At 38.5% G+C, this 115343-nt stretch carries 117 protein-coding genes (2 of these 117 cut by a window edge); 3 read left to right on the top strand and 114 right to left on the bottom strand.

The genetic code is table 11. The features are described from left to right. The 41 genes from recA to AC1DCY_RS01730 all read right to left on the bottom strand — a co-directional run. Positions 1-248: the 5' portion of a recombinase RecA gene (gene recA / locus AC1DCY_RS01530; RefSeq protein ID WP_477346832.1), read on the bottom strand. It extends 817 nt beyond the left edge of the window; the window shows 248 of its 1065 coding nt (coding positions 1-248); the start codon lies at positions 246-248; its stop codon lies beyond the left edge, outside the window. Positions 249-405: 157 nt separating this feature from the next. After that, positions 406-585 (bottom strand): hypothetical protein, encoded by a 180-nt coding sequence (locus tag AC1DCY_RS01535; RefSeq protein ID WP_477346834.1) that lies wholly within the window; start codon positions 583-585, stop codon positions 406-408. Between the two features lie 172 nt (positions 586-757). Beyond that, positions 758-2014, bottom strand: a complete 1257-nt coding sequence (locus tag AC1DCY_RS01540; RefSeq protein ID WP_477346836.1) for a competence/damage-inducible protein A — start codon at positions 2012-2014, stop codon at positions 758-760. 17 nt (positions 2015-2031) lie between these two features. Next, positions 2032-2610 carry a CDP-diacylglycerol--glycerol-3-phosphate 3-phosphatidyltransferase gene (pgsA, locus tag AC1DCY_RS01545; protein WP_477346838.1) on the bottom strand — a complete coding sequence of 193 codons (579 nt, stop codon included), beginning with the start codon at positions 2608-2610 and terminating at the stop codon, positions 2032-2034. 50 nt (positions 2611-2660) lie between these two features. Beyond that, positions 2661-3569, bottom strand: a complete 909-nt coding sequence (locus tag AC1DCY_RS01550; RefSeq protein ID WP_477346840.1) for a helix-turn-helix domain-containing protein — start codon at positions 3567-3569, stop codon at positions 2661-2663. 25 nt (positions 3570-3594) lie between these two features. Further along, positions 3595-4383, bottom strand: a complete 789-nt coding sequence (locus AC1DCY_RS01555) for a DUF3388 domain-containing protein (RefSeq protein ID WP_477347109.1) — start codon at positions 4381-4383, stop codon at positions 3595-3597. 228 nt (positions 4384-4611) lie between these two features. After that, the gene (locus AC1DCY_RS01560) at positions 4612-4869 is read right to left on the bottom strand and encodes a DUF3243 domain-containing protein (RefSeq protein ID WP_460011044.1); all 258 of its coding nucleotides are present in this window, start codon (positions 4867-4869) and stop codon (positions 4612-4614) included. A gap of 44 nt (positions 4870-4913) precedes the next feature. Beyond that, the gene (gene ymfI / locus AC1DCY_RS01565; protein WP_477346842.1) at positions 4914-5642 is read right to left on the bottom strand and encodes an elongation factor P 5-aminopentanone reductase; all 729 of its coding nucleotides are present in this window, start codon (positions 5640-5642) and stop codon (positions 4914-4916) included. After that, positions 5639-6940, bottom strand: coding sequence for an EF-P 5-aminopentanol modification-associated protein YfmH (gene yfmH / locus AC1DCY_RS01570; RefSeq protein ID WP_477346844.1), 1302 nt, complete (start codon positions 6938-6940; stop codon positions 5639-5641). Before yfmH ends, ymfI begins: the two co-directional genes overlap by 4 nt. Beyond that, positions 6937-8208: an EF-P 5-aminopentanol modification-associated protein YfmF gene (gene yfmF / locus AC1DCY_RS01575; RefSeq protein ID WP_477346846.1), complete on the bottom strand. Its 1272-nt coding sequence runs from the start codon at positions 8206-8208 to the stop codon at positions 6937-6939. The genes yfmH and yfmF overlap by 4 nt, the downstream gene beginning before the upstream one ends. A gap of 260 nt (positions 8209-8468) precedes the next feature. After that, positions 8469-9434, bottom strand: coding sequence for an ABC transporter permease (locus AC1DCY_RS01580; RefSeq protein WP_477346848.1), 966 nt, complete (start codon positions 9432-9434; stop codon positions 8469-8471). 1 nt (position 9435) lies between these two features. Then, on the bottom strand, positions 9436-10482 hold the full coding sequence (locus AC1DCY_RS01585) for an ABC transporter permease (RefSeq protein ID WP_477346850.1): 1047 nt from the start codon (positions 10480-10482) through the stop codon (positions 9436-9438). After that, positions 10482-12029 carry an ABC transporter ATP-binding protein gene (locus AC1DCY_RS01590; RefSeq protein ID WP_477346852.1) on the bottom strand — a complete coding sequence of 516 codons (1548 nt, stop codon included), beginning with the start codon at positions 12027-12029 and terminating at the stop codon, positions 10482-10484. Before AC1DCY_RS01590 ends, AC1DCY_RS01585 begins: the two co-directional genes overlap by 1 nt. 29 nt (positions 12030-12058) lie before the next feature. Then, positions 12059-12238, bottom strand: a complete 180-nt coding sequence (locus AC1DCY_RS01595) for a hypothetical protein (protein ID WP_477346854.1) — start codon at positions 12236-12238, stop codon at positions 12059-12061. Positions 12239-12622: 384 nt separating this feature from the next. Next, the gene (locus tag AC1DCY_RS01600; protein WP_477346856.1) at positions 12623-13708 is read right to left on the bottom strand and encodes a BMP family lipoprotein; all 1086 of its coding nucleotides are present in this window, start codon (positions 13706-13708) and stop codon (positions 12623-12625) included. 53 nt (positions 13709-13761) lie between these two features. Beyond that, positions 13762-14490: a GntR family transcriptional regulator gene (locus AC1DCY_RS01605; protein ID WP_477346858.1), complete on the bottom strand. Its 729-nt coding sequence runs from the start codon at positions 14488-14490 to the stop codon at positions 13762-13764. A gap of 187 nt (positions 14491-14677) precedes the next feature. Beyond that, positions 14678-16966 (bottom strand): FtsK/SpoIIIE family DNA translocase, encoded by a 2289-nt coding sequence (locus AC1DCY_RS01610; protein ID WP_477346860.1) that lies wholly within the window; start codon positions 16964-16966, stop codon positions 14678-14680. A 144-nt stretch (positions 16967-17110) separates the two neighbouring features. Then, a complete protein-coding gene (locus tag AC1DCY_RS01615) occupies positions 17111-17488 on the bottom strand; it encodes a hypothetical protein (protein ID WP_477346862.1) in 378 nt (125 codons plus the stop codon). A gap of 209 nt (positions 17489-17697) precedes the next feature. Then, positions 17698-19365, bottom strand: coding sequence for a ribonuclease J (locus AC1DCY_RS01620; protein ID WP_477346864.1), 1668 nt, complete (start codon positions 19363-19365; stop codon positions 17698-17700). Between the two features lie 413 nt (positions 19366-19778). Continuing rightward, the gene (dapA, locus tag AC1DCY_RS01625; protein WP_477346866.1) at positions 19779-20696 is read right to left on the bottom strand and encodes a 4-hydroxy-tetrahydrodipicolinate synthase; all 918 of its coding nucleotides are present in this window, start codon (positions 20694-20696) and stop codon (positions 19779-19781) included. 13 nt (positions 20697-20709) lie between these two features. Continuing rightward, the gene (locus AC1DCY_RS01630) at positions 20710-21747 is read right to left on the bottom strand and encodes an aspartate-semialdehyde dehydrogenase (RefSeq protein ID WP_477346868.1); all 1038 of its coding nucleotides are present in this window, start codon (positions 21745-21747) and stop codon (positions 20710-20712) included. A gap of 82 nt (positions 21748-21829) precedes the next feature. Continuing rightward, positions 21830-22420 (bottom strand): dipicolinate synthase subunit B, encoded by a 591-nt coding sequence (locus tag AC1DCY_RS01635; RefSeq protein WP_400720890.1) that lies wholly within the window; start codon positions 22418-22420, stop codon positions 21830-21832. Continuing rightward, a complete protein-coding gene (locus AC1DCY_RS01640; RefSeq protein WP_477346870.1) occupies positions 22414-23193 on the bottom strand; it encodes an NAD(P)-dependent oxidoreductase in 780 nt (259 codons plus the stop codon). Before AC1DCY_RS01640 ends, AC1DCY_RS01635 begins: the two co-directional genes overlap by 7 nt. A 9-nt stretch (positions 23194-23202) precedes the next feature. Beyond that, positions 23203-23466 carry a YlmC/YmxH family sporulation protein gene (locus AC1DCY_RS01645; protein WP_477346872.1) on the bottom strand — a complete coding sequence of 88 codons (264 nt, stop codon included), beginning with the start codon at positions 23464-23466 and terminating at the stop codon, positions 23203-23205. Between the two features lie 1184 nt (positions 23467-24650). Next, positions 24651-25874 carry a M16 family metallopeptidase gene (locus AC1DCY_RS01650; protein ID WP_477346874.1) on the bottom strand — a complete coding sequence of 408 codons (1224 nt, stop codon included), beginning with the start codon at positions 25872-25874 and terminating at the stop codon, positions 24651-24653. A 32-nt stretch (positions 25875-25906) separates the two neighbouring features. Then, positions 25907-26044, bottom strand: coding sequence for a hypothetical protein (locus tag AC1DCY_RS01655; RefSeq protein ID WP_477346876.1), 138 nt, complete (start codon positions 26042-26044; stop codon positions 25907-25909). A gap of 184 nt (positions 26045-26228) precedes the next feature. Beyond that, positions 26229-28343, bottom strand: a complete 2115-nt coding sequence (pnp, locus tag AC1DCY_RS01660) for a polyribonucleotide nucleotidyltransferase (RefSeq protein WP_477346878.1) — start codon at positions 28341-28343, stop codon at positions 26229-26231. A gap of 289 nt (positions 28344-28632) precedes the next feature. Further along, positions 28633-28902, bottom strand: coding sequence for a 30S ribosomal protein S15 (gene rpsO / locus AC1DCY_RS01665; protein WP_049668484.1), 270 nt, complete (start codon positions 28900-28902; stop codon positions 28633-28635). 144 nt (positions 28903-29046) lie between these two features. Beyond that, on the bottom strand, positions 29047-29190 hold the full coding sequence (locus AC1DCY_RS01670; protein WP_477346881.1) for a hypothetical protein: 144 nt from the start codon (positions 29188-29190) through the stop codon (positions 29047-29049). A 49-nt stretch (positions 29191-29239) separates the two neighbouring features. After that, a complete protein-coding gene (gene ribF / locus AC1DCY_RS01675) occupies positions 29240-30196 on the bottom strand; it encodes a riboflavin biosynthesis protein RibF (RefSeq protein ID WP_477346883.1) in 957 nt (318 codons plus the stop codon). A 13-nt stretch (positions 30197-30209) separates the two neighbouring features. Then, the gene (gene truB / locus AC1DCY_RS01680) at positions 30210-31121 is read right to left on the bottom strand and encodes a tRNA pseudouridine(55) synthase TruB (RefSeq protein WP_477346885.1); all 912 of its coding nucleotides are present in this window, start codon (positions 31119-31121) and stop codon (positions 30210-30212) included. A gap of 248 nt (positions 31122-31369) precedes the next feature. Continuing rightward, the gene (gene rbfA, locus AC1DCY_RS01685) at positions 31370-31711 is read right to left on the bottom strand and encodes a 30S ribosome-binding factor RbfA (protein WP_268635896.1); all 342 of its coding nucleotides are present in this window, start codon (positions 31709-31711) and stop codon (positions 31370-31372) included. Between the two features lie 104 nt (positions 31712-31815). Continuing rightward, positions 31816-32094, bottom strand: a complete 279-nt coding sequence (locus AC1DCY_RS01690) for a DUF503 domain-containing protein (protein ID WP_053483261.1) — start codon at positions 32092-32094, stop codon at positions 31816-31818. Then, on the bottom strand, positions 32094-34352 hold the full coding sequence (infB, locus tag AC1DCY_RS01695; RefSeq protein ID WP_477346888.1) for a translation initiation factor IF-2: 2259 nt from the start codon (positions 34350-34352) through the stop codon (positions 32094-32096). The genes AC1DCY_RS01690 and infB overlap by 1 nt, the downstream gene beginning before the upstream one ends. 14 nt (positions 34353-34366) lie before the next feature. Further along, complete coding sequence (locus AC1DCY_RS01700; protein WP_387080033.1) at positions 34367-34678, bottom strand: YlxQ family RNA-binding protein; 312 nt, start codon at positions 34676-34678, stop codon at positions 34367-34369. Then, a complete protein-coding gene (gene rnpM / locus AC1DCY_RS01705) occupies positions 34675-34953 on the bottom strand; it encodes an RNase P modulator RnpM (RefSeq protein ID WP_477346890.1) in 279 nt (92 codons plus the stop codon). Before rnpM ends, AC1DCY_RS01700 begins: the two co-directional genes overlap by 4 nt. A 178-nt stretch (positions 34954-35131) precedes the next feature. Continuing rightward, the gene (gene nusA / locus AC1DCY_RS01710) at positions 35132-36271 is read right to left on the bottom strand and encodes a transcription termination factor NusA (RefSeq protein WP_477346892.1); all 1140 of its coding nucleotides are present in this window, start codon (positions 36269-36271) and stop codon (positions 35132-35134) included. 31 nt (positions 36272-36302) lie between these two features. After that, a complete protein-coding gene (gene rimP / locus AC1DCY_RS01715; protein ID WP_477346894.1) occupies positions 36303-36773 on the bottom strand; it encodes a ribosome maturation factor RimP in 471 nt (156 codons plus the stop codon). 696 nt (positions 36774-37469) lie between these two features. Beyond that, entirely contained in the window at positions 37470-41801 is a 4332-nt protein-coding gene (locus AC1DCY_RS01720; RefSeq protein ID WP_477346896.1) for a PolC-type DNA polymerase III, read from the bottom strand. Positions 41802-42253: 452 nt separating this feature from the next. Then, complete coding sequence (locus AC1DCY_RS01725; protein WP_477346898.1) at positions 42254-42382, bottom strand: hypothetical protein; 129 nt, start codon at positions 42380-42382, stop codon at positions 42254-42256. Between the two features lie 43 nt (positions 42383-42425). After that, positions 42426-44132: a proline--tRNA ligase gene (locus tag AC1DCY_RS01730; protein ID WP_477346900.1), complete on the bottom strand. Its 1707-nt coding sequence runs from the start codon at positions 44130-44132 to the stop codon at positions 42426-42428. 262 nt (positions 44133-44394) lie between these two features. Here AC1DCY_RS01730 and AC1DCY_RS01735 point away from each other — a divergent pair, with 262 nt between their 5' ends. Then, positions 44395-44571, top strand: coding sequence for a hypothetical protein (locus AC1DCY_RS01735; protein ID WP_477346902.1), 177 nt, complete (start codon positions 44395-44397; stop codon positions 44569-44571). A 184-nt stretch (positions 44572-44755) separates the two neighbouring features. Here AC1DCY_RS01735 and rseP read toward each other — a convergent pair whose 3' ends face one another. The 43 genes from rseP to flgB form a co-directional block, all read right to left on the bottom strand. Next, positions 44756-46018: an RIP metalloprotease RseP gene (gene rseP / locus AC1DCY_RS01740; protein ID WP_477346904.1), complete on the bottom strand. Its 1263-nt coding sequence runs from the start codon at positions 46016-46018 to the stop codon at positions 44756-44758. A gap of 45 nt (positions 46019-46063) precedes the next feature. After that, a complete protein-coding gene (gene dxr, locus AC1DCY_RS01745) occupies positions 46064-47209 on the bottom strand; it encodes a 1-deoxy-D-xylulose-5-phosphate reductoisomerase (protein WP_477346905.1) in 1146 nt (381 codons plus the stop codon). 155 nt (positions 47210-47364) lie between these two features. Further along, a complete protein-coding gene (locus AC1DCY_RS01750) occupies positions 47365-48162 on the bottom strand; it encodes a phosphatidate cytidylyltransferase (RefSeq protein ID WP_477346906.1) in 798 nt (265 codons plus the stop codon). Next, a complete protein-coding gene (locus AC1DCY_RS01755) occupies positions 48159-48953 on the bottom strand; it encodes an isoprenyl transferase (protein WP_477346907.1) in 795 nt (264 codons plus the stop codon). Before AC1DCY_RS01755 ends, AC1DCY_RS01750 begins: the two co-directional genes overlap by 4 nt. A gap of 553 nt (positions 48954-49506) precedes the next feature. Continuing rightward, on the bottom strand, positions 49507-50064 hold the full coding sequence (gene frr / locus AC1DCY_RS01760) for a ribosome recycling factor (RefSeq protein ID WP_477346909.1): 558 nt from the start codon (positions 50062-50064) through the stop codon (positions 49507-49509). Next, entirely contained in the window at positions 50064-50789 is a 726-nt protein-coding gene (gene pyrH, locus AC1DCY_RS01765) for a UMP kinase (RefSeq protein ID WP_323645125.1), read from the bottom strand. The genes frr and pyrH overlap by 1 nt, the downstream gene beginning before the upstream one ends. Before the next feature lie 345 nt (positions 50790-51134). Continuing rightward, on the bottom strand, positions 51135-52022 hold the full coding sequence (gene tsf, locus AC1DCY_RS01770; protein ID WP_477346911.1) for a translation elongation factor Ts: 888 nt from the start codon (positions 52020-52022) through the stop codon (positions 51135-51137). Between the two features lie 101 nt (positions 52023-52123). Continuing rightward, on the bottom strand, positions 52124-52843 hold the full coding sequence (gene rpsB, locus AC1DCY_RS01775) for a 30S ribosomal protein S2 (RefSeq protein WP_049668466.1): 720 nt from the start codon (positions 52841-52843) through the stop codon (positions 52124-52126). Between the two features lie 157 nt (positions 52844-53000). Next, positions 53001-53594, bottom strand: a complete 594-nt coding sequence (locus AC1DCY_RS01780; RefSeq protein ID WP_477346913.1) for a hypothetical protein — start codon at positions 53592-53594, stop codon at positions 53001-53003. 9 nt (positions 53595-53603) lie between these two features. After that, positions 53604-53912 carry an RNA polymerase subunit sigma gene (locus AC1DCY_RS01785; RefSeq protein WP_477346915.1) on the bottom strand — a complete coding sequence of 103 codons (309 nt, stop codon included), beginning with the start codon at positions 53910-53912 and terminating at the stop codon, positions 53604-53606. A 37-nt stretch (positions 53913-53949) separates the two neighbouring features. Further along, entirely contained in the window at positions 53950-54720 is a 771-nt protein-coding gene (locus AC1DCY_RS01790; protein ID WP_477346917.1) for a FliA/WhiG family RNA polymerase sigma factor, read from the bottom strand. Positions 54721-55075: 355 nt separating this feature from the next. Then, positions 55076-55450: a hypothetical protein gene (locus AC1DCY_RS01795; RefSeq protein WP_477346919.1), complete on the bottom strand. Its 375-nt coding sequence runs from the start codon at positions 55448-55450 to the stop codon at positions 55076-55078. Beyond that, positions 55450-55956, bottom strand: coding sequence for a chemotaxis protein CheD (locus tag AC1DCY_RS01800; protein ID WP_477346920.1), 507 nt, complete (start codon positions 55954-55956; stop codon positions 55450-55452). Before AC1DCY_RS01800 ends, AC1DCY_RS01795 begins: the two co-directional genes overlap by 1 nt. Continuing rightward, positions 55957-56589 (bottom strand): chemotaxis protein CheC, encoded by a 633-nt coding sequence (locus AC1DCY_RS01805; protein ID WP_477346922.1) that lies wholly within the window; start codon positions 56587-56589, stop codon positions 55957-55959. It abuts the gene before it with no gap. A gap of 9 nt (positions 56590-56598) precedes the next feature. Beyond that, positions 56599-57045, bottom strand: coding sequence for a chemotaxis protein CheW (locus tag AC1DCY_RS01810; RefSeq protein WP_477346924.1), 447 nt, complete (start codon positions 57043-57045; stop codon positions 56599-56601). Between the two features lie 27 nt (positions 57046-57072). Then, a complete protein-coding gene (locus AC1DCY_RS01815; protein WP_477346926.1) occupies positions 57073-59475 on the bottom strand; it encodes a chemotaxis protein CheW in 2403 nt (800 codons plus the stop codon). A 14-nt stretch (positions 59476-59489) separates the two neighbouring features. Further along, complete coding sequence (locus AC1DCY_RS01820; RefSeq protein WP_477346928.1) at positions 59490-60644, bottom strand: protein-glutamate methylesterase/protein-glutamine glutaminase; 1155 nt, start codon at positions 60642-60644, stop codon at positions 59490-59492. Next, complete coding sequence (locus tag AC1DCY_RS01825; protein ID WP_477346930.1) at positions 60645-61520, bottom strand: MinD/ParA family protein; 876 nt, start codon at positions 61518-61520, stop codon at positions 60645-60647. Beyond that, on the bottom strand, positions 61517-62713 hold the full coding sequence (gene flhF / locus AC1DCY_RS01830) for a flagellar biosynthesis protein FlhF (protein WP_477346932.1): 1197 nt from the start codon (positions 62711-62713) through the stop codon (positions 61517-61519). The genes AC1DCY_RS01825 and flhF overlap by 4 nt, the downstream gene beginning before the upstream one ends. Beyond that, a complete protein-coding gene (gene flhA / locus AC1DCY_RS01835; RefSeq protein ID WP_477346934.1) occupies positions 62710-64743 on the bottom strand; it encodes a flagellar biosynthesis protein FlhA in 2034 nt (677 codons plus the stop codon). The genes flhF and flhA overlap by 4 nt, the downstream gene beginning before the upstream one ends. Before the next feature lie 23 nt (positions 64744-64766). Continuing rightward, on the bottom strand, positions 64767-65855 hold the full coding sequence (gene flhB / locus AC1DCY_RS01840) for a flagellar biosynthesis protein FlhB (RefSeq protein ID WP_477346936.1): 1089 nt from the start codon (positions 65853-65855) through the stop codon (positions 64767-64769). Position 65856: 1 nt separating this feature from the next. Continuing rightward, a complete protein-coding gene (gene fliR / locus AC1DCY_RS01845; RefSeq protein WP_477346938.1) occupies positions 65857-66633 on the bottom strand; it encodes a flagellar biosynthetic protein FliR in 777 nt (258 codons plus the stop codon). Positions 66634-66637: 4 nt separating this feature from the next. Continuing rightward, positions 66638-66907 carry a flagellar biosynthesis protein FliQ gene (fliQ, locus tag AC1DCY_RS01850; RefSeq protein ID WP_337991288.1) on the bottom strand — a complete coding sequence of 90 codons (270 nt, stop codon included), beginning with the start codon at positions 66905-66907 and terminating at the stop codon, positions 66638-66640. 13 nt (positions 66908-66920) lie between these two features. Then, positions 66921-67586: a flagellar type III secretion system pore protein FliP gene (gene fliP / locus AC1DCY_RS01855; protein WP_477346941.1), complete on the bottom strand. Its 666-nt coding sequence runs from the start codon at positions 67584-67586 to the stop codon at positions 66921-66923. After that, a complete protein-coding gene (locus AC1DCY_RS01860) occupies positions 67583-68254 on the bottom strand; it encodes a flagellar biosynthetic protein FliO (protein WP_477346943.1) in 672 nt (223 codons plus the stop codon). The genes fliP and AC1DCY_RS01860 overlap by 4 nt, the downstream gene beginning before the upstream one ends. Positions 68255-68258: 4 nt before the next feature. Then, positions 68259-68621 (bottom strand): response regulator, encoded by a 363-nt coding sequence (locus AC1DCY_RS01865; RefSeq protein WP_049668450.1) that lies wholly within the window; start codon positions 68619-68621, stop codon positions 68259-68261. Between the two features lie 21 nt (positions 68622-68642). Continuing rightward, complete coding sequence (gene fliY / locus AC1DCY_RS01870; RefSeq protein ID WP_477346946.1) at positions 68643-69887, bottom strand: flagellar motor switch phosphatase FliY; 1245 nt, start codon at positions 69885-69887, stop codon at positions 68643-68645. Then, a complete protein-coding gene (gene fliM / locus AC1DCY_RS01875; protein ID WP_370042860.1) occupies positions 69880-70875 on the bottom strand; it encodes a flagellar motor switch protein FliM in 996 nt (331 codons plus the stop codon). Before fliM ends, fliY begins: the two co-directional genes overlap by 8 nt. 31 nt (positions 70876-70906) lie before the next feature. Further along, a complete protein-coding gene (gene fliL, locus AC1DCY_RS01880) occupies positions 70907-71335 on the bottom strand; it encodes a flagellar basal body-associated protein FliL (RefSeq protein WP_477346948.1) in 429 nt (142 codons plus the stop codon). Next, positions 71325-71546 carry a flagellar FlbD family protein gene (locus AC1DCY_RS01885; RefSeq protein ID WP_100544038.1) on the bottom strand — a complete coding sequence of 74 codons (222 nt, stop codon included), beginning with the start codon at positions 71544-71546 and terminating at the stop codon, positions 71325-71327. The genes fliL and AC1DCY_RS01885 overlap by 11 nt, the downstream gene beginning before the upstream one ends. Positions 71547-71715: 169 nt before the next feature. After that, positions 71716-72675 carry a flagellar hook-basal body complex protein gene (locus AC1DCY_RS01890; RefSeq protein ID WP_477346951.1) on the bottom strand — a complete coding sequence of 320 codons (960 nt, stop codon included), beginning with the start codon at positions 72673-72675 and terminating at the stop codon, positions 71716-71718. Between the two features lie 78 nt (positions 72676-72753). Continuing rightward, positions 72754-73125, bottom strand: a complete 372-nt coding sequence (locus tag AC1DCY_RS01895) for a TIGR02530 family flagellar biosynthesis protein (protein ID WP_477346953.1) — start codon at positions 73123-73125, stop codon at positions 72754-72756. A 15-nt stretch (positions 73126-73140) separates the two neighbouring features. Continuing rightward, the gene (gene flgD / locus AC1DCY_RS01900) at positions 73141-73827 is read right to left on the bottom strand and encodes a flagellar hook assembly protein FlgD (RefSeq protein WP_477346955.1); all 687 of its coding nucleotides are present in this window, start codon (positions 73825-73827) and stop codon (positions 73141-73143) included. 2 nt (positions 73828-73829) lie between these two features. Next, a complete protein-coding gene (locus AC1DCY_RS01905; RefSeq protein ID WP_477346957.1) occupies positions 73830-75110 on the bottom strand; it encodes a flagellar hook-length control protein FliK in 1281 nt (426 codons plus the stop codon). A 25-nt stretch (positions 75111-75135) separates the two neighbouring features. Further along, positions 75136-75744, bottom strand: a complete 609-nt coding sequence (locus AC1DCY_RS01910; RefSeq protein ID WP_477346959.1) for a MotE family protein — start codon at positions 75742-75744, stop codon at positions 75136-75138. 4 nt (positions 75745-75748) lie between these two features. Further along, positions 75749-76198 (bottom strand): flagellar export protein FliJ, encoded by a 450-nt coding sequence (gene fliJ / locus AC1DCY_RS01915; protein ID WP_477346961.1) that lies wholly within the window; start codon positions 76196-76198, stop codon positions 75749-75751. A gap of 1 nt (position 76199) precedes the next feature. Beyond that, positions 76200-77525, bottom strand: a complete 1326-nt coding sequence (fliI, locus tag AC1DCY_RS01920; protein WP_477346963.1) for a flagellar protein export ATPase FliI — start codon at positions 77523-77525, stop codon at positions 76200-76202. Positions 77526-77530: 5 nt separating this feature from the next. Then, entirely contained in the window at positions 77531-78319 is a 789-nt protein-coding gene (fliH, locus tag AC1DCY_RS01925) for a flagellar assembly protein FliH (protein ID WP_477346965.1), read from the bottom strand. Continuing rightward, positions 78312-79325 carry a flagellar motor switch protein FliG gene (gene fliG, locus AC1DCY_RS01930; RefSeq protein ID WP_477346966.1) on the bottom strand — a complete coding sequence of 338 codons (1014 nt, stop codon included), beginning with the start codon at positions 79323-79325 and terminating at the stop codon, positions 78312-78314. The genes fliH and fliG overlap by 8 nt, the downstream gene beginning before the upstream one ends. Before the next feature lie 15 nt (positions 79326-79340). Further along, positions 79341-80933, bottom strand: coding sequence for a flagellar basal-body MS-ring/collar protein FliF (gene fliF, locus AC1DCY_RS01935; RefSeq protein ID WP_477346968.1), 1593 nt, complete (start codon positions 80931-80933; stop codon positions 79341-79343). A gap of 351 nt (positions 80934-81284) precedes the next feature. Continuing rightward, on the bottom strand, positions 81285-81590 hold the full coding sequence (gene fliE / locus AC1DCY_RS01940; protein ID WP_132357443.1) for a flagellar hook-basal body complex protein FliE: 306 nt from the start codon (positions 81588-81590) through the stop codon (positions 81285-81287). A 23-nt stretch (positions 81591-81613) separates the two neighbouring features. Continuing rightward, positions 81614-82075, bottom strand: a complete 462-nt coding sequence (flgC, locus tag AC1DCY_RS01945) for a flagellar basal body rod protein FlgC (RefSeq protein WP_477346970.1) — start codon at positions 82073-82075, stop codon at positions 81614-81616. Between the two features lie 3 nt (positions 82076-82078). Further along, positions 82079-82471 (bottom strand): flagellar basal body rod protein FlgB, encoded by a 393-nt coding sequence (gene flgB, locus AC1DCY_RS01950; RefSeq protein WP_477346971.1) that lies wholly within the window; start codon positions 82469-82471, stop codon positions 82079-82081. A gap of 736 nt (positions 82472-83207) precedes the next feature. Here flgB and AC1DCY_RS01955 point away from each other — a divergent pair. After that, entirely contained in the window at positions 83208-83447 is a 240-nt protein-coding gene (locus AC1DCY_RS01955; protein ID WP_477346972.1) for a hypothetical protein, read from the top strand. A 165-nt stretch (positions 83448-83612) separates the two neighbouring features. On the opposite strand, the gene codY is transcribed toward AC1DCY_RS01955, so the two are convergent. From codY to fabD, 28 genes are all read right to left on the bottom strand, one after another. Further along, complete coding sequence (gene codY / locus AC1DCY_RS01960; protein WP_477346973.1) at positions 83613-84392, bottom strand: GTP-sensing pleiotropic transcriptional regulator CodY; 780 nt, start codon at positions 84390-84392, stop codon at positions 83613-83615. A gap of 87 nt (positions 84393-84479) precedes the next feature. Beyond that, positions 84480-85877 (bottom strand): ATP-dependent protease ATPase subunit HslU, encoded by a 1398-nt coding sequence (gene hslU, locus AC1DCY_RS01965; RefSeq protein ID WP_477346974.1) that lies wholly within the window; start codon positions 85875-85877, stop codon positions 84480-84482. Beyond that, entirely contained in the window at positions 85877-86422 is a 546-nt protein-coding gene (hslV, locus tag AC1DCY_RS01970; protein WP_249073140.1) for an ATP-dependent protease subunit HslV, read from the bottom strand. Before hslV ends, hslU begins: the two co-directional genes overlap by 1 nt. Before the next feature lie 20 nt (positions 86423-86442). Further along, positions 86443-87342, bottom strand: coding sequence for a tyrosine recombinase XerC (gene xerC / locus AC1DCY_RS01975; protein WP_477346977.1), 900 nt, complete (start codon positions 87340-87342; stop codon positions 86443-86445). A 427-nt stretch (positions 87343-87769) separates the two neighbouring features. After that, positions 87770-89083 carry an FADH(2)-oxidizing methylenetetrahydrofolate--tRNA-(uracil(54)-C(5))-methyltransferase TrmFO gene (gene trmFO / locus AC1DCY_RS01980; protein ID WP_477346979.1) on the bottom strand — a complete coding sequence of 438 codons (1314 nt, stop codon included), beginning with the start codon at positions 89081-89083 and terminating at the stop codon, positions 87770-87772. An 18-nt stretch (positions 89084-89101) separates the two neighbouring features. Next, the gene (topA, locus tag AC1DCY_RS01985; protein ID WP_477346981.1) at positions 89102-91180 is read right to left on the bottom strand and encodes a type I DNA topoisomerase; all 2079 of its coding nucleotides are present in this window, start codon (positions 91178-91180) and stop codon (positions 89102-89104) included. A 91-nt stretch (positions 91181-91271) separates the two neighbouring features. Next, a complete protein-coding gene (dprA, locus tag AC1DCY_RS01990) occupies positions 91272-92168 on the bottom strand; it encodes a DNA-processing protein DprA (RefSeq protein WP_477346982.1) in 897 nt (298 codons plus the stop codon). Between the two features lie 375 nt (positions 92169-92543). Further along, positions 92544-93446 carry a succinate--CoA ligase subunit alpha gene (gene sucD / locus AC1DCY_RS01995; RefSeq protein WP_477346984.1) on the bottom strand — a complete coding sequence of 301 codons (903 nt, stop codon included), beginning with the start codon at positions 93444-93446 and terminating at the stop codon, positions 92544-92546. 17 nt (positions 93447-93463) lie between these two features. Next, a complete protein-coding gene (gene sucC / locus AC1DCY_RS02000) occupies positions 93464-94624 on the bottom strand; it encodes an ADP-forming succinate--CoA ligase subunit beta (RefSeq protein WP_477346985.1) in 1161 nt (386 codons plus the stop codon). 162 nt (positions 94625-94786) lie between these two features. Beyond that, positions 94787-95089 (bottom strand): EscU/YscU/HrcU family type III secretion system export apparatus switch protein, encoded by a 303-nt coding sequence (locus AC1DCY_RS02005; RefSeq protein WP_477346987.1) that lies wholly within the window; start codon positions 95087-95089, stop codon positions 94787-94789. Continuing rightward, entirely contained in the window at positions 95086-96978 is a 1893-nt protein-coding gene (locus AC1DCY_RS02010) for a hypothetical protein (RefSeq protein WP_477346989.1), read from the bottom strand. Before AC1DCY_RS02010 ends, AC1DCY_RS02005 begins: the two co-directional genes overlap by 4 nt. 384 nt (positions 96979-97362) lie before the next feature. Next, positions 97363-98121 carry a ribonuclease HII gene (locus AC1DCY_RS02015; RefSeq protein WP_477346991.1) on the bottom strand — a complete coding sequence of 253 codons (759 nt, stop codon included), beginning with the start codon at positions 98119-98121 and terminating at the stop codon, positions 97363-97365. A 613-nt stretch (positions 98122-98734) separates the two neighbouring features. Then, on the bottom strand, positions 98735-99607 hold the full coding sequence (gene ylqF / locus AC1DCY_RS02020; protein ID WP_477346993.1) for a ribosome biogenesis GTPase YlqF: 873 nt from the start codon (positions 99605-99607) through the stop codon (positions 98735-98737). Between the two features lie 56 nt (positions 99608-99663). Continuing rightward, a complete protein-coding gene (gene lepB / locus AC1DCY_RS02025; protein ID WP_477346995.1) occupies positions 99664-100227 on the bottom strand; it encodes a signal peptidase I in 564 nt (187 codons plus the stop codon). Between the two features lie 106 nt (positions 100228-100333). Beyond that, on the bottom strand, positions 100334-100678 hold the full coding sequence (gene rplS / locus AC1DCY_RS02030; protein ID WP_049668419.1) for a 50S ribosomal protein L19: 345 nt from the start codon (positions 100676-100678) through the stop codon (positions 100334-100336). 116 nt (positions 100679-100794) lie between these two features. Next, positions 100795-101532 carry a tRNA (guanosine(37)-N1)-methyltransferase TrmD gene (gene trmD / locus AC1DCY_RS02035; RefSeq protein WP_477347111.1) on the bottom strand — a complete coding sequence of 246 codons (738 nt, stop codon included), beginning with the start codon at positions 101530-101532 and terminating at the stop codon, positions 100795-100797. Further along, positions 101532-102047: a ribosome maturation factor RimM gene (gene rimM, locus AC1DCY_RS02040; protein WP_477346997.1), complete on the bottom strand. Its 516-nt coding sequence runs from the start codon at positions 102045-102047 to the stop codon at positions 101532-101534. The genes trmD and rimM overlap by 1 nt, the downstream gene beginning before the upstream one ends. 734 nt (positions 102048-102781) lie before the next feature. Beyond that, the gene (locus AC1DCY_RS02045; protein WP_004269410.1) at positions 102782-103015 is read right to left on the bottom strand and encodes a KH domain-containing protein; all 234 of its coding nucleotides are present in this window, start codon (positions 103013-103015) and stop codon (positions 102782-102784) included. A 15-nt stretch (positions 103016-103030) separates the two neighbouring features. Then, positions 103031-103303 carry a 30S ribosomal protein S16 gene (gene rpsP, locus AC1DCY_RS02050; RefSeq protein ID WP_049668417.1) on the bottom strand — a complete coding sequence of 91 codons (273 nt, stop codon included), beginning with the start codon at positions 103301-103303 and terminating at the stop codon, positions 103031-103033. A gap of 94 nt (positions 103304-103397) precedes the next feature. Continuing rightward, positions 103398-104756, bottom strand: coding sequence for a signal recognition particle protein (ffh, locus tag AC1DCY_RS02055; protein WP_477347000.1), 1359 nt, complete (start codon positions 104754-104756; stop codon positions 103398-103400). Positions 104757-104768: 12 nt separating this feature from the next. Then, a complete protein-coding gene (locus tag AC1DCY_RS02060) occupies positions 104769-105104 on the bottom strand; it encodes a putative DNA-binding protein (RefSeq protein WP_132357463.1) in 336 nt (111 codons plus the stop codon). 182 nt (positions 105105-105286) lie between these two features. Next, the gene (locus AC1DCY_RS02065; RefSeq protein WP_477347002.1) at positions 105287-105427 is read right to left on the bottom strand and encodes a hypothetical protein; all 141 of its coding nucleotides are present in this window, start codon (positions 105425-105427) and stop codon (positions 105287-105289) included. An 80-nt stretch (positions 105428-105507) separates the two neighbouring features. Continuing rightward, entirely contained in the window at positions 105508-106764 is a 1257-nt protein-coding gene (gene ftsY, locus AC1DCY_RS02070) for a signal recognition particle-docking protein FtsY (RefSeq protein ID WP_477347004.1), read from the bottom strand. Further along, positions 106761-110342: a chromosome segregation protein SMC gene (smc, locus tag AC1DCY_RS02075; RefSeq protein WP_477347005.1), complete on the bottom strand. Its 3582-nt coding sequence runs from the start codon at positions 110340-110342 to the stop codon at positions 106761-106763. The genes ftsY and smc overlap by 4 nt, the downstream gene beginning before the upstream one ends. A 3-nt stretch (positions 110343-110345) precedes the next feature. Continuing rightward, the gene (gene rnc, locus AC1DCY_RS02080; RefSeq protein ID WP_477347007.1) at positions 110346-111110 is read right to left on the bottom strand and encodes a ribonuclease III; all 765 of its coding nucleotides are present in this window, start codon (positions 111108-111110) and stop codon (positions 110346-110348) included. Positions 111111-111754: 644 nt separating this feature from the next. Then, positions 111755-111991, bottom strand: coding sequence for an acyl carrier protein (gene acpP, locus AC1DCY_RS02085; RefSeq protein ID WP_008181678.1), 237 nt, complete (start codon positions 111989-111991; stop codon positions 111755-111757). A gap of 57 nt (positions 111992-112048) precedes the next feature. Continuing rightward, positions 112049-112795 carry a 3-oxoacyl-[acyl-carrier-protein] reductase gene (gene fabG, locus AC1DCY_RS02090; RefSeq protein ID WP_477347009.1) on the bottom strand — a complete coding sequence of 249 codons (747 nt, stop codon included), beginning with the start codon at positions 112793-112795 and terminating at the stop codon, positions 112049-112051. Then, positions 112788-113741: an ACP S-malonyltransferase gene (fabD, locus tag AC1DCY_RS02095; protein ID WP_477347011.1), complete on the bottom strand. Its 954-nt coding sequence runs from the start codon at positions 113739-113741 to the stop codon at positions 112788-112790. Before fabD ends, fabG begins: the two co-directional genes overlap by 8 nt. A gap of 243 nt (positions 113742-113984) precedes the next feature. Between fabD and AC1DCY_RS02100 the strand changes: the two genes are divergently transcribed. Beyond that, positions 113985-114173, top strand: a complete 189-nt coding sequence (locus tag AC1DCY_RS02100) for a hypothetical protein (RefSeq protein ID WP_477347013.1) — start codon at positions 113985-113987, stop codon at positions 114171-114173. Here AC1DCY_RS02100 and plsX read toward each other — a convergent pair. Both plsX and fapR read right to left on the bottom strand, forming a co-directional pair. Beyond that, positions 114170-115162, bottom strand: coding sequence for a phosphate acyltransferase PlsX (plsX, locus tag AC1DCY_RS02105; protein ID WP_477347014.1), 993 nt, complete (start codon positions 115160-115162; stop codon positions 114170-114172). The genes AC1DCY_RS02100 and plsX overlap by 4 nt on opposite strands. Then, positions 115159-115343, bottom strand: partial view of a transcription factor FapR gene (gene fapR / locus AC1DCY_RS02110; RefSeq protein ID WP_477347016.1) — the 3' end only. It continues 394 nt past the right edge of the window; 185 of the gene's 579 nt are visible here — the last part of the coding sequence; its start codon lies beyond the right edge, outside the window — the gene reads right to left on this strand; the stop codon is at positions 115159-115161. The genes plsX and fapR overlap by 4 nt, the downstream gene beginning before the upstream one ends.

A 115343-nucleotide genomic window follows, 5' to 3' on the forward strand; every position in this document is an offset into this window, starting at 1 on the left:
GCCTGAACCTCTGCAATGGCATGAAGAGCAACCGTTGTTTTACCTGATGATTCAGGGCCGTATACTTCAATAATACGTCCACGTGGATACCCACCAACACCTAATGCAGCATCAAGTGCTAACGAACCACTTGAAGATGTAGCGATTTCTAAATCGGTCTTTTCGCCAAGTTTCATGATAGAACCTTTGCCAAAATTCTTTTCAATTTGTTTTAACGCCTGTTCTAAGGCAGCTTTACGATCACTCATTCATTTTCCTCCTTCGAAAACTGTTCACTGTTTTTCTCTATCTCTACTATACTTGTTTTTAAGAGAAGACGCAAGAAAAAAGCGAACATTTATTCGTTTTTCTTCAAAATAAAAATTTGGGTAACTTTCCATTACCCAAATTTCTATTTTAACTATATTATGGATCATCATCAAAATGTGTGGTTGATTTCCGTTCCGGCTGGGCGCTTTGCCGCTGCCGCTTCGCTTTCGCGCAGATAAAACATTTGTTGCTGCCGCTTCGCTTTCGCACAGAGCAGAGCTTCCTGGGGCCGCTTCGCTTCGCTGCAGGGTCTCGGGCCAACAGGATGTTGGTCACGAAGGCGTTATCACAGGACGTGATGGTTTTAGCCTTCGTTCCTCTAATCGCTAATCCCCGAGGAGTCGCCGAGCCTCCACTCCAATCAACTTATTTACAAAGTAAACATTTTAACAAAAATCTTATCTACAACTTTTGATGATGAACCTATATTTATGCCGGGCAGAATTGATTAACGTTTTTTAAAGCCTCTTTCTTCCAAAAGCTGCATTAAGTAATGACAAGTAAATTTCGCAGCGCGCAGTCGGTTTGTATTTCGCATACCCGATAAATGAAGTAAATACGTTATCGGTTTTTCATCGCCAATGGCAAGACCAATCCAAACCGTCCCTACTGGTTGATGATCATGGGCTGTAGGACCTGCCGCACCTGTTAATCCAATACCTATATCTGTACCAAATTTTTTACGCACAGCACTAGCCATAGCCGCTGCACATTCACTGCTTACAATCCCATGTGTAGTTAATAATTCCTTAGAAATATCTAGTTGTTTAATCTTAGCCTCTTCAGTATACGTAACAACGCCACCAACAAGGGCATCCCCTACACCTGGTATTTCAGCAAGCTCTGACTGAAATAATCCCGCTGTTAAACTTTCTGCTGCAGAAATTGTTAACTTATTGTCTAGTAACATTTCTACTGTTTTAGAGGCAAGAGAATCATCATCTATACCGTATTGATAGTTCCCAACAAGCGCTTGAATCTCTGCTACCTTTGCGGCAATAAGCTGCTGCGCTTCTTGCTCCGTTTCTGCTTTGGCTGTTACACGTAATGTAACCTCACCGTCAGAAGCAAGTGGAGCAACAGTTGGGTTTGTTTGCGAATCTAAAATATTTTGGACACGAACCTCAAGCTCCGCCTCTCCAATTCCATAAAAACGCATAACATGCGATGTAATTACCCCTCCAGCATTTAACATCGCACCAAGCTTTGGCTTTGCTTCAAACTGGAACATTGGCTCAAGCTCTTTTGGTGGCCCTGGAAGTAAAATATACGTACGCCCATCCTTTGTTAATATCATGCCAGGTGCCATACCGTGATGGTTTGCAAGCACCTCACTACCCGCTAGTATTAAAGCCTGCTTACGATTATTATCCGTCATTGGACGTCCTCGTTTTGCAAAAAACTGCTCAATATTAACCAGTGCGATATCATCAAATTCGAGAGAAACGTCAAGATGGCGCGCAATCGTTTCCTTTGTTAAATCATCCTTTGTAGGTCCAAGCCCACCAGAGAAAATGATTAAATCAGCACGAGTCTCCGCAACGGAAATAGCCTCTTCTAAACGTTGTGCATTATCTCCAACAACAGTGTGATAATACACGTTGATCCCTAACTCGGACAACTGACTAGAAATAAATCTTGCATTTGTGTTCGAAATCTGACCAAGCAATAACTCTGAGCCAACCGCAAGAATTTCAGCATTCATGATCCTCAAGACCTCTCTTATTTAGACTCAAGTAAGACACGTCGATTTAGATAGAAATAATCCCATCCAGACCATAGTGTAAAGAACAATGCAATATATAGCATAATTGTATCGAATGGAATACCAATAAGTGTAAAGATTGTATTGTGTAAAAGTGCTGCTCCGATGGCCACAATTTGAGCCCACGTTTTAATTTTACCAAGCTGGTTAGCCGCAACAACTTCTCCTTCACCTGCCAATATTAAACGCAGGCCAGTTACTGCAAACTCACGGCTAATAATAATTATTATTATCCATGCAGACGCCATATCAAGCTCTACCATTAAAATAAAAGCTGCTGAAACTAGTAATTTGTCAGCAAGTGGGTCTAAAAATTTCCCAAATGTTGTCACAAGATTGTACTTACGTGCATAAAAACCATCCACCCAATCAGTCGTTGAAGCAATAATAAAAATGAGTGCACCTACAAAATGATGAACAGGCATCTCTGCACCGAATAGTGACATTGTTCCCCAGCCAAAATCAAACATCATAACAATGACAAAGAACGGAATAAGTAAGATTCGAGAGATGGTAATTTTATTTGGAATGTTCATTTTTCTAACACCTTTCATGATGAAAGAAAGTAGTCATCGCTAGATGACTACTATTCTTTATTGAAATTGATGACGATGTTTTGCGTTACAATTTGCTGTGCATACGTTAAAGGCTCGTCATTAATGTATACTTTAGCTTGCGAAGAATTACCTAAGCGGATACGTGCGTAATTTTGAGATGTTGCGTCGAATTCTACTACTTCTCCTGCATTATATACACGAGTATCTGTTAGTATTTCCTGTTGCTGTTGGTTTCGAATACCGATAAATGTAGGACCTGATACTTCAATACGTATTTTAAATGTATCTGCACCTGTTAAAGTATAAGAAGTTGTAGCACCATCCGCTTCAACAGCCCCTGCTGAAATCGCTTGTTTAACCTCTTCAGTTTGCTTTTCGTCAGGTGTATCTTGTGTTGAATCTGTTGACTCTTGTTTGTCATTTGCTTGAGCTTTTTTTTGCTCTTTTTCTTTATCTTTTTCTGTATCTATTGGTTTTATTTTTGTATCATATTCCATTTCTGCTGGATTTGTACTGTCTGTATCATTTGGCCCTGCACTATTTCTATTCTGCATAAGCACCCAAATCACTACAATAATGACAATGATAAATAAACCAACGATTATTTTCGGCATTGCCTCCATCATTTTAGTCGAAGGACCTTTTGAAACTTTTCTTCTACTTGGACTACTAGTCATCGATTGACTTACTTGATTGTTTGGAGTACCTGGCAGCTCGCTTTTATAAGTTTCTAAAAGCTCCTCTGCGTCCAAACCAACAGCGTCAGCATATTGTTTAATAAAAGCTCGTACATAAAATGAGCCAGGCATAATCGAATAATTGCCCTCTTCAATACCTATTAAATAACGCTTTTGAATTTTTGTTATTTCTTGTAAATCGTCTAAGCTGTAGCCTTTAGACAGTCTCGCCTCTTTCAGTCGAGTCCCTAATTCTGCCACTCATAACACCTACTTTAATATCAAATTAAAAATTAAATCCACCAAATGAATTAGATTCGGACATCATATGGCTTTTTTCCATTATTTCATACGTAATTTCTTCATCTGGGTGATGACGCAATTCAATGATATAATCAAAATCCTCTATCTTATATTCTGAATGCTGAACAAACATATCTGGATGCTCGATGACCTTAATGGAAGGCATACTCATCATCTCACGCACTAGTTGCAAATGTCTCTCATCAGATGAACGACGTGTCACAATACCATCTAATATAAAAATATTATTGTCACTGAATTCATCACCAGCAAGTTTATTGCGAACAGTCTGCTTAATCATTGTAGACGATAAAAAAATCCATTTTTTATTGGCACATACACTAGCCGCTACAATCGATTCGGTTTTTCCTACACGAGGCATTCCACGTATCCCAATAAGCTTATGCCCTTCTTTTTTAAAGAGCTCAGCCATAAAGTCAACTAATATACCAAGTTCATCTCGTACGAAGCGGAAGGTATTTTTTTCATCTGCATCTCGAGGAATATAATGACCGTGCCTAATGGCTAAACGATCACGGAGTTTAGGTTGTCGAAATTTGGTAACGTTAATATGTTCCATTGTCGAAACAATTGTACGAAAACGCTCAATTGTCTCATCGTTGTCTGTATGCACTAACATACCACGTCGATCCTCATCGACACCATTTATTGAAATAATATTGACCCGAAGCATCCCTAAAAGTGAAGCAATATCTCCTAATAATCCAGGGCGATTCACCTGAATTTCATATTCAAAGTACCAATCGCTCAAACACACTCGTTCCCTTCCTATTAGTTAACGTAAAAAATCCTTTATAAGTTCCATCATAGCTGATTTTTTATGTAATGGAAAGTTAGAATACATGGAATTATGGCGTTATTTTTAAAAACTTACTATTTTTTTTTTGAACGTACAGAATAGGCTTACATACGTTCCCTTTTCAATGCAAAAATCACTTTTTTATACAGAAAAAAAGAGGAGATAGTTCTCCTCTTCGTTTTACTGCACAGGTTTATTTTCTACAAGTTTAATGACACAATTCGCCAATGCTTGTTTTTCATCTTCGGAGGCAACGCCCCATAAATCCGACAGCACTCGCTCTTGTTCATTTTTAGGATCGACATTTGTCGCCAAATATTCTCCAATTTGTACAGCGGCCTGTTGAATCATTTTTGTTGGCATACCGCTTGATTCTGCTCGCATAACATTTTGACCTAAAAACGATGTCCATTTTTGCCAGTTTTCTAAAATAGTCATATGTTTCTCCTCCTTTACACATGTAGTATGTGCAAAAGAGAACATTATATGTACCAGCCACCGTTTAATCTAATAATTTGTCCCGTTACATAATCCGCTTTTCCTGAAAGATAGAAGCGTACCATTTCAGCAACATCCGTTGTTTGTCCAATTACACCTAGTGGAATGTCCTCTAAAATATATTCAAGCTCCTCTTCGCTTAAATGACTGTTCATCGTGGTATTAATAAAGCCAGGTGCAATGGCATTAACACGAATGCGTGACAGTGCAGATTCTTTTGCATATGACTTCACAAAAGCATGTTGGGCACCCTTCACAGCGGCGTAAAGTGATTCACCAGCCGATCCAGCCTCGCCCCAAATCGAACCAATAAAAAGCACATAGCTAACATCATGAGCACGTAGCTTTGATGACAGCAAAGCCGTCAGATGCATTGGATTTTGCACATGGACACGCCATAATGCATCCATATCCTCCACCGTAGTATCTTCAAGCAAAGAATAATGTGCTTGACCATTTGCAAAAACAATCGCTTGCACATTAAAAATTTGCGATGCTAGCAATTGTGCCCCAGATGCTTTCGAAAAATCTCCCTGTACAAGCATAAACTCTTGTGCAGGGAAACTTTCTGAAAGAGAGCGGTATAAAACCTGTGCTGCTTTTTCATTGTTTGAAAAGTGTATGTAGATGGACCAACCATCATCTGCCAGACTTCGACAAATAGCACGGCCAATCTCACCCGATGCACCTAAAACGAGGGCAAACTTTTTCACTGTACGCCCTTCGCTGTAGGTAAAATTTTGAAGACAGTTTGCTGAGATTCACCTTGAACTGAAGAAAATGCTTTTTTCAAATCTTCGATCGTTAGTTCTTCTAGTACAGGCACAACATCGAACAAATTCATATCATTAAACGAATAACGTGTAAATTGGTTGGCGATAAATTCAATAGAGTTCAGTGCACGTAGGAAGAAACCTATTTTTTTACGTTTCACTCGTTCTAAATCGGCACTTTCAAAATGTGCATCTCCATCATGTTTTGCTAATTCTTCCTTAATAGCTTTCTCTAATGCAGCCGGTTCTGTAGAATCTGAGCCAATCATAGCAAATCCAAACCCATTTTCTAACGTGAAATCAAATGCATACGTTTCATCAATTAAGCCATCATCATAGACACTCTCATAAAATTTAGATGTACGTCCAAAAATAAGTTCAAGTGCAATTTGAACAGACAGCTCATGTTTTAACATGTCACGACCAGAAAGATTTGTTTCTTTTGCTTTTAAGCCGATATAGACCTTAGGCTTTTGTACATCCATATGCAACTCACGTTCTTTGATAGCAACATCTGTCGGTTCTTGATCGAAGAAACGTTGAATTGGTGTTGGTTCAGGGAATTCTTTCTTGTCTTGATTGTCACGAATAAACGTCATCATTTCATTAGGATCTACTGAGCCAATGACAAACAATAACATATTGGACGGATGATAAAATGTATTGTAGCACGTATATAAATGGTCCGCAGTAATGCCATCAATCGACTCTATTGTACCAGCGATATCAATTTTTACTGGGTGATTATGATACATATTTTCGATTGTACCAAAATATAGACGCCAATCTGGCTGATCGTCGTACATCGTAATTTCCTGACCAATAATGCCCTTCTCCTTATTAACAGTTGCTTCTGTAAAGTAAGGCTCTTGAACAAAATTTAATAATGTTTCTGTGCTGTTATAAATATTGTTCGTCGAAGAAAATAAATACGCTGTACGTGTAAATGATGTAAAGGCATTGGCTGAAGCGCCGAATTCACTAAACTTTTGGAAGACATCTCCATCTTCTTTTTCAAACATTTTATGCTCTAAAAAGTGGGCAATGCCATCTGGTACTGTAATGCTTTCAGTTCCACCCATTGGCACAAATGCACGGTCAACAGAACCGTATTTTGTGGTGAAGGTCACAAACGTTTTGGAAAAGCCTTTTTTCGGTAAAATATAGACATCTAAGCCATTTTCTAATTTTTCATAATACAATGTTTCATCTAATTGTTTGAATTCAATTGTTTTCATTGTGCGGCTTGCTCCTTTCCACATAAGAAATAGACCGCTTCTAGCTGTACTTGCTTCGCCATTTCAACAATATCTTGCTTTGTCACAGCTTTCCATTTATTTGCCCAAGCGTCAACAGAGAACTCCTCAGGTAAATCTTTATATTGATCAAAAATTTCAATTTGTCCACGGGCAGAATCTAATGCTTCTTTTAGCTGATTTGTCAGCATTGCCTTTGTTTGTTCTATTTCTAAATCTGTAATATCGCCTGCTTGCATAACAGCAAGTTGTTCCTTAATAAGTGATAGCGCTTTTTCTTCATTCTTTGGTTCAATTCCAGAGACAACAAATACTAAGCCATAATGTGATGCATATGAGCTTGACGCATAGTAGGCTAAACTTTCCTTTTCACGAACATTCATAAATAATTTGGCATGAGGATAGCCACCGAACACACCGTTAAAGATTTGCATTTTGGAGAAATCAGCGTCACCAAATCGCACTGGTGTACTAAAGCCAATATGCAGCTTACCTTGCTTCATTTCTTGTTGTTCACGTACATAATCATTTTGTGGATGCTGTTGTGGAAGCACAGCAGGAATTTCTTCAGGTGTGCGATCATTAAATGGTAGCGCTTCTTTTAGTTTCGCTACGATTTCGTCTTCATTAATATCACCCGCTACATAAATGTCTATTTTATCGTTAGCAAGCATGGATTGATATGCTTCAAACAATGATGTAGGGGTAATTTTTTGAATGTCCTCGACAGTTCCATTAGCAGAAATAGAGGCCGGTTCATTTGGACGTAAAATTTGTTGAATGCGTTGCTGCGCAAAACGAGATTTATCGTCAAAAATGGACTCAATTCGCTGAATGACCGTTTTCTTTTCACGTTCCACAATAGATTCCTTAAATACACCGTTTTCTAAATTCGGTTCAAATATTGCTGTGTGCAATAAATCAAGTACCTCGTTTAAAACACTTGTATTTGCCAAAAAATGATCATTAACGGCTTCTACATTCATCAGTACTGTATGTTCATTACCACGTTTAGATGTGTCAAAATATAACACTGTGCCATACAAGTCATCCAAGAAACTTCGGAATGCAGCTGTTGTCTTATATTTAGCATTACTGTGTTGCAATACATTTGTTAACACTGTGCGTTCAGACGCATTTGTGGCCGTTAACGCTCTTCTCCATTTAATTGAAAAATTTACGGTTTTAAATTGGGTCGTTTGTCGGATATGCAAATTGACACCTTTTGCAAAAGGTATTGTTTTAAACATATATAGAACCCTCCTTATCTTTCTTAATATAACAAAGTACTACACATACTATACATGTCTATTGTCTATAATTGCAAAAAGAATCCAAAGTATGTATATGAAAAGTGTGGAAATTATTTTTGTTGATTGATGAACCTGTTCATACTAGCAAATAAAGTTCAACCTCCAACCATTATTTTCCCAAACACTCGAGATATGTACAAGGAAAAAGACTGAGCATTTTCGCCCAGTCTTTAGTATTAACAATTGTCTGTTTGTTATTAGCGTTTCCCCTTAATATAAGGTTGGCCACTAGCTTTTGGTGCATTTGCTTTACCGATAAATCCTGCTAATGCAAAGATTGTTAAAACGTACGGTAAGATTTGTAGGTACACAGCAGGAACATCTTGAATGTAAGGAATTCCGCTTCCTGCAACACTTAAAGTTTGTGCTACTCCAAAGAATAAAGCTGCACCTAATGCACCGATCGGATGCCATTTCCCAAAAATCATTGCAGCAATGGCCATAAAACCTTGACCCGCAATTGTTGCATGTGAGAAATCGTTTGTAATTGATTGCGCGTACACTGCACCACCAAGACCACCTAATGCCCCAGAGATGACAACAGCAATATAGCGCATTCTATTAACATTTACACCCATTGTATCTGCGGCCATTGGGTGCTCACCAACAGCACGTAAGCGTAATCCAAACGGTGTTTTATAAATGATAAACCATGCCCCAATAGCTACTGCAAAGGCTAATATCGATGTACTGTAGACATTTTGGAATAATAATGGACCAAAGAACGGTATGTCCTCTAAATAAGGGATAGCGAAACGATTTATTGCATGGGCTTGGTCAATCATATCTGTTTGACCTTTACCATAAATCATTTTCACTAAGAATACAGTTACCGCTAAACCTAATAAGTTGATAGCAACCCCCGATACCGTCTGATCGGCACGGAAGGAAATCGAAGCAACTGCATGGAGAAGTGAAAAGATTCCCCCAATAATGACAGCTGCCAACATTGCCACCCAAATTGTTGCTGCACCGAATGTCGAAGCAAATTCTAGATTAACAAAAATACCAACAAATGCACCAACAATCATTAAACCTTCTAGTCCGATGTTGACTACACCAGAACGTTCAGAGAATACGCCACCGATTGCCGTAAAAATTAAAGGTGTTGCATAAAGAATTGCAGAAGGGATGATGAAATATAACATTTCTAAAAAGCTCATGTTATTGCCCCTCCTTTTTCTTGCTCAATTTTTGTAATGCTACTCGTATGATATAACCTGATGCTACAAAGAAAATAATTAACGCGATAATAATAGATACGATTTCCTCTGGAATACCCGCAGCATTTGGCATATTTAGCGCTCCGTATTTTAGTGAGCCGAATAATGAAGCCCCAAATACTACCCCTAGTGGTGTATTGGCACCAAGTAAGGCCACGGCGATACCATCGAAACCTATACCAGTAAAGCCTGCTTTAATAGAGGCGTTTCCGAAAGTACCTAGTGCCTCCATAGCACCACCAAGACCAGCGAACATACCTGAGATCGTCATAGCTAAAATAATGTTTTTGTTAACGTTCATACCAGCATAGTCTGCAGCATTCTTATTAAAGCCTACCGCTTTTAGCTCATATCCGCGTGTTGTTTTTTCTAAAATGAACCACATAACTACTACCATTAATAGTGCAACAATGATCCCATAGTGAAGACTTGAATTGTCTGTAAGCTCTCTTAAAAACGGAGAACGTAATGATGCTGAATCATGAATTCGTTCTGTTTTAAAGCTACCGTCAGACAATTTTTTAATCACTGCATTCGCAATATAAAGCGCAGTGTAGTTTAACATAATTGTCGCAATAACTTCGTGAACTTTAAATTTCGCTTTTAAGAAACCTGCAATAAAGGCCCAAAATGCACCGGCTGCGGCTGCCGCAAGCAATGCTAATGGTAAGTGAATAATTTTAGGTAGATCAAATGCATATCCTACCCAAGCCGCTGCTAACCAACCTAAAATTAACTGACCTTCAACACCGATGTTGAATAAACCTGTACGGAAGGCAAATGCTACCGCAAGACCCGCCAATATGTACGGTGTTATTTGTCGGATTGTGTTCCCAATTGAATATGAATCTCCAAAAATACCTGTCCAAAGGGCACTATAACCTTGTACTGGGTCATAGCCGCTGACTACCATTACGATAGCACCAACAATTAAACCGATAATGATAGAGATGATAGGAACGAGTATATTAATGACACGATTTGACATTAGTCGTTCCCCTCCTTCGCACCATTCATGTTATTTTTACTACTTTGTCCTGCCATTAATAGACCAAGCTCTTGTTCTGTTGTTTCTTTTGGATTTAACTCATCAACAATTTGACCATCATAAATAACAGCGATACGGTCAGAAACATTCATGACTTCATCTAATTCAAATGAAATTAATAGTACTGCTTTTCCTTTATCACGTTGCTCGATCAGGCGAGAGTGAATAAATTCAATAGCACCTACGTCAAGTCCACGTGTTGGTAAAGCAGCAATCAATAAATCTGGATTACGATCAATTTCACGACCGATAATTGCTTTTTGCTGGTTACCACCTGAAAGGGCACGTGCTGGAGTCATTTCACCATTACCAGTACGCACATCATATTCTTCGATGATTTGGCGTGCTTTTTCAGACACTTTCTTGTAGTCCATGACAAAGCCCTTAGCGATTGGAGACTGGTAATATGTTTGTAGTGCGATATTATGACCGATTGGGAAATCTAATACTAAACCATGCTTATGGCGATCTTGTGGAATATGTCCGACGCCTTCCTCAGTAATTTTTCGAGGTTTCATATTTGTAATATCTTTGCCATTTAATTTAACAGCACCACTCTTTATTTTACGTAGACCAGTTATGGCTTCGATTAACTCGGATTGTCCGTTACCATCGATACCCGCAATACCAACAATTTCACCTTTGCGTACTTTTAAGTTCAAACCTTTTACTTTATCGATATTACGATAGTCTGTAACAATCAAGTTTTCGATTGTAAGTACTTCATCAGTTGGTTTTGCTTCTGTTTTTTCTGTTTTAAATTCGACTTGGCGACCAACCATCATTTCAGCTAATTGGTTAGGATTTGTTTCAGCAGTTGTAACTGTTCCAATTCCTTCCCCTTTTCGGATAATCGTCACACGGTCAGAAACTTCCATAATTTCTTTTAGCTTATGGGTAATTAAAATAATGGATTTGCCCTCTGCAATTAAACGGCGCATTATTTGAATTAGCTCTGTAATCTCCTGTGGTGTTAAAGATGCCGTAGGTTCGTCAAAGATTAAAATTTCTGCACCACGGTATAGTGTTTTTAAAATTTCAACACGTTGTTGCATCCCCACAGTAATATCCTCGATTTTGGCATATGGATTAACATCTAAACCATATTTTTCAGAAAGTGCTTGTACTTTCTTTGCCGCATCTTTAATGTTTACAATCCCCATTTTTGTAGGTTCAGAACCTAAAATAATGTTCTCCGTCACTGTGAAATTTTCCACTAACATAAAGTGTTGATGGACCATGCCAATCCCTAAATCATTGGCCACATTTGGGTTTGTAATTTTAACAGCCTTCCCACGAACTCGAATTTCGCCACCCTCTGGTTGATACAAACCAAAAAGGACGTTCATTAAAGTCGATTTACCTGCACCATTTTCACCTAGCAATGCATGGATTTCGCCTTTTTTCAGTTGGAGGGTGATGTTATTATTCGCCACGAAATTACCGAATTCTTTTCGGATTCCTAGCATCTCAATCACGTGTTCCAATTTCGTCACTCCCTTAATAGGCACTTTTATCAATTTCTCTTTGGCGTAATTGTGGCTGTCGCCTTGCTTTCGCCAAAGAAAACATTTATAGCTGTCGCTTCGCTTTCGCTACAGAAAACATTTGTTACTGACGCTTCGTTAACACTCCGTTTCGCACAGATAAACAATACGTCCAGTTTGAAACCGTTTTCTATATTTATTTGAGACAAACTTAATAATACTAGCCATAGTCACTGTTAGTTCAACGTTTTTTCACATCGACAGCAATGACCTCAGCTAGAGGTTCCATCTTCGTTCAGTGGCATTATGTACCCTATTAACAAAAATTCACATGTTTTTTGTCCCACTAATAGAGGTAGATATTCTTCTGAATGAAGATAAATTAATACAGGAAAGGTCATCGTTAGAAACCTTTCTTCTATTAACTTGATACCATCATTACTATTCTTACAATAAACTCATAGAAAAATTACTACCTCTATGGTAAATAAATCTGATCCGATAGAGTATTACAAATAGTCAAAATATAACGATAGATTGAAAAATCATCATAAGGGCTTTCTAAAAGTCCCTTATGATGATCAAAAGATGAATTATTTTTTCACTTTTTCTGGAACTTTAATTTCACCTTTAGCAATTTTTTCTTTATATTCATTAATAACCTTTTGTACATCTTCTGGGATTGCGCCACGAGAATCTGCAAGCTTCACGCCGTCTTCAGCTAAACCATAAGTAAGCGTTTTGCCGCCTGGGAATTCACCTTTTTTCGCTTTATTTGAAATATCTACAACTGCTGTGTTAACACCTTTTAACATAGAAGTTAAAGTTACATTTGTTTTATCGTCTACTTTACCTTCTTCGTATTGGTCAGCATCTACACCAATTACCCATACATTTGCATTAGGGTCTTTTTTCTTACGTTCTTTTGCTTCAGAGAATACACCGTTACCAGTTGCACCAGCAGCGTGGAAGATTACATCTACACCAGAAGAGTACATGCTGTTTGCAGTAATTTTACCAAGGTCAGCTTTATCGAATGCGCCAGTATATTTTGATTGGATTTCGATTTTTGGATTTACAGCTTTTGCACCTTCAACGAATCCAGCCTCGAAGCGGTTGATAACTGGAATATCTACACCACCCACGAAACCGATTTTACCTGTTTTAGACATTTTCGCAGCAGCTACACCAGCTAAGTAAGCACCTTCTTGCTCTTTAAAAAGAACACTAACAACGTTGTCTGCTTTTACTTCAGCATCGATTAATGCAAAATGTTTTTCTGGATTGTCTGTAGCAATAGCTTCAACTGCGTCAGCCATCATGAAACCGATTCCATAAACTAAATCGAAGTTACGACGTATTAAGCTATTTAAGTTTGATTCATAGTCTGCATCTGATTTCGATTGTAAGTAGTCGAAGCCACCGTCACCTTTTTTTAGACCATTTTCTTTACCGAAAGCTTGAACACCTTCCCAAGCWGATTGGTTRAATGATTTATCATCAACGCCACCTACGTCAGTAACCATTGCTACTGAGAATGCATCTTTGCTGCTTTCGCCAGATGATGCATTTTCATTTTCCTTTGCAGGTTTTTCTTCGTCTTTCGTACCACATGCACCTAAGATAGCACTTGCAGCTAAAACTGATGATAATACTAAGCCAAATTTACGTTTTTTCATTTGATTAACCCCCCAAAGGTATTGTAATTAGCAGGAAAATATTTAGAAATGTTCTACACCCGTTTACGAACTACATGGAAGCTGAATTTATCAGCTCGGAAATAATTTTTTGAATACAGCACTACTTGATCATGATCATCGTAATGCAACTGCTTTAATACTAAAAGAGCTGTTTCACGTCCGCAATTTAAAATCGGTGAAGCTTGTTCATGATACCCGATTGGATCAATATATGTAACAGCATAGGCAACATGAATTTTACCGGATTGTTCAAGTGCAGAGAAAAGTGAAACTTCTTTTTTTTCTACAAAGTCAGTTGGCAGGAAGCTTGCTGGTAATCTGTCAATGCAGTATACTACCGGCTCGCCATCCGCTGTTCTGACACGTTCAATTGTGAGAATTTTATCTTCGTCATCACATTGGAAGCGTTTTAAATCTTCCTCAGAAGGTATGCTTTCCGTCGCCTTTAAAAAGCGGGAACCGGGTTCCATACCTGCTGCCTCGATCATAGAAGAAATGCTCGATAAATGCTCGATACCGGATGTAAACAACGGTTTAGGGTTTACAAATGTCCCCACACCATGTCGACGTACAATAACATTTTCCTCTTCCAACAGTCGTAGCGCTTCTCTAAGAGTTGCTCGACTGACTCCTAGTGATTTTGATAATTCAAACTCTGAAGGCAATTTTTCATTTTCTTTGAAAATGCCTTTTCCAATGTCAGACTTTAAACGATCAATTACTTGAAGATAGAGATGACGATGATCTGCTTTAATAGTCACATATATCACCACCAAAATCAGAGATCAGACATCTGATGTACAACATTCCTACTAATCGTTCATTAATATAACATTTTTATAGATTGAAATCAATTGCACCTTTGCCTAATTACGTTCAAATTTTGAAACGAATTTAGGCCTACTTGATGTACACAATATTATTCAACTTTTTGTCGTGGTATTAGCACTAATTTTCGTATTGATGAATAAGCACTTGTCGAGGTTTACTACCCTCCGGAGGCCCGACAATACCGCGTTGTTCCATTTGATCGACAATACGAGCAGCTCTCGAATAGCCGATACGGAAGCGGCGCTGCAACATCGAAACAGAGGCCGTCTGCATACTCACAACTAACTGCACAGCCTCGTCAAATAATTCGTCCGTTTCCTCTAAAATTGTCTCTTCTTCGGACGGTATCATTTCCTCTTGATATTGTGCTTTTTGCTGTTCTATAACAAAGTTAACAACAGACTCAACTTCTTGATCTGATAAAAATGCACCTTGCACACGTTTTGGTTTAGATGCACCGGCAGGTAGAAACAGCATATCTCCTCGACCGAGTAAACGTTCAGCTCCACCCATATCTAATATCGTTCTAGAATCGATTGCTGATGAAACCGCAAAGGCAATACGCGAAGGAATATTTGCTTTAATAACACCCGTTAATACATCTACACTTGGTCGTTGGGTTGCAATAATTAAATGAATCCCTGCTGCACGTGCCATTTGTGCTAAACGTGTAATAGAATCCTCTACATCACTTGAGGCAACCATCATTAAGTCCGCTAACTCGTCTACAATTACCACAATATAAGGTAATTTCGGTTGTTTTTCACCCGTTTGTTCATTGACCTTTTGTACATGGCCATTGTAGCCTTCGATATTACGAGTACCTGTATGAGAAAATAGATCATAGCGGCGTTCCATTTCTGACACTACTTTCTTTAAAGCCTGAGACGCTTTACGTGCATCTGTAACAACTGGAGCCAGTAGATGAGGAATTCCGTTATAAACATTTAACTCCACCATTTTCGGGTCAATCATCATCAGCTTTACCTCATGTGGTTTTGTACGCATTAAGATTGATACGACAATACCATTTATACACACACTTTTCCCACTACCTGTTGAACCTGCAACAAGTAAATGTGGCATTTTATTGAGCTCTGCGAGTACTGCTTGTCCAGTAATATCACGACCAAATGCGACTTGTAATAATGCTTCTGGCTTTGCACCATCTTTAGACTCTAACACTTCCCGCAGTGTTACAATTGCTACCTCACTATTTGGTACTTCAATGCCAATCGCAGACTTCCCGGGAATAGGTGCTTCCATACGAATATCCTTTGCAGCAAGTGCTAAGGCAAGATCATCCTGTAAGTTTACAATTTTACTCACTTTCACACCTATATCTGGTAATATTTCGTATTTCGTTACAGCTGGGCCTAAATGAACCTGCGTTACTTTTGCCTTTACACCAAAGCTTTGCAAAGTTTGCTCAAGCTTTTTCGCATTTGCCTGAATGACAGAATATTCGCCACTTTGGTCATGCTGTGGCGGTAATTGTAATAAATTATAAGACGGCAATTGATAATCTGCATTTTCCACAGCATCTGCCCCTTCGATATGGACATCATCAACAATTTCCCCATGCTCAATATCTTCATTTTCAGCTGTTGCAAATTCTTCTCGTTCATGAGACACATTTTGAGTAAAGGCAGAAATGATTGGTTCATGAGAAATCTCTTCTTCCTCTTGAACCTCAGGCACCTGATCAACAGCCGCAATTTCATCTTTGCTTTCTACTTTTGAACGGCGATTATTAGGTTTTTTCGGCATATTTTTTTTCTTTTCACGATGTTTCTTTTGCCATTTACCAAAAAGGTCAGGCATTTTTTCCGCTAAATATGGAACAAGTGCCTTTCCTGTAACTAAAATTAACCCGATAAAGAAAATAACCCATGCAACAACCTTCGCACCCGTTGCCTCAAATAATACATGTAGAGCACTGAATAACAGTGCACCGATCATACCTCCGCCAAGTGCATTACTTCTATGGATAATACCCTCTGAATTAATTAAAATTCGCCAAGATTCTCGCAACACAGAGTCTGATAATAAACCTCCAGATTTTGATAATTGTTCAAAAAGAATGCCATGACTAAAAATTGTTAAACTCATAACAATGAGGAGCATACCTAATATGAGACGATCATAAATACTTACTTTTTTACGTCCAATCATCAGTAACAACGCAACAAATATAAGCATAAATGGCACAGCAAAATGTAAATTCCCTAAAAAAAACATTGCTATTGTTTGTAGAACTCGTCCAATCATGCCATATTCAAAAATCATAATAACCGCTAATGCAATTAAGATAAGCCCTAAAATTTCATACATAAGCGGATGCATTTCTTTTTTTTCTGTAGTCGCTTTTGCTTTCGTGACTTTTCTTTTTTTACTAGTCGCCATCTATTTCACCTTCTTTTGTAGTCCTTCTTTATATGTAGCGAATAATAACATGTAGAACTTGATTATTTCAAAAAAACTCATCACCATAATGTGTGGTTGATTTCCGTTCCGGCTGGGCGCTTTGTAGCTGCCGCTTTGCTTTCGCTACAGAAAACATTTGTTGTTGCTGTCGCTTCGCTTTCGCACAGATAAAACAATTGCCGCTGACGCTTCGCTTTCGCGCAGATAAAACAATTGTTGCTGTCGCTTCGCTTTCGCACAGATAAAACAATTGTTGCTGTCGCTTCGCTTTCGCACAGATAAAACATTTGTTGCTGTCGCTTCGCTTTCGCACAGATAAAACATTTGTTGCTGTCGCTTCGCTTTCGCACAGATAAAACATTTGCCGCTGACGCTTCGCTTTCGCGCAGAGTTTCCTGGGGGCATCCGATGAGCCGCTTGGGCCAGCACGATGTTGGTCACGAAGGCGTTATCACAGGACGTGATGGTTTTAGCCTTCATTCCTCTATCGCTGATCCCCAAGGAGTCGCCCAGCCTCCACTCCAATCAACTTATTATACATAGCATATGTTTTAACAAATGACATCCACAACTTTCGGCGAAGAGCATAAACATGGCATATATTACAATAAATATCATCTTTAACTTTCTGGATTGAGCCAAAAAAAGGATTTTCCACCGTTTACATTCGGTTAGAAAATCCTTTTTCGTTCAACGATGATCTTTCATTTTTAATATTCCATAATGATTGGGATAATCATTGGGCGGCGCTTCGTTTTTTGGAATAAATACGTATTCAGTGTATCTCGAATTTCTTGTTTAATGTTTGTCCATTCAAATGTATCTTTACCAACGTATTTTTCAATAACATTTTTCGCAATTTCAGAAGCTTCTACCATTAACTCTTCTGATTCGCGTACATATACGAAACCACGTGATAAAATTTCTGGACCAGATGCAATTTTCTTTTGAGCACGGTTTAAAGTTACTACAACAATGAAAATACCATCCTGCGATAATAACTTACGATCGCGAAGTACGATGTTACCTACATCGCCAACACCAATACCGTCTATTAATACATTACCAGCTTGTACACGGCCACTCATGCGCATTTTACCATTTTTATATTCTACAATATCCCCTTTATCGGCGATAAAAATTTGTGATTTTTGCATACCTAGTTGTTGAGCAAGCTTAGAGTGAGCAATAAGCATACGGTACTCACCTTGCACAGGGATAAAGTACTTCGGTTGCATTAAGTTTAGCATTAATTTTAAATCCTCTTGGCTACCATGACCCGACACATGCACATTTTTGCTAGATGTTAGAATTTCAGCACCAGCTTTTGCGATAGAGTTCATCGTATTAGCCATCTGCACTTCCATACTCGGAGACGGAGTAAAAGTAATTAATACTGTATCATCTTGCTTGATTTTAATGTCTCGGTGATGTTTGCGCACGACTTTTTCTAATGCATCAAGTGGCTCCCCTTTATTACCTGTAGCAATAATAATAATCTCATCATCTTGATACTTTTGCATTTCTGAGATAGGGATGATTGTATCTTCCTCAACCGTTAAGTAACCTAGTTGTACACCTAAATCCACAGCTTTTTCTAAAGGTTTTCCTACGATGGCTACTTTACGGAACGACTTTTGAGCTTGTGTAAATACTTGTTGAATACGAATAAAATTCGATGCATAAACAGCAACTAAAATACGCCCTGGTGCTGAATGGAATGTTTTTGATAATTGCTCTTCAATCACAATCTCAGATGTCGTATAACCTGGTCGCTCAGCTTCACTCGACTCAGATAACAGAATAAATACGCCTTCTTCACCTAACTGAGCCATCTTCGCTAAATCAGGCTTAAATTTACCTGTCGCTGATTGATCGAATTTAAACTCACCAGTATGAACAATGGCTCCTTCAGATGTATGGAACACTACCCCTAACGAATCGGGAATACTATGTGTTGTATGGAAGAATGTCACATACGTTGAGTTAAAGTTCATACGACTACGGTTCGTAACTTCAAAGAATTTCACCTGATGTGGTGCAGGCAATTCCTTTAAATGTTCCTTTGCAAGTGCAATTGTTAATTTTGAACCGTACACTGGCGCTTTCACTTTTTGTAATACATAGGCAATCGAGCCAATTGCATCTTCATGACCATGTGTTAAGAAAATCCCTTTCACACGTTCTTTATTTTCTTCTAAATACGTAATATCCGGAATTACGATATCAATGCCCAGCATTTCGTCTTCAGGGAACATCAATCCGCTATCCACTACAAATAGCTCTTCGTCAATTTCTACTACGTACATTGCTTTCCCAATTTCGCCCACGCCACCAAGTGGGATGATGCGAATTAGTTCATTTTTCTTTTTTGTCAATTTATTTCCTCCTAAAAAATATCCCGAACAGCAACCACTTAAGATTTATTATACGGTTTGCAAAGCTTTTGCACAAATTAAAAATTCAACTTTCATGATAGAAACAGAAATTTTTTGCTAATTTTATTACTAATAGATGGAAAGCACGATGAGTATGTGGCATTGTGAAAGGTATTATTTTTGTCTTTTATTAAGTGACGTAGCTTTTTGAGATGGGATATATCGCCGTTTGTAAGCTATTCTATGTAAGGTTGTTCTAGCGCCTGAGCGGTTTCCCATCCTACTCGAGCGGATACTATCTTCCATGAAGGGACCTCCCTCTGGGCAACGGTCTTTTTCTTCTATATTTCTAACAAAAGAAAAAAGACCGTAAACAAACTAAAAATTCCCACGTTTGTTTACGGTCTGAGGATTTAACTAAAGGTACTTATTTTTCTAAAACTTTTCGCCTTTTCTTGATACGTATCCCAAATTCGGTCAAAGTTTGCTTTTTCTTCTTCTGTCATTTCCATCATTGGCAGACGAACATTAAGTGTATCAAAACCTAATTTGGTCATCGCGTATTTTACAGGCGATGGGTTTGGCTGTGCGAACAGCGCACGTACAAGTGGTAATAATGCTCGGTGAATTTTGGCTGCTAGCTCGTGATTTCCTTCTTCAAACGCTTTAATCATTAATTGCATATCATTTCCAACAACATGAGCAGCAACTGAAATAATTCCTGCTCCGCCTATTGCTAGTAGTGGAAGTGTTAAACCATCATCCCCACTATACACTAAGAAATCATCATCTGAATCAACATTCTCAATAATGTCGCCCATTTGATCTAAATTGCCACTCGCTTCTTTAATCCATGAAATATTAGGAATTTTACTTAAAGCAACGGAAGTTTCATAGGCAACATTGATGCCTGTACGTCCTGGCACGTTATAAAGCATGACAGGTAAACTTGTTTCTTTTGCAATTGTTTCAAAATGTGCAAAAATACCGCGTTGATTTGGCTTATTATAATATGGTGCTACAAGCATGATACCATCTGCACCGTTTTCTTCAGCCTTGTGCGTCATTGCAATAGAGTAAGCAGTTTCGTTATCCCCCGTACCTGCAATTACGGGTACACGACCTGCTACTTTTTCTACTGTAAAGCGTACAACTTCAATTTTTTCTTCTGTGGACATAGTTGGGTTTTCAGAGGTTGTGCCACATGCGACAATACAATCTGTACCATTATCAATCAAATAATTAATAATACGTTCTAGTTCTGGATAATTAATCGTGCCATCTTCTTTGAACGGCGTAATCATTGCCGTTCCAATTCGACCTAAATTCATCCTTACACCCCTCTTATAGTAAATTATCCTCCAGCATTGCTTCTGCAATTTGAATAGAGTTTAATGCAGCGCCTTTTAAAAGATTGTCAGAAACGATCCATAGGTGGAATCCTTTTTTATTATCTAAATCTTGACGGATACGTCCTACATACGTAGCCTCTTCCCCTTCTGCATAGATAGGCATTGGATAAGTTTGTGTTGCGATATCATCTTGTAATACTATACCTGGTGCACTGCGTAATACTTCAAAAATTTCCTGTACTGTTGCTTCTTTTTCTACTTCAATATAAACAGATTCAGAGTGTCCTGAAACGACTGGCACGCGAACACAAGTTGCTGCTACTTTTAGCTCTGGTGCATGCATGATTTTCTTCGTTTCATTAATCATTTTCATTTCTTCATATGTAAAGCCATTGTCTGTAAATTTATCAATTTGTGGAATGACGTTACGAGCGATTGGATAATGACGTTTGTCGCTACCAGAAGGTAAAATATTTGCTTCTACATCTTTACCTGCATCCCAGTTTGCACTTTGTGCCTTTAATTCCTCAATAGCAGAAATACCTGCACCTGAAACTGCTTGATATGTTGATACAATAATTTTTGTTAAGCCGTATGCATTACGAATTGGTTCAAGTGCAGCCATCATTTGAATCGTAGAGCAGTTTGGATTCGCAATAATCCCTTTATGCTTAGCAAGATCACCACGATTTACTTCAGGAACAACTAGTGGTACGTCCGGATCCATGCGGAAATGGCTCGTGTTATCGATAACTACTGCACCACGTTTTGCCGCTTCTGGCGCCAACACCGCTGATACCGAACCACCAGCTGAGAATAAAGCGACATTGACGCCTTCAAAAGCTTCAGGTGTCGCTTCTTCAATTGTATATGTCTTACCATTAAATTCGATCGGTTTTCCTGCTGAACGTACAGAAGCTAAAAACTTTATATCTCCGATTGGAAAATTCCGTTTAATTAGCTGCTCCATCATTTTTGTGCCTACTGCCCCTGTTGCTCCAACAACCGCAACTGTTAACTGCTTTGTCATCTGTCATCTCTCCTTGAATACTTGTTCCATAATGTGTGCTATTGTATCACAAAAATACTGAAAATTGTGTGTAATTCTTGAATTATTTGAAATATTGTATAAACAGTGGTTGTAATTGCTTTTTCTCTGTAATCGCTTCATGTACAGTTGCGACCATTTGATCAAAATCAGCAATCAAGGAGTTTGGCTTGGAATGTGGCGAGTCCTGCCCGAATGGAATAAAATAAATGTTTTTAGCATTTAGCAGTCTCATAATATTCATACCATTTAAGCCAAGCGCATCATTTGTTGAGATGCCTAGGACAACTGGCGAACCGTTTCGCAATGTTGCCTTAGCAGCCATCAATACCGGACTATCTGTTGCTGCATTAGCAAATCTACTAATACTATTACCTGTCATCGGTGCTATAACCATCGCATCCAATGGATTGGATGGTCCGAAAGGTTCTGCCTCTTTAATAGAAGAAATAACCTTTTCTCCAGTCAATTCCTCTATTTTTGCAATCCACTCTTCCCCAGTACCAAAACGCGTAGCCGCATGTAACACGGAATGCGTAATTATTGGAATAACTGTTGCTCCTGCATCTATAAAGTTTTGAATTTTAGGTACTACATCCTCATACGTACAGTGAGAGGCTGTAATACCTAAACCAATTCGTTTACCCGTTAGCAATTTTCTTCCTCCTCTATTGCCTTGCACAATATTGTAGCTGCATCATGTGCAAAGTATTTCCCAGGTAATGATGGCAATAGTACATACGTTTGTAATTGCTCAGTGTCTATATCTAAACAGCCAGGCTCTGAAGCCAAATCATATAGGACAGCTGGGACATGATCTTGGAATGATTCTGTAATCCATTTAGCTGGAATCGTATTGATAAAAATCCCATCATTAATTGACCATTTACGATCATCTAAATTCGTAGCTTTATAACCATATGCCTTTGCTTCACTCACTTGTACAACTGAACGCGCAACTATATGGACATTAGCGCCCATCTTGACGAGTAAAGAGGCGAGCATTTTGGCTGTGCGTCCAAAACCTGCGATAGTAAAGTTTTGTCCGTAAATACATTTTTGCTCGAGTCCGTAAAACGTGGCGATAAATCCCTCCGCTGTTAATCTTGCGTTTTGCCAAATAAAAGATTCTTGTTGTAAATAGCAATTTGTTTCATTTCTCTCAAGCAATTGCTTCCAATGCATAGTCAAACGCCCTGTATAAAACTTAACTTGGGATATCCCATAAAGCTGTTCCACTTCAATTTTTAGTGGAAGAATGGGAAGAATAATTCTATTTGGTTGGAATTCTAATACAAGCTTATTTAACTCTTCATTCCAAACTGATGTTCTTTTATAAAATACCGTTCTCGATGGGCTTCTTAGCATTGTAGCTAATTCCTTTAACCTTAGATCCTCACCGATAACAAGCCATTTTTCATTTTCCAAAAGCTCACCTCACTGTAAAAATTCTGACTGTACCGTCGTTGTTTTGTTAAATAAAATTCGATCTTCTCCAATTAGTATAATTTCATGCCAAGGTATCATTTCACTAACTTTCACTTTCTTTTTTTGGAATGGCAATTTATCTTTAACAATCTCAAAACCATGAATCTTTCCTGTTTGCACATCTACTAGACACTCTGTATGTGCCAATATACCAAAATGTACGCCACCCTCAATTTGAATTAGCTCTTTATCCACCATCTCTGATAGTAGCATGCCTCATCTCCCTCCTTGAACCGTTACCCCAATATATGCCGAGTTTTTGCAATTCGTGACCCTTACCCAAATTACGAAAATATTGCATTTACCTGCTTGACTTGTGTATAGCGTATATACACAGATGTGAGAGGTGAGAAATTTGTGTATTTTCATTTAAGCAATGCCAGTGATAAACCCATTTATGAGTGAATAACCGTACAGCTTAAGGAAACGATACTCGCCAATAAAAATTACAGGCTGGAGACGTACTATCTTCTTTTCGTGCACTTGCAAAGGCTTTAACTTCTTTCAGCGGATGTTGCACAAGAGGTTAAATACAACTTAGCTTACTAAAGAAGAATATGGCGAAACGCTGCTATTAAGGAAGGAAGTTGTCGAACATAAATTATCGATATAAAACGACACCGGTGTGGTTTTTGACGATTTACAAGTACCAGAAACGCTCGATGTGACGCAACTCGACAAAATTATAAAAAAAGGTTTTAAAACGTGGGAATCAGTTTTTTTGAGCGACGAGCTTTTGGAGAGGAAGAAAAATACAAGAATTACCCCGATGAATGAGGATGAAAGAGGAATCGGTTAATTTTAAATGAACTAACAAGTGAACTAGACTCAATATTCGTATTGAAATTCTCGCTTTATTTTTAGATTTTATGCAGGATGAAACACATTAGAAAAAATCACTAACTATATAATATTGATTCACAATGGTGAAATTTTATTTAGTCAAAGTAAGGATGTACTGTTCTATGAGTACCGTATATTGGGGAAGTATGCGAAAACCAGATCATGCCTTATAAGAAGGCAGAATGGAGCCTTTTGTAGAGAGGTACTAGTTATAAAATAAACAAAGTATTTTCACTAAAAAAATCTACGTTTGAAGACATAATACTATTTTATGTGAAGGTAGTAGTATTATAAATGTTAATCATAGCTATAATACTCTTTTGATTCAGCATGCGTAACTATAATAATGCTAAAGCACCGTTGATTTTTCACGGAGAGTGGTGCACTCTTGGGGGATGAACTTGCGCTGAAAGCCCCAAGGATCGCAGTGACGAGGAGATTGAAGCTAAGTCAGTGACAAAGCACCAACTCGGAGTTAAAATCAGCCTTTATTTATGGATACACATTATTTTATCGACAAACAGAAAAGGTTGCCTATAAATGGCAACCTTTTTTTATGCTTCTGGGCCGATAATTGAAATGGCTGGCTCAGCTTTTAAGATTTTTGCTATTAAGCGATCGATTGATTCCATTGATACTGCATCGATTGACGCTAATACTTCATCAACTGAACGATGTTTACGATGTACTAACTCACTAGTACCGTTGCGATTCATACGAGCACCTGTCCCCTCAAGACCGAGTACAAAACTACCCTTTAGCTGTTCCTTCGCATTCATAAGTTCTTCCTCTGTCACGCCACCTGCTACAATATCAAGTAATGTCGCATCAATTGTATGTTGAAGCTGTGATAATTGCTGACGACTTGTACTACCATAAATCGTAAATGCTCCAACATCAGCATAACAAGATTGGTAAGAAAATATTGAATAGGCTAAACCACGTTCTTCGCGTACTTCTTGGAACAAACGAGAGCTCATATTACCACCAATAATATTATTAAGTGCAATAAAGCTATACATATCTGGATCCTTTACACCGATTGCTGGATAAGAAAGAGCCAAATGTGCTTGCTCCGTATCGCGAGTTTTTGAAATCTCTCCTGGATAAAAATGAGGATTCGTTAATACAGGTTCAACCGCAAGTGGAGATGGCTGATATTGGCCAAATAAGTCTTCAATTGTTTGCATGAGCTTCGTAGAAATATTGCCCGCTATTGAAATAACAACTGATTCTGGACCATAATGTTTAGCCATATAGTTACGTATCATATCAGCTGTAAATGTTTTTAAAGTAGCCGCAGTTCCTAGAATTGGACGACCGAGTGCATCGTTTGGATACATGACTCCCCAAAGCTTTTCATGAACATCGTCATCAGCTGCGTCTTCACTCATTAATATTTCCTCTAGCACCACTTGTCTTTCCTTCTCTAACTCTTCCTTTGCAAACGTAGAATTAAAGAACATATCTGCTAATATTGTAACTGCAAGCTCCGCATGATGATCTAAAACCTTTGCATAATAACAAGTGTTTTCTTTGGATGTAAAGGCATTTAACTCTCCACCAATTCGGTCAAATTCTTCAGCAATTTGGCGAGCTGTTCGAGTTTTTGTCCCTTTAAAAAGCATATGTTCTATAAAATGCGTAATGCCATTTTCCTCAGGTAGCTCATAACGAGATCCTGCATTAACAAAAATGCCTAGCGCAACGGATCTTACATGATCGATTTGCTCAGACACAATACGCACACCATTCTGACATGTATGTACTTGTACCAAAAAATCTCCCCCAATTTATCTCTGGTTCTACATCAAAGGGATAATGTGGGATCATCACCAAAACGTGTGGTTGATTTCCGTTCCGACTGCGCGCTTTCCTGGGGGCGTCCGATGAGCCGCTTCACTCGCGATGCTCGCTCCAGGGTCTCATCTGTGACGCTAATCCCCAAGGAGTCGCCCATTCTCCACTCCAATCAACTTATTTACATAGTATACGTTTTACCAAAAGTCATCCACGACTTTTATGATGAACCATAATGTGAAGCTTCCCCCAAAATATCCCCTATAGAACCAAATTCCTTATACTTGATTTAAAAAAGGCTGCGCATTATACGCAGCCTTTTCTACAATTTATTATTTATCTTGCTCAGCGCGTTCTTTTTCCTCTTGGATAACTACTTTACGAGATAAATTCACACGACCTTGCTTGTCAATTTCAATAACTTTTACAAGTAATTGATCGCCAAGTTTTAAGACATCTTCAACTTGTTTTGTACGTTCCTCTTGAATTTCAGAGATGTGAAGTAAGCCATCTTTGCCTGGGAATATTTCACAGAACGCACCGAATTTTTCAATACGTTTAACTGTTGATAAGTAATACTCGCCAACTTTTGCTTCACGTACGATGTCTTCGATAATTTGTTTTGCACGAGCGTTCATTTCTTCATCTGCAGAAGAGATATAAATTGTACCATCTTGCTCAGTATCAATTTTTACGCCAGTTTCTTCAATGATTTTGTTAATTTGTTTACCGCCAGGTCCGATAACATCGCGAATTTTATCAGGATTGATTTTCACGATTACAATTTTCGGTGCAAATGTAGATAATTTTTCACGTGGTTCTGCAAGAGTAGCAAGCATTGATTCTAAAATGTGCATACGGCCAATTTTAGCTTGTGTTAATGCTTCTTCTAAAATATTGCGTGATAAACCATCAATTTTAATGTCCATTTGAAGTGCTGTTACACCTTTAGCTGTACCTGCAACTTTAAAGTCCATATCTCCAAGGTGGTCTTCCATACCTTGAATATCAGTTAAAATAGAGTAATGTTCGCCTTTTTTAATAAGACCCATTGCAATACCTGCTACAGGTGCTTTTAATGGAACACCAGCATCCATCATCGCTAACGTTGAAGCACAGATAGAAGCTTGCGATGTAGAACCGTTTGACTCAAGTACTTCTGATACACAACGGATTGTATATGGGAATACAGATTCATCTGGAATAACCGCATCAAGAGCACGCTCTCCTAGTGCACCATGACCGATTTCACGACGACCTGGTCCACGAATTGGGCCAGTTTCCCCTACAGAGAATTGCGGGAAGTTATAGTGATGCATAAAGCGTTTTGATTCTTCCACACCTAAACCGTCGATAATTTGTACATCACCAAGTGCACCTAATGTACAAATAGAAAGGGCTTGTGTTTGTCCACGCGTAAATAATGCTGAACCGTGAGTACGTTGTAATAAACCTGTTTCAGAAGAAAGTGGACGGATTTCGTCTAACTTACGACCATCTGGACGAACTTTATCTTCTGTAATTTGACGACGTACTTCGTCTTTTACCATTTTATCTAGAATTGTATAAACTTGCTTCATTGTTACGTCATCTGCTTCTTGCTCTTCATAAGAAGCAATAACACGGTCTTTTACCACTTGAATAGCCTCATCACGTGCATGTTTTTCTGCAGTTTGAATTGCATCATGCATGTCAGTCTCACAAGCTGCTTTTATATCTGCTTGAATCGCTTCATCAATTTCAAATAATGTTACTGGTTTTTTTTCTTTTCCTACTTCTGCAACAATTTGCTCTTGCAAAGCAATAATTTTTTTAATTTCTTCATGACCGAACATAATGGCTTCTAGCATTACTTCTTCCGGTACTTCTAGTGCACCTGCTTCAACCATGTTGATAGCATCCTTGTTACCTGCTACAGATAAATGGATTGTTGATTGATTAGATTGTTCCACTGTTGGGTTCACAATAAATTTACCGTCAATATATCCAACTTGTACACCTGCAATCGGTCCGTCGAATGGAATATCCGAGATCGCTAACGCTAATGATGAACCAACCATTGCAGCCATTTCAGACGTGCAATCCGGATCATTAGACATAACCATTGAAATAACTTGTACTTCATTACGGAAACCGTCTGGGAACATCGGACGAATTGGACGGTCAATTAAACGGCTTGCTAGAATTGCTTTTTCAGATGGACGTCCTTCACGCTTAATAAAGCCACCAGGAATTTTACCTGCTGCGTATAAACGTTCTTCGTAGTTTACTGTTAATGGGAAGAAATCAAGTGGTTTCGGTGATTTTGACATTGTTGCTGTTGAAAGTACAGTTGTATCTCCATAGCGTACTAATACGGCCCCATTTGCTTGTTTTGCTAACTGTCCAACTTCGATTACAAGTGGACGGCCAGCCCATTCATAGGAATAGACTTTCTTTTCGTTCATTCAATGAACCCCTCTCTATTATAAAAACACTTACTTCGTCTGTATGTACTAATAGTAAGTGTACCAAAAATGCTTGTTCTATGCTAAATATTTCATGAAATAATAATACATTTAAATTCAGTTATTGCCAATTTATTTAGGATTTATTTCTGTATTTGACTTGAAACAGTGTTTTTTTGCTTGAAGTTCATATCATACATGCTTTTTTTTCAATAGTAAAGCTTACCTTGTTCTTAATGTTTATAAACATAAAGAAAAAGCGGGATTAATCCCGCTTTTCGATTGACAATTAGCGACGTAAGCCTAAACGAGTGATTAGTTCACGGTAACGTTGTACGTCAGTTTCACGAAGATATTTTAATAAGTGACGACGACGACCTACCATTTTAAGAAGACCACGCTCAGAGTGGAAATCTTTTTTGTGTGTACGTAAGTGAGCGTTTAGAGCGTTAATTTCCTCTGTTAATACTGCAACTTGTACTTCTGGAGAACCAGTGTCACTTTCGTGAGTACGGAACTCAGCAATAAGTTCGTTTTTACGTTGTTTTGAAATAGCCATTTGTATGGACCTCCTAAATAATTGTTTAATCCCCATTAGCACAGTACACGTTGGAGTCATCGATATACCGAGCTAAGGATAAGCATATTATGCACTTATGAATGTTACCATAAATCAAAAGGTCAAGCAAGCGTTAACGTCAGACTATTCATATGTTAAAGTAGTTTTAATGTGCATTAAGCCGATAAAATATGGCTCATCACCATAAAGTGGGGTTGATTTCCGTTGCCGCTGACGCTTAGCTTTCGCGCAGAGCAGAGCTTCCTGGGGGCGTCCGATGAGCCCCAAGGAGTCGCCCAGCCTCCACTCCAATCAACTTATATTCATGGTATACGCTTTAACTTTTGGTAATAACCTTAAAATATTCAATTGCTTCCTGTTTATCTTTTTCGATTTGTGCTTTCAAAGCTTCAATTCCATCGAATTTTCGTTCACTTCTTATACGTTTATACCAAGCGACATGCACTTCTTCACCGTAAATATTTTTTTCGAAGTTTAATATATGGACTTCGATGGATAATTGTTTGTCGTTCGGATCTTTAAATGTTGGTTTATAGCCTACATTACATACACCATCATACCAGTTATTTTGTACAAGTAATCGAACTGCATAGACACCGCTTGCTGGAATATAAGTTCCCTCTAACGCTTGGACATTTGCAGTTGGGAACCCTATTGTGCGTCCTCGCTTATCACCATGTACAACGATACCCGTAACTTCAAATGGTCGGCCTAAGAGCAATCTTGCTTCCTCCATATCTCCCTCTTGCAAAAGCTTACGGATACGTGTAGAACTAATTTTTTCGATATCATCTGTTTTCTTTTCAACAACCGTGACGCCGTAATCTCCATTACTCAATGCACGCATATCTTCCATTGTGCCTTTACCAAATGCACCAAAAGAATAATCAAAGCCAGCTGTAACATGTTGAATGTTCAACCCACGAATAAATGTATCAATAAATGCATCAGGTGAAAGCTTTGCAAAATCAGATGTGAAATGTACAACAAATGCTGTATCAACACCCTGTTCTTCGAAAAGCTGCATTTTTTGCTGTAATAACGTTATATAAAATACTTTTTCGTTACGTCCGCCAAGCACTACAGAAGGATGTGGATCGAATGTCATAACAGCCGTTGGAATTTGACGCTTGTCTCCTTCTTCCTTCGCTGCCTTAATAACTGCCTGATGCCCTCTATGTACACCATCAAAAAAACCAAGAGCCAATGAATATGGCTGCATGCTTTCTCGTTGCTGTAGTTGATGTGGGTATTTTAAATGAATGACCTCCATACTAAAAATCCTCCTACTCTATCGTCGGAAACATCTTATGTGGTTTCATTAACCCTTCCTTTGTAGGATGGGCCTGATAGACCGCAATTGCTTTCCCACTGATTCCAAAAACAATTTTATCATGTATCTTTAATAATGCATCTGCGGGAAGCACTTGTCCATTGAAAATTTCTTTTTCGTTTGCAGAAGTAATCTCAATATATGGATAATCTGTTAATGCATACTCAACTGGTAAAATGCATGTATCAATTTGTTCAGCTTCCATCAGTTCAGCAACTTGTGCCAACGTAAAGCAATTCTCTTGTGTAAATGTACCTGAGGCTGTGCGTACGAGCTCTTTCATATGTGCTGGATAGCCAAGTGCCGCTCCGATTTGCACAGCTAGTGTTCGAATATACGTCCCTTTGCTACACGCTATACGTACAGGGAATGTAATTTCTTGCCCTTCATATATTTCTACATCATCTAGTAGTTCTAATGCATAAATAGTAACTTGACGTGTAGGTCTTTCGACAATTTCGCCTTTTCGAGCATATTCATAGAGACGTTTACCATTTACTTTGACAGCTGAAAACATCGGTGGCGTTTGTTGAATAACACCCGTTAGCGATGCTAGAACCTCTTGCAATTGAGTACGTGTGAACTTTTTATTCGTACTATCTTGCTCAACCGTTTCTCCTTCTGCATCCTCAGTTGTCGTTGTACGGCCAATTGAAATAACAGCTTCATAGGTTTTTCCTGCATCAGTTAAGTATTCTGCGATGCGTGTTGCTTGCCCAATACAAATGGGAAGAACCCCCTCAACACCTGGATCAAGTGTGCCTGTATGGCCAACTTTTTTAGTACGTAAAATTTTTCGTAATTTAAAGACGCAATCATGACTTGTCATGCCACGTTCTTTCCAAAGCGGTAAAATACCGTTCATAAATTTCCTCCTAAATTCATTTTTAGCATATTTTGTTTTTCCGCTACAGTTTTATTTAGTTGAATGCCCTGACACTTCTGCAGAAAAATGACTCGCAGGAGACTTGGCAGTCAGTCGGTGGAAAGCCGCAGGAACATTTAGTGAGGCTTTACAAAAATGAAAGAGCCGCAAATGTTCTGTTACATTTCCATTGAATGTAAAAAGTCTGCCTGCATGAACATGCATATGGCAGACTTTTTTAGTTAAGCTTATTCTTCGTGTAAACCACGTAGCAATGAATCAATACGGTTCCCATATTCAATCGATGAATCGAATTCAAAGATTAGTTCTGGTGTACGACGTAAACGGATTCGTGTACCGATTTCTGAACGAATGAAACCAGAAGCCTTTAATAAAGCTTTTAGTGTTTCCTCTTTTTCACGTTCATTGCCAAGAGTTGTAATATAAATTGTCGCTTGTTGTAAATCACCTGTCACCTCAACACCAGTAACAGTAACGAAACCAACACGCGGATCTTTTATTTTACGTCCAATAATATCACCGAGCTCTTTTTTCATTTGCTCAGCGACACGGTTTGAGCGTAGAGACATAGTTTGTCACCTCAATTTCGAAGTACAGAAAGTTATGTCCTTACTTGCACATATATTTACATGCAAGGTATGGCTAAATCATACAACACAACTTCTAATGTTACTTATAGATAGTCTCGCCACACATTTAACTGTTCCCAAGCCGGATTTGACTGTAAGTAGTGAAGCGCGTGATTAATTTCACGCTCTGCTGCTTCTTTTGAAGAAGAAACAGCAACAAGCGCTAATTTCGTGCGTTGCCATACATTTTGATGGTCAATTTCAGCAATGGATACATTAAATTTTTGCTTAGTGCGGGTAAGCATACGCTGTAGGACAGCACGTTTTTCCTTCAACGAATGGGCAGTTTGAATCATGAATTCAACCTCTGCATAAACAATCATTATGCACGTTTAACTTCTTCCATAATATAGGCTTCAATAATGTCGCCTTCTTTAATATCGTTGAAGTTTGTAATTGTAATACCACATTCATAACCTCTTGCAACTTCTTTAACTTCATCTTTGAAACGTTTAAGTGTATCTAATTCACCTTCAAAAATTACTACATTTTCGCGGATTACACGTACGCCAGAATCACGAGTTACTTTACCTTCTGTTACGTATGAACCAGCAATTGTACCAACTTTTGATACTTTAATTGTTTGGCGAACTTCTGCTTGACCAATAATTTTTTCTACGAATTCTGGATCAAGCATACCTTTCATTGCTTGTTCAATTTCCTCGATTACTTTATAGATAATGCGGTGTAGACGAATATCTACGCCCTCTTCTTCTGCTGCACGTTTTGCATTGACATCTGGACGAACGTTGAAGCCAATAACAATTGCATTTGAAGCCGCAGCAAGAGAAATATCTGATTCTGTAATCGCACCAGCGCCAGTGTGAATAATTTTCACGTTTACGCCTTCAACATCAATTTTCATTAATGATGCAGCCATAGCTTCTACAGTACCTTGAACGTCAGCTTTAACAATTAAGTTTAGCTCTTTCATTTCGCCTTGACTCATTTGTTCGAATAAGTTATCAAGCGTTACGCGTTGTTTTTCTGAGCGTTGTGCTTGAATTGCTGACATTGCACGAGTTTCTCCAACTTGGCGTGCTGTTTTTTCGTCTTCAAAGACAACGAAACGGTCACCAGCTTGTGGTACATCATTTAAGCCTGTGAGTTCTACTGGTGTTGATGGTCCAGCTTCTTTCACACGACGGCCTTTATCATTTACCATAGCACGTACTCGCCCATAGGTATGGCCGACAACAATTGGGTCTCCAACTTTTAATGTTCCATCTTGTACTAAAAGTGTTGCAACAGGGCCTCGACCTTTATCTAGCTGTGCTTCAATTACTGTACCAAGTGCTAAGCGATCAGGGTTTGCTTTCAATTCTCCAACTTCAGCGATAAGTAAAATCATTTCAAGTAATGTGTCAATGCCCTCACCTTTTAATGCAGAGATTGGTACGAAAATAGTTTCGCCACCCCAAGCTTCGGGAACTAGGCCATGCTCTGTTAACTCTTGCATCACACGGTCTGGATTAGCTGAAGGTTTATCCATTTTATTGACTGCAACAATAATTGGTACTTCTGCTGCTTTTGCGTGGTTAATCGCTTCTACAGTTTGTGGCATAACACCATCATCCGCAGCTACTACTAAAATCGTTAAATCCGTTACTTTCGCACCACGCGCACGCATCGTTGTAAAAGCAGCGTGTCCTGGTGTATCTAGGAACGTAATTTTTTTGTCGCCTTCAGTTACTTGATAAGCACCGATATGCTGAGTAATACCACCAGCTTCTCCAGCTGTAACTTTAGTATTGCGAATAGAGTCTAACAATGTAGTTTTACCATGGTCAACGTGACCCATAATTGTTACTACCGGAGGACGTTCTGATAATTCTTCCTCGTTAACTTCTTCTGTTTGTTCGAAGTGTGTTTCTAAATCCGTAATATCTACACGAATTTCTTCTTCAACTTCTACACCATAGTCTGCGCAAATTAATTCAATTGCATCCTTATCTAATTCTTGGTTAATTGTTGCCATTACACCAAGCATAAATAATTTTTTAATAATTTCTGATGGCTCACGGTGTAATTTTTTAGCTAATTCCGCTACAGAAAGTGATTCAACAAAAGTAATTTTTTCTGGTAATTCCTTTTGTTTCACTGGTAGAGTTGGTTGATGTGTTTTTGGATGGCGACGTTTCCCGCCATGAATTCCTGGTCTTGGACGTTGGTTGTAACCTCCGCCACCTCTGCGATTATTATTATTATTATTGTTATTATTATTATTATTTGTCATATTTCGATTTTGACTACCTTTTGTATTCTTAGATTTTTCGTTAGACGAATTTGAGTTTTGATGCGTTTGTTGCTGATTATTTGCTTTAGGCTTGGAAGTAGCAGATTGCTGCTTTTGCCCATCTTGCTTTTTCACCGATTGCTGTGATTTTTGCGATACGTTTTGAGTAGGTTGCTTCACATCTTTTATATTTTTAAATGATTGGTTTAACTTTGCCACTATGTCTTTTTCTAACATTGACATATGGTTTGTTACACTAACATTTAATTTATTTAGTGCTTCAATAACCTCTTTACTCGTTTTATTCACTTGTTTCGCATATTCATGAACTCTGATTTTGGTCATCTGCTCACCCCCGATTATTTTTCGTTGAGTAGACTAGACAATTTGCTTGCAAAACCTTTATCGGTAATAGCTAAAGCCACTCGGGCCTCCTTACCTGTAGCATGTCCTAGATCATAACGATCACCAATTACATGATACTCAACGTTGTAATACGTGCATTTATCTTGAATTTTTTTGCTAGAGTTTTTAGAAGCATCGTTTGCAAGCAGTACTAGCTTAGCATTACCATTGCGGACTTCCTTTACTACTAACTCTTCTCCTGAAATGACTTTACGGGCTCTTGCCGCTATCCCAAGCAAATTATACACCGCTTGATTATTAATCATATAATAGACTCCCTACGAATCAACAAAATAAGCTCATCGTAAATTTCTTCAGGAATTTTTACATCAAGTTGGTGCCCTAAAACATTTTTCTTACGGGCGATTTCAATCGCCTTTTCCGATTTAGAGACATAGGCACCACGACCGGGTTTTTTTCCGGAGACATCAACACTTACCTCGCCCTCTTTCGAACGAACGACGCGAATCATTTCTTTCTTTGATAGCATTTCTCCGGTAGCTACACATTTTCGAAGAGGTACTTTTTTATTAATAGTCATAAGAATCACCTTTCCTCTCTTAAGCTTGTCGTAAGAGGTGGACTAGCCATTGCACTACATTATATATATTTGGATTTTAACCATAATATTTCCCAATATAGGCTCTGCCATTATTCAGTCGACGCAGCCCAACGCCCACTGAATAATGGCAGCTAACTAGTCACACGGGCTTTCTTACTTATTCTTCGTCGTCTTGATATAAGTCAACTGTCACATCATCAAAACCACTTTCTTCATCCTCAGCAGGTACGAAAGTGCTTGTTGCAGATGGATAAATACCTAACTCACGAGCATCTGTTTCACTCTTAATATCAATTTTCCAGCCAGTTAGCTTAGCAGCTAAACGAGCATTTTGACCACGTTTACCAATTGCTAGTGATAATTGATAGTCTGGAACAACAACAGTAGTAGATTTTTCTTCTTCATTGACTTGAACATCTAAAACTTTAGATGGGCTAAGAGCATTTGCTACAAATACAACTGGGTCTTCTGACCATTCAACGATATCGATTTTTTCGCCGTTTAATTCATTTACAATAGTTTGCACACGAGCGCCTTTTGCTCCTACACATGAACCTACCGGATCTACCTCTTCGTTATGTGCATAAACAGAGATTTTAGAACGATCCCCTGCTTCACGAGCAATTGATTTAATTTCTACAATACCTTCATAAATTTCAGGTACTTCCATTTCAAATAAGCGGCGTAATAAACCAGGATGTGTACGTGAAACAATAACTTGTGGTCCACGTGTTGTACGTTCAACCTTTGTAATATAAACCTTGATGCGATCGTGTGGATGGTATGTTTCACCTTGAATTTGTTCGTTTTGTGGTAATGCAGCCTCTACTTTTCCTAGACCTACATAAATATTACGAGCATCTAGACGCTCAACTACACCCGTCACGATATCATCTTCACGGTCCACATATTGCTCGTAAATTAGGCCGCGTTCTGCTTCACGTACACGTTGTGTAACAACTTGTTTCGCTGTCTGTGCAGCAATACGCCCAAAGTTTCGAGGTGTTACTTCTTGCTCAACTATATCTTCCAATTGGTATGCAGGGTTGATAGCCTTAGCATCTTCTTCAGAGATTTGTAAACGGTCATCTTCTACTTCTTCAACAACATCTTTGCGTGAAAAGACACGAATAGAGCCCTTATCTAAGTTTAAGTCAACACGAACATTTTGTGCTTGATTGAAGTTGCGTTTGTAAGCTGTAACTAATGCCGCTTCTATTGCTTCAATTAACACATCTCTTGAAATTCCTTTTTGTTCTTCCAGCGCATTTAGCGCATCTAACAAATCACTACTCATTTTTGTTTTCACTCCTAAATATGCATTATGCTTAAAAATCGATGGCAAGTCGTGCCAATGCGATTTTTTCTTGTTCAATTGTTACTGTAATTTTACGCGTTTTAACACGTACTTCCATCACTAATGTATGTTCATCGTATGACGTTAAGTAGCCTTGGAATTCCTTCATGTCCTTGATGGGCTCATAGGTTTTAACATAAATAAATTTGCCAATCGCTTTTTCAAAATCAGTATCTTTTTTTAATGGACGTTCTGCTCCAGGTGAAGAAACTTCTAAATAATAGTTTTGTGTAATTGGATCATTTTCATCCAATAGTAAACTTAGTCGTTCACTAACTTGAGCACATTGTTCAATGTCAATTCCACCCTCAGGTGTATCCACATAAACACGTAAAAACCAGTTACGTCCTTCTTTTACGAACTCGACATCTACTAGCTCAAGATTCAACTCTTCAACAATCGGTTTAGCGAGCTCTTCAATTAAAGATGGTACTTTGCTCATTGTTTCCTCCTGTATCTATCAAATTCTAGCTTAATAAAACAGAAATTCCACCAGTAGCTTTGGTGAAATTTAACGGTCTTACCTGCGGTTAGTCAAAATTTGTTTTGCTACGGTATAACAACAGAAAAGAGCGGGAAGGTCCCACTCTTTTGCTGGAAAAATATCAACAAATTATTACCATAAGGATAGCATAGTTTACAGCACAATGCAAATTTCCTTTTTCTAGACATCTAATCAATTATGCCTCGGCATAATTGTAGCTGCCGCTCCGCTGTCGCGCAGATAAACATTGCGTCCGGAATCGGCTTTGTGCTTAGGCCTGCACGAGGACCGACACGATGTTGGTCATTTCGGTAATGCCACAGGACGTGGCGTTTTTATCGATGCAGGTCAGTTTGCCGTTATCGCACGGATGCGATGATTTTAGGCTAACATCCTTTAAGACTCCTTTCCGATTCCGTGACATCCGCTGAAAGAAATTAAATATAGCTTTAATTGTGTCTGTAAATTGAAATTTGTGCTTTATTTTAGCTCATCATCATAACGTGGGGATTGATTTCCGTTCCGGCTAGAGCATTCACTTCAATTAACTTATATACAAGGTATACATTTTAACAAATGTCATCCTCAACTTAATTTGAGCAAAAGGCTTATAAGTTATTCGTTATTGATGATGCCTTGACCAACCTTCTTATTTTAGAAAAGTGATAACTGATTCGCATCAGGCATTCCTTCTAAACAGCCTAATTGATCCATGTACTCTATTAATGTCTTGGATACTCGACCTCGTTGCTGTAAATCTTCCTTCGATAAAAATTCTCCGTCCTCACGTGCTGCCACAATTTGTTTCGCAACGTTTGTACCAAGTCCAGGTATCGCATCGAATGGTGGAATTAACGAGTTCCCATCAATGATAAATTCACTAGCCTGCGAACGATATAAATCGACCTTTTGGAAGCTCATGCCACGCTCACACATTTCAAGTGCTAGTTCCATCACAGTTAATAGGTTTTTTTCTTTAGTTGAAGCATCTAAGCCCTTAATATTGATTTCATCAATTTTTGCACGAATCATTTGAGAGCCCTGTACCATGGCAATTAAATCAAAATCATCTGCACGGACTGTGAAATACGCTGCATAATAAAGAATCGGGAAATGTACTTTAAACCATGCAATACGAACAGCCATTAACACGTAAGCTGCTGCATGGGCTTTCGGGAACATGTATTTTATCTTTTTACATGATTCGATATACCAGCCAGGTACTTTATTCGCCAACATTTCTGCCTCAAACTCTTCAGATAAACCTTTCCCTTTACGCACGGACTCCATAATTTTAAATGCCAGTGACGGTTCTAGCCCTTGGTAAATTAAATACACCATAATATCGTCACGACAGCCAATTACTTCTTTCAGCACACATGTACCGTTTTGAATTAACTCTTGCGCGTTACCAAGCCAAACGTCTGTTCCGTGTGAAAGTCCTGAAATTTGCACTAGCTCTGAGAATGTTGATGGCTTTGTGTCTTCAAGCATTTGGCGTACAAAACGAGTACCGAACTCAGGAATGCCGAGCGTTCCGGTCTTACAGCCAATTTGTTTTTCTGTTACGCCTAAAGATTCTGGAGTACTAAAGATTTTCATAACGACTGGATCATCTGTTGGAATCGTTTTTGGGTCTATCCCTGATAGATCCTGCAACATCCGAATCACAGTCGGATCATCGTGCCCAAGAATATCAAGCTTTAAAATATTATCGTGAATGGAATGGAAATCAAAGTGTGTTGTACGCCATTCTGCATCCTGTGCATCCGCAGGGAATTGCACTGGTGAGAAGTCAAAAATATCCATATAATCTGGTACTACGATAATTCCCCCAGGGTGTTGCCCTGATGTACGTTTTACGCCTGTACAGCCTTGCACTAAGCGATCTACCTCGGCACCACGGAAATGCAAGTTGTTATCGCTAGCATAGCCCTTTACATAGCCATACGCTGTTTTTTCCGCTACTGTACCGATTGTTCCGGCACGATATACATAATCTTCACCGAATAATACCTTCGTATAGTTATGAGCTTGTGGTTGATATTCCCCGGAAAAGTTTAAATCGATATCAGGTACCTTATCTCCTTTAAAGCCAAGGAACGTTTCGAATGGGATATCTTGCCCATCCTTTTTATACGGTGTCCCGCATTCCGCACAATCTTTATTTGGTAAGTCATAGCCTGAGCTTACTGAACCATCATCAAAAAACTCAGAGTGCTTACAATTTGGACAAACATAATGCGGTGGCAGAGGATTTACTTCAGTAATCTCCATAAAGGTCGCTACTAATGAAGATCCAACAGATCCACGGGAACCTACTAAATAACCATCCGCTAATGATTTTTTCACAAGCTTCGCAGAAATTAAATAAATTACTCCGAAACCGTGGCCTAAAATTGACTTTAATTCCTTTTCAATTCGGGCCTTCACGATTTCTGGTAGCTCTTCTCCGTATATAAGATGTGCCATTTCATAGGTTAAATTTGTAACCTCATCATCTGAGCCTTCAATTTTTGGTGTATATAAATCATCTTTAATTGGTTTAACATCACCAATCATATTTGCGACTTTTTGAGAATTGGTGACAACTACTTCCTTCGCAAGATCTGGTCCTAAAAAATCAAATTCTTCAAGCATTTCATTAGTCGTTCTAAAATGAACTTCAGGTAGCTTTGATCTATTTAAGATGTTGGCACCACCTTGAGAGCCAATTAGTATTTGTCTGAACATCCCATCATTCGGATCTAAGTAATGGACATTTCCGGTAGCTACAACTGGTTTATCGATTTTCTTCCCTAGCTTTACAAGTTTGCGAATAATATCTTCAAGTGTCCATTCATCACGTATGACATTGCGCTCAATTAAAGGTGCATACACTGCCTTTGGTTGAACTTCAATATAATCATAAAATCTCGCAACTTGCTCTGCTTCCTCTGGGGATTTATTCATCATCGTCTCAAATAATTCACCATTACTACAACCTGATCCTACTATTAAACCTTCTCTATATTGCTCTAGAACCGCTCGTGTTACGCGAGGTACACGATAGAAAGTTTTTGTATGGGAATGCGTGACTAGTTTAAATAAATTTTTTAGTCCAGCATTATCTACCGCTAATATTGTGCAGTGCATTGGTCGTCCCTTTTTATAAGCATCCCCACCACCGACATGCTTATTAAAGTCGTCGTGGTACTTAATATCTAATTCATCTGCATCTTTTAACAGCTGTAAAAGTAAATACCCCGTTGCCTCTGTATCATAAATAGCCCGGTGATGCTGGGTTAATTCAATATTGAATTTTTTACAAAGTGTATTTAAACGATGGTTTTTCATCGTTGGATAAAGCATTCTCGCAAGCTCCAACGTATCAATAACTGGATGAATCGTTCCCTCTAGCCCGAATTTTTTATAGCCTGTGTATAAAAAGCCCATATCAAACGATGCATTATGGGCTACTACTACGCCATCTCCGATAAATGCATGGAACTCCTTAATGACTTGCTCCACTTCTGGCGCGTTACGTACCATATCATCTGTAATACCTGTCAGTTCAATGGTTGTTGCTGAAAGTGGATGATGTGGATTAGCAAAGCTTTCGTATTTATCTATAACATTTCCATCTTGAATTTTAACAGCAGCAAGCTCAATTATAGTATCGTAAGCAGTTGATAGTCCTGTCGTCTCTACGTCAAACACGACATAGGTAGTATCAGCTAATAATCGGTTCTCAGGTGCATACGCAATCGGTACACCATCATCTATTAAATTAGCCTCCAAGCCATAAATAACTTTTATGCCATGCTTTTTCCCTGCTGCATAGGCCTCTGGGAAGGATTGCACAACAGCATGGTCAGTAATAGCCACTGCTGGATGACCCCACTTTGCAGCCTGCTCAACAAGTCTACCAACTGGTGTCACTGCATCCATTTGACTCATTGGTGTATGAAGATGTAGCTCCACCCGTTTTTCGCCTTCTGGTGCGTGGTCCTGACGTGTTGCTTTTTTTATTTCATTAATATCATTTGCCATAACGATTAAATCACGAATGAATGTGTCAGTTTGTACAGAGCCTCGGACTTTTACCCACATGCCTTTTTTCAAATGCTTCATAAGTTCCGCATCATCATTATCACGTGAGAACATTTTTACAACGATAGAATCCGTATAGTCGGTAATTTTAATTTGTAATAAAGAACGACCGCTTTTCAGCTCCCTAATTTCTGTATCAAAAACAAAACCTTCTATGATAACACGGCGTTCTTCCTCAACAATGCGTTTAATTTCCATTGTTTCATCATCTTTAATTAACATACCAAGCTGGAATGGGCGGTCACCAAGGTTCGCAAGAGCTGGATTTTCTTTCTTCTCCTGCTCACGTTTTTGGTAATCTTGTATCGCTTGCTGAGCTAAAGCTGCTTCCTCTAAACGCCTTTGTTCCATGAAAGCTTCCTGTGCCGCAATCATTTCTTCCGTTTGATCTTGAAGCACAAAATCTATCACAATGTGTGGGAAGCCAAATTGACTATAGCTTTCGGAAAGCTTTTCTGCATACTTTGTTTTCAGCATCATATATTCCATTTCTTGCATGCAAGATAAAGTGATTTTTTGCCCATTCCACATAGGTATTTGCGATGCTAGACAATGTTTTAAAGGTGGCGCCATCTCATCTATTTGCTCTACTACTGTTAACCAATATTGTTGGACAAGTTCCTCCGTAACATTTTGCTCTACCGTATCAAAAGTTGTGTGAATTTGAGCGATAGCTGAAAATTTTTCAGTCAAACGAGTACGAAATAGTTGGTATAGTGAAAAAGGAAGTACATCTCGTAATTTAATGGAAAAATTCCATAGCCTATTCTTTTTGTGTACAGTTAACCGTGATAATTCACCTTCCTCAAAAAAGGACATATACACATCATCTGTTAACTCTAGTTGTTGCAAGAGCATTTGAAACTTCGTTCTTGCTTCTTGTTGCTGTTCCAATCTATTGACACCTACTTTCAGAAAGAGACAGTCTTTATGCCCCTTGTTTTAATTCCTCACCAACGTTTACGAATCAAAGAAAAAATTCGCTCCCTTTCCGCAGGTGACCGTCAAGCCTCACAAATCCTAAACATCTATGAATTCATGCTTGGCTCGCTGTCCCCGAGAAGTGGCGCGAATCTTTTATCTATTTAATGCCATTTACATCCTTTTTGGGACAAGCCTTTCTAAAGGAAAAAATCAATTATGCCTCGGCATAATTGCCGCTGTCGCTACGCTTTCGCGCAGATAAACAATGCGTCCGGAATCGGCTTTGTGCTTAGGCCTGCACGACGCAGGTCAGTTAGCCGTTATCGCATGGATGCGATGAGTTTAGGCTAACATCCCCTAAGAACTCCTTTCCGATTCCGTGACATCCGCCGGAGGCTTTAGGCCAACACGATGTTGGTCACTCAGTTGTGTGTTGCTGTCGCTTCGCTTTCGCACAGATAAATTGCCACAGGACGTGGCGTTCTTAGACTGAGTTCCTCTATTTCAGCGGGTGTTTGGACACCCACTGAAAAGGAGCTTAAAACCCGCATTCATCTCACCACCATAGAGATGGGAGACTCCCGCTGAAAGAAGTTAATTCTTGCGGAAAAATTCATTTAAGCGATCAATGACCTCTTCTTTTTTCCATTCGAACGTTTCACCTGTTTGACGGAATTTAACCTCAACAACACCTTCAGTTGCTTTTTTACCTACTGTTACACGGACAGGTAAGCCAATTAAGTCAGCATCTGCGAATTTAACCCCAGCGCGCTCAGCACGATCATCTAATAGCACATCATAACGGTATGATTTCAATAAGCCATATAGCTCATCAGCTAAGGCAACCTGTGTTTCATCCTTTGTATTAACAGGGACAACATGGATATCATAAGGAGCTAATTGTGTTGGCCAAACAAAACCATTGTCATCTTGGAAATGCTCTGCAACAGCAGCTAAAATACGTGATACACCAATACCATAGCATCCCATAATAAATGGTTGTGATTTACCTTGTTCGTCTAAGAATGTACCATTCATTTTTGCAGAGTAAGTTGTTCCTAATTTGAAAATATGACCAACCTCGATACCTTCTGCAAATTTGATAATTCCTTGTCCATCTGGAGATGGATCGCCCTCTTGAATAAAACGAATATCTAAGTATTCATTCACTGCAAAATCACGCTCTGGATTAACATTTACTAAATGGAAACCATCTTCATTTGCACCGGCTACACCGTTACAAATAGATTTAATAGCATTGTCAGCTACTACTTTTACGTCTATTGGTAATTTAACAGGACCGATTGAACCAACACCACAGCCTAATAAATCACGGATTGCCGCTTCACTAGCAAGTTCAACAGAACCAGCTTCAAGTGCATTTTTCAGCTTAATATCATTAATTTCGTGATCTCCACGAGCAAGTACAACCACTAATTCACCGTCAACATCAAACACTAATGATTTAATGACATTTGAAGGCTCAACATTTAAGAAAGCTGATACTTCTTCGATTGTTTTTTGGTCTGGTGTTGCCACTTTTTCAAGCTCATTTAATGCTTTATCTGATGGTTGATAGTCTACAAGAACTTCTGCCATTTCGATGTTTGCAGCATAATTAGACGTGTCAGAGTATGCAATTGTATCTTCCCCAATTTCAGAAAGAACCATAAATTCATGTGTTCCTTTCCCACCAATTGAGCCTGCATCTGCAATAACTGCACGATAGTTTAAACCTAGACGAGAGAAAATATTTGAATAGGCACGATACATATCATCATATGTTTCATCTAAACTTTCACGTGATGCATGGAAAGAGTATGCATCTTTCATAATAAACTCTCTGCCTCGTAGTAAACCAAAGCGAGGACGTTTTTCATCACGGAATTTAGTTTGAATTTGATAAAGTGTTAGCGGTAATTTTTTATATGATTTAATCTCATCACGTACTAAAGTTGTGATTACTTCTTCATGTGTTGGCCCTAATGCGAAATCACGATCATGACGGTCCTTTAAACGCATTAATTCTGGACCGTATTTTTCCCAGCGGCCTGATTCCTGCCAAAGTTCCGCAGATTGTAATGAAGGCATTAAAAGCTCAATTGAATTGATTGCTTCCATCTCTTCACGAATAATGTTTTCTATTTTTGTTAACACACGTTTTGCAAGCGGTAAATACGAGTATACCCCACTTGTATTTTGACGAATAAACCCTGCACGTAGTAATTGCTTATGTGATTTTACCTCTGCATCAGCAGGTACTTCACGTAGCGTTGGGATAAATGTTTTACTTTGCTTCATTCAGTGTTCCACCTTTTTAATAGATAAGTTTTTATACTCTAATTAGCATAAACAAATTTAGCTTTGAACGCAATGTTTCAAAAAAATTGCGCTCAAAGCTATGTTTTTTCAATCAATTTTCACCTGAGCATAATTGCCTGGGCTTCTTCTAAATATGTTTTACTTGAAAAACTTAACTTAACTTCATTTATTTAGATCAATTATGCCTCGGCATAATTGCGTCCGGAATCGGCTTTGTGCTTTGGCCTGCAGATGTTTTTTTGTGCGAAAGCGCAGTGCTAACGTAGCGACAGAACAGATGTTTTTTGTGCGAAAGCGCAGTGCTAACGTAGCGACAGAACAGATGTTTTTTGTGCGAAAGCGCAGTGCTAACGTAGCGACAGAACAGATGTTTTTTGCGCGAAAGCGCAGCGCTAGCGGCATGATGCAGGTCAGTTAGCCGTTATCGCATGGATGCGATGATTTTAGGCTAACATCCTTTATGAACTCCCTTCCGATTCCGTGACATCCGCCGGAGGCTTTGGGCCAACGTGATGTAGGTCACTCAGTCATTGCCACAGGACGTGGCGTTCTTAGACTGAGTTCCTCTATTTCAGCGGATGTTTGGCATCTGCTGAAATAAGTTAAAAGAAAAATCGTTGTATATCGTTCCATGTAACTACGACCATTAAGATCATCAATAGTACGATACCGACAAAATGTACAAGACCCTCTTTTTGACGATCGATTGGTTTACCTCTTATTGCTTCAAAGCCAAAGAATAATAGACGACCACCGTCAAGTGCTGGTAGCGGTAGTAAGTTCATAATACCAAGGTTAATACTTAACATCGCTGCCCAATTCATTAAATTTAAGAATCCATATTGAGCTACCTGCTCTGTCGCCTTATAAATTCCTACTGGACCTGATAGAGCATCTATCGTGAATTTACCGGTAATTAACATACCAAGCAATTCAAATATTTTAGCAGTCATATTATACGTTTCTTGTGCGCCATAAACAACAGCCTTTAATGGATTAAATTCACGTGGACTCTCATACTTAACCCCTATTTGACCATATTTATCGCCATTTTGTTCTACTTCTTTTACCTTCATTTTTAGGTTAACTTGCTGACCATTTCGATCAACTGTTACTGTAATATCTTCACCAGGGTGATCTTGTACAATGGCAGCTAAATCTTGCCATTTTTTAACTACTTGTCCGTCAATGCCAACTACTTTATCACCTGCAAGCATTCCTGCTTGTGCAGCCGGATCATTTTGTACTACTTCTGTGATGATTGGCTCATATGTAGGTACACCATGAATTAATCCAATCAGCATATAAATAATAAAAGCTAAAATAAAGTTAAATAACGGACCTGCGAAGATTGTCATAGCTCGTTGACCGACTGTTTTAGCGTTAAATTGACGATCATATGGTGCAATTAATGTTTCTTTACCGTTTTCGACGAGAATACAATCTCTTGCAACACTATAACGAACTAATTTTTCTTCTTCATCATAGCCTTCTACAAACAAATCCTTTTCTAAATCGGCACGCTCAACTTCTAAAAATAACAAATCTGGTAATTGCTTATTATTTTGATTAAAGATAATTTTCTTTACAACATTATCTTCATCTACAATAAGCCCTACTCGATAGCCCGGCTGTAACTCGGCGCCATCCATGTCCTCACCTGCCATACGCACGTAACCACCAATCGGCAATAAGCGTAACGTATAGATTGTTTCACCATGTGTTTTTCCATAAATTTTTGGGCCCATACCGATTGCAAATTCTCGAACCATAATTCCTGCTCGTTTCGCGAATAAGAAATGACCAAATTCATGGAAGAATACAAGTAGGCCAAATATTAAAATAAATGCAATAGCTGTTTGCATAATACCCCACCTTTAAAAGCGAATAGTTAACGATATCTTCTCTCTTTATTTTACCATGTCTAACACTGTTTTTCTTGTTTCACTGTCTACATGCAAAATTGTTTGCAAATCCGGCACTAATATGTTGCTATGTGCTTGCATTACACGCTCAATCGTTTCGTCAATTTCTAGGAATGTTATTTTCCCTTGTAAAAATGCCGCAACTGCCGCTTCATTCGCTGCATTCATCGCTGTTAAAATTGTACCGCCTGTGCGCCCAGCTTCATAGGCTAGTCGCAATGCTGGATAACGTTCAAAATCCATTTCTTTAAAATGTAACTGACCAATTTGTGCTAAATTGAGTCTTTGTCCGTTATGCAGTGGCATACGATCTGGGTAGCTTAAGGCATATTGGATAGGTACACGCATGTCCGGCGTACCTAACTGTGCAATGACACTAGTATCATGATACTCAACTAGGGAGTGAATAATACTTTCTCTATGCAAAAGTACATCAATTTTATCATAAGGCATATCAAATAAGACATGTGCTTCGATGACTTCTAGTCCTTTATTCATCATTGTAGCAGAATCTATCGTAATTTTCGCACCCATTGACCAGTTCGGGTGGTTTAGTGCATCTGCAACCGTTACATGCTTTAGTTCCTCGCGTGTTTTGTCACGGAAGCTACCACCAGAAGCTGTAATAATTAAACGTTCAATATTTTTTGGATTCTCACCATTCATCGATTGGAAAATCGCTGAATGCTCACTATCAACCGGCAAAATTGCTGCATTGTATTTTTTGGCTTCTGCCATCACTAAATGTCCAGCGGTTACAAGTGTTTCTTTATTGGCAATGGCAATTGTTTTGCCCATGCGAATTGCAGCTAATGTCGATTCTAGTCCAACACTTCCAAGAACCGCGTTTACTAACACCGTCGAATCAGGATGTGTTGCTACCTCTACAAGCCCTTTTGCACCAAACGTAAATTGTACTTGTGGATATTCTTTAGCGAGCATAATTGCATCTTCTTCTAATTGAACAGATACAAGCTCAGGCTTTAAAGTTTCAATCATTTCACGCGTTTTTTCGATGTTTTTTCCTGAAGAAAACGCCACTAAATGAAAGGCATCGCGTTGTTCTTTTAAAATATCATAGGTTTGCCAACCGATTGAACCAGTTGCACCAAGTAAACTAATTTTTTTCACGACAAATTGTCCCCTTTTTCTATCTCAGCAAATGATATAGCACTCTGTTTAGAGGAAAATGCTATTATTATGACTCGTCAGCATGACGTAGAGTTGATTTCGGTTCCGACTGGACGCTTTCCTAGAGGCGTCCGATGACCGCTATTGTTTCCTAGTTACCAAAAACAATGGAAAAAATGTAGTAAAGGGACTACGAACAATAGACTATCAAAGCGATCTAAAATACCGCCATGCCCAGGTAAAATATTTCCTGAATCCTTTACGTCAAAATGGCGCTTGATAGCAGATTCCACTAAATCGCCCATTTGGCCAATAATTGACGCACAGATTGTGATGAAAATAAGTGAGCCATAGCCTTTTGCAAATGGATAAATTGCTTGCATCGCGATTGCAAAAATTACTGCTATAACAATCCCACCCACAAAACCTTCCACGGTTTTCTTCGGTGAAATTTCAGGCCATAGCTTATTTTTGCCTAGTTTTCTTCCAACAAAATATGCACCTGAGTCAGTTGTCCAAACTACAAGTAAACAATATACGACAAACTCTAGACCATAGCTTCGTGTTTCGATTAAATAATGGAAGCCTAACCCGACATAAAACGCACCTAATAATATAAATGCAACTTCATCGAATGTAATTTTATTTTTTACAAGTACTACATATATGAGTAATAGCATCATTAGACCATACACAACCATTAAATTGGAGGAATAGCCAATTGCATCTACTACCTTATTTGACCAGTCTGTTGGTATAACAAGTAGTATTAATGTTAGTAACCCTAAAAAACCAGGTACTGAAAAAAGTGAAATACCTTTCATTTTTAGTATTTCATAAAAGCCGACAACAGCCATCGCAAGCACAAATATTGTAAATGGCACTTTCCCATAAATAACAAATGGAATAAATAGTGCTGCTGCAATTATTGCTGTAATAATTCGTTGTTTCAAGTTGTTTCTTCTCCCTTCAACCCACCGTAACGGCGATTACGTTTCTGGTAGTTTTCCACCGCTTTCAGTAAGTTTTCCTCGCTAAAATCTGGCCACAATGTATCTGTAAACCAAAATTCTGTATAGGCGAGCTGCCATAACATAAAGTTGCTTAATCGCACTTCACCACTTGTACGAATTAATAAATCTGGCTCTGGTAGATGGGCCGTCATTAAATGAGATGTCAAGCACTCTTCTGTTATGTCTTGCATCGTTAATTGACCGTTCTGCACCTTCTGAAGCATTGTTTTCATGGCACTAACCATTTCCGAACGACTTCCATAATTCAGAGCAAAATTTAGAATTAGTCCTGTATTATGCTTCGTCTCCTCCATCGCATCATACAACGCTTTTTGCGTATGTGCAGGTAACAAAGATGGATCTCCTATCATTTCAACACGTACATTGCGTTCCATCATTTCAGGTAAAAAGGAACCTAAAAATTCGACAGGTAAACGCATTAGGAAATCGACCTCTGGTTTTGGTCGCTTCCAATTTTCTGTAGAGAACGCGTACACCGTTAAAACTTTAATACCTAGATCTGACGCAAATCTAGTTACCTTTCGTACCGTCTTCATACCTTCATGGTGCCCAGCAACACGTGGCAAGGCACGTTTCTTTGCCCAACGTCCATTTCCGTCCATAATAATCGCTACATGGGCAGGAATCGGCTCGTTTTTCGCAAGGGCAACACGTTCCTCCAATGATAGTGAATCTATATTTATTTGTTTACCTAATAGCTTTTTAAACATGCTAACTCCCCCACTACAACTAATCGGACGTATACTAACCTATCATAACAAACAAAAGCGCTTTTTGTCTTTTTTTTCCCCTCTAAATTGACTATGTATGAACTACCTTATTTTAGAACTACACATTTTAAGATATCTCCATACGTTGAGTTAATTTTCAATACAACTGTGTAGTCGAAATGAAAATCAACTTAACATGACATATTCCAAATTCTAGTGATGAACTCTCTTTATTAAGTGAGGCTTTTAAGACTTTTATCATACCCATTCAACTTAAGGCTAAAAAGGGGTTTTGCTCCCCTTTTTTCGTTCGATTTTTAATAATGTTTTTCAGTTCATATAAAGAATAGTTCTTCTTAATCTTAAAAGAAAGCAAAAATAGATGAAAGATATTTCCCTTAAAACAATTAAAGTTTCACTATCTCAGAAGTGTTTGGACCCTCCTGAATGAAAATATACTTTAACAGTAAAAAGAAAAGACGTCCTTTATATGTATAGGACGCCTTCATCTCATCAAAAAGTTCCATCATAGATATGCAAAGCGAGTAGTTGCTTACACTTCTAGAATTTCTTTTTCTTTTTCTTTCGTCACTTGATCTACTTTAACGATGAATTCATCCGTTAATTTTTGAATATCTTCACCGTATCCACGTAGATCATCTTCTGTGATTTCGCCAGCTTTTTCAAGTTTTTTCAGATCATCATTAGCATCGCGACGAACATTACGTACAGCGATTTTTGCATCCTCTGCTTCTTTTTTCACTTGCTTCACAAGATCTTTACGACGATCTTCTGTTAAAGCAGGAATCATTAAGCGAATAACAGATCCATCATTTGTTGGTGTAATACCAATATCTGATTTCATAATCGCTTTTTCGATTTCACCTAAAATTGTTTTATCGTAAGGTGTAATAACTAATAAACGCGCTTCTGGTACCGCAACACCTCCAAGTTGATTAATAGGTGTTGGTGCACCATAATAATCAACCGTAATGCGATCTAGTAGAGCGGCATTTGCACGACCTGCACGGATTGAAGATAGTTCACGTGAAAAAGCGGCAATTGTTTTGTTCATTTTTTCTTTAGCTTGTTCTAATACTTGTTTAGACATTATGCATTCCTCCTAACAACTGTTCCAATTTTCTCGCCTTGTACGGCACGTTTAATATTACCTGGTTCCGTAATTGAGAAGACAATTAACGGAATATCGTTATCCATACATAAAGTAGAAGCTGTAGAATCCATTACTTGTAAGCCTTGTTGGATAACGTCTAAGTACGTGAGTGTATCATATTTAACGGCAGTTGCATCTACTTTTGGATCTGCAGAATAAACACCATCTACATTATTTTTTGCCATTAAAATCGCATCTGCGTCGATTTCAGCTGCACGTAACGCAGCTGTAGTATCAGTAGAGAAGAATGGGTTACCAGTACCTGCTGCAAAAATAACTACTCGTTTTTTCTCTAGGTGACGAACTGCTTTACGGCGAATATATGGCTCTGCTACTTGTGTCATTACAATAGAAGATTGCACACGTGTTTCAATTCCTAATTTCTCCAGTGCATCTTGTAACGCTAGAGAGTTCATAACCGTTGCTAGCATACCCATATAATCGGCTGCTGCACGATCCATCCCCATTTCGCTACCGATTTTTCCACGCCAAATATTACCGCCACCTACAACAACAGCAACTTCTACATCAAGATCTACTACCTCTTTTACCTCTTCTGCAACAGACTTGATAATTTTTGGTGATAAACCGAAGCCCGCTTCCCCAGCTAACGCTTCACCACTTAATTTTATAACTACTCGTTTATATTGTGGCACACTCATTGTAAACCTCCGTCAGACTTTATTTAAAACATCCTTATTCCCTTTTCCATTATAGTATATATTACAATAATTGCTAGTTGTGAATAAGGCAAAATAGAAAAATTATATGGCGTACACCATAACTTTGATTAATTTTCACTCTGACCGGGCGCTTTCCTTAGGCGTCCAATCAGCTTGTATAAATGGAATATTATTAAATAACTATCATCTCTAACTTTTTTATGATGAGACAATTATATCTTTTTTCGCTCATTTCGGAAAAATAGGGAACACGCTATGTTGTGTTCCCCATTTTTTGTCTAGAAAATCTAGATATTATTTGATTAGGATCAAACGCAAGCTAAATTAGTTACCTTTAACTTGGCTCATTACTTCTTCAGCAAAGTTATCTTCACGTTTTTCGATACCTTCACCTACAGCGTAACGTACGAAGCCGTTTACTGAACCGCCAGTTGAAGCAACGAAGTCACGTACTTTTTGATCTGAGTTTTTAACGAATGTTTGGTCAAGTAAGCAAACATCTTCGAAGTATTTACCAAGACGACCTTCAACCATTTTTGCTACGATGTTTTCTGGTTTACCTTCGTTAAGAGCTTGTTCAGTTAATACTTTACGCTCACGTTCAACTTCTTCAGCAGAAACTTCATCGCGAGAAACATAAGTAGGGTTAATAGCTGCGATATGCATAGCAACATCTTTAGCAGAAGAAGCATCTGTAGAACCTTCTAAAGTAACTAATACACCGATGCGGCCGCCCATGTGTAAGTAAGAACCGAATGCATCTGCATCAGTTTTTGTTTTCACTTCGAAACGACGAAGAGTAATTTTTTCACCGATTGTTGCAATTGCTGTTGAAATTTGGTCAACAACTTTTACACCTTCTGCATTTGCAATCTCTAATGCAGCTTCAACTGTTGCAGGTTTAGCAGCAAGTAATTGTTCAGCTAATGAAGCAACTAATACTTGGAATTTATCGTTTTTAGAAACGAAGTCAGTTTCAGCATTTACTTCTAGGATGATTGCTTCGTTACCATTTTCTAAAATGTAAGTTGTACCTTCTGCAGCGATACGGTCAGCTTTTTTAGCAGCTGAAGAAAGACCTTTTTCACGTAGGAAATCGATTGCAGCATCTATATCGCCATCAGTTTGTACTAACGCTTTTTTACAATCCATCATTCCAGCGCCAGTTTTTTCACGTAATTCTTTTACTAATTGTGCAGTAATGTTTGCCATTTAGTGTTTCCTCCTCAAATTGGTTGTATAAATTTTAGTGATAGGTTCTAAAAAAGGTGATAAGGGTCCTGAGCCACTTATCACCTTTTTGTAAACGTGAATTACTCAGCAGCAGCTTCTACAGCTGGAGCTTCCTCTTCACCTTGTTTTGACTCGATTAAAGCGTCAGCCATTTTAGCAGTTAAAAGTTTAACAGCGCGAATAGCATCGTCATTAGCAGGAATTACGTAGTCGATTTCATCTGGATCACAGTTTGTATCAACAATACCTACTAGAGGGATGTTTAATTTAATAGCTTCTGCAACAGCAATGCGTTCTTTACGTGGGTCAACCACGAACATTACGTCTGGAAGAGCGTGCATATCACGGATACCGCCTAAGAATTTGATTAGACGTTCGTGTTCTTTTTTAAGTTGGATTACTTCTTTTTTAGGTAGAACTTCAAAAGTTCCATCTTCTTCCATTTTTTCGATTGCTTTCATACGTGCAACACGTTTTTGAATTGTACCGAAGTTTGTAAGAGTACCACCTAACCAACGTTGGTTGATGTAGTAGTTGCCTGAACGTTCAGCTTCATCTTTGATCGCTTCTTGTGCTTGTTTTTTCGTACCAACGAAAAGAACTTTACCACCGTCTTGACCAACTTGACGCATGAAGTCATAAGCTTCCTCTAATTTTTTAACAGTTTTTTGTAAGTCGATGATGTAGATCCCGTTACGTTCAACGAAGATATATTTCTTCATTTTTGGGTTCCAACGACGAGTTTGGTGACCGAAATGTACACCAGCTTCAAGTAATTGTTTCATAGAAATTACTGACATGTGTATTTCCTCCTAGTATGTTTGGTTTTTATCCTCCGCATTTATCACTTGCAACAAGCTACCCTAATCTTAGAGCACCACTTACTACATCAAAACGCGTGTGTATTAATAACACCATTTGCAACTATATCATAGCTTTATCTCGTCCGCAACTGTTTTAGTGATGAAATTTCAATAAAAGCTCGATTTCTGTTTTTCCTTTTTGCAGCTGCTTGGCAATTTCTTCTGCTGTTTTACCTTGTTTCGCTAATTCAACAGCTTGTTGTTCTATTGTTAATGGCTTCGCTTCTTCCTTTTTGGTTGCATCAGTTGGTTGCTTGGCTGAATGTACCACTTTAGCATCAGTTTTAGCCCCAGTTTGCTGCTGACGTGAATAAGCATTGGCTACGATATTTTTGGGCACATAAACACGCGGTTCATTATCTAGACTAACAGAACCGTCTACAGTGCTTTCTTCCTTTGTCAGAGAAGAAGGTTGCTCCTGCTCCTTTTGCCTCACAATCTGCTCCCCTTGTTTCACAGCATTTTGAATTTCAGACTTTGAAACTCTTTGCAACTCTTGAATTAGGCGATCATTTTCATCTTTCATATCAGCTAAATAGACACTGATTGTGTCATCCATTTCACGCATTAAGCGCTCCTGTTTTCTTTCTAAGTCCTTAAATTTTGCTAACTTCGTATTTAATATGATAAGGAAATAAAATGAAAGTAGCTGTAAAATAAATAGAACCGCAATTAGTATGATTGTCATCGTAAACTCCTATCCACTATAATCCACGAAATTTCCTTTAAACGGATGCTGCGCCTGCTTTTCTCGATTTTCATTATCCTTATTTTTCTTTTTTCGAGTACCTTTTATATACTCGACACCTGCTTCTTCATCTTCACTGATCTCATCCATACCCTCTGAAGTATTCACAACTTTTTGCTTGCGTTCTATTTCTTTTTTTAACGCTTCATTTGCATGTGCTTGCTGAGCCAAAGTTTGTTGTTGTGCCTGATCCGCCATTTTTCCTGCTTCAAATGTTTTTGGAATAGCTATTTGTAGTTCGACACCCTTTAAACTCATGAAACTTCCTCCTTCAACGATATGTATCTAAAGATGATTAAGCATTAATCATTTCATTGGATAATAATTTCCGAAGCTTTAATAACGCCTTAGAGTGGATTTGTGAAATGCGTGATGTTGATAATCCAAGCATTTCTCCAATTTCTGTTAATGTTAATTCCTCAGTATAAAATAAACTAAGCACCAGCTGCTCCTTATCATTGAGCTTTTGGATATTTTCCGCTAAATCCCCTAGTAGTTCTGACTTAACGACAGCTTGCTCAGGTGTCTTAGTCGTATCATCACGAATAACAAATGACTTTCCATCAGTCTCATCTTGATCTTGCTGCTCATTAATGGAAAGAACATTTGAAAAGAAATGCTCCTGTACAGTTTGGTAAACTTCCTCAACAGGTAAAGTCATATGTTCCGCAAGTTCCTCAGGTGTTACATGACGCATATATTTTTGTTCTAACTGTTCAATTTGTGCATCTAACTTTTTTGCCTTCTCACGTGCGGAACGTGGCAACCAATCTTCCTTACGTAAACCATCAATAATTGCTCCTCTTACTCTAAAAGAAGCATATGTATCAAATTTCAAGTCTCTATTAATATCAAATTTATTTAACGCGTCAAAAAGACCTACCATACCTAAGCTCGTTAAATCGTCTCGCGATACACTCTTTGGTAAGCTCGCTCCAATACGTTGTACATGATAGGATACTAGAGAAATATATTTTTTTATAAGTAAATCACCAGCATCTGGATCACGTTCATTTATCCAGCGGTTCCACAGCTTTTGTTCATCGTTCAGAATTGGTTGTGTCATGTAATCCACCTCTCTAAGAAAAACGCATCTACGCGCCTGTTTGCCACTGTCTTATATTACCTTAATGCTTACTGTTGTACTTCTTCCTGAAAATTTTAGTTATTCGTAGATGGCAACAATGCGTTACTAGCTATGAGCCTCTAACATAAAATAAATGAAAATCTTTCCTATATTATAACAAGAATCGACTATAATTTCATTTGTTTCTCAGACTCTATCACAGATTCTTTACATTTATGTGTCGGGCATTTTTTAGTTTGGATTTTAGTCCAAGCTCACTAAGACCAATAAAATTAAAAATATGCAAGAATTAAGATATCTATAAAAAAAGAGCCGCTACTCGCGACTCCCATTTTTAAGCATTATTTACTTGCAGATCATCCTCACGATCCATCATTGTGCGTACAACTTGAGCAATTTCCTCTGAGTTTTCATCTTGAAACTCAACGGTAGAGTTGACCGTCGGTGTTTCTTGATTGTTTTCTTCGCGATTATCGGATTCGTTTTCTTCATGCTCACCTTCAACAACTTCTTCAGCGTCCTCTGGTGTGAATAAAACATAGGCAATTAAAAATCTTACAATATACATGACGAAAAACACAATTATTCCCGCCACAAATGACCCTATGATAATTCGTAGTGGTGTATAAGGTTTTAGAAATGTACTAAAAAAATATATAGAAAATGCAAATAAAGCTCCCCATAGGTTATAAAAAATAGAACCAAACATTATATTTCGCTCACTCCTTGGTTAACTGTTCGAATATGTAATGTCGAAGTCGCAGGATTAAATTCAATTGTTCTACCACTATTACCGCCCGTGTCTTCGGCAATTAAACGAATTCCATGACGCTTTAGCTCTTGCTTTACAGCTTCTACATTACGTGGGCCAATGCGCATGGAATCTTTATCTGAAGTGAATTGAAACATCTGCGCACCACCCGCAATTTTTGCCTTTAGCTTGAATTTTTGAACGCCTTCTAACTTTAATAAGTCAATCATTGCCGCAATGCCTGTGTCAGCAAATTTAGCCACATTTATTGATTCTTGTCTACCTAAACTCGAATCTGGCAACATCACATGAATTAAACCAGCTATTTTTTTTGATTCATCATATAAAATAACACCTACACAAGATCCAAGACCTGATGTTCTTATCGTATTTGGTAACTTTACTACATCCATTTGTGCAATTCCAACTTTTATAACTTGCCCATTACTACTGTTTAGTATCATCTATGAAACTCCTAATGCTTTAAAAATAGCATCAAATGAGTCTGGATCTGGTAATAAGAAGAAATGCCCTCTTACCATTTCCTGATCTTCTACACCGTCTTCAAAAATGGATGTGTTTATGACGATAACATTATCGCTAACGTGTGATAATTCAATCAAACCAATACTAATAATGGCACCAAACATGTCAACACTTAGTCCCGGCACAGTTGGATAAATTTTTAAATTTGTAAAATCAGATAACGCCGATAAATAAGAGCCAGATAAAATATTACCCATCTCCTGCATAGCTGATAAACCTAACTCTGAAACAGGTCGTTTTTTAAAGTCGAATGATTCATCAAATATGAGACGACGAATAAATCGATTTGCTTGTTCAATTGGCAGAATAAAGAACATACTACCTTCAGCATCACCTTCAATGCGTAGATAGATTCCAACTACGACATTTTCAGATCCTCCAGCAAGCTCCATCATGTCATTAAATGACACCATTTCAACCTTTGGTACTCGCATATCAATTTTTTTACCAAGTAAATTGGAAAGTGCTGTCGCAGCATGCGCAGCACCTATATTACCAATTTCCTTTAATACATCTAAATGTAGTGATGTAATCTTTTGATTATATGTCATTATCGATCCCTACTTTAGTGGAATTAGTACTTTCTCTAAATGCAATAAAATTAATAATCGTTTATCTATTTTAGCCACCCCTGAAATAAATTCTTCTTCCAGTGAACCTACTACTTCGGGCTGTGGTTCAATTGAGTCAGCAGAGATGTCTAATACATCGTTTGCAGAGTCTACGACGAAACCTACTTCCATATCTTCTAATGAAATAATGATAATGCGTGTTGTTTCTTCATGTTCAGAGACAGGTAATTCAAATCGTTCACGTAAATCTACAATTGGTGTTACGACACCGCGTAGGTTAATAACACCTTTTACATATTTTTCCGTTTTCGGTACGCGCGTAATATGCATTAGTTTTTCAATCCCTTGTACATGAGACACTGGAATCGCATATTCTTTATCAGCTAGTTGAAAAACAATTACTTTAATACTTTCTTGTTCCACTACGTTTGTCATTGTTTACACCTCTCTTATTCATTCACCTTATTTAATAAGTGCGTTACAATCCACAATTAAGGCTACTTTTCCGTTACCTAAAATTGTTGCACCTGAAATTGCAAAGATATTCGTTAAGTAGTTTCCTAATGATTTCAGCACAATTTCTTGTTGGCCAATGAATGAATCCACAACTAAACCAGCAAGCTTCTCACCTTTTCGAACGATGACCACTGAATGGAATTCGTCATCCTGTGGTTCTTTGCGAGGTACCTCAAAGATTTCTTCTAAGAATACTAGTGGTACTACTTTGCCACGGAAGTCGATTACTTTTTGATTATGCGCATTCATTATTTCAGATGAACGGATAATTGAAGTTTCAATAATTGATGAAAGTGGAATTGCATAAATCTCTTTCTCTATTTCTACTAGCATGACAGAAATAATCGATAATGTCAGTGGTAATTGAATCGAGAATACCGATCCTACATCTTGTGTAGATTCAATTGAAATATTTCCGCCCAATGATTCTATTGTTGTTTTAACAACGTCTAATCCAACGCCTCGGCCTGATACGTCAGAAATAACATCTGCCGTTGAGAACCCAGAAGCCAAAATAAGCTCATTGATTTGCTTATCTGACATTGCATATGATTGTTCTTGTGTAACAATACCTTTAGATATAGCTTTCGCAAGTACTTTTTCACGGTTAATACCTGCTCCATCATCTTCAATTTCAATAAAGACATAGTTACCACTATGATAAGCACGCAGGACAACTGTTCCTTCTTCTGGTTTACCTTTTGCAAGACGAGCTGTCGGATTTTCAATACCGTGATCAACAGAATTACGAATTAAATGAACAAGTGGATCCCCAATTTCATCGATTACTGTACGATCTAGTTCTGTTTCAGCACCAATAATTTCAAGGTTAATTTTCTTGTTTAGATCACGAGATAGCTGACGAATCATTTTCGGGAAGCGATTGAATACTGTTTCAACAGGCACCATACGCATCGTTAAAATAATTGTTTGTAAATCACCCATGACTCGGCTCATGCGCTCCACAGTTTCATTTAACTCTCCATGGTTAACCTCAGTTGCAATAGACTGTAGTCGTCCTCGATCGATAACAAGTTCTTCAAATAAGTTCATTAATATATCAAGTCGCTCGATATTTACACGAATTGTTTTATTACCAACAGGTGCATGGTTTTTATCTGCCTTAGCAGGAGTCGCTGCTTTTGCAGGTGTAGGTGCTGCAGTATTTGTTTTAGGTGCAGTAGCAGGTTGAGCCCCAACTTCTACCGTTGCTGTTGCCACTACTTCTTGCATTGCTTGTTCTTTTTCACTATGTTGCTTTTGTTCGATCGTTGCGACAATCACTTCTTCGACTTCAGAAACTTTCATAATCTTTTTCTGCATATCTTCAGCAGATTCTTTCGTTACGAAGGCTACGTAAAATTGTTGATCGAACTGTTCGTCTTCAAGCTTGTCTACAGATGGATTTGATTTAATGACATCCCCATCTTTTTCTAATATTTCAAACACCATAAATACACGTGCTGCTTTCAAAAGACAGTCCTCACGTAATTTCACTGAAATTTCGAATGCATTGAAACCTTGTTCAGCAGATTGTGAAATAACTGTTTGTTCAAAGCCGTCATACTCTAGAACACTTGCTACAGCAGTAGTTGGTGTCTCAATAGTTGCGACAATCACTTCTTCAACTTCTGAAACTCTCATAATCTTTTTCTGCATATCTTCAGCAGATTCTTTTGTTACGAAAGCTACGCTAAATTGTTGGTCGAACTGTCCGTCTTCAAGCTTTTCTACTGATGGATTTGATTTAATAACTTCCCCATCTTTTTCTAAAATCTCGAACACCATAAATACTCGTGCTGCTTTTAAAAGACAGTCTTCACGTAATTTCACTGAAATTTCGAATGCATTGAAACCTTGTTCAGCAGATTGTGAAATAACTGTTTGCTCAAAGCCGTCATACTCTAACACACTTGCTACCGCAGTAGTTGGTGTCTCAGTAGTTCCTACTACTTCAGGAGCCGCTTCCTCACCTAATTCAATACGCTTTAATTGAGCAACAGTTGAAGAGACATCACGTTTTCCATCTCCGCCATTTGCAATGTCCATCACCATTTCTTCTAGATGGTCTACTGACTCGAAGACAACATCTAAAATTTCAGGAGATACATGGATTTTCTCATTTCGGATCGCATCCAACACATTTTCCATTTTATGAGTTAAATCTGCTAAATCTTCAAAGCCCATTGTCGCAGACATACCTTTTAATGTATGCGCAGAGCGGAAAATTTCCCCAACAATCGCTAAATCGTCTGGATTTTTTTCTAGTTCTAATAAATGTTCACTACACGCTTGTAAATGGTCTTTACTTTCTTCAATAAACATCTCTAAATATTGATTGACTTCCATAAGAGGACACCCCTTTAAGGCAAATATTTCATTATTGTTTGTGCAATATCATCTACATCTGCTATTTCATCGACAAGCTGCGTTTCCACTGCTGCTTTCGGCATACCATACACTATGCAAGTTTCAGCTGACTCAGCGATTGCAATCACATTACCGGTACTTTTTAGTGCTTTTAGCCCATTAGAGCCGTCATGGCCCATACCTGTCATAATAACTGCCACTTTATCAAAATCTTTAAATTGACTCACATCTTCAAACATCACATCTACTGAAGGTCGATGTCCAGATCTAGGTGGTTCATTATTATCAAGGACTATGCCAAAGGAGGTACCTACTTTTCTAAGTTTTAAATGATACCCACCAGGTGCAATATACGCCACTCCATTTTGGAGAATATCTCCTTGCTCAGCTTCCTTTACAGTAATCTCACTCAATTGATCCAAACGAGTAGCAAGAGATTTTGTAAATCCTGCTGGCATGTGCTGGACAATTAAAATTGGTGCTTGAATTGATTGTGGGATTTTTGTTATTACTTCTTGTAAGGCTCTAGGTCCGCCAGTCGAAGTCCCAATCAGTACAATTTTCCGGCCTACTTTATTCCATTCCACATGTGGCTTTGATGATTCTTCCCTTGTCGGAAAAACATTGACAGGAGGAGTCATTCTGCCTTCACTAAATGATTCTTTTCTAATGGTACTCGCTATTAATGTTTTTTCTTGTGGTCTTTTGCTACCAGAAGGTTTCTTTAATTTCGAAATAGGTACCAATGATGCTTGTTCAACCTTGTGGACAAGTTCGGTTTGGATTTTATGTAAATCAAGAGAAATTGTTCCGCTCGGCTTAGCGACAAAATCTACTGCTCCAAGTTCAATTGCTGATAAGGCATTTTCTGCTCCTCGTTGAGTTGTACTAGAGAGCATAACAACAGGTACTGGACATATAGTCATAATTTCTTTTAAAGCATCAAGCCCATTCATTTCAGGCATCTCAATATCCATTGTCACAACTGTTGGCTGCAATGATTGAATCTTTTTTATCGCATCTTTCCCATTTCGTGCTGTTCCAACTACTTCAACCTTCGAGTTGCCAACAAAAAAGTCACTAATTAGCTTTCTCATAAAAGCAGAATCATCAACAACTAATAGCTTGCTTTTATGTAAAAAGTCCAATTAATCACGTCCTTTCGAAAAAATACTTCTTAATTTAGTTAAGAATTTACCCGCTGACTGATCATGTGCATGAACTTCCTCTGCACGATGTTCCATAAAACGCGCCACTATAAGATGAAGTGTCTTTGTAATAAGTGCGTCTGGATAGGCAAGTGAAAAAGGCACTTGCTCACGCACAGCCTTACGCACAACAGAATCTTCAGGTAATGAGCCTAATACCGTAACCTCTTTGTCCAAAAAACGTTTCATCGTACGCTTTAGTCGTTCATTGGTTTCCAGTCCTTCTTCTTTGCTATAAGCTCGATTACAGAGTATATAAAATTGCTTGTCTGCATCTCTCGCATGAATATATTTCATCATTGAATAGGCATCTGTTATAGAAGTTGGCTCTGCTGTTGATAGAACAATGATTTCATCTATAGAGGCTAGTAAATCTAATGACCAGCTAGTAGCTCCTGCTCCCATATCAAAAAAAATGTAATCAAAGCTTTTTTGAAGCTGCTCAAATGCATGAATGAGTCGATCAAATATAATCTCTGACCATTCTAAGACGCCCGACATACCAGACCCACCTGAAATATACTTCAAATTGAAAGGACCTTCAAATATTACCTCATCTAGTAACTTATTTCCTTCCAAGTAATCTTTTAAACTATAAGAAACATTTTTTCCAATTAAAATATTGATATTGCCCATACCAATGTCCATATCAACGATGACAACTTTTTCCCCTTTATTAGCCAATGTAGTTGCAAAATTCATAGTGAAATTACTTTTACCAACCCCACCTTTGCCGCTTACAACTGCAATTGCCCTGCCTAATTCTCCCTGCTGGTTCAACATTTTCAAGCGTAATGTTTCAGCTTGGTCTCTCATTTTTCTTCACCTTGAAAAAATAGATTTAGTACTGCTTCTAGATCAGCTTCCTCAATATCTTCTGGTACTTCTTGACCATTCGTGTAGTAAGCAAGTCCTTTATTATATTTAATCATTAAATTAATCATTGTGCCAATAGAATTTGTTTCATCAATCTTTGTAAAAATGAATTTTTCAATTGGTAATTGCTTAAATTGCTCTACAATGTTTGCCATATCCTTCTCTTTCGTTGTCATAGCAAGTACTAAGAAGGACTCAGCTTGATCATCAAATTTTATGAGACGCTGTAAATCGTCTACATATTTTACCTCTTTATAATTGCGGCCAGCTGTATCTATAAACACTAAATCTAAATGGGCCAATCGATGGATTGCTTGTTCAAAATCTGTTGCATTATAGGCAATTTCGACAGGAGCTTGTAACAATCCAGCATACGTTTTTAATTGCTCAATTGCAGCAATACGGTAAGTATCTGTCGTAATAAATCCTATTTTTTTCTTTTTTTCTAAAACTGCTCTAGCTGCCATTTTAGCAATTGTCGTAGTCTTTCCGACACCTGTTGGACCTAGAACATTAATATATTTTTTTTCATAGGATAAGCCCCCAACTGGGATATTCTCTAGCTCTTTGCGCAATAATTTTTTCGTAACCATCTTACATTGAGAAAAATTGATTTCTGACGCTTCTTTGAAATGCGTAAAAAGCTCATCACCAATCGTTGTGATGAGCTCCTCACTTAGCTCCTGCTGTCTTAAGTATTCAATGAAGGGTAAGAGTTCATCGGGATATTGATCTTGGATAGTCTTCTTATGCATAGAATGCATTAAAGATTTTAAATCTGCAATTTCTTTTCTCAAATCTTCAGAAATTCCAGTTTCCTCATGTAAGGGCGCAGCATTCTGTGGCTGTACTTGGTGCATGTTAGCTTGCACAGCATTCGTAATCTCTTGTAACCTTACATTTTCTTTTTTAGCTGTTGTTATAGGTAAAGCTGCAGGTGCTGGAGCCGCAATACTCGGCTCCATTGAATCAATCCCTGCAACAACCTCAAAACTTTTCTTTTTAATGATTCCAAAAAACTTTTTTGTAACTACTACTTTTGAATTCAAAATGACAGCGTCCTCACCTAATTCAGCACGCACAAGCTTCATCGCTTCTGGTATGGAGGATGCATAATATTTTTTCATTTTCATTCAACATTCACCACCCCAACACTTTGAATTTCAACTGTAGCATCAAGTTCATTGTATGATAAAACTGGAATTTGCGGGAAATAACGCTCCGTTAGTTGACGTAAATACATACGAACTGCTGGAGAGCATAAAATAATAGCAGATTGTTCCATAAAGGAAACGCGTTCTACTTCAGCAGCAATGATTTCTAAGATAGTTTGAGAATCTTGTGGATCCATTGCTAAATAATTTCCGTGATCAGTTTGTTGAATACTATCAGCAATCATTTTCTCTACTTTACCCGAAACAGTTATAACCTTTAATGACGAGCTATCTCCTACGTATTGAGAAGTAATCTGACGTGCCAATGATTGACGTACATACTCAGTTAATATATCGGTATCGCTCGTTAATTTTGCATAGTCTGCTAGAGTCTCAAAAATAATTGGTAAGTTTCGGACTGAAACATTTTCTCGTAAGAGTTTACCCAGTACTTTTTGAATTTCCCCAGTTGATAACGGTGTAGGCGTCAACTCTTCGACTAAAATTGGATGTGTTTCACGTAAATGATCAATTAACTGCTTCGTCTCTTGACGTCCGAGTAATTCATAAGCATTTGCACGAATCATTTCGGTTAAGTGAGTCGACACTACGCTCGGTGGGTCAACAACTGTGTAGCCGAACATTTCGGCATCCTCTTTAACTTGCTCAGTAATCCATTTTGCAGGTAGGCCAAATGATGGTTCAACAGTGTCAATTCCTTCGATGGAATCATCATCTCCTGGGCTCATTGCTAAATAATGATCAAGTAGAAGTTCACCACGTGCCATTTCGTTACCCTTGATTTTAATTCGATATTCATTTGGTTGTAATTGAATATTATCGCGAATACGGACAACCGGAATGACAATCCCTAATTCTAATGCTAACTGTCGACGTATCATAATGACTCGATCTAATAAATCGCCGCCTTGAGCAGCATCTACTAATGGTATTAAACCATAGCCAAATTCAAACTCGATTGGGTCCACATTTAATAAATTCACAACGTTTTCAGGGCTCTTCATGCCGTCTGTTGCCACTTCTTCCTCAATTTCAAGTAATTCTTCTTCATCCTCTGGTTTTTTATGATCCATCATATAAGCACCAGCAATTAGTGAACCACCAATTGGAATTGTTATCCAAAGAGGTATAGGTGTGAAAAATCCAAGTAAAAGTATTGTTCCACCAGCTACATAAAGCAGTTTCGCTTGAGCAAAAAGCTGCCCTGTAATATCTTCACCGAGACTTCCCTTAGAAGATGCACGTGTTACGACAATCCCTGTCGCTGTAGAAATAAGTAGCGCAGGAATTTGTGAGACAATACCATCTCCGACTGTTAACTTAGAAAAATGATTGGCTGCATCTGCAAATGAAAGACCCATCTGCGCAACACCGATGATGATACCAAATAATAAGTTGATAATAACCATGACCATTGAGGCAATGGCATCTCCTTTTACGAATTTTGTGGCACCATCCATCGCTCCGTAGAAGTCCGCTTCACCCGCTACTTTATCGCGTCGTTCACGTGCTTCCCGTTCAGAAATAACTCCTGCATTTAAGTCAGCATCAATACTCATTTGTTTACCTGGCATCGCATCAAGTGTAAAACGTGCTGCTACTTCTGCTACACGCTCCGCTCCTTTTGTAATAACGATAAACTGAATTAACACAAGAATTAAGAATACAACTAAACCTACTAGTACATTCCCGCCGACTACAAAGTCACCAAACGTTTCAACAACAGCACCAGCATCACCTTTAGCTAAAATGGCACGTGTTGTAGAAACGCTTAGTCCGAGTCGGAACAAAGTTAACAATAAAATAACTGAGGGGAAAATAGAAAAGTCTAACGCTTCCTTCATACTCATTGCTGTTAACAGTACTATTAATCCTAATGTAATATTAATGACGATTAAGAAACTTAACATCCACGGAGGAAGAGGGATGATGAGCATCGCAACGATTAAAATAACCGCACCTAATACCCCTATATCGCGAACTTTCATTTGTGTCCCTCCTACAAAAAGCTTTAAATTTTCCGCTTAATTCGATAAACATAAGCAAGCACTTCTGCTATTGCTTTGAAAAACTCTTCTGGTACTGCATCACCGATTTCTACTTGATCGTACATTGCTCGTGCTAATGGTCTGTTTTCAACCATAATCACATCATGTTCTTTCGCAATCAGTTTAATTTTTTGAGCGATAAAGTCTGTACCCTTGGCAACAACGCGTGGGGCATCCATACTTTCCTCATCATACTTGAGGGCAATCGCATAGTGAGTTGGGTTTGTTATGACAACGTCGGCGTTAGGAATCTCTGACATCATTCGACGCATTGCCATTTCGCGTTGGCGTTGCTTGATTTTCGATTTTATCAGCGGATCGCCCTCACTATTTTTATATTCATCTTTAATATCTTGCTTAGACATTTTAAGATTTTTTTCGTAATCATGTTTTTGATACATCCAGTCTAATAGGGATACACAAAGTAAGACGAGAGAAGCAGCAATCCCCATGATACCAACAAGCTTACCCACAGTAATAAGAGTTATCCATGGGCTTTTAAAGGATAACGCCAAAACTTCCGGTAAATTCGTCCAAACTATAATTGTCGTAACGCCACCGATGAAGCTAATCTTTAATACTGACTTTAGAAGCTCTATAATGGCTTTAACAGAAAATATCTTTTTTAACCCTTTAATCGGGTCCATTTTTTTTAAATCAAACTTCATCGGCTCTAATGTAAATAGAAAGCCGAACTGTAGAAAGTTACCTACCAATGCTCCGACAAATGCAATTCCCATAATTGGAACAATAATAAAAGCCATTTGCGCTAATGTTTCTGTAAATAAGCGCATCACACTATCAATTGTTAGTGTTTCTACGCGTATGTTATGAATAAAAGTTTGCCTAAAAAAAGCTAAAAGATCGTCACGCAGTGAACCTGCAAAGAAGAATAAAAAGATAAATACCATGAGCATGACAATCGCACTGGAAATATCCTGACTTTTGACAACCTGACCTTTTTTTCGAGCATCTTGTCGTTTTTTGGGCGTCGCCTTTTCCGTTTTTTCTCCCGCAAAATACTGTAAATCTAGATCCAGCAGTAGCAACATTTTACCCACCACCTAAAATAGCCATTAAATCACGCATCGCATAAATCATAATTGTAATAAGCTTTTGTATCACTTGAACCATTACAGCCATCATTGTGAATAACACAAGAAAACTAACACCTATTTTAATAGGAAAACCTACAACAAAAATATTTAATTGTGGTACAGTTTTCGCTGTGATTCCTAGTGCCAAGTCGACTAAAAATAAAGTTGCTACAACAGGAGCAGCCATTTGAAAGGCAATGGCAAAAACAGCTGTAAATGTTGTGATGATAAACTCTATATAATTATCATTTGCAAAATTAGGAAATCCTTGATCCATCGGTAAGAATTGATAACTATAATAAATTCCATCGAGAATCATATGATGTCCATTTATAGCTAGTAGAAAAAGTAATGCTAGCGTATTAAAAAATTGTCCTATTAATGGACTTTGTGCACCTGTTTGCGGGTCAATAATATTGGCAATGGCAAAACCCATTTGAAAATCTATAAAGCTTCCGGCAATTTGAATTGCCGACATGATGATATAAGCAACTAGACCGAGCAACAGTCCAATGAGCGCTTCTTTCACCACTAAAAGTATGTAATCACCATTAAATACAAATGGTTCGACGTCAATTGTGTAATACATCATCCAAGCTAAAACTAATGCGAGAGTTATTTTAACCTGTGGCGGAATCGTTCTGTACGAGAAAAAAGGCACAGTGACAAAAAATGCCGATATGCGCACAAGTACTAATAAGAAAACCGTAAAATGCGGGATTAATTCATTCATCTACTCACCCTATATAACGCGTTAAATTCTCAAAAATGTCTCTCGCATAGCTAGTCACTTGTGATAACATCCAAGGACCGAAAAATACGATGGCTGCTAATACAGCGATGATTTTTGGAACGAATGCTAAAGTTTGCTCTTGAATGGATGTTGTTGCCTGAAAAATACTTACCGCTAAACCAGTGATTAAAGCAACTAATAGTAGCGGACCGCTTGTTAGAAGGATAATCATAATGGCACGCTCTGCAATTGAAATAACCAATTCACCTGTCATACTGTATCATCCCCTAAAAACTTTGTAGTAATGATTTCATCACAAGATACCAACCATCAACGAGTACAAATAATAAAATCTTAAACGGCAATGAAATCATAACCGGTGGTAACATCATCATCCCCATCGACATTAGAGTACTTGCAACAATCATGTCGATTACTAGGAATGGAATAAAAATCATAAAGCCAATTTGAAACGCTGTTTTAATCTCACTCAATGCGAAAGCAGGTACGAGCATTGTAAGGGGAATTTCTTCCACAGATGCTGGCTTTTCGGCTTTATTATAGGTTAAAAATAAATCAAGATCCTTTTGCCTTGTATGCTTACTCATAAACTCTTTAAACGGCACACTGGCACGATCATATGCTTCTTCAATTCCAATTTCCTCGGAAAATAATGGCTGCAATGCCTCTTTATTGACCTCTTGAAATGTCGGGGCCATGATAAAGAAAGTTAAAAACAAGGCAAGGCCTACAATGACCTGGTTCGGCGGCATTTGCTGTGTCGCCAATGCAGTACGGACAAACGATAACACTATAACTATTCGTGTAAACGATGTCATCAATATTAAAATACTTGGTGCCAGTGAAAGAACTGTTAACAACAAGAGAAGCTTAACAGCGCTAGAGACATTTGTCGGGTCGCTGTTGGAAAAAACACTGATTACATCATTCATTTATCTTCATTCTCCTTTTGCTTCCATTTCTCCAGTCCTTCACTGCGCTCCTGTTTTATTTCGGAAATCTTTTTCTCAAATAGCACACCAAAAGATTCTTGTTTTTGCTGTGCGGATAAACTCCCATTATTTTTTCTCTTAAACTTAGATAATACTTCTGCAATATACGGTGATGTTGCTGCAAGTTCTTGTCGTTCATTATAGAATGCTAAAAGTGTTGCAACTTCATCAGGATCAGTAATTTCACGTATTAGCTGGACATCCTCACCGACCCCAACTAAATAGAGTGTTTTACCTACTTGTAATAGTTGTACCGACTTTTGCGCACCTAACGATAAACCGCCTAAATTTTGTACTAATTGATTACGTTGAAAGTTCAAATTTCTTTTATTTAAAAACTTCATTAATCCATAAAATAAAGCTACAACAAAAATAAGCGCCAAAACCATTTTTATGTATTCCCACGCAGATATGTCTCCAGCCGCTTGTATATCTGAATCTTTCTTAGCAGCTGGAGTACTATCTTCTTTGCAATCTCCTTTGATGCAGTCGTTTACATAATTTGTGTTAGATTCTGCATACACAGGAGTCGTTGTAGGGTACAAAAACAGGAAGGATACAAGAAATGCGAAAATCATCGTTTGACGAAATGATTTTAACATTTTCATTCGATCATCCTAGAGCTTTTTGAATCGCTTCAATTACACGATCAGCTTGGAAAGGTTTAACAATAAAGTCTTTCGCACCAGCTTGAATTGCATCGATTACCATTGCTTGTTGTCCCATTGCTGAACACATAATGACAGTTGCATTTGGATCTGAACCTTTAATTGCTTTAAGAGCAGCAATACCGTCCATTTCTGGCATTGTAATATCCATTGTTACTAAATCTGGCTTTAATTCGTTGTACTTTTCAACAGCCTGTAAACCATCAGCAGCTTCTCCAACAACTTCAAACCCATTTTTCGATAAAATATCCTTGATCATCATGCGCATGAATGCGGCATCGTCTACAATCAAAATTCTTTTAGACATGGTTAACTCCTCCAATTGAAACTATCTTAAATTATTTAAACGCTCTGCTTGACTTAAAACATCTGTAATGCGGACACCGAAGTTTTCATCAATAACAACAACTTCACCTTTAGCGATTAAGCGGCTATTAACTAAAATATCAACTGGTTCACCAGCTAATTTATCTAGTTCAATAATCGAACCACTAGATAGTTCTAATATCTCTTTTACAGAACGCTTTGTACGTCCTAACTCTACAGTAACTTGCAATGGAATATCAAGTAGCATATTTAAATTTCTAGCTTCAGATTGCGAGATAACATTTGTATCAAAACTAGCAAACTGTGCTTGTTGAACATTGACCGGTTGCATAGGTCTTGTTGCTTGTGGAATCTGTTGTTGCTCTTGATACATTGGTTGCTGCACAGGCGCTTCCTGCTGTTGATATACTGGCTGCGCAGGTGGTGGTGTTACAGGTATTTGTGCTTGTGGTTGCATAGACGCTTGTGGTTGTACAGGCGACGGTGCTACTGGCGCTTCAGGTGCTATTGTAGCAGCCACAGGTTCCTCGATTGATTCTGTTTCACCTAGTAGAGATTTTACAATGTTTTGACTAAATTTCAGCGGTAATAATTGCATTAGATTCGAATCAATTAAATTACCAATTTTCAATCTGAAGGATACTTTTACGAGTAAATCATCTTCAGGTATATTTTCTCTTCCTTCGTTTTGAGAAATATTCATTAAATCAATAGTAGGTGGAGAAATATCCACTTTTTTATTGAATACTGTCGACATTGAAGTTGCTGCTGAGCCCATCATTTGGTTCATAGCTTCTTGCACGGCACTTAGTTGAATTTCACCTAAATCTGGTTTCGGATTTAAGCCGTCTCCACCTAACATTAAATCAGCAATAATCGCTGCATCGGATTGCTTAATAACAAGTAAATTCATACCTGTTAACCCAATTGTATATTCAACCTGTACGGCTACATAAGGATGAGGAAATTCCTCTTCTAATTTATTTCGGTTAATCATTGAAWTACTTGGGGTAGTAATATCTACTTTTTGACCTAATAACGCCGAAAGCGCTGTGGCAGAGCTACCAAAAGATATATTTCCTACCTCACCTAACGCATCTTGCGCAAACGAATCTAGATAATCCTCTACTTTAATATCATTAATATCCTCATTTGTAGAAGCTTCAGTGCCGCTGTTTTTATCTTCCAACGTTTCGCCCCTTAATAACGCTTCAATTTCTTCTTGGGAGAGCATTTCATCACTCATCTTCGTCTCCTCCTTTCAAAGGGTCGATAATCTGGATTGCTAATTTTTTGCCTTGCTTTCCTGGTTGAACTGTAAATTTCGGTAATGTTCCTACTTTTAACAGTAGTGGATCTTCAATTTTTTGTTCTAATTGAATAACATCTCCAACTTGCATTGTGAGGAAGTCCTCAATGGTAATGTCTGTAATACCTAGTTCAACGGAAACTGGTAGTTGTGCTTGCTTCACGCGTGTTTCAAGCATTTTTGTTTGCTCTGGAGACATCTCTTTTGTATTCGTCTGCATCCAGTAACGAACAGAAAGATTTGGAACAATTGGCTCCAATACAACATGCGGAATACAAATATTAATCATACCGCTTGTCTCACCAATGATCGTATTTAAGGAAATAACTACAACCGTTTCATTTGGTGAAATCATTTGTAAAAATTGAGGGTTGACCTCAAGTTCTACTAAAATCGGATCAATTTCCGCAACATTTTCCCATGCCTCGCGTAAATTGTCGAATGAACGTTCAAAAAGGTTTGTCATAATTTTAGTTTCAATTTCTGTTAAGTTATCGACATTACTATGACTCGCCCCACTACCGCCCATTAAACGATCTAACATCGAGTAGGCTATGTTTGGATTTATTTCCATCAATATATTACCATCTAATGGCGGCACTTCAAACACATTAATGAGTGTCATATTCGGAATCGAACGTACAAACTCTTCAAATGGTATTTGGTCCACTGATGCAACAGTTATCTGCACATAGCTTCGCAGCTGTGCAGAAAAGAAGGTTGTCAGTAATCGTGCAAAATTTTCATGTATTCGGGTCAAACTTCGGATTTGATCTTTTGAGAAACGTAGTGCTCGTTTAAAGTCATATACTTTAACCTTGCGCCCCTCGTCCTCTTTTTTTATGTCGTCCGCTGACATTTCCCCGGTTGATATTGCGGAAAGCAGCGCATCTATCTCGGATTGAGATAACACATCTCCTGCCATTTGCCCACCTCCATTTCAAGCAGTTTCTTTATTATTGGGTGATGAAGGAGGTAAAATAAACTTCCTGAACTTCTCCCTCTTGCATCAATTCATTAATTTTTGTTTTTAATGATTTCTGGAAAATTTGTTTACCTTGTTTACCTTCTAAATCTTTTTGCTCCATTTCGGAAAGCTCTTGAATAACAATATTTTTCACTTGGAAATCACGCTTCGTTAATTCAGCAGCAGCATCTTTATTTGATGTTTGAATTTTTAACGAAAAGCGTACAATTTTGTTATCAGCTAGATTTGTCGTAATTTCCGGAATTTCAACAGAAGCTGCTACGATTTCATCAATAGTTGGCTCAAGAGACTTTGCCGGCTTATTAAATTGGGTAAACAATACTAAGCAAATACCACCGATAAGTATGATTGCTACTAGTACGATGATAATCATCGTTAACACTTTGTTATTCTTCATCTTCTTCACCTCGTAGATGCGGGTTTGATAGTATTTGTATATTTTTATAAAAGGCTTTTACCTTTTGTCGCACCTCATCTTCACTCTGTAAAACAATGATTTTAGTTCCAGTCGTTAATGTAATGGTCGTATCTGGAAAAGATTCGACTGTTTCTATGTATAAAGCATTCAATGTAAATGCTTTGCCATTTAAACGTGTTAGTTCAATCATTGAAATAGGGCCGGGTCTAGCACGAGAGCCGGCCCGACCCTCCCTCATATGAAATTATGTTTTTGTAAAATGAATACTATCCTCACTAGGATTATGTCCCAGTAATATTTGCGTTTATGAAGCATTCTTAAACATGCTCAGCGACAGAACTAAAAATAATTCATTTAATCTATCGTTTTAAGTTTACTAACTCTTGAAGAATTTCATCTGAAGTTGTAATTATACGAGTATTCGATTGGAAACCACGTTGTGCAACAATCATTTCTGTAAATTCTTCTGAAAGGTCTACGTTAGACATTTCAAGGGAGTTAGATGCAACAGAACCAATTCCACCTACCGTTGCTACTTGGGCATATGGATCTCCAGAGTTAGCTGTAGATTGGAAATAGTTACCACCTACTTTTTGAAGGCCGCCAGCATTCGGGAATTTAGCAAGTATTAGCTGTCCTGCATATTGACGTTCTCCTTTATAGTCCACATACTCAACAGTACCATCTTGTCCAATAGACATTGATTGAGCTGTTGTAGGGATTCGAATTGGTGAAATATCGGCTGCAAAGTCTATATCTTCTGTAACATTTCCTGCTATATCTTTTAATCCATTATCAGCCTTTTGTTTATCTGCTTCACTACCATCAATTGAGTCATTCTCATCAATTGATAATTGATCACTTGCGTGGCCAACTAAATATTTACCATCAGCATTTACTAAATAACCATTTTTGTCTAAATAAAAGTTACCAGCACGTGTATAGAAAATATTGTTATATCCTGGATCACCAATTACACCATCTTCTGGAGCGCCATTTGAGTCACCCACCATGAAGAAACCATCACCAGAAATAGCTAAGTCTAATGTGCGTCCAGTTGTTTGTAACGAACCTGAACCGTGAACTGTATCGATAGCTGCAAGTTGTGACCCTAACCCAACTTGCATACCGTTAACACCTCCACGAGTTTGAGTCGGTGAAGATGCACCTGCTTGTGTTTGAGACATTAAATCTTTAAACACTACACGACCTTTTTTAAAGCCGAAAGTATTAACGTTAGCGATATTATTACCAATAACGTCTAGCTTTGTTTGGAAGTTTTTAAGACCAGAAATACCTGAATACATAGAACGTAACATATTGTCGTTCTCCCTTCATTTTATATTGTGTGCCTCTATCAATCAGCACACCTAGGCTTCCTTTCAAAGGTCCAGCCCTTATAGCACTATTGTGCCATCAATATTTGTAAATATTTGCTGCTTTGCTTCCGTGCGGTCCATCGCTGTAATGACAGTTGCGTTTTTAGCACTGACAATTAAAGCTGCTTGATCCATCAAGACTAATGGTTGTTTGACACCTTTTGAGTGCGCTTCAAATACCTTGTCCGATACAGCCTGCCATTCTTGTTCAGAAATCGCTATCTTACGCTCGATAATACGTTCATGCGCATGCTTGCTCACTTTTAACTCTTGTTGATTGGTAGCATCTTGAAAATGAGCTTTAAACGATTGCTGTGAGTTTAGTGGCTTAGGTTGTGTCTGGCGAATAGATGGATGCAATGGTACACGATGAATTGAAAACTTATCCATCATTCTTCTCCACCTTTATTCGCTTATTACGGTAAAATCTTTATCTGTTAATTTTTTATCATTGTCTAATACATAGTAAATAACGCCATCTTTACTTGTTACAGAAACAATACGGCCTTTTAGTTCTTGTTCATCGTCCTTATACGTAACATTTTTACCAATTAACTTGCTAGCCTGTACAAGTGGCGATTCTGAGACGGTATTGCCATTTGAAGTCGTTTCTGATCCACCTAAAATTCCTGAGATGTTGCCAGGTGTTATTTTCTTACCATCAGCTAATAAGAACTCTACACTACCATCAACAAATTTTAATGATTCAATAATACCTGATCCTTCATTGATTACATAATTACCTTTTTCATCCTTCTCATCTGTTACCTCATGCCACTTTACTTCCTTACCAATAAAGCTTGAATAGCTCATCATCTGTGTTTGTTGCTGAGAAAGCAGTAATGATTCCATTGTCTTTGTCATATTTTGCATTTGCTCAAGCGAAGAGAACTGAGCCATTTGAGAAATAAACTCTCGGTCATCCATTGGATTTGTCGGATCTTGGTGTTGTAATTGAGTAATTAGTAATTGAAGAAAGGCATCCTTGCCAAGCTCGCTATTTCCTGTTTGCTTTGTTGGTTTCTGATAATTTGAGTAATAAAAATCATCCGTTATTGATGTATTTGTTGCATTAGTCGTTGTATCAGCCATATTTACACCTCCTCACTTATTAAATAGTCACTAAATGATTTACCTTCATCGTCATCTTCGCTTTTTTGCTCCTGCTCATCTTGCTGTTGCTGCTTAAAGAAATTATTGAAGAAGCTTTGGTCGCGTTGTTGGCGATCTGCGTCTTGCAATGATTGAGCAATATCGAGACGATCAACTTGAATATTTTGCTGAACAAAGGCTTGCTTTAATTGATGTGCCTGGCTATCAAGTAATTCACGTCCTTGAGCCGTAGAAGCCAGTAGTCGTGCTGTCAGGACACCGTCATTTTGCACAAGCTCGATACGTATTGTTCCTAGATTTTCAGGATACAATTTCAAAGTTAAGCGTGTAATACCTTGTGCATTCGAGATTTGGGCTTTATTGATGATTGCTTGCATCTCTTTCAAAAATGCCTCAGACTGTGCTGGCTTTGCGGCTGGCAGCGTCATTTGGAATGTGTCTGCTTTTGTTTGGACTGTATTAGAAGTAACCATTTCATTAGGACTTGTGTCTGTCTGCTTTGTAACCTGAACTTGTTGAACTACTTTCTGGAAGCCTTGCAACGGAAGCGTTAAGGTTGTTTTAGTTGTTACTTGCTGTTCAGATTGAGTCGTCACTACTTGTGTTTGTATCGTTGTCAAAAGACTTTTTATGTCAGTTAGCAAGTTTTCTTGTGATGCTGTTAAGTCCGTTTTTTGCCCAATTAATTGTGCTAACTTTAACACTTGAAGCAATGGTGCTACTTCCTTTGGAGTCACTTGTCCTTCACCTTGAAAAGCTGCTACGATTTGTGTTTGAAGCATTGGTGCCTGAGCATCTACTAATGCTAAAAGCTCCCATACATCTTTTGCTTCTTTATCCTCCCCTAGCAACTGTTGTATTAATTCCTGAAGCTGCTCGGTATCAATCTCCAATGCATCCATTAAATTATCAAGATTTAGCATTTCATCTATAGCGACTGCTTTGCCTTCTTCACCAATTTGAAGCATTAACAAGCCATCGTCGTGTGGAATACCTAGTACATCTAGTACGTCTTCTATAGAATCAGCATTTAAAACTGCTTCTAAATCAGAGCTATCTTTTGTATCTGTTGACCGTGTAGACTGTTGTGTTTGATTTGAAGAAGAAATAACTTTTCCAAAAACAGACCCAAACGTAGCCGAATTTGCTTTGTTCGACGTTCCATCTGCTTTAACATTTGAATCGCCCGATGTTGAAGCTTTTGTAGCCGCTGTTTTAGCTGGTGTAGTCTTAGACATCATTTGCATCATTGCCACATCCATTTTTTTCACCTCCTCTCAGATTTCCTTATTGTTTAGCCATCATTTCTGTATATTTTGCCGCATCTTGTGGATTCATTTTCTCTAAAATCGCAGCTAATTTATCTGGTTTTAAGTTTGTTAAAATGCGAAGAGCTTCAGTATCGCTCATTTTAATAAGAACTGGCGCTGCTGCTTTAGGGGACATTTTATCAAATGTTTTTAAAATATCAGTAAAGTCACGCTTTACGTCACTTTGCTCCCTATTTAATTTTTCAATTTCAAATTTTAACTGTTCATTTTCTGTCGTTAATTTTTCTTTTTCAGTTGTTGCCGTATCCATCTTTTTTTGAAGCTGTACGATTTCCGCTTCTTTTTCTTGTATTGTGGCCTGTAAATTTACAACCTTTGAATCATTATTTACTACAGCATCTTTTGCTTGTTGTTCTTCTGAAGGAACGAATGGTAAGCTTTGAACTGCTTTCTTCCCTAAATCAAAGACATTCGTATTCATTAGGGTTGCAACAACAAGTAGAACTGCTGCTACAAACATGATAGGTATTAAAAACCACGTAAAAAACTTACGAAAGCCTCCTGATTTACGTTTAGGCGGTTGTTCTACTAAATCTGCTTTAAGTCGATTGTCTGTTTTTGCCATGAAATCACCTGATTTCTCTCTTGTTATACGTAAGTGATGAAATCTCATCTAAAAAAATGCCTTCGATACGATCCTGTTCCTGCTGAAATACTTTAAAATCTTTTTCTCGCATTTTTTCAAATTTACGTACTTCCAAGTTTTTTTCTAATAATTTTTCTTCGTGCCAATTCATTTTTGCACGAGCTTGAACAACTTTCTGCTGTACATCAGCAATTGTTTTTTCGAGGCTATCAATAAACCGTGCATAGTGATGAACTTCCTCTATTGATGAACCTACAGCTAAACGCTCCTGCTGAAACTCTATTAAATCTTCTTTCTTTTTTAACAACTCATATAGCTTAGTTGCAATTTCTTCAAAAGAACGTACAGATTCTTTATAGGCAATTTCTGTTTCATTTTTTTCCTGCTCTCGAATGGTTAACACTTTTTCAAAACGATATATATAGCTTACCATCCTATTTTCCACCACCGTTCGATAATGAAATTAACTCATTCTTACTTTCCTCAAGGGTCACTTTATCTAAATAGCCCTGCTTTAAATAAGCGGTAATGAGAGGTTCATAGTAAATGGCTTCATCTATTTCCTTTGATGTTCCTGTCTTATAGGCACCGATATTAATTAAATCCTCTGACTTGTCATATGTATAATAGAGCTCCCTTAATCGTTCTGCAGCCTTTTTGTGCTCTGGCTCTGCCACATGATTCATCAAACGGCTGACACTTTTTAATACATTAATAGCTGGATATTGACCTTTATTGGCAAGGTTTCGATCAAGGACTATATGTCCATCTAAAATCCCTCGCACCGTATCTGCTATTGGCTCATTCATATCATCACCATCTACTAACACTGTATAAAAGGCAGTAATAGAGCCTTTCTCATTAGTACCTGTGCGTTCTAATAGTTTAGGCAAAATTGCAAATACAGAGGGTGTATACCCTTTTTGAGCTGGTGGTTCACCTGTCGCAAGACCGATTTCACGTTGCGCCATAGCAACACGGGTCACAGAGTCCATCATCAACATGACATTTAAACCGCGATTTCTAAAATATTCGGCAATTGCAGTTGCGGTAAAGGCACCTTTAATTCGCATTAGTGCAGGCTGATCAGAAGTAGCAGCTACTACTATTGATCGACTTAAACCTTCTGGTCCTAAATCGCGCTCTATAAACTCACGAACCTCACGACCACGTTCTCCAATTAGTGCAATTACGTTTAAATCCGCTTGGGTATTTCGCGCAATCATACCGAGCAATGTACTTTTCCCGACCCCAGAACCAGCGAAAATACCAACACGTTGTCCATTACCCACTGTTAGCATGCCATCAATTGCTTTTACACCTACTTCAAGTCTTTCATTAATAGGTGGGCGCGTTAGCGGATTGGGTGGGTCCTGCTCTGTTGGAACTGTCATTAGTCCTTTCGGTAATCCAGTTCCATCTATTGGATTCCCCATAGAATCAAGTACCTTACCGATTAGCTCAGGGCCCACTTTTACCTCAAGTGGTGCCCCTGTACCTTCGACTAGGCAGCCAATTGATATTTCACGAAGAGAAGTAAACGGCATTAAGACGACAATTTCATCTTTGAAGCCTACAACCTCTGCTAAGATGATTTGATGGCCGTTTTTAGAAGTTTCCACATGAATTTTACAGACATCACCAATGGAACTATCTGGACCTTGTGACTCAATCATCAAGCCGACTACTCTAGTTACTCTACCAAATTTTTTAAAGGTTGGTATTTGAGGAATTTGTTCGATTAATTGAGCCGTTTTCATCTAGATCATTCCTTACTTTCTAATATTTCATGTAGCTTCAATCTTAGTTCGTTCAATTGCTCGTCAATACTTACAACAATACGGCCATGATTTGTTTCAATATAACAATCTGTTTCATTATCTAACTCCTCATTTACAAAAATCATAAATGGTACGTCAGTCGGGAACATTTCAGCTAGTTCATCCCGATTAGCAGTAATTAATGCATAGTAGGTAGGAGAAACGTAAATTTTTATTTCTTTCATTTCTCTCGCTTCTTTAAGTCCTCTATGAACGATTGAAACAAATAATTCGTTGTCTCGCTCTAAAGATGCATTAATAATTCGCTCTGCTGCAGTTAAGCCTAGCTCTAAAATAACCGATTCTTGATCTTCAATATATTTTCGAGCATTTTCCCTCGCATGAATGATTATTTCATTGGCCGTTTGGAGAGATTGTGCCATCGCTTCATTAGCTTTGTTTATTCCATCCTCATAGCCTTGACCAAATCCTTCATCATAAGCTTCTTGCACACGATTAGGTCGTTCTTCTTCCCAACCTTGCTTTAAATGATCAATTTCCTGAAAGAACATTTGCTTCTCTTGTTCAAAAGCCTCACGTTCAGCCTGTAGAGTTGCTCTAGCCTCTGCAAGTAAACGATCGCGCTCTTCTAGCACTTCTTCCATAGAAATTTGTTTTTGAGGTGGGATTTCTCCATTTTCTACCTCATGTAACTCAAACATGTCACGAATTTGAATCTCTTTGACATGATCGTCATTGGACTGTGTGTATACAGAACGGATGATTCTAGACAATGACGTCATCTCCTCCACCACGTGCAATAATAATCTCACCAGCATCCTCTAAGCGACGAATAACCGCAACAATTCGAGATTGCGCTTCCTCTACATCACGTAAACGTACAGGTCCCATAATTTCCATTTCTTCCTTAAATGTTTCAGCCATACGTTGTGACATATTACGGAAAATAATATCTTTTACTTCTTCACTTGAAACTTTCATTGAAAGCAGTAAGTCTTCATTTTCACAATCACGAATAACACGTTGAATCGAGCGATTGTCAAGCGTAACAATATCCTCGAATACAAACATACGTTTTTTGATTTCTTCTGCAAGCTCTGGATCTTGAATTTCGAGTGCATCGAGAATCGTTTTTTCCGTTTGTCGGTCTACACCATTTAACACTTCAACAACTGCATCAACGCCACCCGTTTCCGTGTAATCCTGTGTAACAGTTGATGATAATTTACGCTCTAAAACAGATTCAATTTCACTAATAACTTCTGGTGATGTCGATTCCATTACGGCTATACGTTTAGCAATATCAGCTTGTACTTCCTGAGGTAATGAAGATAAAATAACACCCGCTTGCCCTGCCTCTAAATAAGAGAGAATAAGGGCAATTGTTTGTGGATGTTCATTTTGAATAAAGTTAAAAATTTGTGATGGATCAGCTCTACGTGCAAAGTCAAAGGGACGCACTTGTAAAGAAGATGTTAGACGATTAATAATTGTTTGTGCCTGTTCTACACCAAGCGCTTTCTCCAATACTGTCTTCGCGTACCCAATGCCACCTTGTGTAATATAATCTTGCGCAAGTGCAATATTGTGGAATTCTTCAATAATTTCCTCTTTAACATTTGCTTCAACTTTTTTAACGCTTGAAATCTCTAATGTTAAACGTTCAATTTCCTCTTCTGTTAAATGTTTATAGACAGAAGCTGAAACCTCAGGCCCTAATGAAATTAACAAGAGAGCAGCCTTTTGTTTTCCGGTTAATTCTTTATCTTTCTTGGACACAGTCGAACCTCCTAGTTAGTCTTCCGCAATCCAACTACGCAGTAACTTCGCAAAATCGTCTGGCTTATCTTTTGCCATTTTTTCAAGCTGCTTACGACGCATTGTAGCTTCCGTTTCAATTTCTTCATTAATATCTTCAATCATTAATTCTTCTTGTTCATCTAGGATACTAAGTTCTTCTTCTTCCTGCGCACGTTTACGTGAACGGATAATGAAGAATGCAAGCAATAATATTACAGCTAGTAATATGCCGCCGATTACCCAAACCCACCATGGAATAACAGATTTTTCGTTAGCTGTCTCTGTCGCTTTACCATTTAAAGGATGCACTGATACAGCTACTTTTTCATCGATTTGCTGTTGAGTGAGTTCAGCTGCTACATCTTTAGAAATCGTCGTACGAACAATAGTACTTAAAATTTTCTGGATATCCTCTTGAACCCCATTTGGTAACGTTCCCGCGTCAGTGGCTGTCGGTGGTTCAACAATTACTTGGATACCCATATCTTGAATTTTATATGGTGCCTCTTGAATTTCTTTGTTTATACGGTTTACTTCATTATTAATTGTCTCTTCAGTTTTTTCGTAATCCCCATTACCATTTACACCTTCGTTATACGTTGTAAAGTTATCTGTCGTCGTTTCAGCTTCAGGTGTACCAGTAGCTGCAGCTCCTGTACCAGAATATTGCTCTGAAATACGTTGAGCACTTATAGCTATTCCAGCCATATTCTCTACGTCAACCGGCGTAACTAGTTTTTCTTCACGATTTTCTTTTTTGAAATCGATGTCTGTTGTCACAGAAACTACTACTTTGTCTTGTCCCATAAGTGTACCTAGCATACTTTGAACTTGTCGTTGTAGGTCACGCTCAATCAATTTCTTCGCTTGTAACTGACCTTCTGCTGTCGTTGTTGAAGTTCCATCAGTAGTCGCAGCATGCAGATCAAAGTAATCAGAAAATTGGTTAGAAATAACAATATTATCTGTCTTTAAATTTGGAACACTTTTTGCTACCAAATTGTACATAGTGGCAATTTGTTGCTCTGTAAATTTATAGCCAGGATCAGTATTCAAAACAATAGATGCTGTCGCTTCATCTTTAACGTCCTTTAAGAAAACGCCCTCTTCTGGAACGTTGATCATTACCTTTGCATCTTTTACACCGTCTAGATTTTTAATGAGCTTTGCAACTTCTGTTTCAGTTGCTGCTTTTTTTAATAGATTAAACTCATTATCTGTCATACCAAACCCAGAACTATTGGCAAATGAGTAATCAATCGATCCTGTTTGTGGATATCCTTCCGATGCCAATTGCACTAGCAATGAATCTACTTGATCTTCAGGTACTAAAATCGATGTCCCTCCTGGTGCAATTTCATATTTTACACCTTGAGTGTCTAACGCTTCCTTCACTTGACCGATTTCTCTTGTCGATAAATCTTTATAAAGTGGTACATATGTAGTTTTTGTTGCAAAAAGTGTAATAACGGTAGCAAGTACTATAACCCCTACTACTGAACCTAGCATTACAAATTTTTGTTTTTTACTACGACTTGTCCAAAATTGGCTGGTGTCGTTTTTTATTTTCGTCAATCGTTCATTCATTATGATCCTCCGGTTATAGTGAATAACCTATCCATCTAATAATTCGCGAAAACAGTGGTATCCCATAATATTCAATCAATATCATCACCATAACGGGTTGATTTCCGATTCGATTAGTCTTTTTCCAAGGAGCGTCCGATGAGCCACTTGTGGCAATCAGGATGTTGGTCAAGGCATTATCTCAAGACTTGATGCTTTTAACCTTCGCCACTTCTGTCTCCAAGAAATTATCTGTAACGTAATCCTTAAGGAGTCGTCAATCCTCTACATCAATCATTCATTTAAAAAAGTATAAATTATGGGATATATTCTTTACTTCAATAGTGAATGTAATCACTTGTTCAAATAAAGTTAGACACTCATTCGCATTATTTCTTGGTAAGCTTCAATCACCTTATTGCGAACTTCAATTGTTGCATTTAATGTAATGCTCGCTTTTTGTGATGCAATCATCACTTCGTGCAACTCTACATCTCCTCCATTAATTAACTTTTGAGTAAGATTGTCAGAAGTAATTTGTTGATCATTTACTTTCGATATTGCTTCTTTTAACGAGTTCGCAAAGCTCTGTTGTGCTTCATAAGGTGTCGTTTTAAGTTTATTTGTTTCATTTACAACCTGCGTAGGTGTCATTTGTGAAACGGACGAAATTGTCATTATGTATCTTCCTTTCTTCTTATTTATCTTCCAATCTCTAAAGCCTTTGTCAGCATGGATTTATTTGCATTCAATACAGTTACGTTTGCCTCGTAGGAACGAGTAGCTGACATTAAATCTACCATTTCTTTTAATGGATCTACATTTGGCATATTTACATAGCCATCTGCATTTGCATCGGGATGAGTTGGATCATACACAAGTTTGAAAGGTGTTTCTGTATCCTCTTTTATTTGTGTAACTTTTACGCCGTTTCCAACGCCGCTTTTTGCGTCTTTACCAAGTGCTACATTAAAGAACTTTGAAAACTGTCCCTCTTGCGCTGTAAGTGTCACAGACTTCCGGCGATATGGTTCCCACTGCCCATTCACTTGTTTAGATCGCGTTGAATCCATGTTTGACATATTTGAAGAAATGACATCCATTCGTAAACGCTGTGCTGTTAAAGCTGAGGCAGTGGTATTCATTCCATGAAAAATAGACATCTATTACTTACCTCCTTTTATTACAGTATTTAGAGTATTTAACTTACCGTTCATACGTTCAATTAATGCGTTGTAATAAATTTGATTTTCCGCTAGTTTCGCCTGTTCAGCATCCATATCTACGCCATTACCGTTATTTCGATAACGTAAGCCATCAACATTATTCACACCAGGTGTTGATTGTCGAATCTCGAAATCATAATGTCTATTATCAGTACGGTATGCCGAAATTGATATTTGTTGTTCTTTCTCCAACATATCTTTAAAACTTACACTTTTCGCCTTATAGTTCGGCGTATCGACATTCGCAATGTTATTAGCGATTGTTTTATGATTCAAAGTTGCATAGGAAAGTCCATTTTCCAGGCTACTAATAGTTCCTCCAAACAAATCCAAAACATTCACCTCATTTATGTATTTCATTTTTTATCCAATATCACAATTGTAATTAAGATGATACGTAGTGTCTATTGTCTTTTGTCACTTTCTGATAGTAAATACGACCTATTTTTATTCACAAATAACCAGGACAATACTTCCGCACCCCTTGCTACGACTGGCCTCACGGAACACGACACGCATATAGTCAATTTACACTATTTAGACAGTGTTTACGGTTTTATGATTGATTTACTCCCTTTTTTTAACAAAATAACGGTAGACACAATGTCTAAATTAGAGTTCCTTTTTACTATTTAAGTCCAAGTTGGAAATATTGCTTAAAATTCAGAATAGTGATTCCATACTGTCTTATAAGTAACCATTGGAGCATTTGTTTTTTTCATTTATGCAAAAAGTAGTGCGAATTCAAAAAATCAAATTTAGGGAGAAAGCAATGATAATTGCGTCTACGAGGGTCGAAAACTTACCTATAGGAGATGAGGAAAAGGATTAAAACATAGATTATTCCTCCCCCCTATTTAGTACTATAGCATAGTTCGACTTAATTAGAGCATTATAAAACAGCTGAAAATTTCGTCGAATCCTTGTCGAATTACGAAAAAGTTCAAAAATGCATCTGGAGCGCAATTATTCCAGATGCCTTCATGTTAACTATGAAATTTAGGTGTCATAATCAATTATGCCTCGACATAATTGCATCCAGATCGGAAAGGAGGCTTTGGGCCAACAAATGTTTTTTGCGCGAAAGCGAAGCGGCAGTAGTAGTTGTTTTTTGTGCGACCGTAGTGTTAACTCAGTGGCAGCAGCAAGATGTTTTTTGTGCGAATGCAAAGCGACAGCAGCAGCGTGTTTTATCTGCGCGAATGCAAAACAACAGCAGCAGCGTGTTTTATCTGCGCGAATGCAAAGCGACAGCAGCAGCGGAGGAAGGGGCTTGGCGCTCGCCATAGGAAAGTTTGAACGCCGCTGAAAAGTGACTTAAAACCGCATTCATCTCACCATCTATAGGGGTGGGAGACTCCTGTACCCGTCGCTTTGCTTTCGCTATATAAAACACTTTGCTAAAAAAAGTAAAAAGGCATCTGGAAAAATTTATTCCAGATGCCTTACACCGTTCCCAAAGGACGGTTTTTTATTATTTCATTTTAATTTCAGCTAATGCATTTAAGAATTTATCGTTTAGTACTTTAATGTAAGTACCTTTCATACCTAGAGAGCGAGATTCGATTACACCTGCAGATTCTAGTTTACGTAATGCGTTTACGATTACTGAACGTGTAATGCCAACTCGGTCTGCAATTTTTGAAGCAACAAGTAAGCCTTCATGGCCGTCAAGCTCTTCAAAGATATGTTCAATAGCCTCTAACTCACTGTATGAAAGGGAATTAATTGCCATTTGTACAACAGCTTTGCTACGAGCTTCCTCTTCAATTTCTTCAGATTTTTCACGTAAGATTTCCATACCAACTACTGTTGCACCATACTCAGCTAAAATTAAATCATCATCCTCGAATTGTGAAGATAAACGAGCAAGAATTAATGTACCTAGACGCTCACCACCACCAACAATCGGAACAATCGTTGTTAAAGCATTTTGGAAAAGCTCTTTGTTTTCAACTGGGAAAGCAGTATGTTCGTCATGAATATCTAAGTTTGAAGATGTTTCAGAAATTGTAAACAAGCTATGTGTATATACTTCTGGGAATTGACGCTCTTCGAACATTTTTTTCATACGTTCGTTTTCAATTTGTTGGTGAATTGAAATGCCTAAAAGCTTCCCTTTACGGCTTACAATATAAACATTACTGTCTATAATATCTCCTAATGTATCTGCCATTTCTTTAAAGTTTACCGGCTTACCAGCAGATGCTTGGAGCATCGAGTTAATTTTACGTGTTTTTTCTAATAAATTCATTATATGTTCCTCCTATAAATAGTCCGAAGAGTATTTACTTAATATTCTAAAGTTTTTTACAACTGAATGAAACTATTCAGCCTTATCTTACAATATAAACTGTGACAAATCTTTGTTTTTTACTATACCCGCAAGTTTTTGATCTACATATGCAGCATTGATCGGAATATTGGCAGGCGCAATTTCTGCAGCTTCAAACGATAATTCTTCCAATAAACGTTCTAAAATTGTGTGTAAACGTCGTGCTCCAATATTATCAGTCTCTTGATTGACCTCGGTTGCAATTTCTGCAATTCGTTCAATCGCGTCTTCCGTAAAGTTTATTTCCACGCCTTCTGTTTCTAATAATGCCTTATATTGCAAAACAAGTGATTGGTCTGGTTCTTTCAAAATACGTACAAAATCTTGTTTCGTTAGTTTTTCAAGCTCTACTCGAATCGGGAATCGACCTTGCAATTCAGGAATTAGATCTGATGGCTTTGACATATGAAATGCTCCGGCAGCAACGAACAACATAAAGTCTGTTTTTACAGAACCGTACTTCGTCGTTACAGTAGAACCTTCAACGATTGGAAGAATATCACGTTGCACACCCTCACGAGATACATTCGCAGAGGAGTTACTATCCTTACTAGCGATTTTATCAATTTCATCAATAAAAATAATACCTGACTGTTCAGCTCTCGAAATAGCTTCTTGAGCAACTTCATCTGCATCTATGAGCTTATTCGCTTCCTCGATTGTTAAAATACGGCGCGCATCTTTCACTTGTACACGGCGTTTCTTCTGCTTTTTAGGCATCAAACTAGATAACATATCCTGCATGCCACTGTTTGAAGACATATCCATACCCGTTCCTTGTAACGCATCAAAAATAGAAGGATTTTGTTCAGTTACTTCAACTGTAACCCATTCATTTTCTAATTTACCATTACGTAAATCGATAGCGATTTGCGCACGTTTGGAGCGTACTTCAGTTTCTTCAGAGGAATCATCATTGGTCTGCTGTTCTTTCCCACCAAATAACATTTCAAATGGATTTTGCATTGACTGTTTTTTTCGTAAAGAAGGAACCAATAACTTAACGATGGCTTCGTTTGCTAATTCTTCTGCTTGGTCCTTCACGGACTCCATCATTTCTTCTTTCACAAGACGATGAGAGGCTTCTACTACATCACGTACCATTGACTCGACGTCGCGCCCAACATACCCTACTTCTGTAAACTTTGTTGCTTCTACCTTCACAAATGGTGCATTCGTTAACTTTGCAATTCTTCGTGCAATTTCTGTTTTTCCGACACCCGTAGGTCCAATCATCAAAATATTTTTTGGAATTACCTCAGCCTTCATCTCATCACTTAATAGTGAGCGACGATATCGATTACGAAGTGCAATAGCTACCGCTCGCTTCGCTTCATTTTGTCCAACGATATAACGATCCAAATGTTCAGTAATTTGTCTTGGCGTTAAATTATTTTTTGTCATTAGTTAAGCGCCTCCACGATAATATTATGATTCGTAAACACACAGATTTCAGCAGCGGTTTCTAATGCCGCTTCTGCAATTTCGCGAGCAGACATTGTATCACCCGCATATTTTTTCAGAGCACGACCTGCTGATAATGCATAGTTACCCCCAGAACCAATTGCCAAAACTCCATCATCCGGTTCAATTACTTCTCCCGTACCCGAAACAAGAAGGAGCGTACTTTTATCCATTACAAGTAGCATGGCCTCTAATTGACGTAGCATTTTATCACCGCGCCATTGCTTAGCTACTTCAACCGCTGCACGTTGTAAGTTGCCATTGTATTCATTTAACTTTCCTTCAAACATCTCAAAAAGTGTAAATGCATCGGCAACCGATCCGGCAAATCCTGCAAGTACCTGCCCATTAAACAGACGTCTGACCTTCCTTGCCGTTCCCTTCATCACAACCGCATTCCCTAGGGTTACTTGACCATCACCTGCCATAGCGCAAGCTCCATTATGATGAACTGCAAATATCGTTGTCGCATGTAATTGTCCCATTTGCCTTCCTCCTTAGCTTATTATGCCCTTGGATGAGCATTCATATAGGTTTGACGAAGATGCTCTTTTGTTACATGTGTATAAACTTGTGTAGAAGTTAAATGTGCGTGGCCTAATAACTCCTGCACCGTACGTAAATCTGCGCCATTATTCAATAAATGTGTGGCAAAAGTATGGCGAAGCATATGTGGATATATTTTCGTATGGAGCGAGGCCTTGTCAATCATTTCTGTTAAAATATGACGTACACCTCGAGGAGTAAGTTCCCCACCGCGCATGTTGACAAACAATTGCTGATGATTTGTGTTTTTCATCAATCGTGGACGAGCTTGTTCTATGTAATCCTGCATAGCTAAACTCGCAAATTGCCCGAATGGAATAATACGTTCTTTTCGCCCTTTTCCCATTACCCTAATAATCGAATAATGGAAATCAACATCTTTTACCTGAATAGAGGTTAGCTCACTTACACGAATACCTGTCGCATATAACAGCTCTAATATAGCTGTATTTCTTAATGATTTCAAATCATCGCCAACATTCGCATCAAAAAGCTGCTTCAACTCTTCTTCGTAGAAAAAACTAGGTAAGCGTGATTCTTTTTTTGGATGATAAAGTGATCGAAATGCCCCATCATCTAATCCGTACTGTCTATTTAGAAAGCGATAGAAGGAGCGTATTGAGGAGATTTTCCTTGATACCGATGATCTTGCTCTCTTTTCATCGTACAACTTCGTCACATAAAGACGTGCATGTATATACTCAACACTAGCTAAATCATTTACGCCCTCCGCCTGTAAAAACGCTAAAAAATCTAGTAGATCCGATTCATACTCTCGCACTGTATGAACAGAGAAGTTTTTTTCAATTTGGATATAAAGCATAAACTGCTCAAGTGCATCTTGGGACGAAACTAACATTAAAAGATTCACCACCAACGAATTATTATAAACCTTCTTAAATTACAGCTCATTACCATAACGTGGGGTTGGTTTCCGTTCCGGCTGGTCGCTTTCCCGGAGGCGTCCAGTCGGAACGGAAACCAACTTATATACATAGCAATGTATCAATGCCATCCCTAACGTTCGGTGATGAACCCAAATACTTACAACTTGCTATTAAAGAATGTACAATTTCGTTTATCTCTTTAGTTTGTCACTTTGGGTATCGTTAATGTAGAAAACATACATATTGACACTATACCTATCTTCATCATATAGCAAGTGGAAATGTTTATATTTTGAGAAAATCTCCATACAAAATAATAAAATACGTGTAAATTAGCATTTTACCTACAAAAAAGAAAAAGCCTCTAAGAGTATATCAACTTTTAGAGGCTTTTTGCAATCAAATTGTTTGTGAATTCACAAAATTACGAATTGTGCTTATTGCGCGTGTTGCATGCATCTCTGCACGCTCTGGTTTTGAACGACGTCCTGGTGGTAGTTCAGGGAATATTCCGAAGTTGACGTTCATTGGCTGGAAGTTTTTCGATTGTGCTTCTGTTATATAACGCGCCATACTTCCTAACGCCGTTTCGAATGGGAAGATAAGTTGTTCTTGTCCTAATGCTAATCGAGCTGCATTTATTCCAGCAATTAATCCACTACCTGCAGATTCAACATATCCTTCGACACCTGTCATTTGACCAGCAAAGAAAATATTTTTTCGCTCGCGAAGCTGATACGTTTTCTCTAGAACCTTTGGTGAATTAATGAACGTATTTCTATGCATAACTCCATAACGAACGATTTCAACATTCTCTAATCCCGGAATTAATTGCAATACTTCTTTCTGTGGTCCCCATTTTAAATGAGTTTGGAAGCCAACGATATTGTAAAGAGTTCCTGCTGCATCATCTTGACGTAATTGAACAACAGCATAAGGTCGTTTCCCTGTTTTTGGATCTTCAAGACCTACTGGCTTCATCGGTCCAAATAACATTGTTTTCTCCCCACGTGAAGCCATTACTTCGATAGGCATACAGCCTTCAAAGTAAATTTCCTTTTCAAATTCTTTTAATGGCACAACCTCTGCTTCGATTAACGCTTGACGGAAACGATCAAATTCTTCCTTTGTCATAGGACAGTTTAAATAAGCTGCTTCCCCTTTATCGTAACGAGATTTTAAATAAACTTTTTCCATATCGATGCTGTCTTTTTCAATAATTGGTGCTGCTGCATCATAGAAATATAGATAATCTAAACCTGTTAAGCCCTGAATTTTTTCAGCTAAATCTTTCGATGTTAATGGCCCTGTGGCAATCACAGTAATGCCTTCTGGAATTTCAGTGACTTCTTCATGAATTACTTCCACAAGAGGATGATTTTTCACTGATTCTGTCACATAGCCCGCAAATTCATGACGATCCACTGCTAAGGCACCGCCTGCTGGTACTGAACATGCATCTGCTGCCTTCATAATAACAGAATCTAAAATACGCATTTCTTCTTTAATCACACCTACGGCATTTGTTAATCCATTTGCACGTAGTGAGTTCGAACAAACAAGCTCCGCAAATTTATCAGTATGGTGAGCTGGTGTTTGCTTTACCGGACGCATTTCATAAAGTTTAACTTTCACACCACGTTGAGCAATTTGCCAAGCGGCCTCACTGCCCGCAAGACCTGCGCCTATTACATTTACTACTTGTTCAGTCATGTTCTTACCATCTTTCTATCATTGAGTAGGTGTCTCTTCATAGTCACATTTCGTACACTGAATTTGCACACCTTTTTTAATTTTTTTCTCTACTAATAATGCACTACATTTTGGGCATGGTCTATTAATTGGCTTGTCCCAAGAAACAAATTCACACTCAGGATACTGATTGCAGCCATAGAATAAACGCTTTGTTTTACTCTTTCGTTCTACAATTTCGCCTGTTTCACAGGAAGGACATTTTACACCAATAGGTTTCATAATAGCTTTTGTATTGCGGCAATCTGGGAAGTTTGAACAAGCCATAAATTTCCCATATCGTCCAAGCTTAAAGACCATTGGAGATCCACAAAGCTCACAATCCTCGCCGGCAGGTTCATCTTTTATTACAACCTTTTCCATAGCCTCATCTGCATGTTTTACATGGACCTCAAAATCCTTATAAAACTCATGTACAACTTCTTTCCACTGACGATCGCCTTCTTCAATATGATCCAAATCTTGCTCCATTTGTGCTGTGAATTCGATATTTATGATATCAGGGAAAAACTCTAGTACGAGTTGGTGTACGATTTCTCCTAGCTCTGTCGGCATAAATCGTTTCGCATCCAATACGACATAACCACGGCGCTGAATTGTATCGAGGGTCGGTGCATATGTGGACGGGCGCCCTATACCTAGCTCTTCCATTGTCTTTACAAGACGCGCCTCTGAATAGCGTGGTGGTGGCTGTGTAAAATGTTGCTTTGGCTCAATTTCAAGAGATTTTACTTGATCGCCAACTTCCATTTCAGGTAGAAGCTTTGTTGTTTCTTCAGTTTGATCGTCTGTACCCTCTATATATAACTTCATAAAGCCGGCAAATTTAACTTGGGAACCATTTGCACGGAATAAAACATCCCCATTTTGAAGATCAACAGCAACTGTATCAAGTACAGCTGGCGCCATCTGACTCGCGATAAAGCGCTCCCAAATTAAACGATATAAACGCAATTGGTCACGACTAAGCACCGCTTTTAATTCATCTGGAGTTCGCATCGTGCTAGTTGGACGAATAGCCTCATGGGCATCTTGTGCATTCGATGCTTTTTTAGCCTGCTTCGATTCTGTGGAGATGAATTCTTTACCGTATTTGGATTCAATGTAGGCAATTGCCTCTGTTTTTGCTGTATCGGAAATACGTGTTGAATCGGTACGCATATAAGTGATTAAACCGACTGTCCCCTCTTTTTTACCAACATCAATACCTTCATATAATTGTTGCGCAAGCATCATGGTTTTCTTAGCACGGAAATTTAACTTACGTGCGGCCTCTTGCTGTAATGAAGATGTTGTAAAAGCAGGTGCTGCATTTCGTTTACGTTCTTTTTTAGATACATTGACAACTTCAAAACTTGTACCTTTAACATTTTTTAAAATAGATTTTACTTGTTCTTCATTTGTTAATTTTATTTTTTCTTTGCCATCACCATAATAAAGCGCATCGAACGTTTTCTTACCTTTTTCAAAAGAACCTTCAATTGTCCAATATTCTTCCGGTTGGAAGTTTTTAATTTCATTTTCACGATCAATAATCATACGTAGTGCTACAGATTGAACCCGTCCTGCTGATAATCCCTTTTTAACCTTTTTCCAAAGAATTGGACTAATGTTATAACCAACAAGTCTATCCAATATACGACGTGTTTGCTGTGCATCTACTAAATCCATATTAATAGGACGTGGATTTTTAAAAGATTCTACAATCGCATCCTTAGTAATTTCATTAAAAACGACACGACAATCTGAATGAATATCAATATTTAACGCAGTCGCAAGGTGCCAAGCAATCGCTTCTCCCTCGCGGTCTGGATCGGCCGCTAGAAAGACTTTCTTCACTTTTTTAGCCGCAGACTTTAAGTCCTGTAAAACAGGCCCTTTACCACGAATCGTAATATATTTAGGTTCATAATTATTTTCAGAACTAACGCCCATTTGGCTACGTGGTAAATCACGAACATGCCCGATAGACGCCTTTACTTTATATTTTTTCCCTAAATATCGTTCTATTGTTTTTGCTTTTGCTGGTGATTCTACAATCACTAAATAATCCGCCATCTATGTCTCCCCCTTAGAGAGGTCTATTGCTAATTTTTTAAGTTACCTGTTGCAAAATGTATAACAGATTTTAAGATAATGCAACTTTTTTTCAATTTTTGTTAGAAAAGAGAGTAAGTGTTTCAACGATTTCATGACCATTGCACACCGGAATAGCTCCTTCTAATAGTAGTTTATTTGTACCTTTTGATTGCTCCGCATTAATTGGACCCGGTACAACAAATACATCTTTTCCTTGCTCTAAAGCATATTCAGTTGTAATAAGTGTGCCACTTCTTAATGCTGCTTCGGTTACAACTAAAGCTTTGGACAATCCACTAATTATTCGGTTACGCATTGGAAAATGCCATTTTTCAGGCTTCATATATGGAGGATACTCTGTGACAAGTAACTGATGCTCCGCCATATGCTCAGCGAGAGACTGGTTTTCTTTAGGGTATATATAATCAAACCCGTGTCCAAGCACTGCAATTGTGGAACCCCCAACTTTTATGGTTGTCTCATGTGCGATCGTATCCGCCCCTCTTGCAAGCCCGCTTACGACAGTATATTCGTGTTCAACAAGAGGCGGGACGATTAGGTCCAACGCAGTCTTTGTATAAGCTGTAGCCTTTCTAGAGCCTATAATAGCTACTTGTTTTTCTTTCGTTAATAAAGAATACCGACCTTTCACATACAATACAGTAGGTGGACTGGATATTTCAAATAATTGCGCCGGGTAAAAAGGATGATGAAAAGGGATAGGGGAAATATTAGCCCGTTCATAAGCCTCCCTAAACGAAAATGTCATAATTTGTCGAAAACTCCGGGATATTTCCAAAGCTCTTTGGGATGATATTTGCAGTGCTTTGGCAATCTCGTTGGGGGGCGCTTCTTCAAAATAACTTAGTATATCCACCGGGGACAATAATTGCTGAAGTTTTTGAAGTGGTAAAGGGTATATATAATGTAAAGCTAGTAATCTCTGTGTATCGACTGAAAAAATCATTTAAAAACCTCCTTTTAATAGAAGAAATTAAATGACCGCATCTTTAATGACATAGCTTTTTTTAGAAAAGGTCTTTATCAATTATGCCTCGGCATAATTGCGTCTGGAATCGGCCGGAGGCTTTAACTTCTTTCAGCAGGTGTTTGGACATCCACTGAAAAGTAACTTAAATTCGCATTCATCTCACCATCTATAGAGCTGGGAGACATCTGTACCTGTCGCTACGCTTTCGGTATAGAAATAATTGCTGGAAGAAGTTAAACAGTAAGTAGGGAGTTAGCTATTTCATCTCTTGAACACAATTCCATTAGAAGATATTAAAGCCATGTCTAAATAAAGAAAAAGATGTAGCCACAACGTGCTACATCTTCCATTTTAATGGGTTTTACACTTTTCGTATAGCCCTTTTTCTTTGATTACTTTAATAAGTGTGTCACCAATGACTGATGGCGTTTCCGCTACTTCAATACCAGCAGCATTCATTGCCTTAATTTTCTCAGCTGCTGTTCCTTTACCACCCGAAATAATAGCACCTGCGTGACCCATACGTTTACCCGGAGGCGCTGTTTGTCCACCGATAAAGCCAACGACAGGTTTTGTCATATTTGCTTTAATCCATTCAGCAGCTTCTTCTTCAGCTGTACCCCCAATTTCCCCAATCATCACAACTGCATATGTTTCTGGATCGTCGTTAAACGCTTCCAAAACATCGATAAAGTTTGTACCATTGACAGGGTCTCCACCGATACCTACAGCTGTAGTTTGACCAATACCAGCTTGTGTTAATTGGTGTACGGCTTCGTATGTTAACGTACCAGAGCGTGAAACAACTCCTACATGCCCTTTCGTATGGATATAACCTGGCATAATACCAATCTTACATTCATCTGCCGTAATAACACCTGGACAGTTTGGACCTACTAGACGTGTCTTTTTACCTTCCATATAACGTTTAACCTTAACCATATCAAGGACAGGAATATGTTCAGTAATACAGATTGTTAATTCTAACTCAGCATCGACTGCCTCTAAAATAGCATCTGCCGCGAATGGAGCAGGTACATAAATAACTGAAGTTGTTGCGCCTGTTGCAGCTACAGCTTCCACTACAGTGTTAAATACAGGCACTCCTTCGATTTCAAGACCACCTTTACCTGGTGTTACACCAGCTACAATTTTAGTACCGTAATCAAGCATTTGCTTCGTATGGAAAAGCGCTGTTTCGCCCGTAATCCCTTGTACAATTACCTTCGTATCTTTATCAATAAATACAGCCATTGTTCTCCCTGCCTTCCTTAGCCTACTAGTCCCACAATTTTTTGTGCACCGTCAGCCATTGAATCCGCTGCAACGATGTTTAAACCAGATGCATTTAAAATCTCTTTTCCAAGTTCTACATTTGTACCTTCTAAACGTACAACTAACGGCACAGCTAAGCCAATTTCTTTGGCAGCTGTCACAACACCCTCGGCAATAATGTTACATTTCATAATTCCGCCAAAAATGTTTACGAAAATGCCTTTTACATGTGAATCAGAAAGAATAATTTTGAAAGCTTCTGTTACTTTTTCTGCCGTTGCACCGCCGCCTACATCTAAGAAGTTAGCAGGGCTTCCGCCATAATAGCTAATTGTGTCCATCGTAGCCATCGCAAGACCAGCTCCATTAACCATACAGCCAATGTTGCCATCTAGAGAAATATAACTAAGGTCATATTTTGATGCTTCGATTTCCTTTGGATCTTCTTCATCAAAATCACGTAATTCGACAATATCTTTATGACGATACAACGCATTTGCATCGAAATTAAATTTAGCATCTAATGCTACAACTTCACCTTGTCCAGTTACAACAAGTGGATTAATTTCTACAATCGAAGCATCTTTGTCGATAAATGCTTGATACAAGCCTAACATTAATTTAACAGCTTTCCCTACTAGGTTAGCTGGAATATTCATATTGAACGCCATGCGACGTGCCTGGAAAGCTGTTAATCCAACAACTGGATCCACAACTTCTTTGAAGATTTTTTCTGGATTTGATTCCGCTACTTCTTCAATATCCATACCGCCCTCTTCAGACCCCATCATTGTTACACGGGATGTTGCGCGGTCTAATACTAGACTTAAATAGTATTCTTTTTGAATATCAGAACCCTCTTCAATATATAAGCGTTTTACTTCTTTTCCCTCTGGACCTGTTTGATGAGTTACTAAAATTTTACCTAGTAATTCTTTTGCGTATGTACGCACCTCGTCAAGGTTTTTAGCGATTTTCACGCCCCCTGCTTTACCGCGTCCACCTGCATGAATTTGCGCCTTGACTACTGTCACATTAGAGCCAAGTTCTTTCGCTACTTTCACTGCTTCATCAGGGGAAAAAGCAACTTTTCCGTTTGGTACAGCTACACCATATTTTCTAAGAATCTCTTTCCCTTGATATTCATGGATATTCATAATACATCCTCCCATCAAACATTTGCATAAAATTGTTTTACTAACATAATCTATTCTAACGAAAGATTCTGATAAAGTCTATACTTTGTCTCTTATTCATTTTTTATCTTTTTATATGACATTTTATGCTACTTCGTGTACTAAAACAGAGTTTTATGAATATCAGAATTCTCTATCTTTTCTATATTTTCTAGCATGTTGTTGGTCTAATCGATAAATAAACGCAAAAACTTCAGCAACAGCTTCATACAATTCTTCTGGGATTGACTCATTTAGATCTAATTGTCCAAGTAATTGAACAAGGTTTGGATCCTCATAAATCGGGACATCGTGCTCATTCGCGCGTGCTAATATATTTTCTGCTATTTTCCCTTTTCCTTTTGCTACTACAGTTGGACTATCAAAACGTCCTAACTTATACGTGAGAGCGATAGCCTCTTTTCGAGTAAATTTTTCTTCACTCATATGCGAAAATCCACCCCACTATGTTCCTCCTGCTGTTCTACTACAGGGGTTTTTTCAGGTTGGTTTTTTTCAAATTGTTTAATAAAAACACCTGAAAGTTGATATTCTTTTTCAGCTAGTCCTATTTTCAAGGCTGCTTTTAATGGTTCTGCAAGCGGAATAATATCATTATTTTCATTAAATACTGTCACAGAAACTACACGATTTTGAACTTGCATATCAATAACCGTCTCTTTCATAGATTCCATTTGTAAATAAAATAATATACGCGCATAATTGGCATCAATTTTACCGTCTTCTTTCATGCGCCCATTCCACTGCAATGTTGCATCCATTTTCTTGCCAAAGAAGTCTAATGGTACTTGCATAATAAGCTGATGCTGATGACCATTCTCCCCAGACGCAAGCTGCATGCCGTTCATTCGTGTCATTAACATTTCTGCGGCTTCCTTCATCTGCGGAGAAATATGTGTTTCCTGCAATAATGTATGCAGCTGCGGTTTTAATTGATGTGCAATCTGCTGTAAATCTGCTGACTTATTATTAAGTGTCGCTTCATAGCTAACCCCTAGATTTTTTAGTACCGTTTTAAGTGCATGTTCCATCGCTTTACTGTCCATAGAATTTTGTACATGGGCATCTGCTTGCGTAACGATCTGCTGAATCATTGATTGAGGGGATTCAACACTATTTTTCATAAGACTTCGCATGAACGCTTCATTTTGTAGCGGAGTTGTAGCTTCATGCTTTAAAAGCGATAATAAATGGTCCTTTACTGAAAGAGCATTAGCGTCTTGTGTAAATAAACGCTCCGAAGAATTTTCTGCAAACGCCTTAATAAGTTGTTCTTGCATCTGTTTTGCAAAAATCTCTAGAGTTTGTTTAGTTGCTGGTAGCTGATTAAATCGATCGATAAGTTGATTTAATAACTGCTTTTGTTCGTTGGTTAGTAAGCTTTGATTTGCTGTCCAAGATTTAAGCTGGTCAACAAGCTGATTTATATTGTCAGATTTTGTCGTTAAAATTGATTGAATAACTTCTCCAGCCTGTTGAAACTGATTTGACTGTATAGACTTTATATCGCTAAAACTTGACCAATTTTGCAAGGTAGCCTGTTGAGGAAGTATCCCTGCCTCCTTTAACATATTCATGGCTTGAATCTTGTCACTCATAGAAGCAGCATTATTCATTAATATTTGGACGGACTTAGCAAGTACTAAACTACCTGTTTCTACTTCAAAAGGCTTTGCAATAGCCTGTACCTGTTGCATTAGATTTTGCTTAAGGTTTTCTGGTAAAGCTATTTCTTTCGTTAAAAGCTGTGTAAAGTTTTCCATTACTGAAATCATGCCAGTAGTTTTTTGTCCACTAATAAGAGCTTGAAAAACATCATTTGTCATTGGCATTTTAAACTCTATCATTTTTTGAATGGCTTGCAGGGCATCCATCTTAGTAATGTCCTCTGGTAATGCCTTTAACCACATTTCTGCCTGCATCAGCTGCTCTTTTGAAATCGGTAGCTGCGCTTTCATAAAATGAGCTAGAAGTTGCTGCATCTCAGCTGTTTTTGGCAAATTCATTGATTCAAGTAACTGATTAATTTGTTGACTTTGGGAAGCTGTTTGCTCCATAGGTCCCGTAACAACTTTTAGTTCTGTTTGTGGGCTTGTACCAGTTACTTGGAAGAAGTGGGCGTCTCCTGCTTTTAGTGGTACTTCGAGTTTAGCAATAAATTTCTGATGACCAACTTGAATTTCTGCCATTTGATCTGGATATAATTGTTTGATTGTTCCTTGAAATACTTGTCCTTGTTTTAAAGTGAGTGACTGATTAGCTGGGGTTAAAGCAGTTTGTTGTATTTGAATCGGATTAAAAGATGTGGCTGTCATATACATACTCCTTTCATCAATTACTCCTTGGCGTAATTGGCGTCTTTTTTTACTCGGGGTTGATTTCCGCTCCTACTGGGCGCTTTGTAGCTGCCGCTTCGCTTTCGCTACAGATAAAACATTTGTTGTTGCTGTCGCTACGCTTTCGCACAGAGCAAAGCTTCTTGGGGGCTTCCGATGAGCCGCCCAGTCTCCGCTCCAATCAACTTATATACGTTTTAACAAATAGTCATTTCTAACTTTTGCTGATGTGCCTTTTATTTTTTGTTTGCTATTATGTTTTCAAAATGATATCCGCCGGAGCATTTACTTATTTCAACGGATGTTTGCACAAAAAATATTTGTAGCTGTCGCTTTGCTTTCGCTACATAAAACATTGCTGAGTTAAAGCATTGACTTTATCGGCTCAAATGATTTGCGATGATGAATAGTTGGACCATACTCTTCAAGTGCTTTTAAATGCTGTTTTGTTCCATATCCTGCATGCTGAGCAAAACCATACATAGGGAATTCCTCGTCCAATTGATCCATATAATCATCTCGAGCCGTTTTCGCTAAGATCGATGCAGCTGCAATAGCTAAGCTTTTCGCATCCCCTTTAATTATTGAATCCTGTGAAATAGAGATTGGTAGCGTCATAGCATCAACTAGCACATAATTAGGTTTAATAGATAACGATTCAACACTTATCTTCATCGATTGCTTCGTCGCTTCGTAAATATTTAATTCATCAATTTGTTGTGCTGATTGAAAATGGATAAAATAACATAATGCATGCTCTTTTACTAAAGCAGCATAAGCATTTCGTTTATCTTTTGATAATTGCTTTGAATCATTTAATCCGACTAGTGCCTCACAGTTTGCAGGTAAAATAACAGCTGCTGTTACTACCGGCCCTGCTAACGGTCCACGCCCTGCTTCATCTACTCCTGCAATTAAGGTATTTTCTCCCCCGTAACTTTGATCGAAATCAACTTTCGCTTGATGTTCCTGCAGTAACTGTTGCTTTTTCTCTTGGCGCTTCTCCCAGCTTTGCCAAGCCTTTTGCACACCTGCACGTTCATCAGTTGCTATCCCTGTCATCCAGTCCTGCCATTCCTCCGCTTCCTTCAATGCTGTAGTAATTTCTTTAATCGTTTTCATATATTTACTCCCTTTTTGTCTACATCAACAGTTCAAAGCTATTTTGCGCTGACTGTTATCGAGCATTCTACTAATATCATCATTTTTTCACTAGAAGGTATTGGATTCTCTCAAAATATGAATCATCACCATAACGTGTGGTTGATTTCCGTTCCGGCTAGGCGCTTTCCTGGGGGCGTCCGATGAGCCGCTTCACTCGCGTCGCTCGCTCCAGGGTCTCATCTGTGACGCTGATCCCCAAGGAGTCGCCCAGCCTCCACTCCAATCAACTTATATACAGCATATGTTTTAATAAAAGACATCCTCAACTTTTGGTGATAAACCAAAAATATGTACTCCCTTTTTTCTATATCAATAATAATATAATTTCTTTTTCTCGCTCTATATCATTTATCGGCAAAAAGAAGTATTCCTAAAAGAAAAACTGTCACGCTCACGATTTATGGCGTGAGTATGACAGTTTTACGTTCGTTATCCCGCATTAACGGGCAGTATTTTATCTGTATCGAAAGCAAAGATTTTAAGTGAGGATTCACTGCTCGTAAATGCCCGATTGGTGAAGACTAATAATCAGCGGAGACGAAAAACGCCCACTAATTAAAGTTTCGTATTATTACTGCTCTGTTTCTTTTTCAAGTTGTTCGCTAACAAAGTCAAATGTTAGTTTGCCTAATTGCAAGCCACGAATATCTCGAACGATCAGTTGAGCTACTTGATCATAATCGATTTCTCCTCCAGGACCGAAAACACGACGAAGTTTTCCGATATGATCGAAGGTATCCACTAAATCTTCATGGATAAACTTGAAGCCATAGCGTTCTTCCATTCGTGCCGGATAATGAATGGATAAAAAGCGTAGACCATATACAGCTAAATCCTCCATATTAGTAATTGTATCCTTTATAGCACCTGTTAAGGCTAATTTAAAGCCTACTTCTTGATCTTCAAATTTCGGCCATAAAATACCTGGCGTATCGAGTAATTCAAGCTCCTTGCCAACCTTTATCCATTGCTGAGCCTTAGTGACCCCTGGAGTATTCCCCGTTTTTGCTATATTTTTCTTTGCTAGGCGATTAATTAGCGTCGATTTCCCTACGTTTGGAATTCCAACAATCATTGCACGAATAGCTCTTGGCTTCATCCCACGTGACTTCATACGGTCAAATTTTTCTTTTAATATTTCTTGAGCAGCCTTTGTAACCTGCTGTAATCCTTTACCTTCAAGGGAATTGATTGCTACTGCCTTATGGCCACGTTGTGCAAAGTATTCAACCCATTTACGTGTTTCGTGCTCATCTGCCATATCTGATTTATTTAAGATAAGGAGACGTGGTTTTTGATTAATCACTTCGTCTATCATCGGATTTCTTGAAGATATAGGCAAACGTGCATCTATTAATTCAAATATAATATCAACTAGCTTTAATTTTTCTGTTACTTCTCTACGGGCCTTTGCCATATGCCCTGGAAACCATTGTATAGTCATATCTATACCTCCTAAACTAAAAGAAAAAGGGAGTGTTTAGCCCTCCCTTTCAAGAATTACTTTACAATTTTAATATCACTAAACGGCCAGAAAATCAGACTTGTATTACCGATAATCTCTTTTTGATCGACGACTCCAATAATACGACTGTCCTTACTGTACCGACGATTATCTCCCATAACGAAAACATAGCCTTCTGGAATTACATCTAGGTTTACATCAATATCTTTTAATGTAAAATCCTCTGTTAATGTACCTTCTGTAATTTTTGATTTGTAGTCATCTAAATAAGGTTCGTCTATCGGTTCACCGTTAATGTATAATTGATCATTTTTATATTCCAATGTATCTCCCGGAAGCCCAATAACACGTTTAATATAGTTTTTCTTCTCAGGAGCATGGAATACAACAATATCAAAGCGTTTTGGTTCACCTATTTTATAACCAATTTTATTCACAATCATACGGTCGCCATCTTCAAGGGTTGGCATCATGGATTGGCCATCTACTGCAATGGGTGTAAATAAAAAATAACGAATAATCGCTGCAATCGCAAATGCAATTAGAAGTGCCTTTGTCCATTCCCATAGTTCATTCTTTTCCTTTATCTGTTTTTCCATCGAGATATGCCCCCTTGTCTATCCTCATTTTAGTTGATAGCTATTTATGATGACAAGCAAAAAGAAAAGGGGCTTGTTGCACAAGCCCCTCACTTTTAAGTCATAATTATCGAATTTCTTTAATACGAGCAGCTTTACCACGTAGGTTACGTAGGTAGTAAAGTTTAGCACGACGTACTTTACCACGACGTACAACTTCTAAGTTAGCGATTTTTGGTGTGTGTACAGGGAATGTACGTTCAACACCTACACCATAAGAAATTTTACGAACTGTGAAAGTTTCGCTAATACCGCCACCACGACGTTTAATTACTACACCTTCGTATACTTGTACACGTTCACGAGTACCCTCTACTACTTTCACGTGTACCTTAACAGTATCACCTGGACGGAAAGTTGGTAGATCAGTGCGAAGCTGAGCTTTTGTAATCTCTGTAATAATGTTTGACATTGTTTTCTCTCCTTAGACAGATGCTCTTGCACGCAATCTATGCCACAGCGGAACACCGTAATTCAGTACTCCACATAGAAGTACAGAATAGATGTTATCATAAATATAGATAGCAATCAAGCATCTTTATCGTTGTTTTTAAGTTTTTCTAAATACAATTTTTGTTTGTCTGTTAATGGATAATTCTCGAATAAATCAGGACGACGCTCGAATGTTCTTTTCAAAGATTCTTCCATACGCCATTGCTCAATCTTTGCGTGATTGCCCGATAGTAAAACATCAGGTACTTTCATTCCGCGAAACTCAGCAGGGCGTGTATAATGTGGGTGCTCTAGAAGACCCGTTGAGAACGAATCTTGTATGTGGGAATCCTCTTGTCCTAAAACCCCCGGCAGAAGTCGTACAACGCTATCTATAACCGTCATAGCGCCTAACTCGCCACCCGTTAATACGAAATCCCCAATTGAAATCTCGTCTGTGACAAGATGCTGACGAATGCGTTCATCATAACCTTCATAATGACCACATAAAAATACTAGCTCTTTTTCTTGCGCTAGCTCTTCTGCCTTTTTTTGAGTAAAGCGTTCACCTTGTGGACACATCAAAATGATACGAGGATTTTTCCCTTCAGTAATGGCCTCGACAGCGCTAAACATCGGCTCTGGTTTTAACACCATTCCCGCACCACCACCATACGGATAATCGTCTACTTGATTATGCTTGTTACCCGAAAATCCACGGAGATCAGTTACTTCCAGATTTACAGCACCTTTTTCCTGTGCTTTCTTTAATATGGATGCACCAAAGACGCCTGTAAACATATCAGGAAATAAACTTAACACATGAATATTCATCATAGCAGACCTTCCATTACATATATCACTATTTTCTTCTCATCAACATCAATTTCCTTGACGATATCCGCGATATATGGGATGTAATGCTCTTTTTTAGTGCCCTTGACTACCCATACATCGTTAGCACCTGTTTGAAGAATGTCGGTTATTACTCCGATTGTTTCGCCTTCTTCAGAAACAACTGAACAGCCAATTATATCATGGAAGTAATATTCATTTTCCTCTAATAAATCATCTGACATTTGATCCTTCGTAATTTTGAGCATGCCTTCTTTGAAAGGCTCCACAAAATTGATGTTATACATTCCTTCAAAAGTTAATAAAATGAAGTTTTTATGACGACGCATTGATTCAATTGTTACCCATGTTGGCTTTTTATCGTCTTTCTTAAACGCCGCAAGCTTATTTCCTACTGCGAAGCGCTCTTCTTCAAAATCTGTTGTTGATAATATACGCACCTCACCACGAATACCATGCGTATTGACAATACGACCTACATTAAACCATTCCATTCAAATCTCACCTCGTATCAATTTCGCCTTGGCGTAATTGTAGCTGCCGCTTCGCTTTCGCTACAGAAAACATTTGCTGCTAACGCTTTGCTTTCGCGCAGATAAACAATGCGTCCGGATTTTGAATTGTGCCCAGGCCTGCACGAGGCAGGTCAGTTAGCCGTTTTCGCAGGATGCGAAGGTTTTAGGCTAACATCCTTAATTCATTCCTTTAAAAATCCGTGACATCCGCCGGAGGCTTTAGGCCAACGTGATGTTGGTCACTCAGTCGTCACCATAGGACGTGGCGTTCTTAGACTGAGTTCCTTTGTATCAGCGGGTGTTTGACACCCACTGAAAAGGAATCACATCCTCATTCATCTCACCACCTTAAGAGATGGGAGTCTTATGCTGAATGAAGATAAAAATGCTAAACAAACTCATCCACGTCAAGCTACTAGCTAGCCAGATCAAAAGTAACCATCTCTCACTTTCACCTAAAGAAGCAGATTAACTTTTGGTGGACGGTGTTATAGCTTAGACGTTGACTAGTCTTCCTCAATGTCATTATGTTCAATTATCTCTCAATGTAACTAAGATAATAAAAAAAGGAAGGAACCGGCAAGCTCCTTCCTTTTAAGTCCAGATTTTACGCTTTACCTCAAGGCCACTTCAAATTCCTAAGCGCATGTAAACATACCTGTCAGGACTCTCCAGTGCTTGTTGCATATAAAAGAGCGTGAAAATCTTTTCTTTCAATCCAATATATCGACGTAGGTCTTTTTTTGATGGTGACTACCCGCCGCTGAATAAACAATTGTACGAATCGCTTTCGCCACTCGCCCTTGCTTGCCTATGACTTTCCCTCGATCCTCTGGATGAACAAAAAGTTTATAAACAATTCGATTTGCATTTTCATCCGTCTCTATACGAACTTCTTCTGGATAATCGACTAACGGTAAAACGATTGCTTCAATCAGCTGCTTCAAAGACCTCGCCCCCGATTATTTACTGAATTTTTGGTTATGGAATTTTTCCATGATACCTTGTTCTGAGAACAAGTTACGTACTGTATCTGATGGTTTTGCACCGTCAGTTAACCATTTAAGAGCTTTCTCTTCATCAATGTTTACAGTAGCTGGTTTAGTTAGTGGGTTGTAAGTACCAACTGTTTCGATTGAACGACCGTCACGTGGTGAACGAGCGTCTGCAACTACGATACGATAGAAAGGAGATTTTTTAGCTCCCATACGTTTTAAGCGAATTTTAACTGCCATTTTAATAGCACCTCCGAATAAGTTTCACACAAGATAGTATATTATCAATGTTTAGGTTGTTTGTAAAGTGTTTTTTCTTAACACCTATAAAATATTATTTAAACAATGAATCGAAGCCTGGGAGTTTCATCTTTTTCTTTCCTTTGCCACTCGCCATGCCTGTCATTTGCTTCATCATTTTTTTCATTTCTTCAAATTGCTTCAATAGACGATTTACCTCTTGAATTGATGTCCCAGAACCCTTTGCTATACGCTTTTTACGGTTACCGTTAATAATTTCTGGATTCGTCTTTTCAGCAGGTGTCATCGAATAAATAATCGCTTCTACGCGACCCATTTGCTTATCATCAACTTTAACATTGTCTAAGCCTTTGATTTTGCCGGCACCTGGTAACATTTTTAAAATTTCGTCAAGCGGACCCATTTTCTTTACTTGCTGCAATTGCTCAACAAAATCATCAAATGTAAAGCTTTGGGTTTTAAATTTTTCCTCTAGTTCTTTAGCCTTTGCTTCGTCAACATTTGCCTGAGCCTTTTCAATAAGTGATAGGACGTCACCCATTCCTAATATACGAGACGCCATACGCTCTGGATGGAAAGGTTCCAGCGCATCCATCTTCTCACCCATACCAACAAACTTAATGGGCTTCTGTGTAACGGAACGAATTGAAAGCGCCGCACCACCACGTGTATCACCATCTAGCTTTGTTAAAACAACTCCTGTAATACCGACTGCTTCATTAAAGCTTTCTGCCACGTTGACAGCATCCTGACCTGTCATAGCATCTACAACTAGGAATACTTCATCCGGCTCTTTTAACGCACGAATATCTTTTAATTCTTGCATTAAATCTTCATCGATATGCAAGCGACCTGCTGTATCGATAATAACGACATCATGATGTTCTTCCTTTGCCAATTCAATTGCCTGACGTGCAATTTCTACTGGAGATACATCGGTTCCCAACGCAAAAACAGGTAGGGATAACTGCTTTCCTAATGTTTGTAACTGCTGAACAGCCGCTGGACGATAAACGTCTGCAGCAACTAGTAATGGATTACGATTATATTTTTTACGTAACACATTTGCCAATTTACCTGTAGTTGTCGTTTTACCTGCACCTTGTAAGCCGACCATCATAATAACAGTTGGTGGCTTTGTATTAAATTTAATTGGGCTTTGCTCGCCACCCATTAATTCTGTTAATTCTTCTTGTACGATTTTAATAACTTGCTGACCTGGTGTTAAGCTTTGCATAACATCTACACCGACAGCACGTTCACTGACCTTTTTAACGAATTCTTTGACTACTTTTAAGTTAACATCCGCCTCGATTAAAGCAAATCGGACTTCTCGCATCATTTCTTTAACGTCTTGTTCCGATACTTTACCTTTACCTTTAATCTTTTGGATCGTTCCTTGGAGTCGTTCCGCTAATCCTTCAAAAGCCATTGCTTTCGCCTCCTAATCCCATTCTTTCAACTGTTCTATAAGCGTTAGCTGCTCTTCAATTGTCATACTTTGTTCTGTAATCCCTGTTGTTAGCTGCGCAAGCATTTGTGTACGTTGTTGAAATTTTTCAAGTAAACATAGTTTTTCTTCATATTCTTCAAGCATCGCTTCTGTTCGACGAATATTATCATAAACAGCTTGGCGTGAAACCCCATACGATTCAGCGATTTCTCCAAGTGAGTGATCATCTAAATAATAGAGCTCCATATAACTTCTTTGCTTATCTGTTAATAATGCTTGATAAAAATCGAAGAGAAAGTTCATGCGTGTTGTTTTTTCAAGTAGCATCGAATGTTTCTCCTCCCGTTATTAGTCATTTGTATCATAACGAAAAGCGCCCGTCTGTGTCAAGGTAATCTCCTTGTCTAAAAGCTTTAATTAACTGCTTTAGGCGTTTTCCACCTAGAGCCAGTATTTCCCTTTTAAACAATGCGATTCACCTGCACAGACGAGCGCAATTACAAATTTACTTACTTAAATGTTAATCCTCGGACCATAACCAAGCGTGTGGTTGATTTCCGTTCCGACTGGGCGCTTTCCTGGGGGCGTCCGATGAGCCGCTTCACTCGCGATGCTCGCTCCAGGGTCTCATCTGTGACGCTAATCCCCAAGGAGTCGCCCAGCCTCCACTCCAATCAACTTATTTAAATAGTATACGTTTTAACAAAAGTCATCCACATCGGTGATGAACCTAGTCCTCACTATTTTGTAATTCTTTATCTAAACCATCAGCAAATAAGCCATACACATAACGCTCTGCATCAAATGGTTGTAAATCATCCATTTTTTCGCCAAGACCAACAAACTTCACAGGAATGTGTAATTTATTACGAATAGCAAGAACAATACCGCCTTTTGCAGTGCCGTCAAGCTTTGTTAAAACGATCCCCGTTACATTTGTAGCTTCCTTAAATGTTTGTGCTTGAACAAGTGCATTTTGACCTGTTGTTGCATCTAATGCTAATAGTACTTCATGCGGAGCATTTGGTACCTCACGAGAGATTACTCGATGAACTTTTTCAAGCTCATTCATTAAGTTTACTTTATTTTGTAAGCGCCCTGCTGTATCACAAATTAACACATCTGCATTACGGTTTTTCGCTGCACGAATTGCATCATACATAACCGCCGCTGGATCTGAACCTTCCGATTGCTTAATCACTTCACAGCCTACACGATCTCCCCAAACTTGTAATTGATCGATGGCACCAGCACGGAAAGTATCACCTGCTGCTAAAACAACTGTTTTACCTTGTGATTTTAGACGATGGGCAAGTTTACCGATTGTCGTCGTTTTCCCAACACCATTTACCCCTACGAATAAAATTACCGTAAGCTCACCTTCAGGTTGCACATTAAGCTCGATTAAATCCTCTTCTCCTTGCTCATAAATTTCCACAAGTTTTTCAGAAATAAGCGTTTGAATACCGTTTGTATCTTTTATATTTTTACGCTGAACCTCAAAGCGTAATTTGTCCATTAGCTCCATTACTGTTTCAAAGCCAACGTCTGCCTGTAATAATAAGTCTTCTAATTCTTCAAAGAAATCTTCATCCACTTTTCGATAACGAGCAACTAGGTCGTTTACTTTAGAAGTAAATGAATTACGCGTTTTTTCAAGACCAGCCTTGAACTTTTGTGTAATAGACCATGCAGAAGGTTTTTTCTCCTTTACAGGTTCTTCTACTATTGCGACCTCTTGTACTTCTTGTTGCTCTTGTTGCTCTTGTTCTTCACTTGCTACAGGAGTTTCTGTTTCAATTGAGGTTTCCGTTACAGAAACTTCCTCGACTTGTTCCATTTCATCTATAGTTGCTTCAATTTGAGCAGGCTCTGTTGCTTCGTCTTGCTTCTGTTTAGCAGCTTCTTCTTCATTGATTGCTACTACTTTTTCTTCCTCGGTGGGATTGCCTGTCAATTTATCTTTTAAACGTTTAAAAAAACTCATGCTTGTTCGCTCCTTTGCTCCGCAAGTACGGGTTCATCTTCCAATTTTACTGATACAAGTTTAGATACGCCAGATTCCTGCATTGTAATACCATACAACACATCCGCTCCCTCCATCGTTCCTTTACGATGTGTGATCACAATAAATTGCGTATTAAGGCTAAATTTCTTTAAATATTGGCTATATCGAACGACATTCGCCTCATCTAAAGCCGCCTCTACCTCATCGAGAATACAAAATGGTACAGGTCGAATATTTAGGATGGAGAATAATAAAGCGATTGCAGTTAGTGCACGTTCTCCACCTGAAAGCAAGCTTAGGTTTTGCAATTTTTTCCCTGGAGGTTGTGCTACAATTTCTATACCTGTTTCTAGCAGATTTTGAGGGTCCAATAACACTAAATCCGCCTGTCCTCCACCAAACAATTCACGGAATACACGTTTAAATTGCTCTCGAATGGCATAGAAGGTTTCGCTAAATCGTAGCGTCATTTCTTCATCCATTTCTTTAATAGCCTCATGTAATGTTTCTTGTGCAGCAAGTAAATCTTCACGCTGCTCTGTTAAAAATGAATGGCGTTCAAGTACACGATCGTATTCCTCAATGGCGCTTAAATTAACAGGACCTAGTTCCTCTATAGATTTCTTCAGTAATTTCACTCGACGTCGCATATGCTCTTCATCTTCAATTGCAAGGGCTAACTCCTCAGCTTCCTCATATGTTAGCTGATAGTTTTCTTCAAGCTGTTCATTGAAATTATTGATTTCAAATTCTACGCGACTTCGCTTCAATTCATTTGCACGTATCGCTTCAAGGTAGCCTTTATGTGTACGTTGCAATTCCTTCAGCTGTTCTTCTAAAGTAGTAAGCTCTTGTTGTTGTGCTACCTTTTCATCTTTTTTCTGTGAAATAGTGTCCTGCAGCGAATCTCTTCTAACTTTCCACGTAGCAACTTGCTCATCCACTTCTTCATCGCTTAAAAGTTTTGTCGATTCATCAGATTGAAGCCAGATTATTTCCTGAGAAATATTGTCAAATTTTTGACGAGATTTGTTTAATTGTAGGGCTAACTCGGCTGTAGCAATTTGTACTTGTGACATTTGCTCCTGCATAACCGCTAACTGCGAGCGTTTTTCTGCTGACTGCTCACGAAGTACATCTTTCTCCGATTCACTTTGTAGCTTCACCTTACTTAGTTGTTCTACTGTTTCATTTATCTCTAACAGTTCTGTTGCTAATGCCGTTAAACGTACCGTCGCCGCTTCCTTTTGAGTTAACAATGCTTCTTCGCGTGTTTTTACATCTTGTGTTTCATTAGAAGCAAAAGATACTCGTGCAGATAAGCTTTTCTCGCCAACCTCTAGCTCGCGTATACGACTCGCCTGTTGCATTTCATCTTTTCGTAGTTGCTCACCGTCAAGCTTCAATTGTTCTACTTTGTCTCGCAATGTTGCAAGCTTCTCTTTCTCAACTGAGACAGCCTGTTCAGCACCATAAATAGATGCTTCCAACGATTCTAGCTTTACTATTAAACCATCTAATTCCGCTTTTCTTGTAAAGAGTGAAGATTGTTGCTTCACTGAACCACCTGTTAATGAACCGCCTGCATTGACGATATCACCTTCAAGTGTTACAACACGATATCTAAACCCACATAATCGAGCAATTTGGCTTGCACCTTCTAAACTCGATGCAACGATAACATTACCAAGGAGGTTCTCAACAATTGTGCGGTTGTTTTCATCGAACGTTACAAGTGCATCAGCCATTTGGACAAATGCTGGATGCTCAGTGGCTAGCTGAATCATAGATAGATTGATTTTCCGTGACTTGATAACTGTTTTAGGTAAAAATGTTGCGCGTCCAGCTCTCTTTTGTTTTAACCAATGAATTGCCTGTTGAGCAAATTGTTCATTGGTTGTCACAATATGCTGAGAAGCTGCCCCTAATGCTGTTTCAATAGCCTGAGAATATTTCCCATCCACTTGGATTAACTCAGCAACGGCTCCTTCAATCCCAGCTAGTTCACCTTTATCACGTGCTAATAATACTTCTTTTACTCCATGGAAGAACCCAGAGAAATCTGCTTCAAGCTCAGCTAGCGTATCTTTTCTAGCTTTTAGTTGTTGCTGATGCTGATAAGCTTTATAAAGCATATCCTGCTTTTCATTAAATGATGCATTGACGTTTTTAAGCTGTATTTGCATCGCTTCATATTGCTCAAGTTTTCCCTGCAATTCGTTAGATGTTGTAGTATGAGCAACAACTAACTTCTCTTTTTCAGTTAGAATTTGCGCAAGCTCTTGCCCGATTTCATCAGTTTGGTCTGACATTCGTGTCGCCATCGCTTTTTGCTGCGCTAACTGTTGTTCGATATTTTTTAATTCATTTTTAACTGTTGCTTCTTCGTTTAAGGAATCGATATATCGATTTTTTTGTTCTTCAATTTCTTCTTCAATTTCAGAAACAGAGCGATTTAAAGATTGTTCTAATTGCTTAATGCTTTGTTTAAGCGCAGTAATCTCTTGCTGTTTATCAGTGAACACTTCTTTTTTCTCTTGCTCTTGAGCTATAAGAGCCTCAACCTCATCTTTTGCTTCTTGTAATGCCGTATTCAATTGAAGTAGTTGATTAGAAGCATTTTGTCGCTTTTCAGCCATTAACGCTTTACGACCATCCCAACGCTCTACCTCCATCGTTGCATTAACAAACTCAGCCTGAGTCGTATCAAGATAATCATCTAGCTCTTTTAAAAGCTTACGAATACTTGCAGTTTGCTTTTCTATCGAGGAAATATGATGAGCTTGTTTTTGCTCCGTTTCATATAGCTCCGTATACTCAGCTTTCAGAGCATGCAAAGATTGTGCACAATTTTTTAAATCGTGCACAAGGATAGCGATATCAAAATCCTTTAACTCTGTTGACATTTGCACATAATCTCTTGCACTTGATGCCTGAATTTCTAACGGCTCCAGACGACTATCTAGCTCATGTAAAATATCTAAAACACGATACAAATTTTCATCTGTTTCAACAAGTTTATGCTCTGCCTTTTTCTTTCTTAGCTTATACTTTAATACGCCAGCTGCCTCTTCAAAAATTGAGCGACGATCATCAGGTCGGCTATTTAAAATTTCATCGACACGGCCTTGAGAAATAATGGAGAATGCCTCTTTCCCAAGTCCTGAGTCCATAAACAAGTCCGTAATATCCTTCAGGCGACACTGCTGGTTATTTAGTAAATATTCACTATCACCTGAACGGTATACGCGTCTTGTTACGCTAACTTCTGTATATGAAAAAGCAAGTTGTTCATCTGTGTTATCTAAAATTAACGTTACCTCTGCAAAGTTTAGTGGCTTACGTGAGTCACTGCCCGCAAAAATAACATCCTCCATCTTTGCCCCACGTAACGACTTTGCCGATTGCTCCCCAAGTACCCATCGAATGGCATCAATGACATTACTTTTTCCACTACCATTTGGTCCAACCACCGCTGTAACACCCGGTACAAAATCAATTCCAATGCGCTCCGCAAAAGATTTAAAGCCAATCACTTCGAGTCGTTTTAGGAACATCTATTAAGCCTCCTCTTTTGCAGTTTGCTCACGTATTGAACGCATCGCACATTGCGCAGCTTGCTGCTCGGCTTCTTTTTTTGATTTCCCACGACCAATACCAAGCTCTTGCCCATTTAATAGTACGCTCGATACAAAGGTACGGTTATGCGCAGGACCCTTTTCATCAATAATTTCATAATGAAGAAGGCCGTTATTTGTTTGCTGTACCATTTCTTGCAATTGACTTTTGAAATCCATCACATGCGAAAAAGCACCGACTTCTACTTTCGGGAATACGATTCGTTCTAAAAAGCACACAACCGTTTGTAAGCCTTGATCTAAATAAAGGGCACCTACAAATGACTCAAATACATCTGCAAGTAACGCTGGGCGTTCCCGTCCACCTGTTAATTCTTCACCTTTTCCAAGTAAAACAAAGCGACCAAAGCCTAATTCATTTGCAAAGATAACAAGTGACGGCTCACATACTATGGATGCTCGTAGCTTCGTCAGTTCACCCTCACTCATATGAGGGTATTTCTCAAAAAGGTATTTAGAAACAGACAGTTCAAGTACTGCGTCTCCTAAAAATTCAAGACGCTCATTATCCGTAAACAATTTACGGCGATGCTCATTCACATAAGATGAATGCGTGAATGCTTGATACAATAAATTTTTATTAATAAATGTGATATTTAATTCATGCTGTAACAGCTCGAATTGATTGCGTACTTTTTCAGGAAGCACGCCAGATTTCTGCATAGTTCCTTTTCTTTTCATAGCCATTGAACAATCTGCCTTCCTAATAGTTTCTACCGTTTAAGTGTACCTTTTTCAAGGCATTTATGCAAAAGTATTTCGACTTAAATACAATGTTTTGGAAATTAATTTTTTCAAGGTCAATTTCGCCAAGGCGAAATTGCATCCGGATTTTGAATTATGCCTAGGCCTGCACGATGCAGGTCAGTTAGTCGTTTTCGCATGATGCGAAGGTTTTAGGCTAACATCCTTTATTCGTTCGTTTCAAAATCCGTGACATCCGCCGGAGGCTTTAGACCAACAAATGTTTTTTGTGCGAAAGCGCAGTGCTAACGTAGCGGCAGCAACACGATGTTGGTCACTCAGTAGGTGTTAGGACACTTACTAAAAAAGAACGACTCTTGTAGTTCTTCTTACCACCTTCAGAAGCGAATGTCTTCTACTGAATGAATATAAAAAAAAGAGGACGATCACAGTTCGCTAAACGAACCATTTCGTCCCCTTTTTAAACATGCCTCAGCATAGTATCTACTCTTCACACCGAAGAAAAGCATGAGTAATTTCTGCCAAAGGCTTTAACTTTATTCAATCATAAACATTTATTGTATAATGACCGCATCCATGTCAGCACCAGTAGAGGTGATTAATCTCTGCTATATAAAGTTAAACGATTAGTTTATTTTACTTTCGATGTATGAAATTGCAGAACCAACTGTTGAGATTTTTTCAGCATCTTCATCAGAAATTTCCATATCGAATTCGTCTTCAAGCTCCATTACAAGCTCAACTACGTCTAATGAGTCAGCACCTAAATCATCACGGAAAGAAGCTTCTAGAGTAACTTCACTTTCTTCAACACCTAAACGGTCCACGATTACTTTTGTTACGCGTTCTAATACTGTAGACAAAACATTCACCTCCCCTCAATGATTATACAAAAAATCATTATCTATGACTATTTGAAATTACATTACCATACCGCCATCTATATGTAACGTTTGACCTGTCATATAGTTAGCATCATCTGAAGCTAGAAAAGCTACGGCCTTTGCAATATCCTCAGGCTGCCCAAGTTTCGCTAGAGGAATTTGCGTAAGCATACTTTGTTTTATATCTTCTGGTAGTTGCTCAGTCATTTCAGTTTCTATAAAGCCTGGTGCAATTGCATTTACTAAAATATTACGTGAAGCTAATTCCTTTGCAGTTGTTTTAGTTAGCCCAATAACACCTGCTTTTGCAGCTACGTAGTTAGCTTGCCCTGCATTACCAGCTACGCCGACAATCGATGAAATATTGATGATACGGCCTGCACGTTGCTTCATCATTTGACGTGTTACTGCTTTCGTACAAAGGAAAACACCTTTTAGGTTCGTATCTAGTACATCGTCCCATTCATCTTCTTTCATACGCATTAACAAGTTATCACGAGTAATACCCGCATTATTGACTAAAATATCAAGCGAGCCGAATGTTTTCACGGCTGCATCCATTAATGCTGAAACTTCCTCTGTCTTTGAAACACTCGCTTGTACGGCTATAGCCTCGCCGCCATTCTCTTGAATCGCCGCGACAACTTCCTCTGCCTTTGCCTGTGAACCGCTGTAGTTAACGACAACTTTAGCACCTTCATCAGCAAGCTTTAATGCTATAGATCGTCCTATTCCACGTGAAGCACCAGTTACAACAGCTACTTTACCCTCTAATTTACGCATTAATTGTCCACTCCTTCGCCGCTTCTAGTACAGCCTCTAATGATGCTTCATCATAAACACAGTATGTCGCAACAGATCGATCAATTTTCTTCACTAATCCACTTAATACTTTGCCTGGTCCACACTCAATAAAGACATCCACACCTTGTGCAATCATTTCACGCACAGATGCTTCCCATTGCACAGCGCTATATACTTGTTCTACTAATTCTTGCTGAATAGCTGGAACATCCTCTAATCCTTTCGCCATTACATTGCCGATTACTGGGATTTGTGGAGCTGATAACGATATATCAGCCAACGCTGCTTTTAATTTATCAGATGATGGTCGCATTAGCTCTGAATGGAATGGACCACTAACAACTAAAGGAATTGCTCGTTTTGCACCAGCTTCCTTCGCTGCTAAAGACGCCTTTTCAACGCCTTCCTTCGTACCAGAAATAACGATTTGCCCTGGACAGTTTACATTTGCTACCTGAACTGGATCACCTGCTGCCGAAACTTTTTCAGTTACTTCATGCAGTGCCTCAAGCTCCATCCCTAGAATAGCTGCCATAGCACCTTGTCCTGCAGGTACAGCTTCATTCATATAAAGCCCACGCTTATGCACAACAGAAACTGCATCCTCAAACGAAAGCACACCAGCGATTACTAATGCACTATATTCTCCAAGTGAATGTCCAGCTGCATAATTTGGCTTAATACCTGCTGCAAGTAATTTTTCTGCAACCATCACACCAGTAGTTAACAATGCCGGCTGCGCATGGTAAGTCAATGTTAGCTCCTCGGCTGGTCCTTCTAACATAAGCTTAGAAAGCTCAAAGCCAAGCGATTGATTTGCACGCTCATAAAACGCTTTACTTTCTGCCGCATTCTCGATAAACTCTTGCCCCATCCCAACTACTTGAGAACCTTGGCCCGGAAAAACAAATGCTATTTTCGTCATTTTTCATTAATCCCCTTTTTAATCAATTATACCTCGGCATAATTTACGTCCGGAATCGGCTTTGTGCTAAGGCCTGCGTGAGGGCCGACACGATGTCGGTCATTTCGGTAATGCCACAGGACGTGGCGTTTTTACCGATGCAGGTCAGTTAGCCGTTATCGCATGGATGCGATGATTTTAAGCTAACATCCTATGTGAACTCCTTTCCGATTCCATGACATCCGCCGGAGGCTTTAGACCAACATGATGTTTTTTGCGCGAAAGCGTAGTGCTAACGCAGCGTCAGCAACGTGTTTTTGTCTGTGCGAAAGCGTAGCGACAGCAACAACACAGCATGATGTTGGTCACTCAGTCGTTGCCACAGGACGTGGCGTTCTTAGACTGAGTTCCTCTATTTCAGTGGGTGTTTGGACACCAGCTGAAAGAAGTTAATCAATTTCTAAGTGACGTACTGTATCTGTAATCGTCGAGATGACTGTATGCTCAACCATCGTATTTGCTTGGCGAATTGCACTGTATATTGCTTTGGCATTGGATGAGCCATGTGCCTTAATCACAGGTGCTTGTAAACCAAACAAGCCTGCACCACCGTACTCTGTGTAGTCCATTTTATTTTTCAGGTCACGCAAATTATTTTTCATAAGCGCTGCCGAAATTTTTGTTTTTGTTGAAGACATGAACGCCTCTTTTAACATTGAAAATAACGCGCCAGCAGTACCCTCTATCGATTTCAGCACCATATTACCTGTAAAGCCGTCTGTTACAACAACATCTGCTACCCCTTCAAGTAAATCTCGAGCTTCAACGTTACCGATAAAGTTTAAATCCGCTTCTTTTAATAATCCAAAAGCTGCCTTCGTTAAATCATTTCCTTTTTTATCCTCAGTACCGATATTTAATAAGCCGATACGTGGCTTTTGTAAGCCGCCTACCTTTTTCGCATAAATATCGCCCATAATCGCATATTGCAATAAATGCTCAGGTCGCGCGTCTGCATTTGCCCCTAAGTCAAGCATTAAAAAGCCCTTACCATCTAAAGTAGGAAGTGTAGTAGCTAGAGCAGGTCTAGCAATCCCTTCAATACGTCCTACTTTAAATAAGCCTCCTGCCATTAAAGCACCTGTATTACCTGCTGAAAGACAAGCATCCGCCTTTCCTTCTTCAACGGCATCCATCATTCTTGCCATTGATGAATCCTTTTTACGACGAACAGCGCGTGCTGGATCGTCTGTTCCTTCGACAACTTCATCACAATGTACTACAGTTAATCGATCATGTATTTTTAAAAATGGTTCAAGCTTTTGCTGCTGACCATATAATTGAATTTCTAAATTTGGAATTTGCTCTAATGCTAATAAAGCACCTTCAACAACTGATTTTGGTGCGTTGTCTCCACCCATTCCATCAAGCGCTAATTTCATTGTTGTTCACCTTTACCTTTCGTGCGGTACATATCAAATTCACCAACAAAAACTGTTTCACCGTTAACAGTGGACGTTAACTCTACTTTTGTACGATGACTTTTTTCATCACGTCCGATAACGGTTGCTTTTGTAATAACACGATCTCCAGCTCTAACAGGTTTCACAAAGGTAATGTTAG

The sequence above is a fragment of the Lysinibacillus sp. 10T31 genome (assembly GCF_056394365.1).

Bases quoted from the DNA above. Each gene is read 5' to 3' on its own strand.
- AC1DCY_RS01540 (WP_477346836.1), bottom strand. From the start codon at position 2,014: ATGAATGCTGAAATTCTTGCGGTTGGCTCAGAGTTATTGCTTGGTCAG.
- pgsA (WP_477346838.1), bottom strand. From the start codon at position 2,610: ATGAACATTCCAAATAAAATTACCATCTCTCGAATCTTACTTATTCCG.
- AC1DCY_RS01560 (WP_460011044.1), bottom strand. From the start codon at position 4,869: ATGACTATTTTAGAAAACTGGCAAAAATGGACATCGTTTTTAGGTCAA.
- yfmH (WP_477346844.1), bottom strand. From the start codon at position 6,940: ATGAAAACAATTGAATTCAAACAATTAGATGAAACATTGTATTATGAA.
- yfmF (WP_477346846.1), bottom strand. From the start codon at position 8,208: ATGTTTAAAACAATACCTTTTGCAAAAGGTGTCAATTTGCATATCCGA.
- AC1DCY_RS01580 (WP_477346848.1), bottom strand. From the start codon at position 9,434: ATGAGCTTTTTAGAAATGTTATATTTCATCATCCCTTCTGCAATTCTT.
- AC1DCY_RS01585 (WP_477346850.1), bottom strand. From the start codon at position 10,482: ATGTCAAATCGTGTCATTAATATACTCGTTCCTATCATCTCTATCATT.
- AC1DCY_RS01610 (WP_477346860.1), bottom strand. From the start codon at position 16,966: ATGGCGACTAGTAAAAAAAGAAAAGTCACGAAAGCAAAAGCGACTACA.
- dapA (WP_477346866.1), bottom strand. From the start codon at position 20,696: ATGAATTTAGGTCGAATTGGAACGGCAATGATTACGCCGTTCAAAGAA.
- AC1DCY_RS01630 (WP_477346868.1), bottom strand. From the start codon at position 21,747: ATGACAAAGCAGTTAACAGTTGCGGTTGTTGGAGCAACAGGGGCAGTA.
- AC1DCY_RS01645 (WP_477346872.1), bottom strand. From the start codon at position 23,466: ATGCTACTATCAGAGATGGTGGATAAAGAGCTAATTCAAATTGAGGGT.
- pnp (WP_477346878.1), bottom strand. From the start codon at position 28,343: ATGAACGAAAAGAAAGTCTATTCCTATGAATGGGCTGGCCGTCCACTT.
- rpsO (WP_049668484.1), bottom strand. From the start codon at position 28,902: ATGGCTATTTCAAAACAACGTAAAAACGAACTTATTGCTGAGTTCCGT.
- ribF (WP_477346883.1), bottom strand. From the start codon at position 30,196: ATGGAGGTCATTCATTTAAAATACCCACATCAACTACAGCAACGAGAA.
- truB (WP_477346885.1), bottom strand. From the start codon at position 31,121: ATGAACGGTATTTTACCGCTTTGGAAAGAACGTGGCATGACAAGTCAT.
- rbfA (WP_268635896.1), bottom strand. From the start codon at position 31,711: ATGTCTCTACGCTCAAACCGTGTCGCTGAGCAAATGAAAAAAGAGCTC.
- AC1DCY_RS01690 (WP_053483261.1), bottom strand. From the start codon at position 32,094: ATGATTGTTTATGCAGAGGTTGAATTCATGATTCAAACTGCCCATTCG.
- infB (WP_477346888.1), bottom strand. From the start codon at position 34,352: ATGACCAAAATCAGAGTTCATGAATATGCGAAACAAGTGAATAAAACG.
- AC1DCY_RS01700 (WP_387080033.1), bottom strand. From the start codon at position 34,678: ATGATTAATAATCAAGCGGTGTATAATTTGCTTGGGATAGCGGCAAGA.
- rnpM (WP_477346890.1), bottom strand. From the start codon at position 34,953: ATGACTATTAATAAAAAAGTACCTCTTCGAAAATGTGTAGCTACCGGA.
- nusA (WP_477346892.1), bottom strand. From the start codon at position 36,271: ATGAGTAGTGATTTGTTAGATGCGCTAAATGCGCTGGAAGAACAAAAA.
- rimP (WP_477346894.1), bottom strand. From the start codon at position 36,773: ATGAGCAAAGTACCATCTTTAATTGAAGAGCTCGCTAAACCGATTGTT.
- AC1DCY_RS01725 (WP_477346898.1), bottom strand. From the start codon at position 42,382: ATGCGGGTTTTAAGCTCCTTTTCAGTGGGTGTCCAAACACCCGCTGAA.
- AC1DCY_RS01730 (WP_477346900.1), bottom strand. From the start codon at position 44,132: ATGAAGCAAAGTAAAACATTTATCCCAACGCTACGTGAAGTACCTGCT.
- rseP (WP_477346904.1), bottom strand. From the start codon at position 46,018: ATGCAAACAGCTATTGCATTTATTTTAATATTTGGCCTACTTGTATTC.
- AC1DCY_RS01755 (WP_477346907.1), bottom strand. From the start codon at position 48,953: ATGTTTAAAAAGCTATTAGGTAAACAAATAAATATAGATTCACTATCA.
- frr (WP_477346909.1), bottom strand. From the start codon at position 50,064: ATGTCTAAACAAGTATTAGAACAAGCTAAAGAAAAAATGAACAAAACA.
- pyrH (WP_323645125.1), bottom strand. From the start codon at position 50,789: ATGAGTGTGCCACAATATAAACGAGTAGTTATAAAATTAAGTGGTGAA.
- tsf (WP_477346911.1), bottom strand. From the start codon at position 52,022: ATGGCAAACATTACTGCACAATTAGTAAAAGAATTACGTGAAAAAACT.
- rpsB (WP_049668466.1), bottom strand. From the start codon at position 52,843: ATGTCAGTAATTTCTATGAAACAATTACTTGAAGCTGGTGTACATTTC.
- AC1DCY_RS01780 (WP_477346913.1), bottom strand. From the start codon at position 53,594: ATGACAATCATACTAATTGCGGTTCTATTTATTTTACAGCTACTTTCA.
- AC1DCY_RS01785 (WP_477346915.1), bottom strand. From the start codon at position 53,912: ATGAGTTTAAAGGGTGTCGAACTACAAATAGCTATTCCAAAAACATTT.
- AC1DCY_RS01790 (WP_477346917.1), bottom strand. From the start codon at position 54,720: ATGACACAACCAATTCTGAACGATGAACAAAAGCTGTGGAACCGCTGG.
- AC1DCY_RS01795 (WP_477346919.1), bottom strand. From the start codon at position 55,450: ATGTTTGGTTCTATTTTTTATAACCTATGGGGAGCTTTATTTGCATTT.
- AC1DCY_RS01800 (WP_477346920.1), bottom strand. From the start codon at position 55,956: ATGATACTAAACAGTAGTAATGGGCAAGTTATAAAAGTTGGAATTGCA.
- AC1DCY_RS01805 (WP_477346922.1), bottom strand. From the start codon at position 56,589: ATGACATATAATCAAAAGATTACATCACTACATTTAGATGTATTAAAG.
- AC1DCY_RS01810 (WP_477346924.1), bottom strand. From the start codon at position 57,045: ATGACAAACGTAGTGGAACAAGAAAGTATTAAAGTAATTGTTTTTCAA.
- AC1DCY_RS01815 (WP_477346926.1), bottom strand. From the start codon at position 59,475: ATGGAAGTCAATCAATATTTAGAGATGTTTATTGAAGAAAGTAAAGAC.
- AC1DCY_RS01825 (WP_477346930.1), bottom strand. From the start codon at position 61,520: ATGAGAGACCAAGCTGAAACATTACGCTTGAAAATGTTGAACCAGCAG.
- flhF (WP_477346932.1), bottom strand. From the start codon at position 62,713: ATGAAAATGAAAAAATATTATGCATCCTCCATACCAGAAGCGATGAAG.
- flhA (WP_477346934.1), bottom strand. From the start codon at position 64,743: ATGAAAGTTCGCGATATAGGGGTATTAGGTGCGGTTATTTTAATCGTT.
- flhB (WP_477346936.1), bottom strand. From the start codon at position 65,855: ATGTTGCTACTGCTGGATCTAGATTTACAGTATTTTGCGGGAGAAAAA.
- fliR (WP_477346938.1), bottom strand. From the start codon at position 66,633: ATGAATGAATTAATCCCGCATTTTACGGTTTTCTTATTAGTACTTGTG.
- fliQ (WP_337991288.1), bottom strand. From the start codon at position 66,907: ATGACAGGTGAATTGGTTATTTCAATTGCAGAGCGTGCCATTATGATT.
- fliP (WP_477346941.1), bottom strand. From the start codon at position 67,586: ATGAATGATGTAATCAGTGTTTTTTCCAACAGCGACCCGACAAATGTC.
- AC1DCY_RS01860 (WP_477346943.1), bottom strand. From the start codon at position 68,254: ATGAAAATGTTAAAATCATTTCGTCAAACGATGATTTTCGCATTTCTT.
- AC1DCY_RS01865 (WP_049668450.1), bottom strand. From the start codon at position 68,621: ATGTCTAAAAGAATTTTGATTGTAGACGATGCCGCATTCATGCGCATG.
- fliM (WP_370042860.1), bottom strand. From the start codon at position 70,875: ATGGCAGGAGATGTGTTATCTCAATCCGAGATAGATGCGCTGCTTTCC.
- fliL (WP_477346948.1), bottom strand. From the start codon at position 71,335: ATGAAGAATAACAAAGTGTTAACGATGATTATCATCGTACTAGTAGCA.
- AC1DCY_RS01885 (WP_100544038.1), bottom strand. From the start codon at position 71,546: ATGATTGAACTAACACGTTTAAATGGCAAAGCATTTACATTGAATGCT.
- AC1DCY_RS01890 (WP_477346951.1), bottom strand. From the start codon at position 72,675: ATGTTACGTTCTATGTATTCAGGTATTTCTGGTCTTAAAAACTTCCAA.
- AC1DCY_RS01895 (WP_477346953.1), bottom strand. From the start codon at position 73,125: ATGGATAAGTTTTCAATTCATCGTGTACCATTGCATCCATCTATTCGC.
- flgD (WP_477346955.1), bottom strand. From the start codon at position 73,827: ATGGCTGATACAACGACTAATGCAACAAATACATCAATAACGGATGAT.
- AC1DCY_RS01905 (WP_477346957.1), bottom strand. From the start codon at position 75,110: ATGGATGTGGCAATGATGCAAATGATGTCTAAGACTACACCAGCTAAA.
- AC1DCY_RS01910 (WP_477346959.1), bottom strand. From the start codon at position 75,744: ATGGCAAAAACAGACAATCGACTTAAAGCAGATTTAGTAGAACAACCG.
- fliJ (WP_477346961.1), bottom strand. From the start codon at position 76,198: ATGGTAAGCTATATATATCGTTTTGAAAAAGTGTTAACCATTCGAGAG.
- fliI (WP_477346963.1), bottom strand. From the start codon at position 77,525: ATGAAAACGGCTCAATTAATCGAACAAATTCCTCAAATACCAACCTTT.
- fliF (WP_477346968.1), bottom strand. From the start codon at position 80,933: ATGAATGAACGATTGACGAAAATAAAAAACGACACCAGCCAATTTTGG.
- fliE (WP_132357443.1), bottom strand. From the start codon at position 81,590: ATGACAATTTCGTCCGTTTCACAAATGACACCTACGCAGGTTGTAAAT.
- flgC (WP_477346970.1), bottom strand. From the start codon at position 82,075: ATGTCTATTTTTCATGGAATGAATACCACTGCCTCAGCTTTAACAGCA.
- AC1DCY_RS01955 (WP_477346972.1), top strand. From the start codon at position 83,208: ATGTTTTTTGCGCGAAAGCGAAGCGGCAGTAGTAGTTGTTTTTTGTGC.
- codY (WP_477346973.1), bottom strand. From the start codon at position 84,392: ATGAATTTATTAGAAAAAACACGTAAAATTAACTCGATGCTCCAAGCA.
- hslU (WP_477346974.1), bottom strand. From the start codon at position 85,877: ATGACAAAAAATAATTTAACGCCAAGACAAATTACTGAACATTTGGAT.
- hslV (WP_249073140.1), bottom strand. From the start codon at position 86,422: ATGGGACAATTACATGCGACAACGATATTTGCAGTTCATCATAATGGA.
- xerC (WP_477346977.1), bottom strand. From the start codon at position 87,342: ATGTTAGTTTCGTCCCAAGATGCACTTGAGCAGTTTATGCTTTATATC.
- trmFO (WP_477346979.1), bottom strand. From the start codon at position 89,083: ATGACTGAACAAGTAGTAAATGTAATAGGCGCAGGTCTTGCGGGCAGT.
- topA (WP_477346981.1), bottom strand. From the start codon at position 91,180: ATGGCGGATTATTTAGTGATTGTAGAATCACCAGCAAAAGCAAAAACA.
- dprA (WP_477346982.1), bottom strand. From the start codon at position 92,168: ATGATTTTTTCAGTCGATACACAGAGATTACTAGCTTTACATTATATA.
- sucD (WP_477346984.1), bottom strand. From the start codon at position 93,446: ATGGCTGTATTTATTGATAAAGATACGAAGGTAATTGTACAAGGGATT.
- sucC (WP_477346985.1), bottom strand. From the start codon at position 94,624: ATGAATATCCATGAATATCAAGGGAAAGAGATTCTTAGAAAATATGGT.
- AC1DCY_RS02005 (WP_477346987.1), bottom strand. From the start codon at position 95,089: ATGAGTGAAGAAAAATTTACTCGAAAAGAGGCTATCGCTCTCACGTAT.
- AC1DCY_RS02010 (WP_477346989.1), bottom strand. From the start codon at position 96,978: ATGACAGCCACATCTTTTAATCCGATTCAAATACAACAAACTGCTTTA.
- AC1DCY_RS02015 (WP_477346991.1), bottom strand. From the start codon at position 98,121: ATGAAAACGATTAAAGAAATTACTACAGCATTGAAGGAAGCGGAGGAA.
- ylqF (WP_477346993.1), bottom strand. From the start codon at position 99,607: ATGACTATACAATGGTTTCCAGGGCATATGGCAAAGGCCCGTAGAGAA.
- lepB (WP_477346995.1), bottom strand. From the start codon at position 100,227: ATGGAAAAACAGATAAAGGAAAAGAATGAACTATGGGAATGGACAAAG.
- rplS (WP_049668419.1), bottom strand. From the start codon at position 100,678: ATGTCAAACATTATTACAGAGATTACAAAAGCTCAGCTTCGCACTGAT.
- trmD (WP_477347111.1), bottom strand. From the start codon at position 101,532: ATGAATATTCATGTGTTAAGTTTATTTCCTGATATGTTTACAGGCGTC.
- rimM (WP_477346997.1), bottom strand. From the start codon at position 102,047: ATGGAATGGTTTAATGTAGGTCGTATTGTCAATACGCATGGTATTCGT.
- rpsP (WP_049668417.1), bottom strand. From the start codon at position 103,303: ATGGCAGTTAAAATTCGCTTAAAACGTATGGGAGCTAAAAAATCTCCT.
- ffh (WP_477347000.1), bottom strand. From the start codon at position 104,756: ATGGCTTTTGAAGGATTAGCGGAACGACTCCAAGGAACGATCCAAAAG.
- AC1DCY_RS02060 (WP_132357463.1), bottom strand. From the start codon at position 105,104: ATGCTACTTGAAAAAACAACACGCATGAACTTTCTCTTCGATTTTTAT.
- ftsY (WP_477347004.1), bottom strand. From the start codon at position 106,764: ATGAGTTTTTTTAAACGTTTAAAAGATAAATTGACAGGCAATCCCACC.
- smc (WP_477347005.1), bottom strand. From the start codon at position 110,342: ATGTTCCTAAAACGACTCGAAGTGATTGGCTTTAAATCTTTTGCGGAG.
- rnc (WP_477347007.1), bottom strand. From the start codon at position 111,110: ATGGCTATGAAAAGAAAAGGAACTATGCAGAAATCTGGCGTGCTTCCT.
- fabG (WP_477347009.1), bottom strand. From the start codon at position 112,795: ATGCGTAAATTAGAGGGTAAAGTAGCTGTTGTAACTGGTGCTTCACGT.
- fabD (WP_477347011.1), bottom strand. From the start codon at position 113,741: ATGACGAAAATAGCATTTGTTTTTCCGGGCCAAGGTTCTCAAGTAGTT.
- AC1DCY_RS02100 (WP_477347013.1), top strand. From the start codon at position 113,985: ATGATGTTTTTTGCGCGAAAGCGTAGTGCTAACGCAGCGTCAGCAACG.
- plsX (WP_477347014.1), bottom strand. From the start codon at position 115,162: ATGAAATTAGCGCTTGATGGAATGGGTGGAGACAACGCACCAAAATCA.